Annotated in this window: 77 protein-coding genes and 9 pseudogenes (2 of these 86 cut by a window edge); 36 read left to right on the plus strand and 50 right to left on the minus strand. The window is 70.7% G+C overall.

What is annotated here, in order from left to right:
• A protein-coding gene (locus ACFY9E_RS28630; protein ID WP_390988747.1) for an alpha/beta hydrolase fold domain-containing protein crosses the window boundary here: on the plus strand, positions 1–880 show its 3' portion. It extends 92 nt beyond the left edge of the window; the window shows 880 of its 972 coding nt (coding positions 93–972); its start codon lies beyond the left edge, outside the window; its stop codon occupies positions 878–880.
• A gap of 217 nt (positions 881–1,097) precedes the next feature.
• A complete protein-coding gene (locus tag ACFY9E_RS28635; protein ID WP_390988749.1) occupies positions 1,098–1,826 on the plus strand; it encodes an alpha/beta fold hydrolase in 729 nt (242 codons plus the stop codon).
• Between the two features lie 181 nt (positions 1,827–2,007).
• Here ACFY9E_RS28635 and ACFY9E_RS28640 read toward each other — a convergent pair whose 3' ends face one another.
• Entirely contained in the window at positions 2,008–4,806 is a 2,799-nt protein-coding gene (locus ACFY9E_RS28640; protein WP_390988751.1) for an AAA family ATPase, read from the minus strand.
• Positions 4,807–5,121: 315 nt separating this feature from the next.
• Here ACFY9E_RS28640 and ACFY9E_RS28645 point away from each other — a divergent pair, with 315 nt between their 5' ends.
• From ACFY9E_RS28645 to ACFY9E_RS28665, 5 genes are all read left to right on the plus strand, one after another.
• Positions 5,122–7,896 carry an AAA family ATPase gene (locus tag ACFY9E_RS28645; protein WP_390988753.1) on the plus strand — a complete coding sequence of 925 codons (2,775 nt, stop codon included), beginning with the start codon at positions 5,122–5,124 and terminating at the stop codon, positions 7,894–7,896.
• Between the two features lie 46 nt (positions 7,897–7,942).
• Positions 7,943–8,929, plus strand: coding sequence for an alpha/beta hydrolase fold domain-containing protein (locus ACFY9E_RS28650; RefSeq protein ID WP_390988755.1), 987 nt, complete (start codon positions 7,943–7,945; stop codon positions 8,927–8,929).
• A gap of 193 nt (positions 8,930–9,122) precedes the next feature.
• Positions 9,123–10,061: a helix-turn-helix domain-containing protein gene (locus ACFY9E_RS28655; RefSeq protein ID WP_390988757.1), complete on the plus strand. Its 939-nt coding sequence runs from the start codon at positions 9,123–9,125 to the stop codon at positions 10,059–10,061.
• A 1-nt stretch (position 10,062) separates the two neighbouring features.
• A complete protein-coding gene (locus ACFY9E_RS28660; protein WP_390988759.1) occupies positions 10,063–11,136 on the plus strand; it encodes a helix-turn-helix domain-containing protein in 1,074 nt (357 codons plus the stop codon).
• A gap of 309 nt (positions 11,137–11,445) precedes the next feature.
• Positions 11,446–12,792, plus strand: coding sequence for a phytase (locus ACFY9E_RS28665; RefSeq protein ID WP_390988761.1), 1,347 nt, complete (start codon positions 11,446–11,448; stop codon positions 12,790–12,792).
• Positions 12,793–12,875: 83 nt separating this feature from the next.
• On the opposite strand, the gene ACFY9E_RS28670 is transcribed toward ACFY9E_RS28665, so the two are convergent.
• Positions 12,876–13,925 (minus strand): fatty acid desaturase, encoded by a 1,050-nt coding sequence (locus tag ACFY9E_RS28670; RefSeq protein ID WP_390989173.1) that lies wholly within the window; start codon positions 13,923–13,925, stop codon positions 12,876–12,878.
• A gap of 156 nt (positions 13,926–14,081) precedes the next feature.
• Entirely contained in the window at positions 14,082–15,605 is a 1,524-nt protein-coding gene (locus ACFY9E_RS28675; protein WP_390988763.1) for an alpha/beta hydrolase, read from the minus strand.
• A gap of 122 nt (positions 15,606–15,727) precedes the next feature.
• On the opposite strand from ACFY9E_RS28675, the gene ACFY9E_RS28680 reads away from it, so the two are divergent.
• On the plus strand, positions 15,728–16,672 hold the full coding sequence (locus tag ACFY9E_RS28680) for a MerR family transcriptional regulator (RefSeq protein ID WP_390989175.1): 945 nt from the start codon (positions 15,728–15,730) through the stop codon (positions 16,670–16,672).
• 83 nt (positions 16,673–16,755) lie between these two features.
• On the opposite strand, the gene ACFY9E_RS28685 is transcribed toward ACFY9E_RS28680, so the two are convergent.
• The 5 genes from ACFY9E_RS28685 to ACFY9E_RS28705 all read right to left on the minus strand — a co-directional run bounded on the left by ACFY9E_RS28685 (position 16,756) and on the right by ACFY9E_RS28705 (position 21,174).
• On the minus strand, positions 16,756–17,529 hold the full coding sequence (locus ACFY9E_RS28685) for a polysaccharide deacetylase family protein (RefSeq protein WP_390988765.1): 774 nt from the start codon (positions 17,527–17,529) through the stop codon (positions 16,756–16,758).
• Positions 17,530–17,809: 280 nt separating this feature from the next.
• Positions 17,810–18,739 (minus strand): hypothetical protein, encoded by a 930-nt coding sequence (locus tag ACFY9E_RS28690; RefSeq protein ID WP_390988767.1) that lies wholly within the window; start codon positions 18,737–18,739, stop codon positions 17,810–17,812.
• A gap of 145 nt (positions 18,740–18,884) precedes the next feature.
• Positions 18,885–19,166: a hypothetical protein gene (locus ACFY9E_RS28695; protein ID WP_390988769.1), complete on the minus strand. Its 282-nt coding sequence runs from the start codon at positions 19,164–19,166 to the stop codon at positions 18,885–18,887.
• A 102-nt stretch (positions 19,167–19,268) separates the two neighbouring features.
• Complete coding sequence (locus tag ACFY9E_RS28700; protein ID WP_390988771.1) at positions 19,269–19,955, minus strand: response regulator; 687 nt, start codon at positions 19,953–19,955, stop codon at positions 19,269–19,271.
• Entirely contained in the window at positions 19,927–21,174 is a 1,248-nt protein-coding gene (locus ACFY9E_RS28705) for a histidine kinase (protein ID WP_390988773.1), read from the minus strand. Before ACFY9E_RS28705 ends, ACFY9E_RS28700 begins: the two co-directional genes overlap by 29 nt.
• A gap of 318 nt (positions 21,175–21,492) precedes the next feature.
• Between ACFY9E_RS28705 and ACFY9E_RS28710 the strand changes: the two genes are divergently transcribed.
• The 4 genes from ACFY9E_RS28710 (at position 21,493) to ACFY9E_RS28725 (ending at position 26,764) form a co-directional block, all read left to right on the plus strand.
• Positions 21,493–22,281 carry an ATP-binding cassette domain-containing protein gene (locus ACFY9E_RS28710; RefSeq protein WP_390988775.1) on the plus strand — a complete coding sequence of 263 codons (789 nt, stop codon included), beginning with the start codon at positions 21,493–21,495 and terminating at the stop codon, positions 22,279–22,281.
• On the plus strand, positions 22,281–24,857 hold the full coding sequence (locus tag ACFY9E_RS28715; RefSeq protein WP_390988777.1) for an FtsX-like permease family protein: 2,577 nt from the start codon (positions 22,281–22,283) through the stop codon (positions 24,855–24,857). The genes ACFY9E_RS28710 and ACFY9E_RS28715 overlap by 1 nt, the downstream gene beginning before the upstream one ends.
• A gap of 433 nt (positions 24,858–25,290) precedes the next feature.
• Positions 25,291–25,722, plus strand: coding sequence for an NfeD family protein (locus tag ACFY9E_RS28720; RefSeq protein WP_390988779.1), 432 nt, complete (start codon positions 25,291–25,293; stop codon positions 25,720–25,722).
• Positions 25,723–25,726: 4 nt separating this feature from the next.
• Positions 25,727–26,764 (plus strand): SPFH domain-containing protein, encoded by a 1,038-nt coding sequence (locus ACFY9E_RS28725; protein ID WP_390988781.1) that lies wholly within the window; start codon positions 25,727–25,729, stop codon positions 26,762–26,764.
• Between the two features lie 149 nt (positions 26,765–26,913).
• Here ACFY9E_RS28725 and ACFY9E_RS28730 read toward each other — a convergent pair.
• Together ACFY9E_RS28730 and ACFY9E_RS28735 are read right to left on the minus strand one after the other, a co-directional pair.
• Positions 26,914–27,279 (minus strand): annotated as a pseudogene (locus ACFY9E_RS28730) (thiol-disulfide oxidoreductase DCC family protein); the annotation flags it as partial.
• Between the two features lie 153 nt (positions 27,280–27,432).
• Entirely contained in the window at positions 27,433–30,456 is a 3,024-nt protein-coding gene (locus tag ACFY9E_RS28735; RefSeq protein WP_390988783.1) for a family 16 glycoside hydrolase, read from the minus strand.
• Between the two features lie 293 nt (positions 30,457–30,749).
• Between ACFY9E_RS28735 and ACFY9E_RS28740 the strand changes: the two genes are divergently transcribed.
• From ACFY9E_RS28740 to ACFY9E_RS28755, 4 genes are all read left to right on the plus strand, one after another.
• A complete protein-coding gene (locus ACFY9E_RS28740) occupies positions 30,750–30,962 on the plus strand; it encodes a hypothetical protein (protein WP_390988785.1) in 213 nt (70 codons plus the stop codon).
• Between the two features lie 75 nt (positions 30,963–31,037).
• Positions 31,038–31,880, plus strand: a complete 843-nt coding sequence (locus ACFY9E_RS28745) for a DUF3626 domain-containing protein (RefSeq protein ID WP_390988787.1) — start codon at positions 31,038–31,040, stop codon at positions 31,878–31,880.
• 168 nt (positions 31,881–32,048) lie between these two features.
• Positions 32,049–32,291 carry a DUF5302 family protein gene (locus ACFY9E_RS28750; protein ID WP_390988789.1) on the plus strand — a complete coding sequence of 81 codons (243 nt, stop codon included), beginning with the start codon at positions 32,049–32,051 and terminating at the stop codon, positions 32,289–32,291.
• 261 nt (positions 32,292–32,552) lie between these two features.
• Entirely contained in the window at positions 32,553–33,287 is a 735-nt protein-coding gene (locus tag ACFY9E_RS28755) for a translation initiation factor IF-2 (RefSeq protein WP_390988791.1), read from the plus strand.
• A 106-nt stretch (positions 33,288–33,393) separates the two neighbouring features.
• On the opposite strand, the gene ACFY9E_RS28760 is transcribed toward ACFY9E_RS28755, so the two are convergent.
• The 12 genes from ACFY9E_RS28760 to ACFY9E_RS28815 all read right to left on the minus strand — a co-directional run bounded on the left by ACFY9E_RS28760 (position 33,394) and on the right by ACFY9E_RS28815 (position 46,268).
• Entirely contained in the window at positions 33,394–34,776 is a 1,383-nt protein-coding gene (locus tag ACFY9E_RS28760) for a diacylglycerol kinase family protein (RefSeq protein ID WP_390988793.1), read from the minus strand.
• 81 nt (positions 34,777–34,857) lie between these two features.
• Positions 34,858–35,304 carry a hypothetical protein gene (locus tag ACFY9E_RS28765; protein ID WP_390988795.1) on the minus strand — a complete coding sequence of 149 codons (447 nt, stop codon included), beginning with the start codon at positions 35,302–35,304 and terminating at the stop codon, positions 34,858–34,860.
• Positions 35,305–35,329: 25 nt separating this feature from the next.
• Entirely contained in the window at positions 35,330–35,797 is a 468-nt protein-coding gene (locus tag ACFY9E_RS28770) for a PLDc N-terminal domain-containing protein (protein ID WP_390988797.1), read from the minus strand.
• A gap of 135 nt (positions 35,798–35,932) precedes the next feature.
• Positions 35,933–36,805: a ribonuclease BN gene (locus ACFY9E_RS28775; RefSeq protein ID WP_390988798.1), complete on the minus strand. Its 873-nt coding sequence runs from the start codon at positions 36,803–36,805 to the stop codon at positions 35,933–35,935.
• A 47-nt stretch (positions 36,806–36,852) separates the two neighbouring features.
• Positions 36,853–38,199, minus strand: coding sequence for a hypothetical protein (locus ACFY9E_RS28780; protein ID WP_390988800.1), 1,347 nt, complete (start codon positions 38,197–38,199; stop codon positions 36,853–36,855).
• 128 nt (positions 38,200–38,327) lie between these two features.
• On the minus strand, positions 38,328–38,990 hold the full coding sequence (locus ACFY9E_RS28785) for a DUF308 domain-containing protein (protein WP_390988802.1): 663 nt from the start codon (positions 38,988–38,990) through the stop codon (positions 38,328–38,330).
• Between the two features lie 255 nt (positions 38,991–39,245).
• Entirely contained in the window at positions 39,246–39,443 is a 198-nt protein-coding gene (locus tag ACFY9E_RS28790; protein ID WP_390989177.1) for a hypothetical protein, read from the minus strand.
• Positions 39,444–39,565: 122 nt separating this feature from the next.
• Positions 39,566–40,090 (minus strand): hypothetical protein, encoded by a 525-nt coding sequence (locus ACFY9E_RS28795; RefSeq protein WP_390988804.1) that lies wholly within the window; start codon positions 40,088–40,090, stop codon positions 39,566–39,568.
• Between the two features lie 20 nt (positions 40,091–40,110).
• Complete coding sequence (locus tag ACFY9E_RS28800) at positions 40,111–41,739, minus strand: MFS transporter (protein ID WP_390988806.1); 1,629 nt, start codon at positions 41,737–41,739, stop codon at positions 40,111–40,113.
• A 218-nt stretch (positions 41,740–41,957) separates the two neighbouring features.
• Positions 41,958–44,654 carry a LuxR C-terminal-related transcriptional regulator gene (locus ACFY9E_RS28805; protein WP_390988808.1) on the minus strand — a complete coding sequence of 899 codons (2,697 nt, stop codon included), beginning with the start codon at positions 44,652–44,654 and terminating at the stop codon, positions 41,958–41,960.
• A gap of 120 nt (positions 44,655–44,774) precedes the next feature.
• A complete protein-coding gene (locus ACFY9E_RS28810) occupies positions 44,775–45,626 on the minus strand; it encodes a class II glutamine amidotransferase (RefSeq protein WP_390988810.1) in 852 nt (283 codons plus the stop codon).
• Between the two features lie 150 nt (positions 45,627–45,776).
• A complete protein-coding gene (locus ACFY9E_RS28815) occupies positions 45,777–46,268 on the minus strand; it encodes a hypothetical protein (RefSeq protein WP_390988812.1) in 492 nt (163 codons plus the stop codon).
• Positions 46,269–46,688: 420 nt separating this feature from the next.
• On the opposite strand from ACFY9E_RS28815, the gene ACFY9E_RS28820 reads away from it, so the two are divergent.
• The 4 genes and pseudogenes from ACFY9E_RS28820 to ACFY9E_RS28835 all read left to right on the plus strand — a co-directional run bounded on the left by ACFY9E_RS28820 (position 46,689) and on the right by ACFY9E_RS28835 (position 50,041).
• Positions 46,689–48,602 carry a glycoside hydrolase family 15 protein gene (locus tag ACFY9E_RS28820; RefSeq protein ID WP_390988814.1) on the plus strand — a complete coding sequence of 638 codons (1,914 nt, stop codon included), beginning with the start codon at positions 46,689–46,691 and terminating at the stop codon, positions 48,600–48,602.
• Between the two features lie 20 nt (positions 48,603–48,622).
• On the plus strand, positions 48,623–48,808 hold the full coding sequence (locus ACFY9E_RS28825) for a hypothetical protein (RefSeq protein ID WP_390988816.1): 186 nt from the start codon (positions 48,623–48,625) through the stop codon (positions 48,806–48,808).
• Between the two features lie 49 nt (positions 48,809–48,857).
• Positions 48,858–49,496, plus strand: a pseudogene (locus tag ACFY9E_RS28830) (FG-GAP repeat domain-containing protein); the annotation flags it as partial.
• Positions 49,497–49,642: 146 nt separating this feature from the next.
• Positions 49,643–50,041, plus strand: a complete 399-nt coding sequence (locus ACFY9E_RS28835) for a serine/threonine protein kinase (RefSeq protein WP_390988818.1) — start codon at positions 49,643–49,645, stop codon at positions 50,039–50,041.
• A gap of 80 nt (positions 50,042–50,121) precedes the next feature.
• Here the strand turns inward: ACFY9E_RS28835 and ACFY9E_RS28840 are convergent, their stop codons facing one another.
• The 3 genes and pseudogenes from ACFY9E_RS28840 to ACFY9E_RS28850 all read right to left on the minus strand — a co-directional run.
• Positions 50,122–50,640 carry an NUDIX domain-containing protein gene (locus ACFY9E_RS28840; protein WP_390988820.1) on the minus strand — a complete coding sequence of 173 codons (519 nt, stop codon included), beginning with the start codon at positions 50,638–50,640 and terminating at the stop codon, positions 50,122–50,124.
• 190 nt (positions 50,641–50,830) lie between these two features.
• Positions 50,831–51,036: pseudogene (locus ACFY9E_RS28845) on the minus strand (hypothetical protein); the annotation flags it as partial.
• Positions 51,035–51,245, minus strand: a pseudogene (locus tag ACFY9E_RS28850) (response regulator); the annotation flags it as partial. The pseudogenes ACFY9E_RS28850 and ACFY9E_RS28845, both read right to left, overlap by 2 nt.
• Positions 51,246–51,857: 612 nt before the next feature.
• Between ACFY9E_RS28850 and ACFY9E_RS28855 the strand changes: the two are divergent.
• Together ACFY9E_RS28855 and ACFY9E_RS28860 are read left to right on the plus strand one after the other, a co-directional pair.
• Positions 51,858–53,975 (plus strand): beta-galactosidase, encoded by a 2,118-nt coding sequence (locus tag ACFY9E_RS28855; protein ID WP_390988822.1) that lies wholly within the window; start codon positions 51,858–51,860, stop codon positions 53,973–53,975.
• 168 nt (positions 53,976–54,143) lie between these two features.
• A pseudogene (locus tag ACFY9E_RS28860) lies at positions 54,144–54,329 on the plus strand (carbohydrate ABC transporter permease); the annotation flags it as partial.
• A gap of 142 nt (positions 54,330–54,471) precedes the next feature.
• On the opposite strand, the gene ACFY9E_RS28865 reads toward ACFY9E_RS28860, so the two are convergent.
• The gene (locus ACFY9E_RS28865) at positions 54,472–56,490 is read right to left on the minus strand and encodes a non-reducing end alpha-L-arabinofuranosidase family hydrolase (RefSeq protein WP_390988824.1); all 2,019 of its coding nucleotides are present in this window, start codon (positions 56,488–56,490) and stop codon (positions 54,472–54,474) included.
• Between the two features lie 547 nt (positions 56,491–57,037).
• Between ACFY9E_RS28865 and ACFY9E_RS28870 the strand changes: the two genes are divergently transcribed.
• A complete protein-coding gene (locus tag ACFY9E_RS28870; protein ID WP_390988826.1) occupies positions 57,038–58,684 on the plus strand; it encodes an RICIN domain-containing protein in 1,647 nt (548 codons plus the stop codon).
• A gap of 216 nt (positions 58,685–58,900) precedes the next feature.
• Here ACFY9E_RS28870 and ACFY9E_RS28875 read toward each other — a convergent pair whose 3' ends face one another.
• The 4 genes and pseudogenes from ACFY9E_RS28875 to ACFY9E_RS28890 form a co-directional block, all read right to left on the minus strand.
• Positions 58,901–60,670 carry a cellulase family glycosylhydrolase gene (locus ACFY9E_RS28875; RefSeq protein WP_390988828.1) on the minus strand — a complete coding sequence of 590 codons (1,770 nt, stop codon included), beginning with the start codon at positions 60,668–60,670 and terminating at the stop codon, positions 58,901–58,903.
• Positions 60,671–60,912: 242 nt separating this feature from the next.
• Positions 60,913–62,427 (minus strand): family 43 glycosylhydrolase, encoded by a 1,515-nt coding sequence (locus ACFY9E_RS28880; protein WP_390988830.1) that lies wholly within the window; start codon positions 62,425–62,427, stop codon positions 60,913–60,915.
• 344 nt (positions 62,428–62,771) lie between these two features.
• Positions 62,772–63,293: pseudogene (locus tag ACFY9E_RS28885) on the minus strand (glycoside hydrolase family 36 N-terminal domain-containing protein); the annotation flags it as partial.
• Between the two features lie 407 nt (positions 63,294–63,700).
• A pseudogene (locus tag ACFY9E_RS28890) lies at positions 63,701–64,258 on the minus strand (ricin-type beta-trefoil lectin domain protein); the annotation flags it as partial.
• 367 nt (positions 64,259–64,625) lie between these two features.
• Here ACFY9E_RS28890 and ACFY9E_RS28895 point away from each other — a divergent pair.
• The 4 genes and pseudogenes from ACFY9E_RS28895 to ACFY9E_RS28910 form a co-directional block, all read left to right on the plus strand.
• Entirely contained in the window at positions 64,626–65,348 is a 723-nt protein-coding gene (locus tag ACFY9E_RS28895) for an FCD domain-containing protein (RefSeq protein WP_390988832.1), read from the plus strand.
• A gap of 329 nt (positions 65,349–65,677) precedes the next feature.
• Positions 65,678–68,146, plus strand: coding sequence for a SpoIIE family protein phosphatase (locus tag ACFY9E_RS28900; protein WP_390988834.1), 2,469 nt, complete (start codon positions 65,678–65,680; stop codon positions 68,144–68,146).
• Between the two features lie 223 nt (positions 68,147–68,369).
• Positions 68,370–68,525, plus strand: a complete 156-nt coding sequence (locus ACFY9E_RS28905; protein ID WP_390988836.1) for a hypothetical protein — start codon at positions 68,370–68,372, stop codon at positions 68,523–68,525.
• Positions 68,526–68,552: 27 nt separating this feature from the next.
• A pseudogene (locus tag ACFY9E_RS28910) lies at positions 68,553–69,155 on the plus strand (non-reducing end alpha-L-arabinofuranosidase family hydrolase); the annotation flags it as partial.
• Between the two features lie 119 nt (positions 69,156–69,274).
• Here ACFY9E_RS28910 and ACFY9E_RS28915 read toward each other — a convergent pair.
• Positions 69,275–69,610, minus strand: a complete 336-nt coding sequence (locus ACFY9E_RS28915) for a winged helix-turn-helix transcriptional regulator (protein WP_390988838.1) — start codon at positions 69,608–69,610, stop codon at positions 69,275–69,277.
• 64 nt (positions 69,611–69,674) lie between these two features.
• Between ACFY9E_RS28915 and ACFY9E_RS28920 the strand changes: the two genes are divergently transcribed.
• A complete protein-coding gene (locus tag ACFY9E_RS28920; protein WP_390988840.1) occupies positions 69,675–70,526 on the plus strand; it encodes an NmrA family NAD(P)-binding protein in 852 nt (283 codons plus the stop codon).
• A gap of 33 nt (positions 70,527–70,559) precedes the next feature.
• Here ACFY9E_RS28920 and ACFY9E_RS28925 read toward each other — a convergent pair whose 3' ends face one another.
• From ACFY9E_RS28925 to ACFY9E_RS28935, 3 genes are all read right to left on the minus strand, one after another.
• On the minus strand, positions 70,560–72,428 hold the full coding sequence (locus tag ACFY9E_RS28925; RefSeq protein WP_390988842.1) for a GMC family oxidoreductase N-terminal domain-containing protein: 1,869 nt from the start codon (positions 72,426–72,428) through the stop codon (positions 70,560–70,562).
• Positions 72,425–73,900, minus strand: coding sequence for a hypothetical protein (locus tag ACFY9E_RS28930; protein WP_390988844.1), 1,476 nt, complete (start codon positions 73,898–73,900; stop codon positions 72,425–72,427). Before ACFY9E_RS28930 ends, ACFY9E_RS28925 begins: the two co-directional genes overlap by 4 nt.
• Before the next feature lie 267 nt (positions 73,901–74,167).
• The gene (locus ACFY9E_RS28935; protein WP_390988846.1) at positions 74,168–74,878 is read right to left on the minus strand and encodes a GntR family transcriptional regulator; all 711 of its coding nucleotides are present in this window, start codon (positions 74,876–74,878) and stop codon (positions 74,168–74,170) included.
• Positions 74,879–75,123: 245 nt separating this feature from the next.
• Between ACFY9E_RS28935 and ACFY9E_RS28940 the strand changes: the two genes are divergently transcribed.
• Entirely contained in the window at positions 75,124–76,659 is a 1,536-nt protein-coding gene (locus ACFY9E_RS28940; RefSeq protein ID WP_390988848.1) for a fused MFS/spermidine synthase, read from the plus strand.
• Positions 76,660–77,070: 411 nt separating this feature from the next.
• Here the strand turns inward: ACFY9E_RS28940 and ACFY9E_RS28945 are convergent, their stop codons facing one another.
• Positions 77,071–78,546, minus strand: coding sequence for an MFS transporter (locus ACFY9E_RS28945; RefSeq protein WP_390988850.1), 1,476 nt, complete (start codon positions 78,544–78,546; stop codon positions 77,071–77,073).
• Positions 78,547–78,667: 121 nt separating this feature from the next.
• On the opposite strand from ACFY9E_RS28945, the gene ACFY9E_RS28950 reads away from it, so the two are divergent.
• Positions 78,668–79,663 (plus strand): AsnC family transcriptional regulator, encoded by a 996-nt coding sequence (locus ACFY9E_RS28950; RefSeq protein ID WP_390988852.1) that lies wholly within the window; start codon positions 78,668–78,670, stop codon positions 79,661–79,663.
• A gap of 316 nt (positions 79,664–79,979) precedes the next feature.
• Here ACFY9E_RS28950 and ACFY9E_RS28955 read toward each other — a convergent pair whose 3' ends face one another.
• From ACFY9E_RS28955 to rox, 4 genes are all read right to left on the minus strand, one after another.
• Positions 79,980–82,328 (minus strand): FtsX-like permease family protein, encoded by a 2,349-nt coding sequence (locus ACFY9E_RS28955; RefSeq protein WP_390988854.1) that lies wholly within the window; start codon positions 82,326–82,328, stop codon positions 79,980–79,982.
• Positions 82,325–83,017: an ATP-binding cassette domain-containing protein gene (locus ACFY9E_RS28960; protein ID WP_390988855.1), complete on the minus strand. Its 693-nt coding sequence runs from the start codon at positions 83,015–83,017 to the stop codon at positions 82,325–82,327. Before ACFY9E_RS28960 ends, ACFY9E_RS28955 begins: the two co-directional genes overlap by 4 nt.
• Positions 83,014–83,538, minus strand: a complete 525-nt coding sequence (locus ACFY9E_RS28965) for a helix-turn-helix transcriptional regulator (protein WP_390988857.1) — start codon at positions 83,536–83,538, stop codon at positions 83,014–83,016. Before ACFY9E_RS28965 ends, ACFY9E_RS28960 begins: the two co-directional genes overlap by 4 nt.
• A 261-nt stretch (positions 83,539–83,799) precedes the next feature.
• On the minus strand, positions 83,800–85,344 hold the full coding sequence (rox, locus tag ACFY9E_RS28970; protein ID WP_390988859.1) for a rifampin monooxygenase: 1,545 nt from the start codon (positions 85,342–85,344) through the stop codon (positions 83,800–83,802).
• A gap of 533 nt (positions 85,345–85,877) precedes the next feature.
• On the opposite strand from rox, the gene ACFY9E_RS28975 reads away from it, so the two are divergent.
• Positions 85,878–87,110 carry a GNAT family N-acetyltransferase gene (locus ACFY9E_RS28975; RefSeq protein ID WP_390988861.1) on the plus strand — a complete coding sequence of 411 codons (1,233 nt, stop codon included), beginning with the start codon at positions 85,878–85,880 and terminating at the stop codon, positions 87,108–87,110.
• Positions 87,111–87,471: 361 nt separating this feature from the next.
• Here ACFY9E_RS28975 and ACFY9E_RS28980 read toward each other — a convergent pair whose 3' ends face one another.
• From ACFY9E_RS28980 to ACFY9E_RS28990, 3 genes and pseudogenes are all read right to left on the minus strand, one after another.
• Positions 87,472–88,383 (minus strand): hypothetical protein, encoded by a 912-nt coding sequence (locus ACFY9E_RS28980; RefSeq protein ID WP_390988863.1) that lies wholly within the window; start codon positions 88,381–88,383, stop codon positions 87,472–87,474.
• 392 nt (positions 88,384–88,775) lie between these two features.
• Positions 88,776–88,883: pseudogene (locus ACFY9E_RS28985) on the minus strand (alpha/beta hydrolase); the annotation flags it as partial.
• A gap of 71 nt (positions 88,884–88,954) precedes the next feature.
• Positions 88,955–90,007: an oxidoreductase gene (locus ACFY9E_RS28990; protein ID WP_390988865.1), complete on the minus strand. Its 1,053-nt coding sequence runs from the start codon at positions 90,005–90,007 to the stop codon at positions 88,955–88,957.
• A gap of 179 nt (positions 90,008–90,186) precedes the next feature.
• Between ACFY9E_RS28990 and ACFY9E_RS28995 the strand changes: the two genes are divergently transcribed.
• Positions 90,187–90,744 (plus strand): TetR/AcrR family transcriptional regulator C-terminal ligand-binding domain-containing protein, encoded by a 558-nt coding sequence (locus tag ACFY9E_RS28995; protein WP_390988867.1) that lies wholly within the window; start codon positions 90,187–90,189, stop codon positions 90,742–90,744.
• A 420-nt stretch (positions 90,745–91,164) separates the two neighbouring features.
• Here ACFY9E_RS28995 and ACFY9E_RS29000 read toward each other — a convergent pair whose 3' ends face one another.
• Positions 91,165–92,541, minus strand: a complete 1,377-nt coding sequence (locus ACFY9E_RS29000; RefSeq protein ID WP_390988869.1) for a pyridoxal-dependent decarboxylase — start codon at positions 92,539–92,541, stop codon at positions 91,165–91,167.
• Between the two features lie 274 nt (positions 92,542–92,815).
• Positions 92,816–94,291 carry a PHB depolymerase family esterase gene (locus ACFY9E_RS29005; RefSeq protein WP_390988871.1) on the minus strand — a complete coding sequence of 492 codons (1,476 nt, stop codon included), beginning with the start codon at positions 94,289–94,291 and terminating at the stop codon, positions 92,816–92,818.
• Positions 94,292–94,679: 388 nt separating this feature from the next.
• On the opposite strand from ACFY9E_RS29005, the gene ACFY9E_RS29010 reads away from it, so the two are divergent.
• Positions 94,680–96,140, plus strand: a complete 1,461-nt coding sequence (locus ACFY9E_RS29010; protein ID WP_390988873.1) for a tannase/feruloyl esterase family alpha/beta hydrolase — start codon at positions 94,680–94,682, stop codon at positions 96,138–96,140.
• A gap of 96 nt (positions 96,141–96,236) precedes the next feature.
• On the opposite strand, the gene ACFY9E_RS29015 is transcribed toward ACFY9E_RS29010, so the two are convergent.
• From ACFY9E_RS29015 to ACFY9E_RS29025, 3 genes are all read right to left on the minus strand, one after another.
• The gene (locus ACFY9E_RS29015) at positions 96,237–96,590 is read right to left on the minus strand and encodes a DUF6191 domain-containing protein (RefSeq protein WP_390988874.1); all 354 of its coding nucleotides are present in this window, start codon (positions 96,588–96,590) and stop codon (positions 96,237–96,239) included.
• Positions 96,591–96,676: 86 nt separating this feature from the next.
• Positions 96,677–97,546, minus strand: a complete 870-nt coding sequence (locus ACFY9E_RS29020) for a Scr1 family TA system antitoxin-like transcriptional regulator (RefSeq protein WP_390988876.1) — start codon at positions 97,544–97,546, stop codon at positions 96,677–96,679.
• A gap of 177 nt (positions 97,547–97,723) precedes the next feature.
• Positions 97,724–98,200, minus strand: a complete 477-nt coding sequence (locus ACFY9E_RS29025; RefSeq protein WP_390988878.1) for a hypothetical protein — start codon at positions 98,198–98,200, stop codon at positions 97,724–97,726.
• 440 nt (positions 98,201–98,640) lie between these two features.
• Here ACFY9E_RS29025 and ACFY9E_RS29030 point away from each other — a divergent pair, with 440 nt between their 5' ends.
• From ACFY9E_RS29030 to ACFY9E_RS29040, 3 genes are all read left to right on the plus strand, one after another.
• Positions 98,641–99,063: a hypothetical protein gene (locus ACFY9E_RS29030; protein WP_390988880.1), complete on the plus strand. Its 423-nt coding sequence runs from the start codon at positions 98,641–98,643 to the stop codon at positions 99,061–99,063.
• A 223-nt stretch (positions 99,064–99,286) separates the two neighbouring features.
• Positions 99,287–99,577 (plus strand): hypothetical protein, encoded by a 291-nt coding sequence (locus tag ACFY9E_RS29035; RefSeq protein WP_390988882.1) that lies wholly within the window; start codon positions 99,287–99,289, stop codon positions 99,575–99,577.
• A 782-nt stretch (positions 99,578–100,359) separates the two neighbouring features.
• Positions 100,360–101,673, plus strand: a complete 1,314-nt coding sequence (locus ACFY9E_RS29040) for an NlpC/P60 family protein (RefSeq protein WP_390988884.1) — start codon at positions 100,360–100,362, stop codon at positions 101,671–101,673.
• Between the two features lie 178 nt (positions 101,674–101,851).
• On the opposite strand, the gene ACFY9E_RS29045 is transcribed toward ACFY9E_RS29040, so the two are convergent.
• The 3 genes from ACFY9E_RS29045 to ACFY9E_RS29055 form a co-directional block, all read right to left on the minus strand.
• The gene (locus tag ACFY9E_RS29045; protein WP_390988886.1) at positions 101,852–103,501 is read right to left on the minus strand and encodes an FAD-dependent oxidoreductase; all 1,650 of its coding nucleotides are present in this window, start codon (positions 103,499–103,501) and stop codon (positions 101,852–101,854) included.
• 38 nt (positions 103,502–103,539) lie between these two features.
• Positions 103,540–104,454, minus strand: a complete 915-nt coding sequence (locus ACFY9E_RS29050; protein WP_390988888.1) for a diiron oxygenase — start codon at positions 104,452–104,454, stop codon at positions 103,540–103,542.
• 633 nt (positions 104,455–105,087) lie between these two features.
• A protein-coding gene (locus tag ACFY9E_RS29055) for a hypothetical protein (RefSeq protein WP_390988890.1) crosses the window boundary here: on the minus strand, positions 105,088–115,343 show its 3' portion. 7,486 nt of this gene lie beyond the right edge of the window; 10,256 of the gene's 17,742 nt are visible here — the last part of the coding sequence; its start codon lies off the right edge, out of view; its stop codon occupies positions 105,088–105,090.

Below are 115,343 nucleotides of genomic sequence, written 5' to 3' on the forward strand. Positions count from 1 at the left end.
CCTGGCGCCGGCCGAGGGCCGTAAGGCGGTCGACGAGGTGCAGTCCGGTGACATAGCCGAGCCGGACGTCGACGAGGAGTGGATCACCGTCTCCGGCGGCCCCACGGGCAGCGTCCGTGCCCGCATCGTCAGGCCCGCCGGGGCCGAGGGCGCCCTGCCCGTCGTCCTCTACATCCACGGTGCCGGCTGGGTCTTCGGCAACGCCCACACCCACGATCGTCTGGTCCGTGAACTCGCCGTCGGCGCCGACGCGGCCGTGGTCTTCCCCGAGTACGACCTCTCGCCCGAGGCCCGTTACCCCGTCGCCATCGAGCAGAACTACGCCGTCGCCCGCTGGATCGTCACCCAGGGCGCGACCAAGGGCCTGGACGGTGCCCGGCTCGCGGTGGCCGGTGACTCCGTCGGCGGCAACATGAGCGCCGCCCTGACCCTCATGGCCAAGGAACGCGGCGACGTCGCCCTGGTCCAGCAGGTGCTGTTCTACCCCGTGACCGACGCGAGTTTCGACACCGTCTCCTACCACCAGTTCGCCACCGGCTACTTCCTGCGCCGCGACGGCATGCAGTGGTTCTGGGACCAGTACACGACGGACGAGACCGAGCGGGCGCAGATCACCGCCTCCCCGCTGCGCGCCACCACCGAGCAGCTCACCGGTCTGCCCCCGGCCCTGGTCATCACCGGCGAGGCCGACGTCCTGCGCGACGAGGGCGAGGCCTACGCCAACAAGCTCCGCGCGGCAGGCGTCCCCGTCACCGCCGTCCGATTCCAGGGCATCATCCACGACTTCGTGATGCTGAACGCCCTGCGCGAGACCCACGCCGCCGAAGCCGCGATCACCCTTGCCGTCACCACCTTGCGCGGCGCCCTCGGCACGGCATGAGCTGACAAGGAGTCGTCGACGCACTCCAGCCTGACGCCCTCGCCGCTCTCGCACGCCGCCACCGTCGCGGACCTCATCCATGGCGCCGTACACGCGACAGGCTGATCGGCTCTGCCCGGCGGTGTCACCGCGGCGACCGCGGTGACACCGCCCTGCACACCTCACGAACCGCGCCACACCGCCGGGCCAACCGGCCACGTTCCGAAGGAAGTCCGTCATGTCCAGCACCGAAAAGCCGACCGTCGTCCTCGTCCACGGCGCCTTCGCGGACGCCTCCAGCTACGCGCGTGTCATCCCTCTGCTGTTGGACCGGGGCCTGGACGTCGTCGCCCCGGCCGTTCCGAACCGCAGCCTGACCGGCGACGCCGCCTATGTCGCCTCGGTCGTCCGGCAGATCCCGGGCCCGGTGGTCCTGGTGGGTCACTCCTACGGCGGTGCCGTCATCACCGTGGCGGGTGTGGAGGAGAACGTGACGGCGCTGGTCTACCTGGCCGGATACGCCCTGGAGAAGGGCGAGAGCCTGGGCGAGCTGCAGGGCCGTTTCCCGGACTCGGACCTGGCCACGGCACTCGTCTACACGCCGTTCCCGATCGAGGGCTCCACCGAGACGGGCACCGATGTGTCGGTGCGGGTCGACCAGTTCCCCGCGATCTTCGCCGCCGATGTCGAGCCCGGCCTGGCCGCCGTGCTGGCCGTCTCGCAGCGCCCGCTGGCCGCGCAGGCGTTCGCCGACGCGGCCCCGGCGGCGGCCTGGAAGACCAAGCCGTCCTGGGGGCTGGTCTCCTCCTCCGACCGCACCATCAACCCCGACGTGGAACGCTTCGGCTACCAGCGCGCCGGCATGACCACCGTCGAGGTCGACTCCTCGCACCTGGTGATGCTTGCCCACCCCGAGCGCGTCGTCGCCCTGATCGAGGAGGCCGTCAAGGCCACCCTCACCAAGTGAGCTTGGCCGCACGGCCCGCCCCGACGAGCAGCACCCCAGGGATCAGGACGCCAGCAGCGCCGGCCGGCTGGGGTGCGGCGGTCGCGGCTGGTTCCGCCGTGGCCGCCCGAGGCCGGTTGCTCCGGCCGCTCCGGCAGTGCTCCGCCGGGGGTGGCGCGGCCGGCCCGTCCCGCGGTCCGTTCTAGGTGCCGTCCGGTCGGTCCGGCCGCGGCACATTGCCCAGGGCGTCACGCAGTTGGGCACGGCCGGTGATGTTCAGCTTGGGAAAGACCTTGTGCAGATGGAAGCCGATGGTGCGCGGAGACAGGTAGAGCCGGGCACCGATGTCCCGGTTGGTCAGGCCCTCCGCGGCGAGTTGGGCGATCTGGAGCTCTTGCGGGGTCAGGTCGGCCAGGGCTTCGGGCGTCGTCGGATCCGTCACGGCGACGCCCGCGGCGCGGAGTTCGGCGGTGGTGCGCTCGATCCAGGGGCGTGCGTCGAGCCGTTCGAAGATGTGCAGGGCGGTGCCGAGCAGGGGGCGGGCCTCCGCGGCCCGCCGGTGCCGCCGCAGCCACTCACCGAAGTCCAGGTGCGCGAGCGCGTACTCGAAAGGCCACCGGACGTTGCCCGAGTCGGCGGTCGCCGCACGGAAATGGGCTTCCGCGTCCTCGGGACCGCTCAGCAGGGCCGCAGCACGATGGAGAATCGCGTTCAGCCGGGCGGAGCGGGACGGGCCCAGGGCCTTCTCGGCCGCGCGGCGCACGGTGCGGGCGTCGTCCGTCTGGCCGGCGCGCACGGCCGCGGAGGCCAGGTCGGCGAGGTAGTAGTAGGAGGCGTGGTAGTGCACGGGGGAGGGGCGGAAGTCCTGGGTGAAGACGCGCCGCAACTGCTCGTACGCCGCCTTGTGGTCGCCCTCGGCGAGGGCCGCCATGCCGAGCGCGTGGCAGTGCCGAACGTACAGACTGCGGGACTTGCGCAGGTCGGCACCGCGAACGGCCTCGCCGGCCTGCGCACGCGCCGCTGCGGGCTCCCCCCGCACGGCGCGCAGTGTGGCCTGAAGGATCGGTGATCCCACGGTGACGTTGTCCGCGCCCGCTTCGGCGGCCATCCAGAAGGCCTCCTCGGCGGCGGAGCGTGCCGCCGTCCACGCACCGCTCTCGAACAGCGCGAGGGCGTGGGCCTGCGCCGCGGTGGCGTTCGCCCCGGCGGTCGCGGCCCGCCGCAGATGTTCCAGCGCCTTGCCGAGCAGACGCACGGCCAGGTCGGTTTCGTCCAGGATCCAGGCCACGGCGCCGAGCACGACGAGGTCGGACAGTGAGGCACCCCGCGAGGTGCCCACCGCGTGGGTCAGGCGCTTCAGGAGCTCCTCCCGGTCCGTGAACGGATCGCCGACGGCCAGTGTCCAGAGGCAGTCGCTCCTGTCCGGTCGCGGCGTCATGAAAGCGCTGATACGCGCCAGTTCGGCCCGGTAGAAGGGGTCGCCGGAGTTGTAGGCCGGGGTCGAGGCCGTTCCCAGCGCGTCCAGTGCCAGATCCGGTGCCTGCGTGGCCATGGACTCGGCCACCGGAAGCAGGAAGGCCAGGGCGTCGTCGTGCCGGAGGGTCACCGCCAGGGACCAGCCGCCGCGCAGGGACGCTTCGGCGAGGAGCCGGGGGTCGTCCGTCAGGGTGTCGACGCGGGCCGCGATCTCCCCGACCCATTGCGGATGCCCCGCGTACATCGCCGACGCGGCGGCGGTGAGCAGGCGCCTGGCACGCAGGTCCGGCTCCGGGGTGAGTTCCGCGGCCCGCTCCAGCGCGGTGGCCGCAGCCGCGTAACCACCGCGACGGCGGAAGCGTTCCGCGCTCTCGGCCAACGCGCCGGCGACGTGTTCGTCCGGGCCGAGCGCGGCGGCGGCGAGATGCCAGGCGCGACGATCGGGCTCATCGGCGAGCACGGCGGCGAGCGCCAGGTGGGCCTCACGGCGTTCGCCGAAGGGTGCGGCCTGGTACACCGCTGAGCGGACCAGCGGATGGCACAGATGCGCCTGGCCGCTCTCGACGCGCACCAGCCCTGCCTCCTCGGCGGGCCGCCACACCTCCGGTCCGTCCAGGTCGGGGGCGGCGCGGACGACGTCCGCAAGCCGGGCGGTGCCGGCTGCCGCTGCCAGGAGCAGTACCCGCCGTGTGGCGTGCGGCAGGGTGGGCAGGCCGGCGGCGAACAGTCGCTCCAGCCGATCGGTGAGGGGAAGCGAGAGCGAGTCGATCCAGCCGGTTCTGCGGCTCCCGCGGCCCTTGGCGAAGGCCCGCGTGAGCTCGATGAGGGCCAGCGGATTCCCGGCCGCCTGCTCCAGGATCTGGGACCGGGCCCGGCCCCGTGGCGGATGCGGCTGCCGGTCCAGCAGGATCCCCGCCGCGGCTCGCTCCAAGGGCCCGGCGGTCAGCTGCGGGAAGTCACGATCGAAGCGTGCAGGCACCGCGTCGTCACGAGCGGCGAGCACCATGGCCACGCGTTCACCCTCAAGGCGCCGCGCGATGAACGCGAGCACGTCCAGTGAGCCGACGTCCAGCCACTGGGCGTCGTCGACGACGATCACCACCGGGCGTTCCGTCGCCGCGTCGGAGATCAGGGTCAGCACGCCGACCCTGATCATCAGCGGGTCCGGTCCTTGTGACCCGTCTTCGTCCCGGGTACCGAAAGCGCGGTGCAAGGCGTCACGCTGCCGCGAGGGGAGGCGATCGGCACCGGAGAGGACCGGACGCAGGAGCTGATGCAGGCCCGCGAAACCGAGGTCCTGCTCGCCTTCGCAGCCTCGCACCCGCAGGACGCGCAGGCCGCGGGCCGCGGCCTGCGAGGCGGCCCATTCGACGAGGGTGCTCTTCCCCGCTCCCGGCTCACCGGTCACCACGAGCACCTTCGGCTCGCTGCCGCCCGCATCGTCGATCAGCTGAGCGATCCGCGCCAACGCGCCGTCCCTGCCGAGGATTTCCGGCGCGCGTGCCCGGTCCCTACCGAAGTCCATGCTTTCCCTTGCCTGTTCGGCCGCCCGGCGAGCCAGTGGCGACCGAATTGCCTGCTCATCACTGTGCGGCCATCCTGCCAGGCCCCGTCGGGGGATGACCGGTCACATGACAGAAGCGGTGCCGTGCGGGTCCCTGGCATCATCCACGTACGGGGCACAGTGCATACGTCGTCGACCTGTTCCCCGGCGAATCGGCGCGGCCCGGCGATCTCGGGCACGGCCACGGGGGAGCGGAGCGGAATGACGGACACCGAGGCGAGGACTGCGGCAGCCTGCGCTGAAGGAGACGGTCCCAGCGGTTGCGGGTCCGCCACCGTGCCCATCGGCCGGGAGGCGGAGGCCGACCGCCTTCTGCGGTGCCTCGACGTGGACAGTGGCCTTCCGCGGGCTCTGCTCCTGCTCGGAGAGACCGGAACCGGTAAGTCCCGGCTGTTGCGGTTCGCCGAGGAACGGGCCGGGGGACGCGGCATCCGCGTTCTGTCGGCGCAGGGTTGGGGCTCCGGGGAACCCCAGCCGTTCTCCTTCCTGTATCAGCTTCTCCTTCCGGTACTCGGCGAGCTCGATACGCTGGCGGACCGTCAACGACGGGCGCTTCGCACGGTCTTCGGACCGGCCCCGGAGGCCGGACCGCCGGAGGGGAAGGCCGTACGCGCCGCGGTCCTGGCACTCCTGGGTCACATCGCGCAGGCAGGGCCGCTCCTGCTGTCCGCGGACGACCTCCAGGACGCGGACCAGGACTCCGCGGACGTCCTCTTCTTCCTGACACGGAGCCTGACGGGCCAGGCCGTCACCATGCTGTTCACCGCACGCGGAGAGGCCCCACCGCCCGGAACCCCCGCGGATCTTCCCGTGCTGAGGCTCGGCCCGCTGTCCCCCGCGGCGTCGGCCCGGCTCCTCGACGCGCAGCCCGGCGCACCCACCGGGAGGGCCAGGCTCGACCTGCTGCGGCAGGCGGAGGGGAACCCGCTGGCGGTGATCGAACTGAGCCGGGCGGCACACCGGCCGACCGGAGCGGCACAGGCCGGCGCCGAAGCACGGCAGATCTCACGGATCCAGCAGTTGTTCACCGCACGTCTGGGCGCCCTGCCGGACCGGACGCAGCGCGCACTGCTGTACGCCGCGGCCGCGTCACGGGAGGAGGAGCTCACGACCGTCATGGCCGCCTTGGGCACCCATGACCTCGCCGTCTGGGAACCGGCGGAGAAAGCCGAAGTGGTCATCATCACCGGTGGCCGGATCGCCTTCCGCAATCCGCTGATCCGCACGGCGGCCTACCACTGGCACCCCGCGCGGCTGCGGCAGCGAGCCCACCGGGATCTGGCCACCGCGAGCGGCCAAACCCCCACGCATCGCGCCCGGCACCTGGCCGCGGCAGCCATCGGCCCGGACGAGGCGGTGGCCACGGCCCTGGAGGAGGCCGCCACCCTGGCCCAGCGGGCCGAGGACCGCTTCACCTCGGCGAAGATGCTGGAACAGGCCGCGCGCCTCAGCTCCAGCGACCGCGACCGAGCGCGGCGTCTGTCCAAAGCGCTGGACGCCGCGAGCGACTTAGGGGACCCGGGATGGACACGGGACCTGTACGCGCAGCTCACCCGGGTGACCGGCGATCCGGAACTCCTGTGCGGCGCGGCCTGCGCCATGAGCGCGGCGCTGTCGCTTCTCTCGTTCCAGCGGGAGGCCTTCGACCTGCTGCTCGACGTGTGGCGGCGAACGCCCCCGACCAGCGCCACCACGTCGTTCGCGGTGGCCGCGACCGCCGCCGGGATCTTCCGCCACTCCGGGCTGCCCGAGCACCGGCTTCGACTGCCGGACGTGCTCGACCACGCGGTACGGGCCGCGCAGGCCGAGCACGACCGGTGCGCACGGCAGGACGGACCCGGTCACGAGCCCGCCGGCCCCGGAGTCCTTGCCTCCCTGGAGGCCGCCGTGGCCCTGGCGATCGATCCGGCCGCGCATGCCGACGGCGCGTCGCGAAGGCCGGCCACCCCGCACGCCGGACCACCCGGGGCCCGCCTGCCCCGCCTGCTGACGACCGCCTGGGTCGCCCACTACACGGACGAATCGGACCTGTGCGCGGAGCAGTACCGGCAGGCGGGCGCGCGACGAGGCACCCACGGGACGCCGGGCCCGCGCGCATGGACGATCGCGACCCAGGTGGACACCCTCATCGGCGTCGGACGGTGGACCGAAGCCGAGGCGGTGATCGAGGAGGGCCGCTCCGACGCCGCCGTCCACCGGATGCCCCGCGTCGAGTCCGACCTCGAAGCGCTGGAGGCGACCCTGCGCGCACTGCGCGGCGAGACGATGCCGGAGATCCAGTTCACCGGGCCCCACTGGCGCTCCGTGAGCCTGGAGGAGAACCGGGCCACACACGCCAGAATGCTGCGCGCCGACGGGCTGACGGCGATGGTTCTCGGGGACGGGGACCGCGCCTTCCGGCACCTGCGGGCCTTGTTCGGGCAGGACGGCTCGCCCCTCGATCCCTTCCTCTCGCCGCGCTGTATCAGCGAACTCGCCGCAGCCGCGCAGCGCATCGGCCGACAGCGGGAGGCGGCACGGATCCTCCGGCGGGTACGGGAGCGCCAGGGCGATCGGCCGACGACGCGTATGACGCTCCTCATGCATCATGCGGCGGCCCTCGTCGACGACGATGCCGACCCCGAACACCACTTCCGGCTGGCGCTGGTCAACACGCAAGGAGAACAGTGGCCCTTCGAGCGGGCCCAGGCGCGACTGCACTACGCGATCTGGCTGCGCAGACGCCGAAGACCCCTGGACGCTCGCACCCAGCTGTCCGCCGTGCTGGAGACCGCGACCCGGCTCGGCGCCAAGCACCTCGCCGCGTCGGCCCGCAACGAACTGCGCGCCAGCGGGGCTGCCGACGTCTCCGCCTCAGCCGACCGTCTGGAGGCACTGACCGCCCAGCAACAGCAGATCGCCCGGCTGGCCGCGAAGGGACTGTCGAACCGGGAGATCGGCGAACGGCTCTTCCTTTCGCCCCGTACGGTTGGCTCACACCTGTACAACGCCTATCCCAAGCTCGGGATCAGCAGTCGCCACCAACTACGGGACCTGCTGCACGGCAGGTGACGCACACCGAACCAGATCACCGAAGGCCGAGCGAGAGGCGAACCGGATGCAGCCGGGTCCCCACAGGGCAGCGGGCGGACAGCCCCGATCGGCCGTGATCCTCGATCCGCTGGTGCAGCGGCTCGTCGACGCGGCCATGACGCCGCCCTTTCTGCACGAGCTGGGACCCGAGGACGGCCGGCAGGCCCTGCGAGAGTCCCAGACGGTCCGCGTCGACGACTTCGGCGTGGACGTCGCCTTCCACGTGGCGCCCACCGGGCCCACGGGACTGGTGGGTTTCCGGATCTTCAGGCCGGCCGGCGCGACGGGCCCCCTGCCCGCCGTGCTCTACGTTCACGGGGGCCGGTGGATGCTGGGAGACGGCCAGACCCATGCACGGCTCGTCAGCGAGCTGGTGTGCAGTGCGGGCGTCGCCGCCGTCGTCCCCGAATACAGCCGCACCCCGGAGGCCCGCTACCCCGTCGCCGTCGAGGAGTGCTACGCCCTGATGAACCGGATCGTCCGCCAGGCCGGCGAACTCGGTCTCGACGCCGACCGTCTGGCGGTCGCCGGAGACTGCGCGGGCGCCACCATGGGCACGGCCCTCACCTTGATGGCGAAGCTGCGCAGCGGCCCGAAAGTCCGCGCCCAACTGCTGTACTACCCCCTCACCGACGCCCACTGCGACAGCCCCTCACAGCGGGAGTTCGCCACGGGCTATCTCCTCACCCGGGAAGCCCTGCGCTCGTACTGGCGGCAGTACGCCGATCGTTCCGGGCAGCAGGACGAGCCGACCGCGTCCCCGTTGCGTGCGGGTCTGGCGGAACTCGCCGGGCTGCCGCCGACGATGGTGATCACGGCGGAGGCGGATGTGGCGCGGGACGAGGGCGAGCGGTACGCGGATCGGCTGCGCCACGCCGGCGTCGCGGTGACCGCGGCCCGGTTCCTGGGCACCATTCACGACTTCGTGTCCCTGAACCCGCTGCGCGACAGCCCGCCCACGCGGGCGGCCGTGCTGCTGGGTGCGTCCTTCCTCCGCAGCCACCTCCGGTGAGGACGGCTGACGGATCAGCCCGTCCGGAGGGCGTGGGAGGACAGGACCAGTCGGCCGACTGATGCGTCCGCCGCCGGTCGAAGGCACCCTGGCCGGTATGTCAGCGATTCTCAGTTCCGTCCCGGCGGACACCGGCCGCGACGGCCACGAAGCCACAGGGCGATGTCGAGGGCGGGTGCTGTCCACCAGAGCCGTGCCTCTCGACGAAAGTCTGGAGTTCTGGCAGGACGCCGTTCTCACCCAGCTCGTCGGGATGGAGATCCGCGCGGAGGGCAGGACGTACGACGCCACCATGCGCGCCGATCACCTGGGCGACCTCGGGATCACCACGGTCGAGGGCGACCCGGGGATGGTCCACCGCACCCCTCGCTTCATCGCCCGTGGCGACGGTCACGAGGTGTGGGCCGTCGTCCTCACCCGGGGCCTGGCCCAGATCGAGCATGACGGCCGTGCCACCGAGCTACGGCCGGGCGACGTCACGTTCTTCGAGACCATTCGCCCCTCCCGCACACGGTTCCCGCAACGATTCCAGCTGAAGATCTACGCCGTGCCGCGCAGTCGTCTGGGCCTGCCGGAGGCGGACATCAGGCAGATCACGGCACGGCCGATCCGTCCGGAGGCCGGGCTCGCCGCTTTGCTCTCGCCGTTCATGTCGCGCCTGGCCGACGCGTCCGATGTCTGCTCCCCCTCCGCTGCCCGGCAATTGGCCGGCAGTGCCGTCGATCTGCTGGCCGCCACGGCCGCGCAGCAAGTCGGTGCGGAACCGACCAGCCTGCCCGGCGCCGACCGTGTCCTGCTGCTGCGTATCCAGAGGTTCATCCGCTGGCACCTGGCGGACCCGCAGCTCGGCCCCGAGTACATCGCACGGGCCCACCACATCTCGGTGCGCTACCTGCACCGCCTGTTCACGGGGCAGGGCACGACGGTCAGCCGCTGGATCCGAGAACTCCGCCTGGAGGAGTGCCGTAGGGAGCTGACGACCCGGCGCGCCGGTGTGGGCAGCGTCGCCCGACGCTGGGGCTTCACCAGCACAGCCCATTTCGGGCGGGTGTTCCGCAGACAGTACGGCACCTCCCCGACCGAGTGGATGCACCACCAGCACGACCGGCGCTCCCACGAGAAGGACGGGTGACATGCCGGGCGACACACCGCTGACGGCTGATGCGCCGCACGTCGTCCTGTCCATGGACACGGTCCGCCCCGCGGACAGACTGCCGGCCTGGAAGCAGGCCCTCGCGAAGGCCTACGTCGATCTGGACCTGGCCCTGCGGGAAGAACCGGAGTCCTGGACGGGCTTCCTCAGGGCGCACCGGCTGGGATCACTTCAGGTGGCGACCGAGGAGTCCGGCCCCGTGAAGGTCGTCCGGACCGCGCAGGGCGCGGCGACGGACGGCCACGCGTACCTCTTCGCCCGCATCCAGCTGGAGGGTACGGCCGTCCTGGAACAGGACGGCCGTACCGCGCATCTGCGCTCCGGAACCCTCGCCTTCCATGACGCGAGCCGGCCGTTCACCCTCGTTCTGCCGGAGCCTCATCGGGCCCATGTCCTGATGCTGCCCCGCCCGATGCTGAGACTGGGCGAACCCGAGATCCGCCGTCTCACCGCGAGAGCCGTCGGCGACCCCCAGGACGGCCCGCCCGCGCGGATACTGCCGCTCCTGTCCGGACTGGCACAGGAGATCGACTCCGTCTCCCCGCCCGTGCGCGAGAGACTCGCGCGCACCGTCGCGGACCTCCTGTCCACCCTGGCCGAGGAACTCCTCGCCACAGACACCCGGGCGGCGGGCGGGTCGGGTCCCGAAACAATCCTCGACCGGATCAAGGAGACCATCGAGACCCGGCTCGGTGAACCAGAGCTCACCCCGCGGCTGCTCGCCGACGAGCATCACATCTCCCTGCGCTACCTGCACAAGCTCTTCCACGCACAGGGCATTTCGGTGAACGGCTGGATACGCCGACGGCGCCTCGACGCGTGCAGAACCGAGTTGGCCCGCCCTGGCTCGGCCCACCTCACCATCTCCGCGGTGGCCGCCCGTTGGGGATTCATCAGTCCCTCCCACTTCAACCATGCCTTTCGCACGGCCTACGGGATGTCGCCGACGCAGTGGCGCGCGACCGCCGAGGCGAAGCGGCGCCAGAACGCCGACGGCCGACCGGTTCCGACCGGCCTGGCACGGGGCCGCCCGGGAGAACGCCGAGCAGGCTGACCTGGCCTACCCCGCCCTCTTCCTGCCCCAGGGCAGCAAGGCCGTGATGGGCCGCCCCGGGGACCGATATTGCGCGCAGATCCCGTTGCACGGGCGGCCGGGGCACGGGGCTCCAGTCGTGGAGGGCGGGGCCCGTTCACCGGCTGCGCCCGTTCTCGGTGCGACCCGACGCCCGGCGTCGACTGCGTCGGCTTCCCGACGTGTCCTACCGTTGTGCGCTGAACGGCAGTTGGCGTGCAGTCGGCTCTCCCGTGATCACGTGTACAGAACGCGGCCTCCTGCGCGCAAAGTTCTCCCCGCACCATCGGCATGTCCACGACGTCGATCAAGGAAGCGCTTGTGAGAACACACCGCATCGGATGCAGAACCGCCGCCCTCGTCCTGTCCACCGCCGCGCTCTTCCTGTCGGCCCCCGCCCAGGCCGGGGCCGACGGCGGGAGCCTGCCGACGGTGACACCCGCCAGCGAGACCCCCGCCCTCTACGACGACGAGGCGGGCGGCAACTCCGACGCCGACGATCCGGCGATCTGGCGCAACGCTGCCGACCCCGGCCGCAGCCTCGTCATCGCGACCGCCAAGGAGGGCGGACTGCGGGTGTACGACCTGGGTGCCCGCCTGGTGCAGTCGCTGCCCGCGCCCCGTCCGGCCGCGGAGGACGACGCACCGGGCCGGTACAACAACGTCGACCTCGTCACCGGTCTGCGCACCACCACCGGCCGGGCCGACGTGGCCGTGGTCAGCGACCGCGGCAACGACCGCCTGCGGATCTACCGCATCGACCCGTCCAGGCCCGGCGGCCCGCTGACCGACATCACCGACCCGGCCGCCGCCCCGGTCTTCTCCACCGACCAGGCGGACATCAACGACCAGCGCACCGCATACGGCCTCGCCACCTGGCAGGACAAGTCCACCGGGCGTACCTACGCGCTGGTCAGCCGGCGGGAGCGGACCCGCCTCGCGCTGGTCGAGCTGAAGCCGACCGCGAGCGGGACCGTCACGTACCGGAAGGTCCGCACTCTCGACCTGCCCGCGTCCTTCCGCCTGCCGAACGGCACGATGTGGTCCCCCTGCGCGGAACCCGGTGAACTCCCGCAGGTGGAGGGCATGGTGGTGGACCCCGCCACCGGCACGCTCTACGCCGGCCAGGAGGACATCGGCATCTGGCGGATGCGCGCCGACCTCACCACCGAGCCGGTCCTGGTGGACAAGGTCCGCGAGTACGGCGTCCCCGGCGTCTACGACGAGGCGACCGAGGAGTGCACGGCCGGTGCCGACCCCGGCTTCGGAGGCGAGCGGCTCTCCGCGGACGTCGAGGGCCTGACGCTGTTTCAGGAGCCGGACGGCGACGGCTACCTCTTCGCCTCCAGTCAGGGTGACGACACCTTCGCCCTGTACGACCGTGAGGTCAGCGAGAACAACGAGTACGAGGGCGGCTTCCGTGTCGGCGCGGCCTCGGCGACCCTCGACGGGTCCGAGGAGTGCGATGGCGCCGCCGTCCTGAACGCACCGCTCGGCAGCCGCTACCCGAACGGCCTGCTGATCGTCCAGGACGGTCACGAGACCCCTGAGGTCCCCGACGGAGAGGGCGGCACGCGCACCGCGACCGGCTTCAAGTTCGTCGACCTGCGCGCCGTGGTGGACGCAGCCGACCTGTAGATCCGTTCCCGGCATGGACCTCACCGCTGCCGGGTGGCGAACGGCACCCGGCGGCGGGCCCCCGATGCCGGGCGCCCGCCGGGTCAGTCCCCGGCCGTGCGCAGCGGCTCGCCGACCCTCCTGAGGTGGCGCATCGCCTCCCGGTGCGAGGCGATCAGCCCGGTCCGGTGGTACGGGATGCCCAGTTCCGCGCAGTACCGCTCGGTGATGACCTGCGCCCTGGCGAGCGCGGGGGTCGGCATGCTGGGGAAGAGGTGATGCTCGATCTGGTAGTTGAGCCCGCCCATGAAGGCGTCGACCAGTGCGCCGCCCCGGACATTGCGCGAGGTGAGGACCTGGCGGCGCAGGAAGTCCAGCCGGGTCCCCTCTTCGATCATCGGCATCCCCTTGTGGTTGGGTGCGAACACCGAGCCGAGGTAGATGCCGAACAGGCCCTGGTGGACGGCGAGGAAAAGGAGCGCCTTGGCGGGGGAGAGGACGGTGAACAGGCCGCCGAAGTAGATCACGAAATGCGCCACGAGCAGCGTGCCCTCGAGTGCGGGCCTTTTCACCGACCGGCTTTTCAGAGCCCGGAAACTGCTGAAGCTCAGATTCAGGCCTTCCAGGGTCAGCAGCGGGAAGAAGAGTACGGCCTGATGCTTTCCGACGAAACGCGGCAGACCCCGGGCCTTGCGTGCCTGCCGGCGCGACCAGACGAGAATGTCCGGTGAGACGTCCGGGTCCTTCCCCTCGTGATTGGGATTCGCGTGGTGCCGGGTGTGCTTGTTCATCCACCACCCGTAGCTCATGCCCAGCAACAGGTCGGCGACCAGCAGCCCCCCTGCCTCGCTGGGCCGTCGGCGGGAGAAGACCTGTTGGTGGGCGAGATCGTGGGCGGCCAGTCCGAGCTGGCCGAAGACCACGGCCAGGGCGACGGCGACGAACAGCTGGCCCCAGCTGTCCCCCAGTGCGAGAAACGCGCCGACACACCCCGCGAGAGCGAGGGCGACCAGTCCGAAACGGACGGTGTAATACAGCGGACGGCGCCGGAGAAGCCCGGCCTCGGTTATACGCCGAGACAATTCGGAGAAGTCGCTTCCCCTGTTCTGATTCTGTCGTCCCCCTTGCGTCGGCGGGTCCACCGGAAGCACCATCGATTTGGTCATGGGGCTCAGTATCCGGATCTTTCTCCCGCGGCAGAATGGCGGCCACCCCCTTCCAGGGGGTGGAGTTGGCACCACCATCCTTCCGGGGGAAGACCGCAGCCGGGGCCGATGAGCCGAGCCGTTCCCCTGGGCCCCTGGGGGAAGTCACCCGGTCAGGTGGGTGACCACCGACTGCATCGCATGGTGCAGGGCCGGGCGGGTCTCCTCTGGAGGGTTGAGCGTTTCGAACCCGTGGTGGCCGTTGGGGACGTCGACCAGTTCGAGTCGCACCGCGCAGTCCTTGGCCGCGGTCACGAACGCATCGACGGTCGCGGCGATCTCGGGTGTCTCCCGCCCGGCGCGGAGGAGGACCATGGGCAGGGGCCCCGCCTGATCGACCGCCCTGGCCGGGTGGAAGCGGCTGCCGACCATCCCCCAGGCGGGAAGAGGGGCCAGGACGGGGTAGGAAGCGGCCAGGCAGCGCAGCCAGGCGGGGGGCTGGGTCAGCCAGTCCGTCATGAGGAGGCCCCCGCCGGAGAAGAACCACAGAGCGATCCGGTCGGCGTCCACCCGGGCGTCGGACCGCACCAGTTCCACCCCGGCGGCGATGTCCGCGGCGGCGCGTTCGTAGTCCGCGACATCGTGGAGGCGGTGGTCGAGGGTCACGCCGACCATGCCCTCGGCGGCGGCCAGGCGGGCGTAGCCCACCAGGGTCGGCCACTCGCGCGGGCGTGGCCGCGCTCCGGCGGGCACCGGTCCGCCGTGCACGAAGACCACGGCCGGCCGCGGGCCCTCGCCGTCGGGGACGTACAGATCGACATGACCTTTGCGGTCGCGAGGCAGCTCGGGCACGTCCAGCGGGAACGGGCGGAGGTGGGCAGGCGCCGGCGCGTCGCCATCGGCCGGCCGCAGGCGGTGCCCCTCACCGGCCGCGGCCCGCAGCAGGACGTCTGCCAGTGCGGCGGGGCAGGACAGCATCGGCCAGTGCCCGGTGGGCAGTTCGAAGAAGGTGACCTGAGGTTCCGTCAGGACGGCCAGAGCGGGGTCACCGAAGTCGACGAGCCTCTGCACCATGCCGATACTGGCGCCGTTTCGGGTGCACAGCACGCCCGTGACGGGGACCGCGGCCACCGCTCCGGTCAGCCGCAGCGGCTGGAGCAGGGTACCCAGCGGCTGCGGCGCTGCCAGGGCGGTCAGCCGGTCCATTGCCGCCTCGCTCACGTCGGCGGTGCTGCCCCAGCGCTCCCACTCGTCACGGGCCGGTGCGGGAAGCACCCCCTCGCGCTCGCCTGCCTCGGCGCGTTCGGCCAGCCGCGCGCGCAGTGCCTGGTCCGGCACGGCGGCCAGCGCCGGCACGCCGTTCTGCGGCATTCCGCAGTCCAGGTACACGACGCGTGCGATGCGTTCCGCCCGCCGATCGGCGGCGCCGAGCACCGGATGGATCCCGTAGTCGTGACCGACGAGCACGATCTCCCGCCCGGATGTCACGTCCACCGCGTCGATCGCCGCGATCACGTCCTCGATGTGCGTCTCGAGTCCGACGTGCGCCGGCGCGGCGGGCCGGGCCGGGTCGATGCCGGTCAGCGGGACCGCGTGCGCCGAGCTGCCCGCCGCGGTCAGCCGCGCGGCCGTCTCCTGCCAGACATGGGCCCCGGTGAACGCACCCGCCACCAAGATGAACACCTGCACAAAGCCCTCCCCGGGTCCGTCACATGGCGCCGCGCCGGTCGCGTACGCCATCGTCCGCGGGCCGCGGCGTGTGCCCGGCCCGGGCACCGGTACCGTAGGAACTCCCCTTAAGGGAGGTTCAACTGTCCACGTCACCCGAGCCGTTGTGGAGCATCGGAGAGCTCGCCGAACGCGCCGGTGCCACCGTGAAGACCGTCCGCTTCTACTCCGACCAGGGCCTGCTCCCCGAAGCCGCCCGCAGCAGTGGCGGACACCGCCGCTACGGCGCCCAGGCACTGGAACGCCTGCAGCTGATCCGCTCCCTGCGCGGCCTTGACCTGCCCCTGCCCGAGGTACGCCGCATCCTCGAGGACGAAGACGCGACCGGCCGTGCACTGGAGAACGCCGTAGACAGCCGCCTGCGTGAGCTCGGCAGTGAGGTGAAGACCCTGCGCTGGCGGGAGGCGGCACTCCAGCTGGTGCGGGACTGCCCGCCGGCTCAGCGTGCCGGTCGGCTCAGGCTGCTCAGCATGCTGAGCACGCCGCCGAGCACCGCACCCCTGGCCAGGTTCTGGCGCACCTGGCTGCCACCGCGGATGCCGCGCCCGGCAACCGCGGCATTCCTGGAGGTGGCCGTCCCCCAGCCGCCCGACGACCCGCACCCGTCCCAGGTACTCGCCTTCGCCCGGCTGAACGCCATGACGACGGCTCCCTGCCCGGGCGGTCGGCAGCCCCAACCGGAGGTGCACCGAGTGGCGGGGGCCGGCGGCGCCGCCCTGCTGTACGGGGGCCTCGTCGAAGCATTCGAACTTGCGGCCCCGCACCTGCGCCGGGCACGAGACCCGCATCCCGGCGAGGCGCTGGACGCCTACGTCGCGGCATACGCGAGCGCCTACCGCAGCCGCGACACCCACGACTTCCGCCGCTTGCTGGCGGCCCGGCTATCGGCCGAGCCGCGCCTGGACCGGTACTGGGAACTCGCCGCCATCGTCCTGACTCCGCCGGGCGGCCGCCCGCGGCCGACTCCGGGCTCCGCGGACGACTGGCTGCGCGCGGCACTGCAGCGGGACAACGCCGAAACGGCGTGAGTCACGTCCCATGAGGCACCCGGCGGATGCCGGCCGCCTGCGGAGGGCCGGACAACCGGCCCCCGGCCCGTCGGAAGAGCCGCTCAACGCACCGGGAAGCCACAGGAGTAGCCCTGTTCCTCGAGCCAGGGGAGGATCCGCCGCAGCGCCTCGACGGTCTGGGACCGGTCCCCGCCCGCGTCGTGGAAGAGGAGCGTCGGCCCGTTGGGCAGTTCCCGCTCCACGGTGGCGACGATGGCGTCCGTGCCAGGCCGCTCGAAGTCCTTGGTGTCCACGTTCCAGCCCAGGGGGCGCATCCCGCGGGAGGCGGCGAGCTTGCGGCTGTACGGAGTGAAGGCTCCTCCGGGAGCCCGGTAATACATCGGCCGGACGCCCCCGGACGCCTTGGTGATCATGCGTTCGGCGTCGAGGATCTGCCGGGACTGGTAGGCCTGGGAGTTCTTGTCCATGGCGGTGTCGTGCGACACGGAGTGGTCGCACAGGCGATGCCCGGCCGCGACCACCTTCTTCACCAGGTCCGGGTGGGCCTGTGCCTGCGTCCCCACCATGCAGAAGGTGGCTTTCACCCCGTACACCCGTAGTACGTCCAGCACTTGAGGTGTCCAGAGGGGGTCGGGGCCGTCGTCGATGGTGATGTTGACGCCGCGTGCCCCCTTCTCCGAGGCATGCGCGATGGTGGCGGCGACCGGCTTGGCGCCCCCGCCGGGCGAGACGGAGGCCGTCGCCTTCGGCGTTGAAGTGCCGGGGGCACCGGCCTGCGCGGTCCACACCGAGGCGCCGGTGGCCAGCACCGTCACACCGAGCGCCGCCCCGAGCACCTTGCCGTACCAGCCCCGCCCACCACTGTGCCGCGCCATGCCCGCCCCGCTCCGTCGAAGTTCCTCGCCCATCCCCGGCCACCTGCGGCCACCTGACAGGACGAAGGACGGCGGCTGGGGGATCCGTCCGTTACGGATCTCGGACAGTTCCGCAGGGAGTCACGGACAAGCCGGCGAGCAGCGGCCGCCGGCTCCGCATCCCACCGGGAAGCGACAGCCCGCAGTCGATCCCACATCCTCGACCCTTCGCCGATCGCGTCGACGACGCCTGCCGCGCGAGGTCAGCGGCGTCCGCGGCGGCGGATGCGTGGCCGTGGGCTCACTTCCCCGCGTCGGTGCGCAGACGGAGGTAGGCGGCCGTGAGGTAGGTGTGCGCCGGTGCCAGGGCGACTGCGGTCCACAGGAGCGCTGCCGTCGCCGGCGGGGTGAGCGCTCCGGCGGCGTGGGCGACGTAGGTGTTGCGGGTGAGGTCGGCCAGGACCGCCTCCCGCGCGGCGGTGTGCAGCGGCGCGGCGACCTGCTGAACCAGCAGCCAGACGGCGCCCGCGCAAGCGGCACTGAGCACGCAGGCACCCAACAGCCAGGGCAAGGCGGCCCGTTGCCGCATCAGCGACCACGACCGCCGCAGCGCGGCGCGGGGTGCGAGGCCGTCCACGGCGCAGGCGGCCGGCGCGAGCAGGAAGCCCGCGCGGAGCAGGACCGCGCTCGGGGCGAGCATCAGGGTGATCCCGGCCGGTGTGAACGGCCCTTCGCTGCTGAACGGGTCGATTCCGGTGAACGTGTCCACCGCGATGCCCAGTCCGACACAGAGGGCGCCGTTCGCCAGCACCGCCGACAGCACCAGGACGCCGCGCAGTACGCAGACCGCCGCGACCCCCGGTATCCGGGGCCGGGTCCGCCGCCACAGGCGGCGAGCTCCCATGGACGGGCGTTCCTGCGCGGTGGTGACGCACACCGTGCACGCCGCCTGCAGCACCGCGCCGACGAGGCCGGCGCTCAGCAACAGGGCGGGCAGTGCACCGAGGGCCGGCAGCAGCACCGCTTCGGGATGGGCGAAGTTGGGGTCTTCGGCCTGTTCGGCCGCGAGCTTGTCGTGCCACGCCTGCGCGAACTGGGGCCGGGCCAGGGCGAAGGCCAGCACCGTCGCCAGCAGTCCCGTCACAGCGGCAAGTGCGACGGTGCCGAGGATGATCAGTGGCAGGGATCCACTCTGCCGCCGCACGGCGGCGAAGACGGATTTCCCGGGCACTCCCGCGACGCTTTCCCGCCGACTCGGTGTCGGTCGGTTCATCAGCGCTCGATCTCCGTTCGGATGACTGCTTCGGCCACCACCGGTCACCTCGGCGGATCCTCTGCACGAGGTGTCCGCGCCGGCTCGCCGCTCTTCCTTGCCGCTATGCCTTCAGGCGGTCCACCGCTTGCTTGGCCTCCAGCAGCCCGGCGCCGGTGGCCTCGCGGTACTTCTTGATCGCTGGGATGTGCTGTCCGGCATGTACGAGGGCCGCCACTTCCGCCAGGGCGGGGTCGTCGTCCGGCACGCCATGGTGGTTCATGAGGAGGCCGAGCCTGTGCTCCAGACGGGCCATCCGCCGGTCCAGCCGACGGGCCCGGCTCTCCACGGTCGCGATGGTGGTCAGTCCGACGAGGACGACGAGCAGGCCTATCAGGGTGTACATGACACTCTCCCTTGTGTGTGACGGGCACGCGCCGCATGGCGCGGCGGCGTACGGGATGAGGAGGAGAAGACTCCGGGCCGGGCGGAGCCCGGGCCCCGCCGGTCAGGACGGTTCGGGTCCGCGGGCCGGACGCGGGGAGACCAGTCCCGAATCGTAGGCGAGGATCACCGCCTGCACGCGGTCGCGCAGGCGGAACTTCTCGAGGATGTGGGCGACATGCGTCTTCACCGTCGTCTCGCCGATGTTCAGCTCGACGGCGATCTCGGCGTTGGACAGACCACGCGCCAGAGTCCGCAGCACGTCCAGTTCGCGGCCGGTGAGCACATCCAGGCGCGGCGGGACCGGCGGCGGGGACTCCGAGGGCAGGCCGGCGAAACGCTCCAGCAGACGCCGGGTGACCCGGGGGGCGAGCACGGCCTCGCCGGCGGCGACCGTGCGGATGGCCGAGACCAGGGAATCGGCGGGACCGTCCTTCACGAGGAAGCTGCTCGCCCCGGCCCGCAGGGCGTCGACCACGTGCTCGTCGAGGTCGAACGTGGTCAGGATGACGACCCGGCTGGGCAGGCCGCTCTCGGCGATCAGACGGGTCGCCTCGACCCCGTCCATCCGCGGCATGCGGATGTCCATGAGGACGACGTCCGGTGACAGCCGCCGGGTCTCCTCGACGGCCTCCCGGCCGTCGGCGGCCTCTCCGACGACCTCGATGTCCGGCTCGGCCTCCAGGATGAACCGGAAGCCGGTCCGGATCATCGGCTGATCGTCAGCCAGCAGGACGCTGATGGACCGCATGGTGCCCCGTTCCTCCGTTGTTCGCCGGACCGTCGGTCTCGGGCAGGTTCAGGACGGCGTGGACGCAGAAGCCGCCGCCCGGCCGGGGACCGGTGTGCAGGGTGCCGCCCGTCGCGGCGATCCGCTCCCGCATCCCCAGCAGACCATGACCGGAACCGTACCCGGGCTCGGGGGTCCCCGCCGCGTCCCGCGGTCCGTCGTCACAGACGCGGACGTGCAGCCGTTCCGGTTCCTCCTCCCACAGCAGACGCACCCGGGTACGCGTCGCGCCCGCGTGCTTGACGGTGTTGGTGAGCGCCTCCTGCACGATGCGGTACACCGTCAGCTGGTACCCGGCGGGCAGCGCCACCACGGAGCCGGAGACCTCGTAGTCGACGTCCAGACCGGTGGCCCGCACGGCGTCGACGAGGGAGGGCAGGGCGTCGATCGTCGGCTGGGGCGGCTCCTTGGACGGTGTGCCTTCCCCCTCCTCGTCCGTGCGCAGCACGTCCAGCAGCCGACGCAGCTCGGTGACGGTGTCCCGGCCCGTCTGCTCGACGGTGGCGTGCAACTCGTGGGCCTTGTCGGGTGACCGGTCCTGGACCCGGTCGGCCGCGATGGTCTGCACCACCATGAGGCTCACGTTGTGGGCCACGATGTCGTGCAGTTCACGGGCGATCCGCGCGCGCTCCTGCATCACCGCGGCGCGCGCGGTGGCGGCCTGCTCGCGTTCCAGGGCCGCGGCGCGCTGCATGGCCTCGTCCCGGACGGCCGTCCGGGCCCGCGAGAGCCGGCCCAGGGCCCACGCCGCCAGCAGGAGCACGGCATCGGTCAGCAACGCCGCGAGCCGATGCCCCCTCGGCGCGAGGAACGCCTCCGTCAGCGCGCTGAGCGGAATGAACACGGCCGCGACGAAGGCCGTGACGCGTGGCGCGCCCCGTACGGCCGTGAGATACACGGCGATGGCCACGGACAGGTAGGTGGGGCCGATCGACGTGCCGTCCGGCCCGGCGAGTTGGGGGATGTAATCCAGGTACTGCAGTGTCCCGGACGCGGCCGCCATGACCAGCAGGCCGGCCAGCGGCACACGACGGTGCACGGCGAGGGGCAGCGTGGTCAGCAGCACCAGGACGAGCCACCACTGGTCCGGCTGTCGCAGCGGGACGCCGTCCGGGGGGATCGCCTTCGGCAGTGCCAGGCACGCGGCCGCCGCCAGGACGGCCAGGGTCACGTCCGTCACCGCGGCAGGCACCTGGCGGCCTGCGAGTGACCCCGGTTCTCTCATGCCCCCCACGGTAAAGGGCCTGCTCACCCTGCCTGCCCACCCTGAGGTCTGAGTCCCGCCGCCCGCCTTCCTCCTCCCGGTCTCCTCCGTGAGGAGGAGACGCGTCGCGCACGGCGTGGTGGCACGCCACGCGGCCTCGTCCGGACGGTGGAAGCGGCCGCCTCCCTCACTCGCCGGGCGGAGGGCCGGATTCGACGTGAGGACGGAGGCTCCGGACCTCGGACGCCGGTGGACTGGAAGGACCCATCACCCCGAACGACCCAGAGGTCCCACATGCTCGGAGCACGCACTCGGCAAGCGCCCCCCGGCGCCCCCGTCGGCATCGATCCGTCAGGAACCGCCGTACGGCTGACCAAGGTGACCAAGACGTACGGCCGCGGGTCGTCCGCGGTCGTCGCACTCGACGACGTCAGCACCGGCATCGCCGCCGGCGGTTTCACCGCCGTCATGGGCCCGTCCGGCTCCGGCAAGAGCACCTTCCTGCACTGCGCCGCCGGGCTCGACCGGCCGACCTCCGGAACGGTGCAGCTCGGCGGGCAGGACCTCGGCGACCTGGACGAGAGGCGGCTCACCCGGTTCCGCCGGACCCGTATCGGGTTCGTCTTCCAGGCCTTCAACCTGCTGCCGTCGCTCACCGTGGAGCAGAACATCACCCTGCCGCTGCGGCTGGCCGGAACGGGGACCGACCACGACTCGGTCCGCGGTGTCACGGCCGCGGTCGGACTCGCGGGTCTGCTCGGCCGCCGCCCCTCGGAGCTGTCCGGCGGGCAGCAGCAGCGGGTCGCCATCGCCCGCGCCCTCATCACCCGCCCTGAAGTGATCTTCGCGGACGAGCCGACCGGCGCACTCGACCCGGACACGGCCGACGACATCCTCGGGCTGCTCCGGCAGGCGGTGACCGACCTGCACCAGACCGTGGTGATGGTCACGCACGACCCGGTCGCCGCCCAGCGCACCGACCAGGTCGTCTTCCTCGCCGACGGACGCGTGGTCCGCCGTGTGGACGCGCCGTCCGCCGCGCAGGTCAAGAGCGTCATGACCGAGCTGCGGAGGACCCACTGATGCTGCGTATCGCCCTGGCCACCTTGCGCGCCCGCGCAGGGGCCTTCGCCGCCACGTTCGCCGCGCTCCTGCTCGGGGCGGCCGTGGTCAGCGCCTGCGGCGTACTCCTGGAATCCGGGCTGCGCTCCGCCCAGCCACCCGAACGGTACGACACAGCCCCGCTGATCGTCGCGGGCCGTCAGGCCGTCGATCTCGACGTGAAGTCCGCCGACGGAACCGAGTACCGCAGTTCCCAGCCACTGCTCGAACGACCACGACTCGACGCCTCCCTGGCCCGCGACCTCGCCGCGGTCGACGGTGTCGCCTCTGTGGTGCCCGACCGCCGCGTCACGGTCCGTCTGCTGGCCGCGGACCGTGTCGTCACCGGCGCCAACGGCGCCGTGCCACAGGCGCACACCTGGTCGAGCCGAGTCCTGGGAGGATTCCGCCTCACCGAAGGGCACGCGCCCCAGGGCGCCCAGCAGATCGTCCTGGACACCCGTCTCGCGGCCCGGGCCGGGCTGCGGACCGGCGACAGCGTGCGGCTCATGACCTCGTCCACCCCGCTCACCTTCAAGGTGGCCGGACTGGTGGCCCTCGACGAGGACCGCACTCCCCGGCAGTCGGTCCTCTATGTCTCCGGGGCCGCGATGCAGCGGCTGGCGCCCCTGTCCGGTGCGTCCGCCGACGCCTTCGGCGTGTTCACCACGCCGGGTACACCGTCCTCGGAGGTGGTGCCCGCCGTCGAACGGGTGCTGGCCGGGCACCGCGCGGCGGTGTACACGGGTGACGGACGCGGCGAGGCGGAATTCACCGACATCGCGGTCGGAGCGGCCAACCTCGTGGAACTGGCCACCGCCATCGGCGGCAACGTGCTGCTCGTGGCCGTGTTCGTACTGTGCGCCACGACGTCCCTCGCCGTCCGCCACCGCCATCGCGAGATGGCCCTGCTGCGTGCGATCGGCACCACCCCTGGGCAGCTGTACCGCATGATCACGGCGGAGTCCGCGGTGGCGGGTCTCGTCGCGGGCGTGCTCGGCTGCCCGCTCGGCGTCGGTGTGGTCCACTGGCTGAGCGGACAGTTCGCCGGACGCGGCCTGGTACCGCCGGACTTCCGGCCGGTCGTCGGCCCGCTCCCGTTTCTCGCCGCCGTCGGTGCGACGGTCCTGACCGCAGTGGCGGCGGCCCTCGTCGCCGCCCGGAGGGCTGCACGCGTCCGCCCCACGGAGGCGCTGCGCGAGGCTTCCGCCGAGCCCGCGCGCCTCGGCAGGGGCCGTCTGATCACCGGCGGTGTCCTGCTCGCATCGGCCGTCTGCGTGGTGGGTCTCGGCCTCGGCTACCGCACCGACTTCCTCACCCTGGTCGGTCTGGCCAACTCCCTCGTCCTGCTGCTCGTGATCGCCGCTGCGGTCCTCGGTCCGCTGATCAGCCGCACCGCCACGGCCCTCCTCGCCCCGCTCCTCGACCGGACCGGTGTCACCGGCTGGCTCGCGGCGGCCAACTCACGCGCCCGTGCCGCCCGGACGGCGGCCGCGGTCACCCCGCTCGTCCTGGCCGTCTCCTTCGCGGCGACGGTCGTCTTCACCCAGACCACTCAGCTGAGCCGGTCCACCGAGGAGATCCGCTCCGGCACGGTCGCCGCTCACGTGCTCACCGCTCCCACCGGCATGTCCCCGGAGCTCGCGCGCCGGGCCGCCGAGCTTCCGGGGGTGACGGCCGCCACCGGTGTGGTGCGGTCCAAGGCGGTCGGTGTGGGTTCACTGCTCGGCACGGAGGAAACCGTCTCCCTGACCGCGCAGGGACTCCAGCCGTCGGCCCTGTCCGCCACCGTCGACCTGGACGAACGCAGGGGGAACCTGGCGGCTCTGGCTCCGGACACGGTGGCTCTCAGCACCACGGCGGCCTCGTGGCTGGGGCTCGACGTCGGTGACCGGGCGCGGCTGTACCTCGGGGACGGGACGCCCTTCACCGGCGAGGTGATCGCCGTGTACGGCAGGGGACTCGGCTTCGCCGACCTCACCTTCGACCACGACCTGCTCCTGTCCCACACCACCGCGGGCGTCGACCAGTCGGTGCTGATCCGGTCGGCCTCCGGTGCCGCCGGCGACATCGCACACCGGCTGTCCGCTCTGGCACGGACCTATCCGGGAGCCGAGCTGAGCGGAGCACTGGCGGCCGATGCCCAGGTCGAAGAGCAGAGGGCGATGGCGTGGGTGAACTACGTGGTGGTGGGTGTCATCATCGCCTACACCGCTCTCACCGTCGTCAATACACAGGCGATGAACACCGCCTCCCGGCGCCGGGAGTTCGCGCTGCTGAGGCTGACCGGCAGCAGCCGGTCGCAGGTGCTGGGCATGCTGCGGCGGGAGAGCTTCACGGTGGTCGCCGTCGGAGGGCTCCTGGGAACGCTGCTGTCGGTGCCGCCGCTGGCTCTGGTCGCGCTGGCGCTGACCGGCGGACCGCTACCGACGGTGCCGGTGCTGGGCTGGCTCGCGATCGTCGGATCGACGGCACTGCTGGCCATGGCCGGGGCGATGCTGCCCGCTCGCCTGATGCTCCGTGTCCGTCCGGTGGACGCCATCGGGATGAAGGAGTGACGAGCGAGTGACCGGGGGGGGAGTGACCAGGGAGCGCGCGGGACGCGCGTCAGTGGCGGGCCGGGACGGCCCTGCGATCCGGATGCGTGGCAAGGGCTCGGCGAGCCGGGCAAGGGCGGACAAGCATGTCATGTGCACGCGATTTCACCACGCGTCTTTGTCCGGCAACCGACCCCTGAGTCCACAGCCGCGCACCCAAGGCATGGACGGCTTCCGTACTCGGCCCGACCACCCCGAGCTGGTTCACTGATCTCTCACGGTGGGTAAAATCGCCCCAAAGATCGAAGTATTGCTCGGAATCCACATGCACCGGTAGGTCTCCGGTCGTTCGGCAGGATTCCCGTTCACCGGGGGTATCCCGGCTGTGCCGTATCAGGGTGCAATGGTGGAGGTCAGGCCCTTCCGCACCCACACCGGTCAGAAGAGGCACGCAATGGATCCATGGCTGATCTGGTTGATCATCGCAGCGGTATTGGCCGCGGCGGAAATCTTCACCCTCACTGCCGCGCTCGGAATGCTGAGTGCGGCCGCATTGGTCACGGCGGGGTCCGCCGCGGTCGGGCTGCCGTTGCCTTTGCAGTTCTTGGTGTTCACCCTCGTGGCCACAGTCACCGTGCTGTTTGTACGCCCCCTCGCGCTGCGCCATGTACTCCAGCCTCAGACGGAGAGATTCGGCGTGGACGCACTGGTCGGCAGGGGTGCCTACGTCGTCTCAGAGGTAACGGGCCTGGGAGGCAGGGTCCGCATCGACGGTGAGGAGTGGACGGCCCGCGCCTACGACGAGACGCTGGTGATTCCCCCCGGAAAGACCGTCGACGTCATGGAGATCAGCGGCGCCACCGCGATCGTCTACCCCCGGGACTGAAACCATGGAAACCTCGGCTCTCTTGATCGCCGGCCTGATCGTCGCACTGATCGCGGTTTTCACCGTGGTGCGAGCGGTCCGTATCGTGCCCCAGGCGCGCGCTCGCAATGTCGAGCGCCTCGGCCGCTACCACCGGACCCTGAATCCCGGTCTCAGCCTCGTGATCCCTTACATCGACCGCGTTCATCCGGTGATCGATCTCCGGGAACAGGTGGTTTCCTTCAAGCCGCAGCCGGTCATCACCGAGGACAATCTCGTCGTCGAGATCGACACCGTTCTGTACTTCCAGGTCACCGATCCACGAGCGGCCTTCTACGAGATCGCGAATTTCCTTCAGGCGGTCGAGCAGCTCACCGTCACCACCTTGCGCAACGTCGTGGGATCCATGGACCTGGAGAAGACCCTCACCTCACGGGACACCATCAACAGCCAGCTGCGCGGAGTCCTGGACGAGGCCACCGGAAAGTGGGGGCTGAGGGTCAACCGGGTGGAGATCAAAGCCATCGACCCTCCGCAGTCCATCAAGGACGCGATGCAGAAGCAGATGCGAGCCGAGCGGGACAAGCGGGCCGCGATTCTCGGCGCCGAGGGGCAGCGCCAGTCGCAGATCCTCACCGCCGAAGGCGACAAACAGGCCGCCGTCCTGCGCGCGGAGGGGAACCGTACCGCTGCGATCCTCCAGGCCGAGGGCCAGTCCCGGGCCATCGACGAGGTGTTCCAGGCCGTACATCGCAACGACCCCGACCCCAAGCTGCTCGCCTACCAGTACCTCCAGACGCTGCCCCAGCTCGCGCAAGGCTCGGGCAACAACTTCTGGGTGATCCCCAGCGAGATCACCGCCGCGCTCCAGGGCGTGTCCCGCGCCTTCACCGAGGTGCTGCCCCAGTCGCCGGCCACCCGAGAGAAACCCCCGGACGACATGGTCGCCCAGGCCGCCAACGACAAGGCCCAGGCCGAGGAAGCCGCCGCCGCGGCCCTCGCCGACGCAGCCGAGGCCGAGGGCGCCAGCCCCGACGCCCTCCCGTCTCACCCGCCGCGCTGACGGCGGGCGGCCTCTCCGCCGGCGCCACTGGCTCGTCCCGTCAGCCGTTCCAGCAGGACGGACCGCCCGGCTCTGTCGCGCTCCCCGACATCCCGGGGCGCGGGACGCGCCGAGGACTTCGCGGGCCGCGCCCGGTGCGTCATCGCTCCGGGTACCGCGCATGCCGCCGTCCCTCCCGGCAGTCGCCCGCGGTGGGCGGCCACCAGCCGGTACACGCCGTGCGCGGCCCAGCGCACGGGCGGCAGAGTCAGGACCGCTCCCACGACGGACCACACGCCGCCCCCGCTCAGCAGGATCCTCGCCACGGCCTGCACACCGCCGTACGCCCGCCCGGTGGGTGTCACCCACAGGGCCTCGTACCGGGCACGCTCCGCAGTGACGCCGAGCGACGCGAGATCCGCGTGCTGCCACGCCACGGCATCGCACCGTGGCCGCACCAGACGCTGGACGACGCCCACCGACCTGGTGCAGAAGCCGCAGTCCCCGTCGAAGATCAGCACCGGTCGCATCCGCACGCTTCCATCGTGCCGCACCCGCATCCCGTCCGGCGGACGGTCGGACGACCGGAAGGGGGCGTGCCCAGCAGGGGGCCGGTGCTCGAGCAGGGGCCGGTGGCCGACGCCACCAGCCCCCTCCCGTCCACTGGGCCGAACCCTGTCAGTGACGGCTCACTGCACAGGTCGCACCTGGATGTTGCGGAAACGGACCTTGTTGCCGTGGTCCTGCAGCCGTATCGCTCCCGCCGCTGGTGTCTCGGACCGGCCCGAGGCGGTGGGTCCGTCGAGGACGAGGTCGTCGTGGACCTTCTTGCCGTTCCACACGACCGTCACCCGGGCGTCGGCGGTCTTGTTTCCGCTGTCGTCGAAGCGGGCCGCGCGGAAGACGATGTCGTAGGTCTGCCAGGTCTCCGGCCTGGTAGCCATGTTCGTGTCGGGTGCCTTCTTCAGATAGATCGCCCCGGCCTCGTTGGTGTCCGGTGAGGTGTCACCGTAGGAGTCGAGGATCTGCAGCTCGTAGCGGTCCTGGAGGAAGATGCCGCTGTTCCCCCGGTCCTGGCCGGTGACGTCCGGTGGCAGCAGAGGGACGCGGAACTCCACATGGAGTGAGAAGTCCTGGTAGGCGTCCTTGCTGCGGATGTCGCCGCAGCACACCTCCATCGACTTCTCCTCCGTCAACGGCCACCCCACCTTCCGCCCGTCCGTGTGCTGCCACTGGGACTGCGAATCGGCGGTGCCGTCGAAGAGAGACACCCCGGCGCCGCGCGGATGCACGGTGATCAGGTCGAGGTTGACATGACCGGTGTCGCCGGGATCGAACCGGTAGGAGAGGGAGTTCAGGCCGGCGCGCAGGGCCAGCGGCTCGGTCCGGGTGGACCACGAGTCCCAGTCCCCGGTGGAGGGCAGCCGGGTCTGCCGAACCTTCTTCCCATCGGCGTACAGGGACAGCGACTTGGTGCCGGCGAACGGGTTCGGGCCGTTGGAGTAGCGCAGATTCACGTCGTACGTGCCGCTCTTCGGGACGGTCACGTCGAACGTCGTGGCGGCCTTGCCCTCGGTGGCGTAACGGTCGACGAAACCGCTGCCGGAGTAGCCCGCGTGGTCGGTGTTGATCCCGGCCGTACCGGTCAGCCGGGCCTCCTCCGCCTCGTACAGGGTGGCGGCCGGCGGCTGCTTCCCGGGCATCGCGTTGAGCGTGTACCAGGCCTCGGTGCTCCACAGCGCCTCACCGGAGGCCGAGGTGAAGGGGCGCGGGGAGCGCACGTGCACCACGTAACCGGGTTTGAGTCCGTCCGTCCGCAGCCGGACGGTACGGCCGTCGTCGGCGAGCGTCGCCGCACGCACGGCGAGCCTCTCCTCGGCGATCTTCGGGCCGCCGTAGTCGGTGGTCGGGGTGTAGCGCCACTGCTCGACCTGGTAGCGCGCGGCCAGTTGTGCGGCGGTCTGCTCGGACACCGGCTGGGTGTACGTCAGGTCGAAGCCGCCCGGGACGGCACGCATGGTCTTGATGTCGAAGGTGTTGCCGCCGTTGGGCGTCAGTTTCTGCAGCCCGAACCGGAGTTTGCCCTCCTGGCCCCAGTTGCCGTCGGCGCCGAGCCCGCCGGCGTAGACGGCGCCGTCGGGGCCGAGGGTGAGGCGGTTGACGCCGGCTTCCAGTCCCTGGGTGTAGCGGAAGACCGCGCCCTGGTACTGGCCCTTCACCTTCTCCAGGTAGGCGCGCTGGAGGCCGCCGTAGGTGACGTCTCCGATCAGCATCTGGCCCGCGAACTGCCCCTTCTTCAAGTACAACGGTGTCGAGGGGGAGTTGGCGATCTCGTTCTGCGGCAGCCAGAGCACCGGCGCGGTGACGGGGGAGGACTCGAAGGGGCCGGCGGGCTCGGTGTAGTGGTTGAAGAAGCGGTCCTGCTTGATCTGGACCAGCTTCGACGAAGGGAGCCAGCCGCCCTGGTTGTCGGTGGTGAACAGGCCGCCGTCCGGGCCCCATCCGATCCCGTTGGGGGTGCGCAGCCCGCCCGCGACCGGGCTGATCCGGCCCGTCTTCTTGCTGATCCTGTACGTGGTTCCGCGGCCGGGAGCGGGTTGCGGAGTGGTGGTCGCGCCGCCGTAGTCGATGGCGACGGAGAGGTTCACGTAGAAGTACCCGTCGCGGTAGAGCAGACCGAACGCGAACTCGTGGAAGTTGCCCCCGTAGGGCCATGTGGCGACCGTGCGGTACGTGTCGGTGACATCGTCGCCGTCCTCGTCGACCAGCCGGGTCAGTTCGTGCTTCTGCGAGACGTACAGGGAACCGTCGACGTACGTGATCCCCATGGGCTCGCGCAGCCCTTCGGCCACCTTCTTGACGGTGACCTTGTCGCGGCTGGTGCGGCCGGTGACGTTGTCGAGCAGGTACACCTCACCGGCAACGTTGTCACTGCCGCCCCAGGTGCTGATGGCCAGTCGCCCGTCGGGCAGCCAGTCCATGCCGCTGACCTGTGGCTCGAAACCGTCGGGGCGCAGATCCGTGAGGTCGAGGTCGGGACGTACGGAGGTGAGGGGCAGTCCATCACCGGGGGAGTCCCCGCTCGCCTCGCACTCCTTGCGGCCCGGCGCGGTCACCCGGACCACACCGGCGTCGGTGCTCAGTGCCTCGCGTGGCACGACGGTGAACTCGCTCTCGCCCGGCGGTTTCCAGGACAGCTGCACCTGCTGCCCGCCGTCGCGTTCGAAGTGGTCGACGCGCAAGGGGTGGGGACCGGCGGTGAGATGGACGGTGCCGTCCTTCGGTTCGGCGCCGTGCAGACCGTCGTGGTCGATCAGCGGGGAGCCGTCGAGCGACAGCCGGGAGCCGTCGTCGCTGGTGAGGCGGAACACGTACGACCCGTCGCGCGGGGCGATCAGATAGCCGGTCGCCTCCGAGACGAACCGGTCCTCGAACCCGCCGAAGTCGGCGGCCGTGGACCAGTCGACGGTGGGCATGACCTTGTCGTGGTTGGGCGTCTGCCCCGGCTTGAGGGTGCACAGCTTGCTGAGTGGAGCCTGGACGTCGTAGACGCGCAGCGTGACTCCGGGCTCCTGCGGCGGTATGTCGGCGGCAGCCGTGGGGGAGGGGGCGGCTTCGGCCGCAGGAGCGGCGAGGACCACGCCGGACACGAGGGCCGACGTGAGCAGTGCGGAGAAGCGTCTTCGGGTTCGGGAGAAGGGTCGTTGGCGCATTGGTCCTCCTGTGCTGGGGACCGGACCGTGCCGGATCGTTCCGGTCTCTCACGGGGTGGAGCGCTGGTTGCGCCGCAAAGGTAGGAGACTTTCGCTTGTCATGTCCATACTTTGTCATCGGTGTGTTCAAAGTCGGGCCGCGCGCCAGGGCGGACCGTGACGGCTGTAGCTCGTGTGCCACCCGGGTCCGGGTGTTCAGAAATGCCCCGATGGTGGAACTGATCATGGGTGGGCAGCACTTGATCCCGGGAAGCGTTCCGGGGGTGGGCCCGGGGGAGGGGCGGTGACGACGAGTGAGTGAGCAGGGTGGCCGCGACTGGGTGTGCATGACTCCGGACGAGTTCGACCGTGACGCGCCGCCGCGCCCGGAGGTGGACGGACGGATCCCGGCCGAGCTGGACGAGTGCGGTACGGCTCCCCTCTTCGGCGACGAACCGGCCCCGGCGGGGACAGGCCGGCCCGCTCCGCGTCCCGCTCAACGGGGCTGCCAGGGGCGGCTGTTCTGACCGTGATCCTTTGAGGGCGGGGGGGGCGGCCATTTACAGGTGCGCCGATACCCGCGACGTGTGCAGACTCCACGCATGGCTGCCGATACCGCCGTCTCGGTTCACGAGAGGGCTCTGCGACATGTCGCGGCGTCGTCCAGGGGGAAGCCCCTCCCTCCGGACCTGCGGGTGACGATGCACTTTCATCCTGACCGAGCCGCGGGGAACCGTCCGATCCTGGCCCAGATGGCTCGCGACGGCGTCTACCGGTCTCAGTTCGTCACAGGAACGAGCAACGGCGGACTGACCGCCTATCCGGGCGGAGACCGATGGCGCTGGGAGAGCCGCATCTTCGCCGGCGCGTATGACGACGCCGCACCCGACCAGCGTCCTGTCTACGGTGCGCTGAACTACCGTCGTGATCCGATGGGCGGTGCTCCGCGATTCGGCTCCTCCTACTTCCGGCTCACGCCTGAAGCTCTCACCCGCGCTACCTTCTGTTACCCGGACAGCTCCGCCGAGCCATCCGCGTTCGGCATCGCCGGTCGGTGCTCACTTCTCGAACTTGCCGAGGTGGCGGACACGGATCTCCTGGACAACCACATCGAGGCACAGATCCATGGGCCTGTCGGATTCGACCGGGACGTGGAAGCGCTGGTGCTGGACCCCAGTTATCGCGGTACACCGGTCGAATCCGCGGCAGAACGCCTGCCGTGCCCCGTCGAGTGGCATCCCGGTTTTCGGCTCGGCGTGGACGAACTGCGGCGGCATCGGCACTACCGCGGTCAGGCGTATGTGGATCTGGGAGCCGAGATCGCTGTCGGTGGCCGGCTCACTCCGCGGGTCGTCGGAGATGCCGCCCGCACAGGTCGATACGCCCTCCAGGACCTCAAGAAGGTCTGGCACTGTCTGGCCCGGTTCGGGAGGCCGAGCGGCTGACTTCACCACGCGCCGGCGCACCGTCGAACACCCCGACGCCCGACAACGTGACACAGCACGCGCCTGGACAGCCATGGGCGACGGCGGTCGGCGTCGCGGGCGGCGGCGCTCATGCGGTGCCCGGCATGACAAGCTGTGCTTTCCAGCGTCCTAGCCCAGGAGGTCACCATGGCCGCAGAGTCCGCATCACAAGAAGGTTCGGAGTCGGCTGACGCCGAGAACACCGACCTCTCGCCCGACGATGACGGTCAGTCCGACCTGAAGCGCAAGTTTCGGGAGGCTCTGGCACGCAAGCGCGGTATGCAGGCGGACGCCGCCGACCTCGCCGCCAACACCCACGCGTCGAAGATCCGCGGCGCGCACGGCCCGGCCGCGAATCAGCGGTCGTTCCGGCGCAAGAGCGGAGGCTGAGTAAGCACGGCCGCTAGATGAGACTCGGCAGGACACGGCCTGGCAGCTTTCCCGATGAGGTGGGCCGGGTCCTGCCCGGTTGACGAGGAAGGGGCCGTTCCGGCCCGCAGCCGGCGCAGCCGTGCTCCTTGCCGAGGTGTACCAGCGCCGCCGTGACCTCACGCCCTCGTCTGACCACCGCACCGGCTGAGTACGATCACCCACACCGGTCTGAGTACGCGAGCGGTATCCCGCCGTGAGCCGCACCGGAAGGGTGGAGGCATGCGCCGACTGCTGCTGCTCGCACCGCTGTTGCTGCTCACCGCCGGCTGCGGGGCGGTGCAGTCCTCCGAGAGTGAGGCGACGGACGCCGCACGGGAGGTGGCCGGGAAGGCGGCTGAGCGGCTCTACGGCCAGCGTCCGCGCACGGCGGAGGAAGTCGGGCGCTCCGCTTCCGGAATCGACGGGGTGGAGGTGCTGCGGGTCACGGGCACCTCGACACACGACGGGGACGGCATCGGCGTGGTCCTCCGCACATCCGGCTCGGCGTACAACGGATGGCTCGACCCTGAGGAGATCGTCGTGCGGCGCTGTTTCGCGGTGCGCGTATCGCCCGGGTCGGAGTGGGGCGAGGAGCCCCGTGACGTGGGCTGCCCGGCCGGCCCTGCGCTGACCTTCGCTCCGCCACCCGAGCCGCCCCGGCTGCCGTACGAGGAGCTCCGCGCGACACTTCCCCGGGTTCCGGACGGCGGCCGGGCGAACGAGGCCGAGGTGCGCCGTGGGCTTGCCGCCCTGGACCTGCATCCCGCTATCCGTTCCGAGGTGAAGGCGGACGGCGGCCGCGTCGGCGTTCTCCTGTCGGTGAAGGGCAACGGCTTCGACGCACAGGACTGCCTTCTCGCCCGCGTGGCCCCCGGCGCCACCGAGGTGTGGGTGCCGCCCCGGATCCAGCGGATGCCCGGAGAGGGCGGCTGTACCGTCGCCAACGCCCTGGACCCGGCACCCCCACCGCACTGAACGGGTGCTCGCGCTTCCGGCCGGCCGGTGCCGGCAAGCGGCCGTCGACTTCGAGACGGGGGGCACACGGCAAGCCCTGTCCCGGATCCGTTCCTTCCGGCCCCGCTCAACCCTCGCTGCCCTCGAGCGACCGCGCTTGAGGACTCTTCGCGTGCCCGGGGCCCAGTGCCATGCGCACCACGCCCGGCCAGTCTGCCGCCCCGCCGGCCACCCGCGATGTGCGGGCGCGACGGCGGGGTACGCGCACTCGGAGAGCGCCGGGCGCGCTGCGACACACCACGGGGGAGGGCAGAACCACGTGTTCGCCGTCGATGCCGACCGGAAGGGTGTCTGTGTCGGCCTCGACGCCGACTGCCGCCGCGCTCAACCGGATCAGCCCCCCGGAGCGCGGTCCGCGTACGATGCGTGCCGCCTGAGCGGTGTTGCCCACTCGCACGCACACCACACCGAGGAGTCCTGAGTCGAGCCGTTCCCTGCGCCCGGGGTGAGCAGCGTCGACGGCCCGTCCGTAGGGGTTGTTGCTGACGAGCAGTGCCTGAAGTCCGTCGATGCACGTCCGGTCGGCCCGCGCCCGCAACCTGGGGGCGTCCAGGCCGGTGAGGAGACCGGGGAGTGTCCGCAGGGTCGTGCGGGCTTTGGCGTCACGGTAGGCGGGATCGGTGACGACGAACGCGTACGCCCCGAAGGAGGCGTTGTTGACGAAGACCCGGTCCGCGGCGTACCCGAGGTCGATGCGCAGTTCCACGCCTTGGGTCAGGGCGTCCAGGGCCGCGGCCGGATCGTCGCGGTCGAGCCCGAGATCGAGGGCGAAATGGTTGCGGGTACCGGCCGGAATCACCAGAAAAGGCAGATCGTGCTCCGCCGCTACCTCGGCCACCAACGCCTGGGTGCCGTCGCCACCCGCCACGGCCAGCAGGTCGGCTCCCTCCGACACGGCCCGTCGGGCCAGCTCGGTGACGTCCTGATCCCCGTCGAGCAGCGTCACGCGGCAGCCGGCGGCCCGGGCCTTGTCCACGAGATCGAAACGGCCCACCTTGCCGCCGCCGGAGCGCGGGTTCATGAGGACCCAGGGATGCCTCGGTGCCATCGCCGCCTGTTCGGAGGCGCTGTGCCCGGCGGGCCGGGCAGCACGGGCCATCGCGAGGGCCAGCACCCACAGGGCCAGGGAGAGGCAGACGGCCCAGAGCATGCCGGCCGCCGCGTACAGCGCGAGGACGGTCAGCGGCGCGGCCAAGGCCAGCACCAGCCCGAAGGCACGCAGCACGCCCGTGTGCGCCAGGATCCACCACACCCCTATGGCTGCGAGCGCCAGTGCGGCGACACCGGCCGGCACCCACAACACGCTGCGCAGACCGGCGGTGACGAGTGGCACCAGGATGCTCCCCAGCAGGGCGAGCACGGCGAGACGTGCCCGCCACGGACTCCCCTCGCGTACGGTGGCGACCCCTGCCTCCGCAGGTGCCGTTCCGTGCCGGCCGTTTCGTCGCACCTGGGTCTGCCCTTCTCCTCGGGATCCCGGACCACGGGCCGGGCTCGGCCGACGGGCCGTCGGCCCGGTGCCGGGACCGTCTCACTCGCGGGGCGTGGCTTCCTCGGAGAGGTCGTACAGGTTGGCGGCCCGCACTACGCACAGCGCCCAGATGATGCAGCCCGACAGTGCGATCATCACGACCGACCAGACCGGGTACTGCGGCAGGGAGAGGAAGTTGGCGATGATGACGAGGCCGGCGATGGCCACGCCGGCGACTCGCCCCCACATCGTCATCCGGAACAACCCGATGGTGACGATCACGGCGATCACGCCCAGAGCGAGGTGGATCCAGCCCCAGCCGGTCAGGTCGTACTCGAACACGTAGTTGCGGGTCGTGACGAAGATGTCGTCCTCGGCGATGGCCATGATGCCCCGGAAGATGTCGAGCAGGCCGACCAGGAACAGCATCACGGCTGCGAACGCGGTGAGGCCGGTGGCCCATTCCTGCTTCGCCGAGTGGGGAGCCCGGGTGTCCGTCGCGGTCATCTCGCCTCCCTTCCTGATGAGAACGTCAACGGCCGGGGGTGTGGGTGGTGAAGCCCTTGTGCTCCGCTGGTGCGTGGCCGGCCAGGACGAGTTCCTTCGCCCTGCGGAACTCATCGTCCGTGATGCCGCCGTGGTCGCGGATCTCCGACAGCTTGGCGAGTTCGTCGACGCTGCTGGGCCGGTCCCCACCGCCCGCTGCCTGCCTGACGCGGGCGTCGAAGGCATCCTGCTGTGCCCGGGCCTGCGCTATCTCCCGGCGGCCCATGTTCTTGCCGCGGGCGATGACGTAGACGAAGACGCCGAGGAACGGCAGCAGGACGGTGAACGCCAGCCAGCCGGCCTTCGCCCAGCCGTTCAGGTCGTCGTCGCGGAAGATGTCGACCACCACACGGAAGAGCAGAACGAACCACATGATCCACAGGAAGAACAGCAGCATGCTCCAGAAGACACTCAGCAGGGGGTAGTCGTACGCCAGGTACGTCTGCTCGCTCATGTCTCTCCTCCGTCTCCGGCGCTCGCCGGGCCGCCACGGGTGCTGGCTTCAGAGTGGGCGCGGCAAGGCGCGGCCCGCCTCACCCGGCGCGGGTGAGAGTGCGCCGGCCCGGTGGTCTCGTTTGACGCGCCGCGGCTATCGGTTCACGGCCCGGCCCCCCCGGGTGACGCGGGGTGGGGCGGCCGCCCGGTACCAGGTGGTGGAGGCGATGTACTCGCCGAGGGCCAGGCCTGAGACGGCCACGAGGAAGACGGCGATGAGCCAGGAGAGGAAGGTGAAGACGGGGCCGAGCGGGCCGAACTCCTCCAGGCTGCGCTCCATGGCCGTGGGTACCAGCAGGCGCGCGGCCAGACTCAGCATGACCGTACCGGCGCCTGCCAGGACTGCTCCGGGAAGCAGGTTCCGCCAGCCGATCCGGCCGCCCAGCAGCAGATGCTGGGACCACCACCACAGCAGCGTCGCCGAGAGCACGGACAGCACCGTTCCCGTCACCCCGCCCAAGCCGAAACCGTTGCGCAGCGGTGCCTGGAGCAGGAGGTAGGCGAGCCAGACCAGCAACCAGAGGAGCCAGCGCCAGGCCGCGGCCCGAAGCGGTATGCGCGGAAGACGCCAGCAGCGCAGGCACACCGCCTGAAGCGCGCGGCTGAACGCGGTGGCCGACACGAGTGTCACCACCGCGCTCACCGCTCCGGCCGTGTTCCGTGTCGTGCCCGTGGCGGAGAAGACCCGGCGCAACTCCTCGAGCGTGTCGCCGCGAATTCCCAGAACCGCCCGCAGCGAGTCGGCCAGCAGATCCTGCATCCAGCCGGGGGCGAACGCAGCGACGGTCATGAGCAGCGGAAGCGCGGTGAGGAACGCCTGCGCGGCCAGTCGTACGGAGCCCTCCACGATGTTGAGCGTCGCCATGCGGGCCAGCAGCCGGGCCATGGCTCCCGACCGCAGGCTCGCGGCGACCCGCGCCGCCGTCTGGCCGTGGACCTTGCCACCGTGGCCGGATTTCCCGGTCATGACTCACGTACAGGAGGTGGAGGACCGGCGGGTGTACGCACTCGTGCTCATGTGCTCGGCCGGTCCGCTGCCCGGTCGGCCGGTCCTGCGGCGGAGGCGAGGATCGCCAGGATGATCAGCACGGCCAGGGCGATGCCCAGGACGAGCGCCACCCCTGCGACGGTGGGGTGGTTCCAGAGCAGCAGAGCCAGGACTCCGGCCGCCATCACCACTCCGGTGATCCACTTTCGGTGGCCGGCGAGCCAGCGCCCCGTGGCACCGCTGCGCACGCCCGAACGCTCGAGCGCCCTGCCGGTGGCCGTCGTACTCCGGTCCGCCGCCGTTCGGACACCGCGGGCCAGGCGTCCCGGACCGTAGAGGTACGCGACCAGCCCGGTGATCACCGCCACGACCAGCAGGGTGAGCGTGCTGTCGCGCAGGAAGCGGACGAAGGTGTCGTAGATGGCCGCGGCCGCGTCGGTGGGCAGTGTCGCCGGCGGGACCGAGTTCAGGTAGGCGCGCCGGACCACCGCCAGTGCGACGAGCAGCACCACCATCATCACACCGACGCCGGTCGCGGTGATCATCAGCATGACCCGGTGTGCCGGAGCGGTCCACACGGCGAGCGCGGCCAGGACGACGGTGAGGACGGGCAGCCAGGTGCCGAGGATGTCCAGCAGCCGCATCGCGTCCTGCGCCTTGCCCAGTTGCTCCGTCTCGAACAGAGTGATCGTTCGGTCGGTGTCGGGGATGGCGGCGGCCTTCTCGAAGCCCGCGTCGACGAGCCGCTCCCGCGCTTGGTCGACGACCTCTCCCACGTCCAGCTGGACGGTGCCGTCCCCGGCGCTCAAGGCACCCTCGCGGTCACCGGTGAGCATGTTCACCACCGCGGCGTGTGAGCGCCGGTTGGCACCCTCCCACACCTGCTGGAAGACATCACCGGTGATCACGCGGGTGAGGGTGCGGTCCACGACGGTCGTGACCGCGTTGCGCAGCGGACCTTCGAGGGAAGCGGCTCCGTCGAGGACCCGGGGCGGTGCCCCCGCGTCCTGAAGGGTCTGCACGAGTGCGTCCGTCACCGCTTGGACGTCGACGTCGGCCACCACGCGGTCCGTGAGCCGGTTGATCACGACCTCCTGCACGGCCGGCTCGGAGGCCAGCGGCGCGACGGTCTCCACGTACCTGTCGGTGTCGGAGACCGTGTCCTGGACCCAGGCGGCCACGACAGCCAGGGGGGCGAGCACCAGGGCTAGGAGGAGGAGCACCGAGGAGCCGGCCCGCCGTGCCCGCCGATGACGTACCGCCGCGTGCCGGCGCAGCCGCTCGTACTCCGCCTTCTCGTCGGCCGTCATGACGTGGTCCGGATTCGAGGCTTCGCCGCCGTGCGGTGGGCCCGGTGTTGCGGCCGGGTTCATGGGTGCGCCTTTCCGTGTGTACGTCGCTCGGGTGGTGAGGAGCGCCGCTGGGCCGGCTGACGCGTGGGCCTCGCGGGTGGGGGCCCGGGGTGCGTTCGTGGCGTCCACCGGAGCGCTGGTGCGATGTGTCAGGCCGTCCGGGCGGGAGCGCGCGGTTCCACCGGGTGCGTCGTTCGGAGCGCGGCCCGCCACGCGAGGGCGACCGCCGTCTCCGCCAAACCGAACAGGACGAGCCACAGGCCGAGCAGCCGGGCCAGCGCACGAGCCGACTCCGACGGCAGGACGAGCACCACGATGCCCGCGACGATGCCGAGCACCGCGGCGCCCAGGACGACACCGCGGTGCGGCAGGTCCTCGGTGACGATGACCGTGTAGAGGGTGAGGATCCCGGACACCAGCCAGACGACCCCGGTGACCAGCGAGAGCGCGGCGATCGTCTGCAACGGGTTCCGCAGGCACAGCACCCCGGCCAGGACGGACACCACGGCCAACAGCAACCCGGGAAGCCGTTCGCCGTGTTCCTCCCGGCCGAAGACGGTCACGAACCGGAACGCCCCGTGCACCAGCAGGTACAGCCCGATGAGGACCGCCAGGACGTGCAGGGTCACCTCGGGCCAGACCAGTATCAGGATGCCCGGCACGAAGGTCGCAACGGCCGAGCCCATGAGCCAGGTCCAGGAGCGACCGAGGCGCGCGAGGCCGTAGGCGGTGCCGCCCGTGGGAGGAAGAACCGCCCCGTCGGAGCGGTGTTCCTGCCCGGGGAGCGATGTCGGACCACGCGACGTGGTCATGGCTCCTCCTCGCGTGATCGAGTTCTCGTTTCCGGGCCGTCGAGGGGCCGGGCCGACGATGTGCGGCGAGCCCCGGAGGGGTGCGACGGGGGCTGAGCGAGGGAAATGACCACTTCAGCGTGCCGTCCGTCACCGAGTGCCGGGCTCACCCACCGTGGGTGAACCGTCGGCCGGGGTGTCCGAAGGCCCGGGACAGCCGTTCAGGGCAATGAGCCGCAGCCGGCGGAGACCTGGAGGCACGGCGCGCCGTTCGCGTCATTCCGGCACCGGCCGCATCTCCACGACACGCAGCCCCAGTGACTGGCAGCGCGCCAGCAGCCCGTACAGGTGTGCTTCGTCCACGACGGGGCCGTACAGGACCGTCTGACCGGCCATCACCACATGGCCCAGCTCCGGAAACGCTTTGGCCAGCGTCTCCGAGAGATGCCCCTCGACGCGGATCTCGTAGCGCACGAGCTTGTCCTCCCACGGCTGCCCGGGACAGGCGGACGGCGCCCTTTCCGCCATCTTCCGCCTCCGTACCCGGTTCGAACCTCACCCGAAGCAGGTGACCCGGCCGGTGACGGACGCCGGGATCAGTGCTTCAGCACGATCTTGAAGGCGATGATGAGCAGGCCGAGCAGCAGGTTGACCGACGCGGTGACGGCCATGAGCCGTGGTGATGCGCCGGCGCGGCGGGCCGCAGCCACCGACCAGCCGATCTGGCCGACCACGGCGACGCACAGAGCCAGCCAGAGGCCCCCACGGACGTCCAGCCCCAGCAGCGGGCTGACGGCGACCGCGGTGGCCGGTGGGACGGCGGCTTTGACGATGGGCCACTCGTCGCGGCACACGTGCAGCACGAGATGCCGGTTGGGAGTCTGCTGTGCCAGGCGTGCCCCGAACAGCTGGGCGTGCACGTGCGCGATCCAGAACACCACTCCGGTGAGGAGCAGCAGCAGAACCAGCTCGGCCCGGGGGAACGAACCCAGGGAGCCGGCACCGATCACCACGGAGGCCGCCAGCATGGAACCGTAGACACCGCCCGTGTAGTCCGCGCGGGCCCGGCGCTCGGCCCGGCGCTTGCCGCGGGTGGCCGGGACGGGTGTGGTCCTGGGCATGAGCGTGGCTCCCTGTGGACTCAGCGGGTCGATTCGGTAGGTGCGGCGGGAGCATCCGCCCCCCGCTCCTGCGGCCGCTTCTGCCGGCCGACCGGCAGATGCCGTGTGACCAGGAAACTGGCCAGAGCGACGCCGCCGGTGGCAAGGATCGCCGCCTTGAGTCCCTGCAACTGGGCGGAGGCGTAGGAGTCCGCGACGGCGTCGACCTCGGACGGCGGCAGTCCGGCGTTCCGGGCAGCCGAGCGCACCTGGTCGGTCGGGACGAAGGTGACACCGGCCTGGAGGGCCACACCGACCTGCTCGCGAGTCTCTTCGGACAGCCGTGGGTTGTCTTCCACGCGTGTGGTGAAGGCGTGGGCCAACGCGCCGATGAGGAGAGATCCGATGAGCGCGGTACCCAGGGCGGAGCCCAGGTTCTGGGCCGTGAACTGAAGCCCTCCCGCCTCACTGCGTTCCGTCTCGCCGACGCTGGACTGCACGACGTTGCCCAGCTGTGAGGCGAGCAGGCCGACCCCCACGCCCAGCAGGGCCATGGCTCCGGCGAACTGCGCGTCGTCGATGGCCGGATCGATGGTGGCCAGCAGCCATACGGTGGCCGCCACCAGCGTCGCCAGGGCCAGCCGGATCACCCGGCGCGGCCCCACCACCCGCCCCAGCGAGGACGCGCACAGAGAGGTCACCAGCATGGTCGCGGACACCGGCAGCAGGCGCAGGCCTGTCTCGAAGGCGTCGAACCCCTGGACCACCTGCAAGTACAGCGGAATGGTGAAGAACAGCCCCAGCAGGATGAGGTTCTGGCCCAGCAGCGTCAACAGACCCGAGCGCAGCACCGGTCTGCCGAGGAGGGACAGGTGCACGAGTGGATCGGCGCCCGCGTGGTCGCGCCGCCGCTCCCACCACCGGAAGGCCGACAGGACGGCCGCCCCGGCGCCGACGACGAACAGAGTCGGAGCGAAGCCGAAGACGGTGAAGGGCGGGTTGCGGGGCTGTACCCAACCCCAGGTGCTGCTTTGCAGCACGCCGAGCACGCCCAGGCCGAGTCCGGTCGCGGAGAGGACCGCACCGACCCCGTCCAGCCGGGGACGCGGCCCGCTCCTGGCGGGCGTCGCGATCACCCGGCGGCACAGCAGCACCGCCACGACGACCACGACTTCGCCGGCGAAGACCAGCCGCCAGGTCAGGTAGGTCGTCACCCAGCCGCCCAGCAGCGGGCCGACCGCGATCCCGGCACCGGCGAGCCCGCCGATGACCGCGTAGGCGACGGCCCGGTCGCGTTCACGGTAGGACTCCGAGACGAGAGCGGCCATGGCCGGGAGCACCATGGCCGCGCCGAGCCCTTCGATGACGGACCAGCCCAGGGTGAGAACCCACAGAGTGGGTGCCAGAGCGGTGAGGGCCGACCCGGCGCCGTAGACGACCATCCCGAGAAGGAACATGCGGCGGCGCCCCACGATGTCACCGAGTCTGCCGCCAATGAGCATGAAAGCGGCCATGACCAGCGCATACAGCGTGATGACGGCCTGGATGGCAGTGACCTCGGTGTCGAAGTCCTCGACCAGCTGACTGATGGACACGTTCATGACCGAGGTGTCCAGGACCATGAGGAACTGGGCCGTACCGAGGACCATCAAAGCGCGCCAGCGTTTCACAGTGTCCACCTCGCCCCATCGGCCCGGCATGTCGGCGCGGTGCCGGGCATGCGCCGGCTCGCCGGTTGTACCCATCGCACCCGAGAGGCGCGCTGTGTGCCTCACCCAGGACGGGGGAGGCACCCGGCCCCCGGGCGGGAGAGCGGGCCGTGCCGGCCGGCGGGGTCTGCCGACGGCGGAGAGGGCGTACGTCGCCGGCCTCTCGCACCGCCGCGACCTCACAGCATCCGAAGGCCGCGTGCGCGGCGCACCGCTTCGCCCCGCCGGTTCACCGCCAGCTTTCGGTAGATGCTCTTGAGGTGGGTCTTCACCGTGTTCACCGACAGGCAGAGCTCGGCGGCGATCTCCTCCGTCGACATCATCCGGGCCAGACGCTCCAGGACGTCCTGCTCGCGTGCGCTCAACTCCACCGCGACGAGCGGCGCGGGCGGCGGCTGTGGTCCGGTCGGCTCGCCGCGGAGCGACTGAGCGGGTGTCAGCCAGCCTGCCGCCAGATCGTGCAGCGGACCTGTGGCCATGAGAGGCCGGATCCATGCCCCGGCATCCAGGAACGGACGCCGCAGCCGCTCCCGCCGGGCGTCGAGGAGCGCCCGTGCCAGGAGCTTGCGGGCGGTGGCTGTGTCTCCGGCCGCGTCGGCGGCGCGGGCCCTCACCAGCGCTGCCCCGACTGTCACCGCCGGGCCGGTCCGTTCCTCGGTGCGGAGGCTGTCCAGCAGGTCCAGGGCTGCCGCGGGACGTCGTGCGGCGAGCTGGATCGACGCGGCCTCCACAGCGCACACGGGCTGGTCGACGGAGACCGCCCGGAGCACCTCGGCGGCTCTGTCCGGCCGCCCCTCGGCCAGGTGGGCGGCCGAGGAGACGAGCGCCTTCTGGCTCGTCGCCCACGGGGAGGCCACGGCGGCGGGGACGGCCGGGTCGGCCGCCTCGACAGCGGCGCGCATCTTCCCCCTGGCCATGAGGAGGCGCGCTCCGACGAGGGCTCGCCCCGCCGCCATCACCGGATCACGTGTGCTCAGGGGGAGAGCGGCCGTTTCGTCGATGAGGGCTTGAGCCCGGCCCAGTTCGTTGCGGTCGACGGCCACGGCGGCCAGCACGAGCCGTCCGATCCCGGATCCGGGAGACGGGTGCGAACCGGGCCGATCGGCCTCGGGCAGTGCGGCCAGCGCCTTGCGCTCAGCCCTGCCGGGCCAGCCGTTGAGATAGTCGAGCAGGGCCAGGTGCCCCATCGCCTCCTCCCGGGGCGCCTCGGTTGATGCTCCGCCGGGACCCCCGGCCACGGTGGTCAGGACGGCACGAGCGTCCTCGAAACGCCCCGCCCACAGGAGCGTCGAGCCGACATGGGTCAGTAGCAGGGCCGTGAGTTCGGGATGCTTGTCCAAGAGGTGGGCCGGAACCTCCTGCCGTAGTTCAGCGGCCGACTCGGCGGCCTTCTCCACCCGCGGGGGGCATCCGGTCAGCCGGGCGGCCAACGCCTCCAGCAGTGCACAGCTCAGCCGGGCGGCCGCCAGGTCGCGGGAGTCACCGGCAAGCTGCTCTTGGGCGTGGTGCAGACGGACCAGGCCATGCTCGAGGTCGTGGTGGGACAGGTCGTGGGCGGCGCGCACGAGGTCCGTGGCCGGGCTCTTGACCTCGGGTCCCATGTGGGAGAACAACCGCGCCAGGTCGTGCGAGCTCGGACCGGTGAAGAACCGTCCGATCGCCAGGTCGTCCACGAGGGCACCGGCCGCGAGATCCCAGTCGTCCGCGGCGGCACTGTGGGCGAGTGTCTCCTGCAGGTGGCCGTGACGACGCAGCCACTGCGCGGCCCGTCTGTGGAGCTCCGGCTCCAGGCCGGGCAGGCGAACGCGCAGGTGCGCCCGCAGTATCTCCGCGAACAACGGGTGGAGCTGGTACCACGCGTGCTCGAGACGTTCGACGAACGCGTTCTGGCGGTGCAGTCCGGTGAGAATGGGTTCGGCATCGATACGGCGGGTCAGCGCATTGGCCAGATCGGGACAGAAGCGCTCCAGGACGCTGACGCGCAGCAAGAGGTCCTGTGCCTGCGGCGTCTGCCCCTTGAGGACCTCGGCCAGCAGGAAGTCCGCGACCGTGCTGCGGTCCGCTTCGAACTCCTTCAGATAGCGCTCGGGGTCGGGGCTCTCCCTGGCGGCCAGGGCGGACAGGCTCAGACCGGCCGCCCAGCCCCGGGTGCGGTCCACCAGGTTCCGCGCTGCCTGGATCGGAACGTCCACGCCGTGCAGTTCGAGCAGCGTGGCGGCCTCTTCGGGAGTGAAGGCCAGTTCCGCGGAACGGATCTCCGTCAGGTCGCCGACCGCGCGGTGGCGGTGCAACGGGAGCAGCGGTTCGGTGCGGGTGACCAGGACGAGACGCAGGCCCGCTCCGGCGTGGTGCAGGACGAACTCCAACTGCTCCGCGACCTTCGTATCGGTCACACGGTCGTACTCGTCGAGCACGAGGAGCAGGGGCCGGTCGCGGACGTTCAGCTCCGCGGCAAGTGTGGACAGGAGTTTGTGGCTCACCCTGGAGGCGCCGGCAGGGGTCCCGGCCGCGTCGGACGCCGGTGCGCCGCAGGCGCGCAGAGCCTGCAGGACGTAGGCCCAGAACACCCCGGGGCGATGGTCGCCGCCGTCGAAGGTGACCCAGGCGACCGGCCGGCCCAACCCGGAGGCCCAGTCGGCGGCCAGCAGGGTTTTACCGGCTCCGGCCGGGCCGTTGAGCAGAGTCAGCGGAGTCCTGAGCGCCTGGTCGAGGTGGTCGACGAGGCGCTGTCGCCGCAGGTACGTCCGGGGCCTCGCGGGGAGGGCGAACCGGGTGCGCAGGAACGGATCGCCCAGGGGATCGGTGGGCGACAGTGCCGGAACAATGGGAACCGCGGATCCTTGAGCACTCGCATGGATGTCCGCCACGGTGCTCATCACCCCTGTCGGGTCAGGGCCACGTCATGGGCAGCGCTTCCTTCCTCAGCATCCCAGCCTTCCTGCCCGAGCGCACAGCAGACCGGGCCATCGACCCGCTGACCTGCACTTACGTCCGGGTCAGCTCCGGGAACCCCCTTGAGTGTCGGGCCGAAACTCGTGGAGCGCATCATGACCGGCCTCGATGACGCCATAGCTGCTCTCCGGTACTTCGTTCCAGGCACCGGGGAGGTCACCCAGCGGCTCGGACACGACGAGGCGGGTCTCGTCGGAGACATCCCGCAGGAACTCGGCGTCCGGGTGCAGCGCGCGCAGGGTTTCCACCTTGGTGCTGTAGTACAGGGACCGCGACCGGCCTTCGCTGGAGTGGCGGAAGGCCCACACGCGCTTGCCGTCGGCCACCGCCACGGTCATCTGGAGGGGGTGCTGGACACCGTGCGCGTGGCCGGTGCTCTCGATCATGCCCACCATGCGTGCCACAGCACCTGGCGGGTCCTCCTCCAGGCCCAATGTCAGTGCCAGGTAGAACATGAGCTCGGAGTCGGTGGAACCCTCGATGTCGGGGTACAGCAGGGGATCGACAGCCATCGCCAGATCACGTCGTACGAGTCGGAAGTCGTTGATCATCCCGTTGTGCATCCACAACCAGCGCCCGTGCCGGAAGGGGTGGCAGTTGGACTGCTGCACGGCTGTTCCGGTCGCCGCCCTGATGTGGGCGAAGAAGAGCCCCGAGCGAACGTGGTGAGCGACTTCCTGGAGGTTGCGGTTGTTCCACGCCGGGTCCACGTCCCGGACGACACCCGGGTCGGCGACCGCGTCCTGGGCGTACCAGCCGATTCCGAAGCCGTCACCGTTGGTCGTCTCCACCCCCATGCGTGAGTGCAGACTCTGGTCGATCAGAGAGTGTGCCGGATCGAACAGAACCCGGCTCAGGAGGATGGGTGTACCCGAGTAGGCGATCCAGCGGCACATCTGTATCCCTCCGCTGTGGTGTTCTCGACTGCATCTGCACGCGCACGGCAAGGGCCTCCCGGACGGGCGACGGGCAGTCGCTCATCGCCGGGGCGGTTCGCGCCCGACGCCTTCCGCCGACTCGCTCCCGCGGAAGTGCCGGGCGCCTCCTCAGCGAGGAGGGCGGGGAGAGATCGTAGGACGGTACGCATCGTCGCGTTCCCGCCATGAACCGTCTTCGGACGGCTCGAGGAGGTTGTCGCGCGGCACGACGCACAACGCCCAGATGATGAAGCCCGAGAGCGCGATCATCACGACCGACCAGACCGGGTACTGCGGCAGGGAGAGGAAGTTCGCGATGATGACGAGTCCGGCGATGGCCACCCCGACGACGCGGGCCCACATCGCCGTCTTGAGCAGTCCCAGGCTGACGATCACGGCGATCGCGCCCAGAGCGAGGTGGATCCAGCCCCAGCCGGTCAGGTCGTACTCGAAAACGTAGTTGCGGGTCGTGACGAAGATGTCGTCCTCGGCGATGGCCATGATGCCCCGGAAGATGTCGAGCAGGCCGACCAGGAAGAGCATCACAGCCGCGAAGGCGGTCAGGCCGGTCGCCCATTCGTCCTTCGCCCGGTGTGCCGGTTGGGTGTGTGTCGCGGTCATCTCGCGCCTCGTTTCCGGAGTGGGGCTCGGGCGAACCGCAGGGACGTCAGCCCGTCAGCGGTGGAGTGCCTCGGACGAGTGCGTGGTCGTGTTCGACCGTGGCTCCAGTCCTCGCTCCGCCCTCGCTCCGAACGGTTCGGTGTCCACGTCAGCGTGCCCACGGCAAGGAACGGCCGGCTTCACCCGACGCGGGTGAGCGTGCGGCGGCCGCCATGCCCGTCCGGGGACGTCCACAACAGGGCCGAGCCGGACGAGGTGATGGGGTCCGGAGCCCGAACCCGCGCCCCGGGAGGGCTTGTCCGGTTTCACCCGCCGTGGGTGAGGTGGCCGCCACCAGCGCCGACGAATGCTGGACCGGCCCGTCGCCACACGCGGCTGCCCGAGCCGCGTCCCGCGCGCCGGTGGAAAAAGGGAGAGGCCGTGAACCGGTACCCGCCCATCGCGGAACACGGCATGGTCGGCGATCTTCAGACCGCCGCCCTCGTGTCGTCCGACGGCACCATCGACTGGTGGTGCACGCCCCGCTTCGACTCGCCCAGCGTCTTCGCCTCGCTGCTCGACAGCGAACGAGGAGGGCACTGCCGTCTGGCGGCGGAGTTGCCGGACGGCGACGGCCTCACCGTCCGCCAGCTCTATCTCTCCGACACGGCCATCCTGGTCACCCGCTTCATGACACCCGGAGGAGTCGGTGAGGTGGCCGACTTCATGGTCCCCGTCGAAACGTCGACCCCGACGGACACACACTGTCTGATCAGGATCGTCCGGGTCGTCCGGGGCAATCTGCCTTTCGCCTTCTCCTGCCAGCCGCGCTTCGACTACGGCCGCGCCACGCACACCCTCACGCCCGTCGACGGCCACGCCGTCACGTTCCACGGCCCGGGAACGGACCTGCATGTGCAGGCCACACCCGGCGTCACCTTCCACCCGGACGGCAATGACATCTCCGCCCGCTTCACCCTGTCCGCCGGGCAGGCCGCCGCGGTCGTGCTGACCACGACAGCGGGCGGCGCTTCTGCCCCGCCTCGCCCGTTCCTCCGAGGAGTGGCCGACGCGCTGGAGTCGTGCCGCACCTACTGGCTGTCATGGCTTCGCTCGAGCACGTACCGAGGCCGCTGGCAGGACATCGTGAACCGCTCGGCGATCACGCTCAAGCTGCTCACCTACGCGCCCAGCGGGGCGCCCATCGCCGCCGCCACCATGGGGCTGCCCGAGCAGGTCGGCGGCGAACGGAACTGGGACTACCGCTACACCTGGGTTCGTGACGCGTCGCTGTCGGTCCGGGCGCTGATCGACCTGGGGTTCCAGGAAGAGGCACACGCCTTCCGTCGCTGGCTGCGTGATCGGATCAATGCCGCGGACACGGCTTCGGCGGATCCCTTGCAGATCATGTACCGCGTCGACGGCGATCCCCACCTCACCGAAGAGACCCTCGACCACCTGGAGGGCTATCGGGGATCTCGCCCGGTGCGGGCGGGCAACGCCGCGGCCGACCAACTCCAGCTGGACATCTACGGTGAGGCCTCGGACGCCCTCATCGTGGGGGGCGACATCGGCGCGATCCGAGGGTGGAGCGCCCTCAGCGGAGTCCTCGACTGGCTCGCGGACCACTGGAACCAGCCCGACGAGGGGATTTGGGAGACCCGTGGCGGTCGGCAGAACTTCACCTACAGCCGACTGATGACCTGGGTCGCGTTCGACCGCGGCGTCCGTGCCGCCACCGACTTCTCTCGCCCCGCCGACATCCACCGCTGGACCGGCGCCCGCGACAGTGTCTTCCGCCAGATCGTCGAACGCGGCTGGCACGACAAGCGTCAGGCATTCGTGCAGCACTTCGGCAGTGACGTACTGGACGCATCGCTCCTGCTCATGCCGAAGGTCGGTTTCGTCTCGCCGCACGATCCGGACTGGCTCAGCACCCTGGACGCCATGGACGAGGAGCTGGTGAGTGACAGCCTCGTCTACCGCTACGACCCGAAGGCCTCCCCGGACGGCCTCCGCGGCGCGGAAGGCACGTTCAACCTGTGCAGCTTCTTCTACGTCGAGGCACTCGCCCGCAGCGGCCGCCTCCACCAGGCCCGTCACGCCTTCGACAAGATGCTCACCTACGCCAACCATGTCGGCCTCTTCGCCGAGGAGATCGGCCCGTCGGGCGAGCAACTCGGCAACTTCCCACAGGCGTTCACGCACCTCGCCCTGGTCACCGCGGCCATGGCGCTGGACGACGAATTGCAGAAGGCGCAGACGGCACCGACACGTGCCGAGCAAGGACACCCCGCAACGCATGGCCTGGCCGAACCCGGCGAGGACGCCGGCGGGGGCGAAAACCATGGTTGAGGCACCTGGGGCGGGACGGATTGCGGGCCGAGACGGTGCGGGGCGCTCTCGCACTCGCGCGGTTCATCTCCCGCTTCGCCGGATCCGACGCGAACGTGATGATCAACGACACCAGCGATGATCTGAACACCACCGACCGGCCACCGCGCAAGAGCTCCGCGTATCGCTTCCGCCTCGTCAATGCGGCGCCCGGCGTTCCCTCTTGAGGGTGGCCGGCCTTTCGGTCGCGTCCTGGTGAGAGCCTGCCCCCGTCGCGGTTGGCTTGCCGACAAGCACCCGCGCTTCCTTGCCGACACCCCCGGTGACGGCAGGCTCGACATCGTGGGCTTCCACGACGACGGCGTCTGGGTCTCACTCCAGGACGACGACGGCACCTTGGCCGACCCGCTGTACGTCCTCGACGACTTCGGCGCCGACCAGGGGTGGAGTACGACCCACGAACACATCCGGCTTCTGGCTCGCACCACCGTCGGCGCAGCAGTGGACATTGTCGGTTTTGGTCCGGAAGGAGTCGTCGTCGCACGCGGGTGCGGCGACGGCCGGTTCGAGCCCCCCGAGCTCGTCCTGAACGACTTCGGGCTCGCCCAGGGGTGGACGAGCGACAAACACATCCGGCTCCTCGCCGACGTCACCGGCGACGGCGCTCCGGACGTCGTCGGCTTCGGCGACGAGGGCGTCCGGGTCTCGCACAACCGCGGTGACGGCCGGTTCGAGCAGGCCCAACTGGTGTGCCGCGGTTTCGGGTACGACGACGACGCCGGTGCCTGGCGGGTCGACCACCATCCCCGTTTCCTCGCCGATGTCACCGGCGACGGACGCGTCGACATCGTCGGCTTCGGTGGCCCCGGTGTGTACGTGGCCCGAAACCTCTTCCGCCGCTTCAGGATCCGATGACCCTCGAAGAACCCCCCGGCCGCATCCCACATCAGGGCACCGTCGTGCCGGAGCCGGCCACCCCGAACCGACTGCCGATTTCCGTTGGCCCGAACAGCGGCCCCTGCTATGGTCAGGTTCATGATCAACATGAGGGAGGCTCAACCATGCTGAAGAGCAGAGCCGCTGCCGTCGGCGTAGGAAGCGTGGCCCTGGCACTGGGCGCCACGATCGGTTTCGCCGGCACAGCGAGCGCGGCCACTCCTCAGGGGGTCTGCGGCAGCGGATACACGGTGCGGGCTTCGAAGGATCTGGGTGCGGGCCCCAACGCGAGGGTGTACCTGCTCCGTAACGGTACGACTGCCTGTGTCGTCACCTTCAAGACCGGATCGTCCGTCGGCAACACGGTCGAGATCGGTGCCTGGATCGGCGACGCGAGCGGCTACAGCAACGCCGATGTCGGCAAGTACGGCACGTACGCGGGCCCGATCAAGCTGAACTCCAGCTGTGTGTACTGGGGCGGCCACTACGGTTCGTCCAGCTGGTACGACAAGACGGGCTGCTAGTCACGCGGCACCAGGGTCCGTCCTCGGACGGATCCTGCTCCTGTCCCGGCAGGATCTGAGGAACAAGCTCAGCTTGTTCCTCAACCCGCGTTCGTGCCGTGGCGAGTGACCGATGGCGTGCCGCGGGTGAGCTCCGCGAGGTAGGCATCCATGGGCTGGAGCCGCCCTGGCAAGGGCTCGCGCAGGTCCCACCATCGGACGGCTGCGATCTCGCCGTTGGGCTGGAACAACCGTGAGGCCTCAGCGGCCTGGCCGGTGAACAGGGCACCGTATTCGGCACGCTGGTCGGGCGCCAGAGCGAAGCACGCGAAGCCGACGAAACGCAGCGCGCCTTCGGGGACGTGGTCGGATTCCTCCAGCAACTCGCGCGCGGCCGCCTGGCGAGGGCTCTCACCAGGGTCGATTCGCCCGCCTGGCAGTTCCCAGGCCTGCCGGTACCGGTCGAACACCATCAGGACGCGGTCGCCCTGCCACAGGGCCACCAGCGCCAAGGGTAGGGGTGCGTCACGGGGTGGCGTGTCTTCCGCTGCCAGGACGAAGGAGATCAAGGCGTTGCCGCGATCGTCGACGGCAAGCGGCGGGGAGTGAGAGGCGGTCATCTCGACATGATGCCCGCCGAAGGTGTTCTCCTCGGGCCGGGCTGACGCATACGCGCCGAGCAACGACGCCGACCTGTTCGCTGCCGTCCTGGAGGGGCAGACACATTCGCACGCCGCCGTTGGCTGGTTCCGGCAGGCCGGGGCGGGGTGTGCAGGTCGAGCCACCCCGTCCCGGTCTCACCGGATGCGCGATGTCGAACGTGGTGCCGCTGTGCGGCCCGGCCGTCGAGAGCATCGATGCCTGGGGCTCGAACGACCCGCCGTCCGGGGGCATCGATCCGGAGCTACCGGACGCCCTCCGCCTTCCGGCGAACCGTCCAACGCGTCCTTGCCGGCGAGCAGCAGGGACATGCCGTACGCGGCCACGGTGAGGCCGGCGCCGAGCGCGGTCAGCCGGGGCGTCCGGCATCGTCTGCAGTTCACGCAGCACGGTGAGCCCGTCGACATGCGGCACCCGGATCTCCGGCAGCACCACGTCGGGCCGCTCCGGCGGACGGTGGCCACGGCCTCGACCCGCTCGCGGTCGCGACGACCCCGATGTCCTGCGATGCGCCCAGAACCAGCCCGAAACCGGACCGGACCAGCGCCTCGTCGTCGACCATCACTACCCGGATCACGTGCGCTCCGCCTCACCTTCGTCCATGCCGTCCCACCCATGCCGCCCCGCCCCTAAGGCCCCACAGAGCCTTGGCCCGGCCTGTCGCGGTTCCAGCCACACGGCGGGATATCACCCGCCAGTCGGAAGGGAGACCGCAGCTTTGTGCCGGATGCTGCGTGACGGCCCCTCTCCAGCCTGAGCGGCATGGCGCCTGTCGGTGAAGCGCTTCGACGCCGCGATCGGGCGCGGATCTGCTGGCAGCATCCCAGCATGTAGGACGCATCCATGGGCCAAAGACCCTTGATTCGCTCGATACTCCTTACTACCTTGCGTCTTTGGGTGAAGCGCTTCGACGACCGGAGACCTCTCTCGGAACGGAGGGACACCCTGGACCGGCGACCGATTCACCTTCACCGCCCTAGCACTGAGAGCGGGCTGACCGGCGAACAAGACCACGCCATCAACGCGGCCCCACGGCCCGGTCGTCGGGCGAGCTGCCCAGGAAGACCGGTACGTCCGTGACCGGCCCGGCCTCCGACACTCACCAGCTCCCCGTCCCGGCCGCCGGGATCCACGACCGGACCCGGTGGCGGGGGCCTTACATTCCTGAGGACTTCGCATGATCGATCTGCCCGCACGCGTACTGTTCGGCGCCGCCTACTACCACGAGTACCAGCCCTACGAACGGCTCAAGACCGACCTCGATCTCATGGCGGAGGCGAAGTTCACCGTCATCCGTGTCGGCGAGTCGGTCTGGTCCACCTGGGAACCGGAGAACGGCCGGTTCGAACTCAACTGGTTGCAACCCGTTTTGGACGGTGCTCACGAGCGCGGCATCTCCGTCGTCCTCGGTACTCCCACCTACGCGGTGCCGCCGTGGCTGGCCCGGCAGTACCCGGAGATCGCCGCCGAGGACGCCACCGGGCGTGGCGCCGCGTGGGGAGCCCGGCAGGAGGTCGACTTCACACACCCGGCCTTCCGGTTCCACGCGGAGCGGATCATCCGCGCGATCACGGCCCGTTACGCCGCCCACCCGGCGGTCATCGGCTTCCAGGTCGACAACGAGCCCGGTCCGCGACTGCCGCACAACCGCGGCGTCTTCCAGCGCTTCGTGGACGACCTGCGGCAGCGGTACGAAGATGTGGAGACCCTCAACCGCGAGTGGGGACTGGTGTACTGGTCGCACCGGCTGTCCACCTGGGCAGATCTGTGGACCCCGGAGGGCAACGCGCAGCCGCAGTACGACCTGGCCTGGCAGGCGTTCCAGGCACGCCAGACCACCGAGTTCATCGCCTGGCAGGCCGGCATCGTGCGCGAGTACGCGAGGCCCGGCCAGTTCGTCACCACGTGCCTCGCCTACGGCTCGCCCGGCCTGGAGGACGACGAGCTCACCGACAGCCTGGACATCACCGCGGGCAACCCGTACTACGACATGCAGGACAGCCTGACCATGCCCGAGCCGCCGCGCGAGAAGCTGCCGCAGCAGTGGATGGCGTACGGGGCGTGGGCGCTGCATCAGAGCGCCGACCGGATCTACTCCTCGCGGCAGGAGCCGTTCCTGATCACGGAGACCAACGCCCAAGCCATCGGCGGCACGTCGGACAACCGGCCCGCTTTCGACGGGCAGTGGCGGCAGGCCGCGTGGGCGCTGGTCGCGCGCGGGGCCCGCATGATCGAGTACTGGCACTGGCACACGCTGCACTTCGGCGCCGAGACGTACTGGGGCGGAATCCTCCCGCACAGCGGACGACCGGGGCGCGCCTACCACGAACTCGCCCGCTTGGGAGCCGAGTTCGAACGGACCGGTGACCTGGTCGCGGGGATCGCACCGGACGCGGACATCGCGATGGTGTACTCGGCGCCGAGCAAGTGGCTGATGCGCAAGCATCCCCCGCTCGCCGGCCCCGACGGCGGTCCGGACGCGGGTGCGTACGAGGGCATCTTCGAGCCGTTCTACCGGGGCGCGTTCGAGGCGGGCCGTCAGGTGCGGATCCTGCACGCCCGTCAGCTGCACGACCCGGGCGGCGAACGCCCGGGACTGGAAGCGGAGTCGGCGGCCCGGCTGCACCCCGTGCTCATCGCTCCCGGGCTGTACGTCGCGGACGACGGGATGCTCGACTGGCTCGGCGCCTACGCGGAGGCGGGCGGTCACCTCGTCCTCGGTCCCCGCACCGGCTACGGCGACCACGAGGCGCGGGCCCGGCATGAGGTGACACCGGCGCGACTGGTCCGCGCCGCGGGCGTCCGGTACGACGAGTTCAGCAACCTGCACGCCGACCTGCCGCTGCGCACCGCACCGGACAGCCCGCTCCGACTGCCCGCCGGCGCGGTGGCCACCCGTTGGGTGGAGGGCCTGGCCGTCGAGGAGGCCGATGTCCTGGCCGAGTACGACCACCCGCACTTCGGGCGCTGGCCCGCCGTCACCACGCGCCGTCACGGCGCGGGCCGCGTGACGTGCGTGGGCACCGTGCCCGGCCGCGCCGTGGCCCGTGCGCTCGCCGAGTGGCTCGCACCCACGCCGTGCGCCGGCTGGCAGGGACTGCCGGACTCGGTCACCGTCGCCACCGGCACGGCCCCCGACGGCCGACGCGTCCATGTCGTCCACAACTGGAGCTGGCAACCGGCCACCGCCCAGGCACCGGTGGACCTGACCGACGCCCTGGACGAAAGCGTGGTCGCGGCCGGTGCGCCCGTGCGGCTCGGTGCCTGGGACGTCCGCGTCTTCGCCGCCGCGTGATGCTCCACCCGCCCTTGCTGGTCACGGACGCGCTCGTCGAGTAGCGCGACCGTCCGTTCGGGCGCCTCCCCGGCGAGACTCCGGCGGGCCCTGCCCAAGAGCGTCGAGCTCGTGCAGGGCCCGCCGGTGGCCCCAGGAGGCCGGCCGCCCGCCGCGGGTGTCCAGGTGTGCCACGTCCAGAAGAACAACGAGGCGTCGACCGGCCTCCAGCAGGCGGTCCGCACCGGTCAGCTCTCCTCCCTGGGACTTCAGATGGCCGTCAAGGCCCTCGCGCTGATCCCCGTCGCGGTCGCCTCCCCGTTCGTCCAGCGGCACTTCAAGAACGGCATGCTCACCGGGGCCGTCAAGGGTTGAAGCCCGAACGGATCGGGCGACGGGGACCAGCTGTGGTTGCCGGCCGGTGGGGCCCACCGCGGTTGGTCCCGGACCGGAACTCCTGAGCGGAAGCTCAACCGACGCCTGGCGTGGGCCCCGCACGGCGGCGGGGCCCACAGGGTCAGCAGGTGGAATTCGTCTGGGTCAGCAGGCCCAGTCGCCAGGGGAGGAGGTTGTAGTCACCGCCCGCGTTGGGGTTCATGCCTTGGTACAGGTACTGGAGCCGGCAGGCGGGGATGGTGAGTGTCTGGTCGTAACCGGCACGGATCATCTCGCCGTGGCTGATGTCCCTGGTCCAGGCCCCTGACGGGAAGGTGACGTTGTTGGACCGGGCGAACGGGTTGCTCTCGGACGCGGCCAGGGGTGTCCAGGAACCGGCCAGGCTGGTTGTCGTCCAGGAGCGGAAGTAGCGTCGGCCGTCCGATCCGATGGCCTCGACGAGCAGCAGGTATTGGTTGGAGCCCTGCACCTTGTACACGTTGCTCGCCTCGAACAGGGCGTACTTGGAGTCCCGCGCCGCGATGACGGTGTTGGTGAAGCCGTTGGGGAACTGTCCGACGCTGGTCTGGGAGCGGTACAGGTGCCCGTTGTCGTCGGAGGAGAACAGGTAGCAGTTGGCGCTGTCGCAGATCACCCACATGTCGACCCAGTGGCCGTTGCCGATGTTCTGCTTGATGATGTCCGGCATCGACGAGTAGAAGTTGCGCGGTGCGCTCCACCCGTTCGGGTTGCTGATGTCGGGGTTGGTGGAGTACGAGGCGTTGCCGGTCTGGTACACGAGGTACCACAGGCGTTGCGGCGCGTAGTAGAAGACCTGCGGCGCGGCTCGGTAGCCCTTGCCGATGGCGCTGCGGTCGAGATAATGGTGCGTGGCCGACCCGGCCTGGGACCAGTCGCTGAAGTTCAGGTACACCAGGTTGTATCCGGAGGAGCTCGCGGTACTGGCGAACACGTGGTACTTGCCGTTGTAGTGGACGACCGTCGGGTCCTTGATGCCGGCGATGTTGTGGGTGGCGTCCGACTTCGGTGAGATCAGCGTTCCGCTGGAGCTCCAGGAGAAGCGGGAGGGCAGCGCTGCGGCGGACCGTGCCGCAGGGGTGCTGTCCTGCCGTGCTGCGGCCGAGCCGCCCATCGCGGTGAGCGCCGACCGGTAGGCTTGCTTCTTGTTGCCGCCGCGGTCGAACAGCAGCGGGTTCTCCGAGGACCGCCAGGAGTCGCTGTCGCGGATGCCCCACACGGTGATGCCGGTGCAGCGCGGGACGTTCATGCAGGCCCGCACCGTGTTCGCGTAGGCGGTCGGCGGCGCCTGCGCGATGTCGAGTTCGGTGATCTGGACGTCCACGCCGAGGGCGGCGAAGCTCGACAGGGTGGTCTGGAAGTTGGCGGGCGGGCCGCCGGCGCCGAAGTGGGCCTGGAGGCCGACGCAGTCGATGGGCACGCCGCGAGCCTTGAAGTCGCGGACCATGCGGTAGACGCCCTGGGTCTTGGCGTCGGTCCAGTTCTCGATGTTGTAGTCGTTGTAGCAGAGCTTGGCCGCCGGGTCGGCGGAGCGCGCGGTGCGGAAGGCCTGCTCGATGAAGCCGGTGCCCAGGACGTCCCGGAAGACCGAGCTGCGCATCTGGCCGCTGCCTCCGTCCGCGAAGGCCTCGTTGACCACGTCCCAGGAGTGGATCCGGCCCTTGTAGCGGTTCATCACCGTGGTGATGTGGTTGTTCATCACGCCGCGCAGGGTGTTCGCGTCCCTGATGGAGCTGACCCAGCCGGGCAGTTGCTGGTGCCACACCAGGGTGTGCCCCCGCACGCGCTGGTTCCGGGCCGCCGCCCGGTTGACGATCTGATCGGCGGCGCCGAAGGTGAACTGCCCGCGGGACCGCTCGGTCGCGTCCCACTTCATCTCGTTCTCGGGTGTGACCGAGTTGAACTCGCGGTCCAGGATGCCGGTGTACGTGCCGTCGCCGAGCCTTCCGGCGGCCACGGCGGTCCCGAAGTACCGTCCGGTCTGTGCCGCTTGGGCCCCGAGGGTGGACGCCTGGGCGTTGTCGGGTGCGGCGGTCGCGGCACCGGGCGTCACCAGGGCGCCGATGGCCAGCAGGCCTAACACCGACGCTCGGCGACGGCCGAGCCGTGTCAGCGGGTTCATGGTTCTCCTCTGCGTTTGGCGGGGGGTTGGTGGTGCGGTCGGTGGGTCGGAACAGGGTGTCGACAGCCCGCATTGTGGACACTTGATGCGGGCATGACATTCGTTCGAATGAGGTCCTCTCTGGAGCCCCCTCGTTCGTGCGGTGCGGAGTGACGGGAGTGATCCCATCACTGTTCGTCATTCCGAACGTGTATCGATGTGCCGAGCATCCTGGATGATAGGAGGCTGATCGGCGCCGTCAATACGTCCCGCATGATTCGTTTGGGGGAGCGAAACATTCGAACACTCATTAGCCGCCTGGGCGGGGCGGCTTGCCTGTTGTTGTCGCCGATCGGACGGGCCGAGCTGCCTTGCCGGGGAGCGATATGGCGCCAGGACGGCTCGTGGTGTTGACATGCTCGGACGCCTCCCTAGTATCCGTGAGGCCCTGACTTTCCGAATGGTGCTCGACATTTCGAACACCTCGTCCCCTCCCAGTGATGTCATGAATGTGACAACGGCGCCACGTGTCACCCACCCGCGGCGCCCGTCCGGGAAAGGAGCCCCGGTGCCCACACGATCAGGAAGACGACTGCTCCCCCTCCTCGCGGCGGCCGTACTGGCGGTCACGGCGTCCATGACGGCCTCCGCTCACTCCACCGCCTCGGCCGCGCCCGGCAGTCCGGCGCTCACCCCACCCTTGGGCTGGAACAGCTGGAACAGCTTCGGATGCGGGATCACCGAGGCCCAGGTTCGTCAGGCCGCCGACGCGATGGTGTCCTCGGGCATGCGCGACGCCGGCTACCGCTACGTGGTCGTCGACGACTGCTGGTTCGACCCGCAGCGCGACGCGGCGGGCAACCTTCGGGCCAACCCGACCAAGTTCCCCAGCGGGATGAAGGCGCTCGGTGACTACATCCACGGCAAGGGCCTGAAGTTCGGCATCTACCAGGTGCCGGGCGAACGCACCTGCGCGCAGACCACCGGCGCCTATCCCGGGTCGACGGGCAGCAGGGGTCACGAGGCCCAGGACGCCGCCACCTTCGCCTCGTGGGGCGTCGACTACCTCAAGTACGACTGGTGTTCCTCCAGCGGTACCCGTGACGAGCAGGTCGCGCGGTTCACCCTGATGCGCGACGCCCTGCGCGCCACCGGGCGGCCGATCGTCTACAGCATCAACCCCAACAGCTTCCACGCCATCACCGGCGCCACGTACAACTGGGGCGAGGTCGCCGACCTCTGGCGGACGACCGAGGACCTGCTCGACATCTGGCAGAACAACAACACCAACAGCTATCCGATGGGCGTCGGCAACGTCCTGGACGTCACCGCGCCGCTGGCGGCGCAGTCGGGCCCGGGGCACTGGAACGACCCCGACATGCTGGTCGTCGGCCGCCCCGGCCTGTCACTGACCGAGTCCCGCTCGCATTTCGCGCTGTGGGCGCTGCTGAGCGCACCGCTCATGGCCGGCAACGACATCCGCACCATGTCCGCCGACGTGAGCGCGATCCTGCGCAATCCGCGTCTGCTGGCGGTGAACCAGGACCCGCTGGGCGCGGGTGGTCGCAGGGTGCGCGACGACGGCGGCACCGAGGTGTTCGCCAAGCCCCTGTCCGACGGCTCGGTCGCGGTGGGCCTGTTCAACCGGGGAGGCGGCACGGCGACGATCACGACCACCGCCGCCCAAGTCGGCCTGACCGGCGGGTCGTTCACCCTCACCGACCTGTGGTCCGGCGGCACGTCGAGCACGTCCGGGCAGATCTCGGCGAGCGTCCCCGCGTACGGCGTGGCCGTGTTCCGGGTGAGCGGCGGCAGCCCGCTGGCGGCCACCACCTCACGGTTGCGCGGCAACGCGTCCGGCCGCTGCGTGGACGTGGACAAAGCCTCCACCGCGGCCGGGGCCACGGCTTTGATCTGGGACTGCCACACGGCCGCCAACCAACTGTGGACCACCTGGGCCGGCGGTGAGATCCGCGTCTTCGGCGACAAGTGCCTCGACGCATACGAGCGGGGCACCGCCAACGGAACCCGGGTCATCACCTGGCCCTGCAACGGCCAGGACAACCAGAAGTGGACCGTCGGCTCCGACGGGTCGATCCGCAACGCCCGTGCCGGGCTGTGCCTCGACGTCAACGGGGCCGGCACCGCCAACGGAACCCCGCTGGTCCTGTGGACCTGCAACGGTCAGGCCGGCCAGAAGTGGAACCGCACGTGAGGGACGTCGCCCACCGGCCAGTGGGGGCCACCGTGAGCGCACCGCGAGAGCACGGTGCCGAGGCACGATCCCGCCACCTTCGCAAGGAAGTTGCACGATGACCACCTGACCGGCAAGACGCTCGGAGCCTCAACGGCCGCGAGAGTGATGCGGTGGGCGGAGACGTCGGTGCCCTGGTTGCCCGGGACGCGGGCAACCAGGGCGAGCGCCGGTGGGTCAGGATTCCCTGACAGCCGTACCGGTGACCGAGTCTCCGGACTTCGTGACCTTGTACTTCAGTTTGGCGCCACTGTGGAAGTGGAAGGTCAGCGTCGCCGGTTCGCCGTCACGCAGTGACTTGAGTGTTTCGGTGGTCAGGACGATCGTGCCGTTCGGGTAGTCCGGCGAGAAGGCCTTGTTGAACTCCTGGTACGGAGTCCAGCTGGTCGGGCCGGCATTGGTGCCGTCGGCGTACGTGGCCTCCATGGTCGCCAGCAGGTCACCCTGGTACTTCGTGGGAATGGTGAACTTCTCGGCGGTGCCCGTGGCGTTCGACAGCACCGGAGTGTCGTAAGTGACGACATCGATCTGCCAGGGCAGCCCCTTGGAGAACCGGGCCTCGAGCGTGGCGTTGACGCCGTAGTCGCGATCGCCGGCCAGCCGGGTCAGGGCCGGTGCCGTGAGGGTGAGCCGGTCCTCGAAGACGGTGTAGTCCCGGCCCTCGGCCAGCTTGATGCCGCCGTGCCACAGCCCCCGGAACGTCGTGCCGTTCCGGTTCAGTGTGAGCGACTTGGCCGTGATCCGGCTCGACTTCGCCACGAAGACCTTGTCGAATGAGGTGGTTCCCGAGCGGGTGGTCCAGCTCGACTTGATCCAGGCGAACAGGGCCGGGTCCGTCCACTTCAGAGTCGCGCGGTCCAGGTAGGCCCAAGCTCCGGGGTCCCACAGGGCGGTGGTGACACCGGCGACGCGTGCCAGGTGTCCGACGTGCTCGTAGTACTTCAGTGCCTCGCCCCGCTCGATGCGGGAGGGGTGGTTGTGGTCGGGCCAGCCGAGCAGGCCGTACTCGCCGACGTAGACGGGAACGCCCTTGGCGACGAAGGTGTCGTGCATGCGGGAGAAGGCGTCGTCAGCGTCGTTGCGGGCGGCCTCGTCGTACCGGGTGCCGCCGGCGATGTTCACGCTGAACGGGTACCAGCTGTAGTAGTGCACGGTGGCGACCAGATTGCTGTCACGCAGCGCCCTGATCGTGGTGTACAGGTCGTCCATGAGGTCCTGGGAGGGGGTGCCGCCTTGCGTGGTCAGCACGAGCAGGCGGCTCTTGTTCCCGCCGCCCGAAGCGCGGACGATCTTGTGGAACGAGGTGTTCAGCTCGTTCATGAGCTCGGTCTTCTGCGCGGCCGTGGCGTCGGCGAACCTCGGTTCGTTGACGCTTTCGAAGAGCAGGGTGCGCGGCTCGCTCCGGAACACCGTGGCGATCTGGGTCCACAGGGCGTTGTAGCGGGCCAATACCTCGTCGTGGTCGGTGGAGATCTTCTCGATCCACTGCCACGAGTCGTGGTGGACGTTGAGCACGACGTAGAGGTTCTCGGCGAGAGCCCAGTCGACCACCTCCTTGACACGCTTCACGTAGGCGGCGTCGACGGTGTAGGGCGCGGTGGCGGACTGGTGCGCGCTCCAGGTCACCGGAATGCGGACACTGCGGAAGCCCTGCGCCCTGATGGTCTTGAACAGCTCCCTGGTGGCCTTGGGGTTGCCCCAGGACGTCTCGTCCGGAATCGCGTCCAGGGTGTTGCCCAGGTTCCAGCTCGGCTGCATCGCGGAGACGGCGTCCATGGCACGAGCCGGGACTCCGGCCACGGAGGCTGCCGGCTGTGCCGGGCCGTCGGGTGCGGCGACCGCGCTGCTGCCGGCCAGCCCCAGGACGACGAGCACCGCCAGCAGCAGGCCGGCCACGCGTCCGGGGCCGCGGCCGCGGTGGTGTGCGGGCCTCCGTATGTCCGTCATGCGTCATGCCCTTCGGTCGGTGATACGGGTGATCCGGTCCGTGGCCGGGCAGCGGCCGGGCGCCACCGCCGGCCACGCCTGCCGCCGCAGGGCCCTCGTGCAGACAGGGGGCGCTGCGTGTCATGCCGTGCTCGGGATCCAGGCCGGACCACCATGCCGGTCGGTGGGGACGGACCGGCCGGTCCTCGTCGCCACCTGCGGGCGTCCGGGGTCCCTGTCAGCACAGGGAGAGAGAGCCTGGTTCAGCGGTCGAGGGGCTCGTAGTCGAACCAGTCGAAGTGGACGGTGCCTTCCACGGCGTACATGCCGATGACCCGGCCCGTGAAGCCGCCGGCGACCTCGGTCGACAGGTAACGGCCGTCGAGGTTCGCGAGCTCGGTGAACGTGCCGTCGGGCTGCTCGACGCCGAGGGAGACGACGTCGGGTCCCGTGCACGGCCCGAGCGGAGACGGCGGTTCCGTGATCGTGACGGCGAGGACGACCGGCCCGGCGGGCACGGAGCGTGCCGCCACGACCGTGCGCAGGGAGCCGACGCGCGCGACCACCCGGACCCGCGTGCCGGACACCTCGATCGCGTAGTGGTGCCGCTCGTCGAGCCGCACCGCCAGACCACCGCTTCCCTCCGCGGTGTCCACCAGAGTGCGCGCCCGGCACGACAGATGCTGCTGGCGCCGGCCGGTGAACACCACGTCGGGCTCGTCCAGGGAGCCGCCCCGCGCGCGGAGCGTCAGCCATCCGGGGCGCTCCTTGGTGGTGCAGTGCTCGGCCGGCCGGTCGCGCAGGGAGATCCAGAGCGGTCGCAGTTCGGCGAGCTCGAAGTCGTCCCGGTGGTCCTCGACGGGGCCGGGGGAGAGCGGCCACGGGAGTTCGGGCAGGTCCAGGGCTACCTCGCCGACGACCGGCCAGTCGTCCACCCAGGTCACGGGTGCCAGGAAGGTCTCCCGGCCGAGTACGTGCCAGCCCGGCGTGCCGCCACCCGGCCGGACGCCGAGCAGCACCATCCACCAGGAACCGTCGGGGCCCTGGACCAGGTCGGCGTGCCCGGTGTTCTGGACGGGGTGGTCGGTGCCGCGATGGGTGAGGATCGGGTTGGCCGGGCACGGCTCGAACGGGCCCGCGGGTGTACGGCCGCGGGCGATCGAGACACCGTGGCCGCGCTCGGTGCCGCCCTCGGCGATGAGCAGATACCAGTAGTCGCCGATCCGGTACAGGTGCGGCGCCTCCGGAGCCTTGGCGCCCGGCCCGCCGGACCAGAGCCTGTGCGGTGTTCCGCGCGTCTGCCCGGTGGACGGGTCGATACGGACCTGTGAGACCCCGGCGACCGTGCACCAGCAGGTGCCGTCCTCGTCCCAGACCAGGTCCGGATCGATGCCGGGGACGCCCGGCGCCCAGATGGGGTCCGACCACGGTCCGGCGGGGTCGGTCGCCGTGACGATCAGGTTGCCGCCGCCCTCGCTGCAGTTGGTGACGATCAGCCAGAAGCGGCCGTCGTGGTGGCGCAGGGTGGGGGCGTAGATGCCCCCGGAGGACGGCATGGAGGCGGGCAGACGCAGTTGTTCCGGCCGGTCCAGGACGTTGCCGATCTGCGTCCAGTGCACCAGGTCACGACTGTGGAAGAGGGGCACCCCGGGGAAGTACTCGAAACTGGAGCAGGCCAGGTAGTAGTCGTCGCCGACGCGGCAGACGCTGGGGTCGGGGTGGAAGCCGGGGAGCACGGGGTTGGTGGAGCGTCCGTCCGGCTGGCGCAGAGGGGGCACCCGATAGGTCCTCTCGTGGGTTCGTGATGTGGGCGTGGAGTGGTCAGGGGGCGCCGGGGGCCGTGGGGGTGATGCGGAGCAGGACGGCGGACGGCGCGGTGGGCAGGGTCAGGCTCAGTGCGGCCGTGCCGGGCATCCAGTCCGTGGTGGGTGTCGGTGGGGCCGAACAGTGCCGTGTAGGCCTGCTCGATCTGCCACACCCAGCTGCGGCCGGTGTGCCGGTCCGTCAGGCCGCCCATGGGGAGGTGCCCGCAGCTGGACCAGGTGCCCTGACCGTTCAGGGCGAAGCCGGCCTTGCCGTGCCCGTATTTCGCGCGTCCGCTGACGCCGGGTGTGGTCCGGCGCATCGGCTGCCGCTGCCAGCGGCACTCGGCGAGCCAGTCGTTGTCCGCCCACAACAGGTCGGCGGCGTCGATCGCCGCAGGGCTCTGCGGGGTGAGGCAGCCCACCGTGAGCGAGCTGACCGACTCCAGGTGCAGCGTGGTCTGCCCCTCGTTGCGCAGGATCACCTCGCTGCGCAGCACGGGGATGCCGTCCGGTGATCGGTAGGTCACCTCCGCGACCAAGCCGGTTTCCGGATCGTGGAGGTGCACGGTCAGTGCGTGCCAGTCGCCGTCGCGGGTCGCGTGGTGAGTCCGGTGGCGCAGACGGCTGCCGAGTTCGGTGCCCACGAGGTGGTTGCCCGACCAGCTGCGCCCGTGACCCGCGGCCGTCACCTCCACCAGGGGCAGGGAGGCAGCCGGAATCCGCTGCGCCTCACCGGGTGTTCCGAGATGCGCGAGGCGCCTGCTGCCGTCGTCGTGGAGGAGGGTCTTGAGGCGAAGTGCCTCGTGCCCCCAGTGGAAGGTCGCTGGTTCCTTGGTCATGTCGGCCCTTTCGAGGCGGCCCTCCTGTGGGGCAGCTGTCGAAGCGCTTCCCTGCCAGGCGCAAAGTAGCGGACTTTTTCCGTGCAAAACAAGGGTACGGACCGCAACACATCATGGTGCGCTGGTGTATTGACAGCTCAGAGGCATGAACGCGGTGTCGAAGCGCTTCGACTTGTTCGCAAGACGAGGCTGTGGGCGCCTGGTGCACAGGCCGACAGGCCCGCAGGTCGCCGTCGCGGGCGTGGGCAGTCGGCACGGCCTTCGGCGGGCGTGTTCCGACGCCGTGGGCCGCCGTACGGCCACATGCCGATCGTTCGCACACAGCGGCGCTGTCAGGCGTCCGGACCACCACTCCGGCAAGGGCGGGCGTCACAGCCGGCGACGTCCGCCCCCTCATGCTCCCGGGGTCATCCGGCGGCCAGAGCGGTCCACTTCTGGTTGGCGCCGCCGTTGCAGTCCCACAACTGGAGCTGCGTTCCGTCGGCCGTGGAGGAGCCCGGAACGTCGAGGCAGCGGCCGGAGGCGGGGTTGCGGTAGCCACCGTTGTAGGGCTGCCAGACCTGGTTGGATCCGCCGTTGCAGGTCCAGGTCTGCACCTTGGTGCCGTTCGCGGTGCCCCAGCCGGCGGCGTCGAGGCACTTGCCCATGGACCGCAGGGTGCCGTCGGTCTAGGCGGACCAGAGCTGGTTGGCGGTGTCGCTGCAGCCCCAGGTCTGGACGGCGGTCCCGTCGGCGGTGCCGGCGCCGTTGACATCCAGGCACTTGCCTGCGATGCCGGAGGACACGCGTGCGGGGGCGGGGTTCCTCAGCCACCCGGCGTCGTCCGCGGCCTGGATGCCGCGGTGGAAGGCGTCGGCCATCTTCTGGTACCCCGCGTCGTTGGGATGCAGGGCGTCGGCCAGGTCGGCCGTGGTCAGGCTGCTCATGTCCACGTAGGCGAGGTGCTTGCCCGCGGCTTGTGCGTCCTTCTGATGCGGAAGGGGACTGGGGGACAGGTGCGGGGCCAAGCTTGAAATGGGCTCGGGACTGCTGTGTGCCGACCGGCCCCTCCAGGGCGTAGTGCGGTTACCAGGACGTCCCGCCTGGTCGCCGGGGCCCGGACGATCGCCGAGGTCCGCGCGGCGCACGGGACCGCTCGGCCCGCCACCGCGATCGCCTTCCCGCAGACGCGTCCCAGTATCATCAACGTCACCCTCGGCATGCGGACCCCGGAACAGGCCGGACCAAACGTGGAACTCCATGATCAGCACGTCCGAGGAGACCTCTGGGCGATCTTGGCACCCACGGGCTGAGCAGGTCGGATGTGCTCGTGGGGCAGGGGAGGGATGAGCGGTGTCTCTGACGGACAAGGCCATCGACGAGATCCGTGAGCTGATCCGGACCGGCGCCCTGCCTCCGGGCTCGAAGCTCCCGCCTGAGCCGGATCTGGCCGCGCAGCTGGGCCTGTCCCGCAACCTCGCCAGGGAAGCGGTCAAAGCGCTGGCCGTCGCGCGGGTCCTGGAGGTCCGGCGGGGCGACGGCACGTATGTGACCAGCCTCCAGCCGAGCCTGCTGCTGGAAGGGCTCGGCGGTGCGGTGGAGCTGCTCCAGGGGGACTCGGTCGCCCTGCAGGACCTGATGGAGGTGCGGCGGCTCCTCGAACCGCTCGCCACGGCTCTCGCCGCCACCCGGATCTCGGACTCCCAACTGGCCGAAGTGAAACGGCACTTGGAGGCCATGCGCGAGGCCCGGGACGATGTCGAACAGCTCAACGCCCACGACGCCGCCTTCCACCGTGCGGTCGTCGCCGCCACGGGTAACGAGACTCTCCTCACCCTCCTGGAGGGCATCTCCGGCCGCACCCTGCGTGCCCGCATCTGGCGCGGTCTGGTGGACGACAAGGCCGCGGGCCGCACTCTCGCCGAGCACGAAGCGATCTTCAACGCACTGTCCACCCGTGACGCCGCCCTCAGCCAGGCCGCCGCGCTGCTCCATGTGAGCAACACCGAGCAGTGGCTGAGAGAACACCTGCGCACCAGCGAGCCCCTCACGTTCGGCACGACAGCGGGGCAGTAGCGGGCGGGCGCTGCCCCGCCCGGTGCCCGGCAGCCAGGCGCCGGGCTGCTGGGACGTAGCACGCGGGTGCCGCCCGGCGGCCGAGGGCCGTGCGTAGCGGGAGCGAGGGCGACCGCCTCGCATCGAACCCCGGGTGCGGCGGACGTCCTCGTCGAGCGGGACCACCCGGACGACGCCCCACCGGCCGGCTGTCCCCGAGGCCCGTCGGCCGTGCGGCCTGCTGTGGCCGGTTGAGCGCCGTGTCCCGCGGCGGGATGCTGGAGGCAGCGCCCGTCACGGGTGACGCGGCGCCGTGCCGGGGCGCGGCAGGAACGAGGTCGGGATATCCCATGGAATACGAGCCCGACACGACCATAGGAGCAAGGGGAGTAGCCGCACCCGACGACTTCGCGGTCGTGATCGACGCCCGCGGACTCGTCGTGATGTGGAGCGCCGGAGCCGGGCGACTGCTCGGCTATCAGCGCGAGGAAGTGGTGGGTCTGCAGGCCGCCGGCCTGCTCGCCGCGAGGCTGCCCGTCTCGATGCGGCGCCACCTGGCCGCTTGGGAACCGTGGACGAGTGACGTGGTGCTGCGCAACCGCCACGGCGACCGTGTCACCGTGCAGCTCCGGGGCGCGCCGCTGGTGGACACCTACGGAGGACCCCACTGGATCGTCACCCGAGCGGCGACGACGTACGCCTCCGCACCGACCGATGCGGATGCGGAGGAGCTCTGGGACCTCACGCTCGCGCAGCTCCCGTTGCCTGTGGCCGTCTATGACGGTGAGGCACGGTTCGTCACGTGCAACCAGGTGATGAGCCAGGCCATGGGGCTGACGCCGGAGGAAATGAGGGGCCGGACGTTGTGGGAGATCTATCCCACCCCACCCATGGACGAGATCGACCGCCTTCAGCATCACGTCGTGCGCACGGGCGAGATGATCTTCCGCGAGAATCAGCCGTTCCGGGCTTCGGGCGAGGTCCGCGATCACGCCTGGTCGCTCTTCCTCTCCCCGCTCAAGGACCCGGCGGGCGCGGTGGCGGGGATGTCGGCGCTGGTGATCGACATCACCGAGCAGTACTGGGCCCGGCGTCGCCTCGCCGTGCTGAACGACGCCAGCGTGCGCATCGGCAGCACGCTCGATGTGACCCGGACAGCAGAGGAACTGGCCGAGGTGGCGGTGACCGGGTTCGCCGACTTCGCCTCCGTCGACCTGCTGGAGTCGGTCGTCCAGGGACGCGAGCCGCAACCGGTACCCCCCGGAACGCCGGTCGTCTGCCGCCGTACCGCGAAACGGTCGGTGCTCCAGGGATGTCCGGAATCGGTCGTTCCGACAGGTGAGACCGACGTCTACCCTCCCGGCTCCCCACCGGCGCAGGCCTTGATCACCGGTCGGGGCAGCCACTACAGCGTGGGCGATCCGCCGCTGCGCGCATGGTCGACGGCTTCCCCTGTCCGCGCCGAGAGCATGAGGCGTTTCAAGATCCATTCGGTGATGATGGTGCCACTGAGCGCGCGGGGGATCACCCTCGGCGTGATGCAGCTCCTGAGGCACCGCACTGCGGATCCCTTCGTCCAGGACGATCTGACGCTCGCCGAGGAGATCGCCGCCCGGGCGGCCGTGAGCATCGACAACGCCCGTCGCTACACCCGCGAGCACCGGACCGCGCTCACCCTCCAGCGAAGCCTGCTGCCCGAGCGGCTGCCGGGCGCGGAGGCGGTGGACCTCGCCTACCGGTACCTCCCCGCCGGTTCGGGCGACGAGATCGGTGGCGACTGGTTCGATGTGATCGCCCTGTCCGGGGGACGGGTCGCGCTGGTGGTCGGCGACGTGGTGGGCCACGGCGTGCACGCCTCGGCCACCATGGGCCGCCTGCGCACCGCGGTACGCACCCTCGCCGACGCCGATTTCACCCCCGACGAGCTGCTCACCCGGCTGGACGACCTGGTCGTCCGCCTCGACCGGGAGGAAGGCCCGGAGACGCGAGGGCGGGCGGAGGAGGCCTCGGGAGAAGTCGGGGCCACCTGCCTCTACGCCGTGTACGACCCCGTCACCGGCTGCTGCGACCTGGCACGGGCAGGGCACCCGCCGCCCGTCCTGGTGTCCTCGGACGGCACCGCGCGTGTGCTGGACCTGCCCGCCGGGCCACCGCTCGGTCTGGGGGGACTGCCCTTCGAGGCCGCCCGGATCGACGTGGGCGAGGGCAGCCTGCTCGCGCTCTACACCGACGGCCTGATCCAGGCCCCCGACCGCGACATCGACGTCGGACTCGACCTGCTGAGTCAAGCGCTCCGCCGTCCGGACGCCGATCTGGAGGACACCTGCGACGAAGTGCTGCGCGAGCTGCTGCCCGACCCCCCTGCCGACGACATCGTCCTGCTCTTGGCCCGCACCTCCACGCTCGGTGCCGACCAGGTCCGCACCTGGCAGCTGCCCATGGATCCCGCTGCCGTCGCCGGGGCCCGCAAGATGGCGGCCGAGCAGCTGGACACCTGGGGGCTGGCCGAGCTCGAGTTCGCCACCGAGTTGATCGTCAGCGAGTTGGTCACCAACGCCATCCGGTACGGCAACGGCCCCGTCGAGCTGCGCCTCATCCGCGCCGACGCACTCGTCTGCGAGGTGTCCGACGGCAGCAGCACCGCCCCGCACCTGCGGAGGGCCCGGGTCTTCGACGAGGGCGGGCGCGGACTGCTGCTCGTGGCCCAGGTCGCCGAGCGCTGGGGCAGTCGTCAGACCTCCGTCGGAAAGACGATCTGGGCAGAACAGCCCCTGCCGGATGAGCCCGAGCGCGACGGCCGGCCCCACGCGAGCGGCTGACGCACACGGCGGTGATGCGCCGCATGTGGTCACACTCTGGGGATCCTCCCTCTGAACATGGGATGTGTTAGAGGGGGTTGAGGAAGATCTTGTCCAGCCCGAGGAGGAAATCGCTGCGCCACTTGGCGTTGCGCTGCTGAAGGGCGAACTCGCCACATAGGATGTATTTACCATCGGGAGACGAGGGAGACGCACGGCGGTTCTCTCCGCGGTGATCGCCCTGATGGCGACGCTCCTGACCGGCTTGGGCGCCACCGGGACGGCGCACGCGGCCACCGTGGATCCGAACGCGTCGTACGTCCTGGTCAACCGTGGCAGCGGCAAGGCCCTCGACGTGTCCGGCGCGAGCACCGCCGACAGGGCGGGCCTGTCGCAGTAGACCCGTCATGACGGCGCCAACCAGCGGTTCCGGTTCGTGGATTCGGGCGGCGGCTGTTACCGGCTGGAGGCGCAGCACTCCGGCAAGGTGCTGGACGTCTTGAACCATTCCTCCGTCGACCACGCGGGCATCGTGCAGTGGAGCGACGCCAACAGCACCAACCAGCAGTTCCGGCTGGTCGACTCGCCGGACGGCCACGTCCGGCTGATCAGCCGCAGCAGTGCCAAGGCCGTCGAGATCGAGAACGCCTCAACCGCGGACGGTGCCAAGGTCGTGCAGTTCACCGACTGGGGCGGGGGCAAGCAGCAGTGGGAGCTGGTCCGCGTCGACAGCGGAAGCGGCGGCGCGCTGCCGTCGACGTTCCAGTGGTCCTCCAGCGGCGTCCTGGCGGGTCCGAAGCCGGACGCCCAGCCCCCCGATGTGGCGGCGATCAAGGACTTCTCCATCGTGCGGCACGACAACCAGTGGCTGACCTTCGCCACGACCGCCAATCCCTCCGGCTGGGGCCTGGTGCAGTTCACCTTCGGCGAATGGTCCCAGGCGGCCTCCGCGCCGCACGCCTACCTCGACACCTCGCCCATGGGCTCCGGCTACCGGGCGGCGCCCCAGGTGTTCCACTTCGCGCCGCAGAACCTGTGGTATCGGTCTGCGACTGCGCTTCGAGAAGGTCCTCCACCCCGACGACAACGACGCCCTGCGGCAGAGGCTCGCGTCCTCGGCGTGACCGTGGACGGCCGCGGAGTCGTACGTCAGGCGGTGACGCCGGCGTCGGGATCCGGCACCGCCATGGCCCAGGTCCCCATGGCGTCCAGGACGTCGCGCAGCCCCTCGCCGAGAGGAGTCAGCGCGTACTCGACGCGCGGCGGGATCTCCGCGTAGGTCGTGCGAGTGACGATGCCGTGCCGCTCGAACTGGCGGAGCCGACTGGTCAGGGTGTGCGGGCTGATGCCGGGCAGGGCCTCACGCAACTGGTTGAAGCGGTGAGGGCCGTGCAGCAGTTCGCGCACGATCAGGGTGGCCCACGGGCCGTTGAGCAGAGTGAGGAACCGGGCGACGCCGCACTCGGGGAGGCAGGAATCAGTCACAGTTCTGACCGTACTCCATTAGTGCAGTTGATGTAACTGGTGCACCCCATGCACTAATGACGGCATGACCTACGTGATTCACGGCGCCACCGGCGCCCAGGGTGCCCCCGTCGTCGCCGCTCTCGCCGCCGCGGGCCATTCCGTGACCGCTCTGACCCGCAACCCTGATGCCGTCGTGCACGGCGCACAGCGCGTCGTGGCCGCCGGCTACGGCTCCACCGCCGAACTGACCGAGGCGTACCGCGGCGCCGACGGGGTGTTCATCCACCTGCCGGTGTTCTCCGAAGAGGACCGCCAGACCTATGCGCGCAACATCCTCGCCGCTGTCCGCGCGGCCCGCCCGGCGCGAGTGGTGTTCTCCACCAGCGGTGCCCCGATCGACCCCGAAACCGGCGGCGCGGCCGCGGCCCTGGCCGGCGGCCTTGCGGACACCGGGGTGTCCCACGCGGTGATCGCCCCGACGTTCTACCTGGAGAACCTGCTCATGCCGTACGTCCTCGACAGCGTCCGCGAGCGAGGCGTACTGCCCTACCCGATCCGTGCCGACTTCCCGGTCTCCTGGGCGTCGCACCTGGACATCGCCGATGCCGTCGCCGCTCTGTTCGACCGCCCGGACATCACCGGCGTGGTCTCCGTCGGCCAGTACCCCGCGATCACGGGACCGGACCTGGCCGAGGCGTTCGGCACCCACTTCGGCAAGGACGTGGCCTTCGAACAGATCACCCCCGAGCAGTTCCGCATCTCCGTCGCGCCTTTGATCGGCGAGGGCCCCGCCGCCGATGTCGCCGGAGCCTACGCGGCCATGAGCACCCTTCCGGACCGCTCGATCACAGCCGAGAACTCCGCCCAGAAGCTGCTCGGCATCACCCCCCGCTCCACCGGACAGTGGCTGACCGACATCGGCCTCCGACCGTAGCCACCACCGGCTTGCCGGCGTCCCGGTGACGTGTCACCCCCCGTCGCGGCATACGGCCTGCTCGGTGACGGCGTGCGCCAGGGCCATGATGGTGACCTGCGGGTTCACGCCGGGGGACGACGGCAGCAGACACGCGTCAGCGACGAGTACTCCTTCCGCTCCGCGCAGTCTTCCGTCGGGGCGTACGGGGGACAGCCGGCCGTCCGCTCCCAGTGCGGCGGTTCCCGTGGGATGGAACGCCGACAGGTGGAGACGGCGATGACCGACGCGTCGGACGACGTCGTCCAGGGCGCCGGGAGAGCTGACCGACGGGTGTGCCGGTATCCCGGTGAGGACTTCGCGGGCGCCTGCGGCGAAGAGGATACGGCCCATGTGCGTGAGGGACCGGAGAAGGCGGCGACCGTCCTCGGCGTGAAGGGTGTAGGTCGCGACGGGGCGGTGCGTTCCGCGTACGCGTCCGGAGGAGCGGTCCGAGACCATCGCACCGAGGAGGCCGAGCTGTCCGGCGGCGGTCAACTCGCGCTTCAATTCCCTGCCGAGGTACGGGAGGACGAAGGAGGTCATGCCGGGCGGCGCCGCGGTCGCCTCGATGAGGATTCCCTCGTCGTGCCATTCGTCGATCCCGACGCTCTGCAGGATGTTGGGGCCGGCACCGGGACCGGTGACGGGTTCCGCGAAGCGCCCGGCGACGCTGACGGCCGGGTGGATCGCCAGATTGCGGCCCAGCCGGGGGTGGCCCGCCAGCCCGGAGCGCCGGAGCAGCGCCGGAGTGTGGAGGGCTCCCGCCGCTGCCACGACGAGGCCGGTCCTGAGCGTGAAGGTCGTGCCGTCCGGACGTACCGCCTCTACCGCGACGGCGCGGCGGGCGCCCGCACGGTGTTCGGTGACGATGCGGGTGGCGCGAGCACGGGTGACGATACGGGCCCCCGCGGCGCACGCCGCGGGCAGCACGGACAGGTGCACCGCCTGTTTGGCACCGCTCGGGCAGCCGGCGACGCATTCGCAGCATCCCCCACAGTCCGTGGCGTTGCGGCGCAGGGCGGCGGCGGACCAGCCCAGACGTTCGGAGCCGAGAAGAGCCAACTCGCCGTTTCGGCCGAGGACGGACCGATCGGGTTCGCCCACGCCGAGGAGGTTCTCCACGTGGTCCATGTGGCGGGCGAAGGAGGCAGGGTCCGCCAGTTCGACACCATGAGTGCCATGCCATCGCTTCAGCACGTGATGGGGCGTGCGGAAGCAGGTGCCCGAGTTGACCAGTGTGGTGCCGCCGACGGCTCGGCCGAGCGGCAGCAGCACGGGCGGCAGGCCCCAGGCGAGCGTGGCGCCACCGTCACGGTAGGCGTCGGCGAATCGGTCCAAGGGCGGGCGCGAGGCGAGTTCCCGAGTCGAGAAGTGCCGTCCTTCCTCCAGAACCACGACCGAACGTCCGGAGGAGGCGAGGGTCAGCGCCGACACCGCTCCTCCCGCGCCGGAACCGATCACCACGGCGTCGACGCGCTGTCCGTCGGGCCAGTCGGACGACGGGCAGATGTCCAGCGGGGGATCGGTCCGGACGAAGGGCCGCACGGGTCGGGAACTGTCGCGGCCTGCCCCCGCGGCCAGCAACAACGGGATCTTCACGTTGTCCATCAGGACCTCGAAACCGGGCAGCCGGATCATTCGCCGCAGGAGCCGGGCTCTGGTCTCCGGCGGCAGCCGGTGAGCCCGTCGCCCCGTGGTGAGCAGGGAGAATCCGTCGAGTGCCATGTCCGCCGCATGCAGGCCCGTGCGGACGTACGGGGGCAGGGACGACATGAAGCGGACCAGGCGTTCCGGCACCTGCCCCTCCCACTCCGGACGGTGTGCGTCCGGGCCGACGTCGAGCAACACCGCTGACAGCGCCCGGCCGCGAGCCGTCGTCATCGGAGCCCGACCTCCGCGTGCGCGGTGCCTCGCACATCCCAGACCTGTTCAGGCTGCCAGCGGCCGCCGAGCCGCCGCTCCAGAGAGACATGAACGTCGGCCCGCTCGCTGTTGTGACAGGTGGCCCGGCTGCCGTCCGGGTCGGTGTAAGTGACAGCGGTCCGGCTCTCCTCGGGGAGGTGGACGCGGACCGCGATACGTCGTCCCGCGGCACGGCCCTGCACAGTCCAGGTCGGCAGCTGGGGCCTTGCCCGGAACCGTCCGGCGCCCAGGACGCCCACTGAGCTGCGCCAGTCGCCTCGCGGCCAGTCACGTCCCGCCCGGCGCAGCCGCAGAAACACGATGGGCGGAAGGTGCCGCAGTACGGGCAGGCCGGAAACGGCCGTCACCACCTCCAGAACCGTGTCGTCGTCCAAGTCGGCGTGCAGCCAGGCCCAGTGGTGGGCGTTGCCTCGGCCCGCGATACGGGCGCTCGCCCCCAGCGCGTCGGACAGCTGCAGTGTCTGCCCGTGGAGACGCACCGAGCCGCGGTACCGTGCCTGCGCCTGGGGGACGATGTGCACAGCGGGCAGCACCCGGCGCTTCCAGGCCAGTCGGGGGAACGTGTGCAGGGGCGCGGAGTCCGCGGTCACCGTGAGGTCCCAGGCCAACCGATCGGTGCGGCCGCGCAGTTCGTGCGCGGTCGCCACGGCCGACGGGGAGCGAAAACCTGCGGGCTCCGCAGGAAGGCCGTCGTCCTCCGACGAAACCGAACCCTCCGGCAGCGAATGCGGGCCGAAGCGTTCGATGACAGGGGGAGCTTCCGGCGGGTACGCGGCAGCCCAACCGTGCGTGTAGGGGCTGCCGTTCAGCGGGCGTACCAGTTCGTGGTGGAGCCAGAAGCCGGTGCCGGTGTTCGGGTCGGTGAAGGTGGAGTACCAGACGTTCAGGCGGTCCCGCGTTCCGCCCCGGCGGGCCGCGGTGAGGGTCTCCGCAGTATCGGTGGGTGCGGGGAAGCGCCAACTCGCCGCGAACGGCGGCAAGGTGCGCAGACGGAACCGCAGGAGCCCTTCACCGCCGGTACAGGGCAAGGCTCGCGCCCCGCCGCGATCCGTCACGTTCTCCGGCTCGGCAGGCCGCAGACGGATCGGCAGGATCGTCATGGAACGCAGTGGGCTGCGCCAGGTGGGGGACTTGTGGCCCTCCAGGACGTATGCGTGGCCGTCCATGGCCGTGAAGCGCACGTGGTAGCCGATCCGCCCCTGTGACAGCGGCGCGATGAGCATGCTGCCGGAGGCGTGGGGATCATCGGCCCAGCCGTCGATACGAACACGGCCGCTGACAACGGCCGTTGTCGACCCGTGAGGACGGATCGCGCCGGGAGCGCTGACCCGCAGATCGAGTATCACGGGCCGGCCTCCGCCGGCTGCTGTGTCGAGCCGCAGTGTGCCCTTGAGGGTCTCTGCGAAGCGCGCTCCCCGGCGTCCTGCCATGTACGGCTCCCTCTGTCTCCGAATCATCCGGTTCACCCGCCGCGTGAAGCTGACGAGGGAATGCCCGGAGGTCACGATGAGCCGCCTTGCACCTTACCGGCGATGGCTCAGTGGCTCAGTGGCTCATCCACTCATGGAAGAGAACCAGGCACGCCTCATCAGGTCAACCCCTGGCCGCGTCCCGGTCAGGACGATGAGCGCTTCTCCTACGCACACCGCCTCATGAACGCTCACGGCGGTGACGGGAGGTAGCCGGTGGCGCCAACCTCACTTGCGGCGCTTGTGCTTGACGAGATCCGCGGTCATCTCCTCCGCGGTCAACCGGAGGTAGTCCTCCGCGGCGCGCCCGGCTTCCTCCGCCTGGCCGCCCGCCACGGGTTCCACCACCCGCCGCAGGCGCTCAGCGGCGAGCGTCGGGTCGGCGAACGGTGTGCTCATGACGTGACGGACCGGCAGATACGCGTTGAGCAAGGTGTTGGTGAGCAGCAGGTACACGCGGTTGCCGGTGGCACGGGCCAGTTCCCGGTGCACCTCGGCCTCCGCGAGCTGTGCGTCGGCCGGGTCCGGTGCCTCGCCCACCGCGTCCACCGCGGTACGAAGCCGAGCGCCCTGCGCGGTGCCGCATCGTGAGGCGGCCTTACGCGCGATCAGCCCGCCGATCGCCTGACGGGCCTCGAACACGTCCGACAGCCAGCGGCCGTCCTGCCCCACCAGCAACGGGAGGAGGTCGACGCCGCCGGACCTGAGGAAGTCCAGCACGCGCGTGCCCACGCCGTGTCGGGTGCGCAGCAGGCCTGCCTGCTCCAGTCGGGACAGAGCGTGCTTCAGGGTGGTGCGGGTGACGCCGTAGGACGCGGCGAGTTCACGCTCCGGCGGGAGCAGCGAACCGGGCTGGTGCGTGCCGTCCAGGATGTCCGTGCGCAGGCGCTCCTCCAGTACGTCGACGACGGACTGGCGGACGATCGCTTCGGCTGGCATGGCCGCACTCCTTCGGTTCGGTCCGTGCCCCCGGCGGCAGCATAGGGGACCGCACGTCGAATCTTCGCAGGCAGTGGACCAGCGCCGACTTCCCACCGTCAAGCGGCGACCAGCTCACCGGTCCCGCCCGGTACTCTCCACTCCCGCGCAGCCGGGCGGCGGACCGCGCGCTGCGGTTGCGGGCCGAGGAGAGAGGATTGACGTGGTGCCACTCGGGCTGTGGGCTGCGTGCAAGAATGGCGCCTGTGACCGGATCGTCATCGTCGCCTGTCGCCGAGAGCACGCCCGGCCGTGTCGGTCTGGGCCCTCGTGCCGCCGCAATGCTGGTGTTCGGATCCTCGGCAGCGGTTCTGGTCGTCGAGATCGTCGCCTTGCGGCTGCTCGCTCCCTACCTCGGCCTGACCCTCGAGACCAGCACCATGGTGATCGGCATAGCACTCACCGCCATCGCCTTCGGCTCCTGGCTGGGCGGGCACATCGCGGACCAGGTCGATCCACGCCGGCTCATCGGTCCGTCGCTCGGAGTGTCCGGAGCGGTGGTGGCGCTCACCCCGTCCGTGTTGCGCAGCACTGCGGAGTGGGCACCCGCGGTGCTCTTGGTCATCGCGTCGCTGACCATCCTGGTGCCGGGCGCGCTGCTCTCCGCGGTGACCCCGTTCGTGACGAAGCTTCGTCTCACCAATCTGGCGGAGACCGGTTCGGTAGTCGGCCGGCTTTCCGGGATCGGCACCGTCGGTGCCATCGTCGGCACCGTGCTCACCGGCTTCGTCCTCGTGTCGCGGTTGCCGGTCAGCGGCATACTGCTCGGCCTCGGGGCACTGCTGGTGGCAGGCTCGGCGTGGGTCGAGTGGCGGACCCGCGGGTGGAGCGGAACCCCCGCCCTGGCACTCGTGGTCGTAGCAGGTGGTCTCGCCGTCACGGTGGCGCCCGGGGGCTGCGACGTGGAGACCAAGTACCACTGCGCACGGGTCGTCGCGGACCCCGACGGGGCCAACGGCCGCACGCTCGTACTGGACGGTCTGCGGCACTCGTACGTCGACGTCGACGACCCGACTCATCTGAAGTTCGAGTACGTGCGCGCCATCGCGTCGGTGGTCGACGCCGCCTTCCCGCAAGGTGAACCACTCGTCGCCCACCACTTGGGCGGCGGCGGGCTCACCCTTCCCCGCTACCTCGCGGCCACGCGGCCCAGAACACACAGCCTCGTCTCCGAGATCGACGGCGGGGTCGTGGGCATCAACCGCGAGCAACTGGGGCTGCGTTCGCAAGCCGGTATCGACGTACGCGTCGAGGACGGCAGGCTGGGCCTGCGGCGGCTGGAGACCGGCAGTCGTGACCTGGTCATCGGGGACGCCTTCGGAGGCGTCAGCGTCCCGTGGCACCTCACCACAGCGGAAGCGATGGCTGATGTACGGCGTGTGCTCAACGAGCAAGGCCTGTACGTTGCCAACCTCATCGATCACGGTGGTATGGACTTCGCACGCGCCGAAGTGGCCACCCTCGGCGAGACCTTCGAGCACGTCGCCCTCCTCGGCGAACCCGCCGACATAGGCCAGGGCCCGGCTGCCGACGCCGTCGGCGGCAACCTGGTGGCGCTCGCCTCCGACCAGCCGGTCGACCTGCGCGCGATCCAAAGAGCGCTCGACGCCCGGCGAACCGGCTGGAGGATCACCACCGGCGAGGACCTCACCTCCTGGACCGGCGATGCCCAACTCCTCACCGACGATCACGCACCCGTGGACCAGCTCCTGCAGCCCTACAGTCCGCAGAGCAGCCGGTGACACGGATGCTTCCGGTGATGGGACGGTCCGGTGCGAACCCTGCGCCCGGGGGGCAGACCGCCGGACCCGGATGTCTGTCCCACCAACGGTCCGGTGATGCCGCCGGCGCCGAGATGATCGACAACGCGCCCAGGTTCCGCACCGCAGCCGTACCGCTCGTGATGGTGGAGCGGTCCACATCCAACCAGCGGGCAAGCACGGCCACCTGCACCAGTCACTCGTATCTGCGCCTCAAGTCGCCCCAGGTATCACAGACCAAAGGCTCTGACGCAGCTCCCAACCGCTGTCACCGCGGGCGGGCGGGCCCGCGATGCGATCACGAACCCTTCATCACGAGCCCGCTCCGCGCTGTGACCGTGTGACGGGCGCGGCCCGTCGATGTGACGGCCGGTGTGTGACGGTCAGCCCGTCTCACCCCCCGGCCCCGTCGACGGAAACCGCCGCCCGGGTACGGCGCGCCGTCATCACACCGGCGGCCGCCGCGGTGGCGGCCAGGAGTACGGCGGCTGCGCCGAGCGCGTGTTCGGCCGCGGTGCGAGCACCGGCGGTCGTGTTGAGGTAGACGCCGCCGATGAGGGCGACTCCGAGTGTTCCGCCGAGTTGCTGGACGGCGTTGAGCAGTCCCGCCGCGGAGCCGGTCTCCTGCGGACCCACGGATGCCAGCGCGGTGGTGAAGAACGGTGGTGTGAAGAGTCCGGAGCCCAGCCCTGCCAATGCGAGGGCGAACGGAAGGGCTGTCGGATAGGCGTCGGGGGCGGTGGTGCGGTAGGCGAGCGCGGCGACGGCCAGTCCGCCGGCGAGGGTCGCGATGCCGGCGTGCATGACGCGGGCGCCGTACCGGGGGACGAGCAGGCTTCCGGCGGCCCAGGACGCGACGGCCAATCCCGCGGACCAGGGCAGGAGGCTGAGTCCGGCGGTCAACGGTCCGTCGCCGAGGCCGAGTTCGAGGTGGAGGACCACGGCGATCATAAGGCCGTTCACCACGGCGAAGAACAGCGTGGACGTGGCCAGTGCTGCGGGAAAGGAACGGCCGCGCAGCAGCGCGGGTTCGACCAACGGGGTCTTGCCGCGGCGGGCGGTGCGACGTTGCTGGGCGACGAACACCATGAGGACGACGGTGCCGATCGCGGCGGTCGCCCACGCTGCGGGCCCGGGGCGACCGGTGGCGAGCGGGCACACCAGCAGGGCGGTGCCGAGCATGGCCAGCACGGTGCCGGCCGGGTCGAGACGGGGACGGACAGGGGCGCGGTCCTCGCGCAGCCGGGGTGAGGCGGCGAGGACGGCGGCGGCGAGGGGAAGGTTGACGAGGAAAACGGCGCGCCAGGACACGCCGAGCAGATCGGCGTGGGTGAGGACGCCGCCGAGCGCGGGACCGGCAACGGCGGACAGCCCCATGACGGGACCGATCATGCCGAGGGCCTTGGACAGTTCGGCGCCGGTGAACATGGCGCGAATCAGCCCGAACGTCTGCGGGATGATCGCGGCCGCGGCGGCCCCTTGCAGTGCGCGCAGGATGAGGAGAGCGGTGGCGGTGGGAGCGAGTGCGCATGCCAGGGAGGTGGCGGCGAACGCGATGACCCCGGCACGAAAGACGCGCTTGCGGCCGTGGATGTCACCGAGGCGGGCACCGGTGAGCAGGCCGAGGGCGAAGGCCAGGGTGTAGGAGGCGCTGAACCATGGGATGGTGGCGCCCGCTCCGCCGAGGTCGGTGTGGATGACAGGGGCGGCGACCTGGACGATCGTGGCGTCGAGCAGGTTCATGGCCTCGGCGGCAAGGAGCGCGGCGAGCGCGAGCCGGCGCCACCGGTACGGCGCGGACGCTTCGGCGGGGACGGGGATGCCCGGTGAGGCAGGCGTGCCGGCGGGTGTGCCGGTGGTGCGGGACATGCGGTCTCCTCAGGCTTGGGAGTCGGGCCGGTAGCCACCGTGCCCGGCCACCCCTGCGCGCTTCCATGTCCTCGCGATCGATAGGTGATATCTGCCGTTCGAAGCGGCTAGTTTGCTGAATGTGCTCACACTGGATGATCTGGACCGAGGGCTGATCCACGCCCTGCAAGTGGAGGCGAGGGCGCCCTTCACGCTCATCGCCGAGGTCCTCGGCTCCTCCACACAAACCGTCGTCCGCCGCTACCGCCGCCTGTACGCACAGGCAGGGCTGCGAGTGGTGACGCTGCCGGATCTGCGCAGCGCGGGCACGCACCAGTGGTTCGTGCGACTGACGGCCGCGACGCGCAGCGCTCACGACATCGCGGTGGCGCTCGCGCGCCGGCCGGACACCTCGTGGGTGCGGCTGACGTCCGGTGGCACCGAGATCGTGGCGATCATCCACACGGCACCGTCCGGTCCCGACGCGCACGCGTTGCTGCTGCGCGACATCCCGCGTACCGCCGGGATCACCTCGGTCTCCGCGCACTACCTGCTGCACACCTATCTCGGCGGGCCGACCGCATGGCGAGGCCGGGTGAACGTCCTGAACGAGGACCAGCAAGCGCGGCTGCGCGCCGAACGGGACACGACCGGCGTCGGCGAACGCGCCGCGCAACCCGGGGAAGAGCCGTACCTGCTGACCGACGCGGACCGGGTGCTGCTGGACGCGTTGCGCGAGGACGCACGGGTCAGCTACGCGGAACTGGCGTCGGTGACCGGCACGACGGCGTCGACGGTGGCCCGCAGGCTCGCCGAACTGCGGTCGCGCGGCGCGTTGTTCTTCGACGTGGACGTGGACCCGGCGTTGGTGGGCATCACGGTCTCGGCGCTGTTGTGGATGCAGGTGGCTCCCGCACACCTGGATACGGTGGCGACCGCCCTGGCGGGGCACGAGGAACTGGCGGTCGTCGCGGCGACGACCGGGCCGACGAACCTGGTCGCCCAAGCGCTCTGCCGGGACGCGGAGGCGCTCCACTCGTACCTCACGCGACGTGTGGCGTGGGAGGCGGTGACACGCCTCGAAACGGCCCCGGTGCTGCGGACATACAAGGCGGCGGTGACGTTGCGGACACCCTGATCCCGCCCGGCTCCGGTGGTCGCCCGACCGGTCGGCTACGGCGACGGCAGCACCGTCCGCCGGGCCGAAAGGGCTGAGGGAGAGCGGCGCGGGGTCCGGTTCCAGAAGCCGCCGGCTTCCCCGGAGGGATCCGTGCCCAGCTCCGCAAGCGCATCACACTCGATGCCCGCTCCGGGTGACGCAGTGAACCGTTCGGCCGCGGAGCCCTGCGTGGTCGCTGTCCGCAAGCTCCCGGCCCTTGCCGGCTGGGTTTGCCCGGGTGCGGGGGTGGGCTCCTCCTGGCAGGAGGAGCCCACTTCGGGGGATGTGCGAGGGGCTATTCCGTGCGCAGGCCTTCCGGGCGCATCATCCGCAGCAGCGGCGGCAGGCTGAGCAGCGTGACCACGCCGACCACGGCCGCGCCCACGCCGGTCATGGTCAGGACGCTCGCCCAGTCCATGACCACAGGCGTACGGGTCATCTTCAGCAGCACCGAGCCGAGGGTGATACCCACCGTGGTGGCCAGTACCAGGCCGAGTCCCACCGGGAGGGCCGTCTGCCACAGCACCGACAGGCTCAGCGTGCGGCGCCGGGTGCCGAAGGCGACCAGCGCGGAGAGCAGCTTCCTGCGCTCGCGCAGCTGCTCCAGCTGGGAGACCAGCAGACTCGCGCCGATCAGTGCCAGCACGAAGGCGGAGCCGACGAACAGGCCGGTGCGGATGGAGGCGTACTGCGTGTCCTCCTGGGTCGCCGACCAGCTGTAGGTCTGCGCCAGGGGGTCGATGCGGGCGACGGCGTTGCGTATGTACTCCCGTGCGTCCGGCACCGACGGGTCCAGACGCAGGTAGACCCCGTCCGAGAACAACGCGGGCGCGGCCTCGGCGGGCAGGGCGGCGGGGGTCACCAGCAGACTGTTGTTGTCCTGCAGTGCGTCCTTGCGCGCGTCCACCACCCGCACGTTCGCCGGAACGGTCCAGGGCACCTCGATGCCGCGTTCGGTGGCGTCGTCGTACGACGGGTCGATGTAGAGCTGCCGGCCGGGCTTCACCACGGCGATCTCGGCGGCGTTGCTGGGGGAGGCGTAGTGGCTCCTCGTTCGCGTGATGAAGACGTCGCCTTCCTTGCAGGAGGGAAGCGTGGCGAGTTCGCGCAGCGCGGTGCAGTTGCCCACGGACAGGCCGTTGCTGTTCTCCGGGTTGCGGCGCGTGTCCCCGTATGCCGCCGTGGCCAGGGCCACGGCGGCCCGTACCCCCTTGGTGCCGGTGAATTCGCGCTCGACACCGGAGAGCGGCTTGTGGTCGCTGAACTCGACCTGCATCTCGACCCGGTCGGGGTCCTGGCCGGTGGCCTTCGTGTACTGGCTCTGCGTTCCCGTGAACAGCATCTGCAGGGCGATGGCTCCGGCCACGGCGACGGCGATGCCGTTGACCATGCGTGCGGCGGTTCCGCTGCTCAGCTGCAGCCGCCGTACCGCGAGCTGCCAGGACAGCGCACCCTTGCCGAGGCGGACGACGACCGCCTCCACGACCCAGGGCAGCAGCGCGGTGACGCCGATCAACAGCAGCAACACGCCGCCGATGACGAGGTACTGGTTGAAGTCGCCGTTCTCGCGGCCCTTGCCGATCATCGGGTAGAGCATCGCGAGGCCGGCCAGCGGCGGCAGCAGCCGCCACCACAGCCGGCGGCCGCGCTGCTTGGCCGCGCGCACGACGCCGAGCGGTTCCACCACCACGCCGCGCATCGCGAGCAGCGTGACGAGGACGGCGGCGACCGGGACCGCCACCGCGACCAGCGCGGCGAGCGCGGGGGAGGGATCGAGGTAGCTGGGCCAGACGCTCACGCCCACCACCTCGGTGGAGCCCAGCGTCTGACGGCCGAGGAGGAAGAAGCCGGTGCCGATGACCAGGCCGAGCAGGGCTCCGGCGAGTGCTTCGCCCGCCGCGATCCGCCGGGTCATGCGGCTGTCCGAGCCGACCAGGCGCAGCGCGGCCAGCCGGCGGTCGCGGCGCTCGCCGCCGAAGCGGACGGCGGCGGCGATGAACACGGCGACCGGGGTCAGCAGCACCACGAACACGACCAGGACCATGAGCAGCAGCACCGGGTCGGTTTTCTCGTCTGTCGCGTTCGGTTGGCCGTACTCGCTCAGCCGGTGCACAGGGGAGAAGTCCGTGAGTTTCAGCCCCGAGGCGCCCGCGTAGTAGGCCAGTTCGTGGGAGCCGATGAGTCCGCTCTCGCCGATCGTGCCGGTGATCTTGTAGGGCAACCGTTCCCGCAACAGCTCGGCGCCGTCCGACGCGAGCAGGTCCTTGAGCGCCGGGGAGACCACCATCTCGCCCTTGCCCGGGAAGCTGTCGACTCCCGGGGGCAGCGGCGCCCGCTTGCCCTCGGGCTCGATGAGCCGGCCGCGGACGTCGTCGTCGTGCCAGACGGTGTCGGTGACGGCGATCAGAAAGGTGTTGTCGGCCTTCGGCTGGGCCTTTTCGGAGTACGTGTAGTCGAAGCGGGCGTCCTCCACCTTGTCACGTGCGGCGAACACATTGGGCAGTGCGGTGCACAGCAGGAGCAGTGCCACGCCGAGGCCGACGCCGACGGCGGTGAGCGTCATCCGGACCCAGCTCTCGCGTCCGCCGGTGACGGCGAAACGGGCCCCCATGGCCAGGTCTGTGGCCCACTGGCGAGCACTCATACGGCGCGCTCCATGTCGCGGGACTTGCCGTCGCGGACGACGATCTCACGGTCGGAGTAGGCGGCCACGCGTGTCTCGTGGGTGACGAGGACGACGGCGGCGTTGGTCGAGCGGGCCGCTTCGGTCAGCAGCTCCATCACGCGTTCGCCGTTGAACGAGTCGAGTGCGCCGGTGGGTTCGTCGGCGAACAGCAGGCGCGGTCCGGTGACCAGCGAGCGGGCCACGGCGACGCGCTGGCCCTGGCCGCCGGAGACCTCGCCGGGACGCTTGGCCTTGAGGTCGTCGACCTCCAGGCGTTCCATCCAGCCGAGCGCGGTCCGCTCGGCGTCCTTGCGGGAGGAGCCGTTCAGGCGCAGCGGCAGGGCGACGTTCTCCACACAGGTCAGCTCGGGCACCAACTGGCCGAACTGGAACACGAACCCGAACTCGGAGCGGCGCAGCGCGCTGCGCTGGGCGTCGCTCATCTTCGTCAGTTCACGTCCGTTGTAGGTGATCGACCCGGAGTCGGGCGGCACGATCCCCGCGAGGCAGTGCAGCAGGGTGGACTTGCCGGACCCGGAGGGGCCCATGATGGCGACGATCTCGCCGGGGTGTATGGAGAACTCGGCGCCGTCCAGCGCGCGGGTCGGGCCGTACGCCTTGCGCAGGTCGCGCGCGGTGAGCAGGCAGCCGGGGGGAGAAGTCGTCATCGGGTCACAGCCTCACGGAGTGTGTCGAGTCGGGCGGCGGCCAGTTCCAGCCAGCGCAGGTCGGCTTCGAGGTGGAACAGGGCGTGGTCGCAGATCAGTTGATCGGCGAGGTCGCCCTTGCGCTTGCGGTCGGTGAGGATCCGCATGCTGCGCAGATGCTCGGAGCGCTGGGTGTCGAGGATCCCGGTGGCGTCGCGCCGGGTGAGCAGGGCGAGGACGACCTTGGTGTAGAGGGTCGACTGGAGGTGTTCCTCCGGCTTCTCCGGGGTCGCCAGCCACCGCTGTACGTCGGTGATGCCGGCGTCGGTGATCGCGTAGCGCTTGCGCTCGGGCCCGCTGCCCGCCTCGATGCCGTCAACCTCGACGAGCCCGTTCTTCAGCAGGCGGGACATCGTCGAGTAGACCTGGCCGTAGTGGAGTGGCCGGTCGTGACCGAACTTCTCGTCGAAAGCCCGCTTGAGGTCGTAACCGTGGCGCGGGCCGGACTCCAGGAGTCCTAAAAGGGTGTGACCGATGGACATGACCCGCACTCTACACACTGTGTATACGCGGCGTGTATAGATGATGTGTATACGCCGAGTGTGCAGGTCGTGGCGGGGTGTACGGCAGTGCAGGTGAGGGAGCCGGGAATTCCGATCGTCACGGTTCGGCGACAGGCGGACTCCGGCGGCGGGGCGACGGTCGTGGCCCGGCGAGGAGTTCCTGCTCGCCTGCTGCCGTGTCCGGTGCGAAGGCCGCCGTCGGCAGCGGCATGGTGCGTGCCGACGGCGGCGGAGGCGAGATCAGCCGACGGGCTTGCCGAACCAGCGGGAGAGGTGGTCGTCCAGGTCCCGCTGATCGTCGCCGATCCAGGCGACGTGGCCGTCGGGGCGTAGCAGGACGCACGGGACATCGAGTACCGCAGTGGGATCCGCGAGGTGGTCGACCCGGTCCGACCAGTCGCCGACGGCCAGACGTTCGGTGCGGTCCAGCAGCAGGCCACGGCCGCGATGCAGCTGATCGTAGAGGTGGCCGTGCTTGAGGCCGATGTCGGGCAGCCGGCGGCCGAGCAGGTCGGGGCCGTCGCCGAAGTCGTAGCGAATACCGATCGCGGTGATCTTCACGATCAGATGACGGTTCACCTCCTCGAAGTCCATCAGTTCGGTGAGCAGCCTGCGCACGGCCTGCGGGCCCGGTTCGGAGGAGTGCAGTTCCATCTGGGCACGGGTGTTGTCCAGCACGTCCTCGGCGACCGGACGGCGTTCGGCCTCGTACGTGTCCAGCAGGGTTTCCGGTGCCCAGCCGCGGATCTGTGCGGCCAGTTTCCAACCGAGGTTGAACGCGTCCTGGATACCCAGGTTGAGACCCTGTCCGCCGGTGGGTGGATGGATGTGCGCCGCGTCGCCGGCCAGCAGCACCCGCCCGACCCGATAACGTTCGGCCAGCCGGGTGGCATCCCCGAAGCGGGACAACCAGCGTGGGGAGTGCACGCCGAAATCGGTTCCGGCGATGGCGCGCAGCTGCTGTTTGAAATCCTCGAGACTGGGCGGTTCCGCGCGATCGCTGACTCCCGCGGCGGGGACGACGACGCTGTACGCCCCTTGGCCGAAGGGCCTGAGCCACAATCGCCTGTTGGTCTCGCCGAGTTCGGTCATCTTGGCGGCGATCTCCTCCTGCGGCACACCCACTTCCATCTCGCCCATCAGCGTGTCGGTCCGCGAGGGCTCACCGGGGAAGGCGACACCGAGCAGTTTGCGCACCGTACTGCGCGCGCCGTCACAGCCGACGAGGTAGCGCGAACGCAGCTCTTCGCCGTCGGCCAGTCGTACGGTCACGCCCTCGTCGCCCTGCTCGACGCCGGCCACCGCACAGCCGCGCCGCACCTCGGCACCCAGCTGGCTCGCATGTCGTTCGAGCAGCTGAACGATGACGGGCTGGGGGATGCCCAGCAGGTAGGCGTGTGCGGAATCCAGGCCCCTGGGGGCGGGTTTGCTGATGCCGGCGAAGAATCCGGCGGCCGGTCGCCGCCTTCCATGGGCGAGCATGCGATCCAGCAGTCCGCGCATGGCCATCAGCTCGATACTGCGCATGTGCAGACCGACGATCCGGACGAACGACACGGGCTCGGTTTCCTTCTCCAGAAGGAGTACCCGCACGTCGTGCAGCCGCAGCTCGGCGGCCAGCATCGCGCCGGTCGGCCCGCACCCGGCGATGATCACGTCGAAATCGAGGGGCGTGCGATCGGCGCCGGAGGCAGACGACCGGAGTCCGGGGACGTCGCCCATGGTGAAGCCGCGCTCGACGGTGTCGTGCGACGGCGGCTTGGTGGTGAACTGCCGAGAGTCCATAGGTGCTGCCTTTCGGGAGTGCCTTGTTGTGGCGGCGCTCCCGGCGACACCTACGTCAATCGCCGGCCGTGACGAAAAGGGGGAGCACCCACGTCGATACCTCGTTCATGGGTCTCACCTCCTCAGGCGGTGTCACGGTCCACCGCACGCTACTGGCCCGCGCACACCCCGTCCAACGCTTTCCGCCGGTCTCACCGCCCAGGCGCCTCGCCGCTGCCCCACGCACGCACCAGTGCGAGGTCCACATCCGCGAGGTCCACATCCGTCCCGTCGCGCTGATGTGCCGGGGCCTCCTGTGGTGTCGACTCGTCAGCCCAGGTCGGGCAGAGGGCGGCGTGCCGGTGTGCTCATGACGACCCCTGGGGCCGAAGGACGGTGGCGATCGGGCGGGTCCTCACGGGACGTCGGTCCCGGGCTGTGCTGTGATCGGGCGGGCCCGGCCGTAATTCGTTTGCCTTGGCCACCGGGGCAACGCTGCACTGTGCTCGCACACCACGAGTCGTGGCCGGTATCCCGAGGAGGCAAACGCGGCAATGGAGATTCGTTCCACGACCGATGAGGATCTTGATGTCTTCGTCGATACGGTCCATGCCGCGTTCGGGCGCTTCCCCGAAACCCCGATCGAGGGCGGCGGGCTCTGGTGGTCGGCGCTCGAAAAGGACCGCTGCCTGCTCGCCCTGACAGAGGACGGGCGGCCCGTCGGCACCGCCGCCACGCACTCCTTCGAGTTGACCCTGCCCGGCGAGACCCTCGTCCCGGCGGCCGGGGTGACCGCCGTCGGCGTCCTGCCCTCGCACCGGCGCCAGGGCGTGCTCAGCACGATGATGCGGCACCAGCTCACGGAGCTGCGGGCCCGCGGGGACCTCCTCTCCGTACTTCTCGCCTCCGAGGCCACGATCTACGGCAGGTTCGGCTACGGACCGGCGACCTACACGGCACACCTGTCGGTGCCGCGCCACCGGGCCGCCCTCGCCGCTCCCCGGGCGCGCGCAGCGGCCGACGCATCGGCGACCGGCTCGGGCGACGGCTCGGTCGAGGTGCTGCGGCGCGCCGGGTGCGGCGAGATCCTGGAAGAGGTCTACGACCGGTATCGCCGCGCTCAGCCCGGCGCGCTGTCCCGGCCGCACCGCTGGTGGGCCTTGCGCGCGGGGCAGCCCCCGATCTCGCCGGCGCCACGCCACGTCGCCGTCCACCGGGACACCGACGGTGTCCCGGACGGGTACGCCAGCTACTCGATCGACGATCACCAGACATTGACGGTCGACGAGACCATAGCCACCGACGACGCCGCCTTCACGGCCCTGGTCCGGTTCGTACTCGGACACGACCTGGTCACCAAGGTGGTGTTCAAGCACGTCCCGCCCGAGCACCCGCTGCGCTGGCAGTTCGCGGACTTCCGGGCGGGCGAGGTGAGCGGTGACATGGACTGGCTCTGGGTGCGTCTCCTTGACGTCCCGCGTGCGCTGACCGCGCGCGGCTGGTTCATGGACGGTGAGCTCGTCCTCGACGTCGAGGACCCGTTCCTCGGCGAGCACGGCCGCTATCTGCTGACGGTCCGGGAGGGCAAGGCCGACTGCGTCCCGACGGACCGGGAGCCCGACCTGTCCCTGGACGTGCGCGACCTGGGCTCGGTCTACCTCGGCGGCACCGCCCCGAGCACGCTCGTGCGTGCCGGTCACGTTCGGGCCCACCACCCGAGCGCGGCCACCCTCGCCGACGGCCTCTTCCGCGCCGACCGCTCCCCGCACTGCCTGCACTGGTTCTGACAGCCTTCCGGCTACCTCACCCACCACTCCGTCAGGCCATCCTCACGGACGACTGTGACGCCCGCCTCGGAAAGGGAGACCGAGCCGGTGACCGGTATTCCGACGCGCAGTTCGACGCCGCCCGGGCCCTCACACTCCGGGGGGCGTACAGCAGCGCGCCCGCCACACTGACGCGCTCGATGCGGTAGCCCCGCAGGGAGCCAGCGAAGCCATGGTCGCCCTCTCCGCCCTCCCGGAGCGCACATCCCTGGAGATCCGTGGTCCGGGTGCCGCGCGACGCGATCCGGCCCGGGCCCGCTCCTCGAGAGGAACGGGCCCGGGCCGGGCGATGTGGCTGTGGCAGTGCGTCAGGGCCTGGGGATCAGACCCGCGTGAGGCGGACCGCCACGGTCTCGCTGACCGTCACCGGCAGGTCGTAGTCCGGGTCCGTCGCCGTCGCGCGGCCCTCGACCTCGACGTCCCCCTTCTGGAAGGGGACCGAGCCGGTGGGTACGGCCGTTCCGGTCCAGGCGACAGGGGCGCCCGGGGTGCAGGACACCGACGTGGAGAAGGAACCGCGGATGAGGTCCCGCCTCTTCACCTGCGTGACATCGCCCGCCACGGTCACCTGGACCGGCTTGTTGCAGCTCACCGTTCCGTGGAGGGTGGCCTTGCCGTTGAGGGAGCTCGCGGTGCCGGCCAGGGCGATGTCGAGGCCCAGGCCGAGTTCGGCCGGCGGGGCCGGGTTCTCGATGTGGACCTCACCGCGCGCGGCCGGGGTGCCTCCCTCGCAGTGCTGAACGAAGGTGGCGTCGAGCTTCTTCACGTAGCCCTGGGGGCCGAATTCCACTTCGGAGACGGTGAAGGTGCCGGTGAGCTGGTTGCAGCCACGGCCGTTGCCGCTGAGCGACAGGCCCGGTTCGGCCCCGTCGTTGAACGGGTAGCGGGTGGCTCCCGTGTAGGTCCCGGGCGTCAGGGTCTTCCCGGACGGTGCCGCGAGGTTCAGGGTCCACCAGTCACCGTTCGCTCCGTCGAGGGAGACGGTGACCACCCTGTTGTCGGTGTTGCCGGAGACGTTCATGCGGTCCTGCGACGCCGTCGCGTAGGAGTAGGACCGGCCGCCGCTGATGTAGTCGTCCTCGTCACCGCTGAAGCTGAAGGAGCCCTCGGTGACCGGCAGGGCGTGCGCTTCGGTCCCGGTGAGCAGGCCCGTGGTGCCGGTGGCCATGGCCAGCGCCAGCGCGAGAGTGGCGGTGGCACGGGCCAGGGCGCGTCTGGGCAGGCTGAGATTCATGGATGTTTCCCCCTGGTGAGATGACGTGAGTCCCGTCCGCCGACGTGATGCATCCGCGTGCGTGTTCGCACGCTTGCCCGCGTGATCCCGTCGGCGAGGCGAGTCTGCCAATCAAAAGGATGTGCGACAACTGTGTTTCAGGTGTGCTGAGTTGATGTTTCAGCCAACACCTGATGTCACGGTTGTACGCCGGACAGGAGTGCCGCCCGTGCCTCAGCTCGCCGTGTGACCGGGAGAGGGTGCGCCCCGTTGCGGCGGACCCGCGAAGGGCAGGCCGCCGACGGGAGCCGACGACCGGCACGGCGCGTTGGGGCACGAGGTGGTGGCCTCCCACTCCCAGGGATTGGCGTGGATCAGTGCGACACCCGGCCTTCACGGCCGTTTACCGGTGGTCGCTCGTTTTCGATCATGCAGGTGATCAGCTCGCGTTCGTGTCCGGTGATGAGCATCTCCGGCACGTCCGACTGGAAGTGGAAGCCCAGGTGCCATAGGTGCATGCTCGGTTTTCCGGCGATATCGACCATCGGTGTCCCGGTGTGTCCCCGGTGGGTGGCTCCCACGTGAGGCCACTTCATCTCCGAGCATGCGGTCCCGCGGGCAAGGGGTAGTGCACGTCGGTGAGCTGTTCGGAGAGCGCCCACAGTTCGTGGGCCGTAGCGGAGTCCTGGATGGCGCGTTCCCGGCAGCGGAGGGCGGGCTCGCCGCGGAGCTGGAAGGGCCCATCGGGCACGACGTAACTTCCACCGGGCAGGTCGGGGACGGTTGAGGCGTACAGGGAGGTCTTGGCGCCGTCTGGTGTAGGGCGGAAAGCGACGCGCAGGAGCAGGCGCGTGAGGAGCCTGTACACCCGGCCCCGGCCGCTGTTGGCGCCGCCTGTGAGCACGTTGGAGCGCGTGAGTCCGGGGGCGACCGCCATGCTGCGCAACCCCAGCCCGGCGGCGTCGGCCCTCCGCTGCAACTCCATGGCGAAATAGAGATTGGCCCGCTTGGACTGCACGTAGGCGAACGCTGCTCGGTAGCGGCGCTCGGCATTGAGGTTGGTCATGTCGAATCGCGCGAAACGCTGGCCCTCACTGCTGACCGTGACCACGCGCGGGGCGTCGGCGGCCAGCAGGTGTGGCATGAGGAGGCCGGTGAGCGCGAACGTGCCGAGATGGTTGATGCCGAACTGGGACTCGAAGCCGTCGGCGGTTCGAGCGAGCGGCACCATGGCGACGCCCGCGTTGTTGACCAGGAGATCAAGCCGGTCGTGGCTCCAGCCCTCGGCGAAACCGCGGATGGAGTTCAAGTCGGCGAGGTCGAGGATGCGCAGTTCGGTGTGGGCGCCGGGGACTTCGGTTCGCAGCCGCTCCATCGCGTTGCGCCCACGCTCGCGACTGCGGCACGCCAGAACGACATGGGCGCCGCGCCGGGCGAGCTCGCGAGCGGTGACGTACCCGATTCCGCTGTTGGCGCCGGTGACGACAGCCCGTCGCCCCGACTGGTCCGGAATGGATTCCGGCGCCCAAGGCGTGTGCGAAACCGTTTGTGGTGCTGAGTTCGCGGAGCGACGGTCGCTGCACGCGACGGCGTCGCCGTGGGCGCTCGGCGCAACGCGGGCGGCAGCCCGAGAGTCACGGGTCATGCGACCTCATTTCGTGGATCAGGGGTGCCTGTCGTTCCCAGGGAGCACAGATGTATTGCAACTCATAGTTGCGATATTCTGATCCTGTCGCAGTTCCGCCGTCAATGCAACTGGGAGTTGCAATGGAGTCTCCTGGAAGGCCCTCAAGGCGTGCCCCCGCTGTCGGGCGAGGCAGCAAGATGCGCGCCGCCGTACTGGAGGCGACCATCACCGAGCTCACTGAGACCGGCTACGCAGCCCTGACCGTCGAAGGCGTCGCCCAGCGGGCCGGCGTGCACAAGACGACGATCTACCGGAACTGGAAGGACTCTGACGGCCTCGTGGCTGACGCGCTGGCCGGCCACTTCGCGACAGACATCCCCATCCCCGACACCGGGGCGGTGGAGAGTGACCTGCGCGCACTGGCCCGCTCGCTTGTGGCCACCATGACCACGCCTGCAGGCCGGGCCCTGCTCACCACCGTCCTCTCGGACGCCGTACGCCTCCCTCGGCTCGCCGAGGTCAAGCACGCGCTCTTCGACGACCGGTTCCGGCGGGCGGAACCCGTCGTCACCCGGGCCATCGAGCGTGGCGAACTGCCTGCGGAAACCGATCCCGCAGAACTTTTCAAAGCGTTGGTCGCGCCGATCTATTTCCGGCTCGTGTTCACTGGCGAGCCGGTGGACGAGGCGACCGCGGACCGCGCGGTGAACGTTGCGCTGGCCGCCGCGCACGCCCGCGTGCTGCCGGCCCATTGACCCTGGCCCTGGGCGCACGATGCCGAGTTGCCCTCAGCAGCAGCGAGACGGGGAAGACCGCGGGGTCTTGTCCGCGGTCGACGTGACCGGGGCCCTCCGAGAGGTCCTCCCCGGGAACGACTACGAGTACGGCATGATTACGGAGTTCGGCGCCTCTTCCGTGCCGTTTTCGCGAGGGCACCCGGAGCGTGGGCCGGGTCTGCGTGGGGAGCCGCGTCGCAACGTACCGCTGCCGGCCCCGCATCGGCCGTCCCCCCCACCCGCGAACTCAGCCCGGACACACGCCGACGCGGTCGGCTCGGGCTCCTGCGACTTCCGCGTCGGCACCAACCTCTGACGTCACCGGCCTCTCACGTCCCGATTCTTACGCGGGCGGAGCCCCTTGGTGCCCATGCCGGTGCGCCGAGGCAGCCCAGCGCGTCACGACGCCCGCGCCAGCCGCACGATCGCAGTGATCGACCGGTCGACATCGTTCTCTGTGGTGGCGTGACCGGCCACCGAGATGCGCATCAGCCGTCGGCCGCGCCAGGTGGTGGCGCCCATCCAGCAGGTGCCGTCGTTCTGCAGCGCCCGCACGAGATGGTCGGTGCGGACGTCATCGCCGAAGCTGACGAGGACTTGGTTGAGCAGCACGTCGTTGACCACCTCGAAGCCCGCCGCGGTCAGGCCGGCGGCGAAACGCCGGGCGAGAGAGCAGCAACGGTCCACGAGTGCGGCGACGCCGTCACGGCCGAGTTCGCGCAGCGCCGCCCACGTGGCGAAGCCGCGTGCGCGGCGGGAGGACTCGGCGGTGTAGTCGGCGCCTCCTGGCGGAGTGCCGTCGGCGCTGGTGAGATAGGAGGCGGTGTACGACAGAGCCTCTGCGTGCACGGCGGGGCGGGAGCAGAAGGCGTACCCGCAGTCATAGGGGACGTTCAGCCACTTGTGGCCGTCGCACGCCCAGGAGTCGGCCAGCTCGACGCCGTCGACGAGAGGGCGGGTCGCTGGGTTCGCGGCTGCCCACAGGCCGAAGGCGCCGTCGACGTGCACCCACCCGCCGTGTGCGTGGGCGAGGGCGCAGGCGGTACGGAGGTCGTCGCAGGCGCCGGTGTTCACGTTGCCCGCCTGAACGCACACGATCGTCGGCGTGTCCGGGTCGGACGCCAGCACGCGGCGCAGGTCCTCGGTGTCGAGGGCGCCGCGCCGATCGGTGCGGACGCTGTGAAGGCAGTCGGTGCCCATGCCGAGCAGCCGCAGCGAGCGGTCGATGGTGGCGTGACGCTCGTCGCCGACGACCACGCGCAGGCGTGGGGCGCCGCCCAGCCCTTTGCGCCCGACGTCCCAGCCGGCCTCGGAGAGGAGGTGCTGCCGGGCCGCCGCGAGTCCTGCGGTGTTGGCCGCCTGTCCGCCGGTCACGAACCCGGTGGACGCCGTGTCGGGAATGCCGAGCAGGTCTTTCAGCCAGCCGCCCGCCGCCTCCTCCGCGGCGAGGGCGGCGGGTGAGAGCGCGGCGTTGAAGGCGTTCTGGTCCCACCCGGCGGCGAGGATCTCCGCGGCGGTGGCCGCGGGCAGTGCCCCGCCGACGACGAAGCCGAAGAACCGCGGACCCGCGGTCGCGACGAGTCCCGTCTCGGCGGCGGCCACCAACTCGTCGACCACCTTGAGCGGGGCGGTCGGGGCGCGGTTCAACGGGCGGGAGAACGCGGCGCGCAGGGCCGCGCGGTCGACGGGCCGCGCCACCGGCCGCTCGGCCAGCGAGCGACGGTAGGCGGCGGCGTGCTCGGCGGCATGGTGGAGGATTTTGGTCATCTCGTCCATGCCTGGACGGTAATCGTCCGTTCCGGCGGCTGGGAACGGCCAATGGGGCGACATGGGTCCGCCGTCCGATTCCGCAGCCCACGCGGGGGCGGCAGGGCGTTGGATCCGGCGGGCCCGAGCTGTGCGAGAGTCGATCGCACTGGTCACCGCTTTCGAGCGACCGGTGCGCTAGGTCAGGCCGCGTGGTCGGGAAGCGCACGGACTCGGAGGAGGAATCGGCAGCGCCCTGCGGAGACGCGCCATGCGCCAGGACTCTGCCGGTTCACTGTCCGGCTCAGCCCGAGCAGCCCGTGTCGTCGACGACGTAGTAACCGGGCGCCGTCTGCTTGAGGGTGTGGCTGGTGAAGGTGTTCCACAGCCCCATCGCCTGACCGGAACCCGTGGCGTAGGCGTAACCACCGCTCTGATGGGCGCGTCCGGCGGCCGTGTGGTCGTAGTTGCTGGCCGTGTGGCACGTGGGCGTGAACCCGGTGGTCGTGGCCACCACAGCAGGGGAGGCGCTGCCCGCCGCTCCCGAGGTGTCCACGGCCGCCGCCGTGTAGCTGTATGTCGTGCCGGTGGCCAGGCCGCTGTCGGTGTAGGAGGCCGACGCCGTGCTGCCCACCTGCGTGCCCCCGCGATAGACGGCGTAGGAGACCGCGCCCGCGACCGCCTTCCAGCTCAGGGAGACAGTGGTGTCGGTGGTCCCGGTGACCGTCAGTCCGGTGGGCGCGGGCAGAGTGCCGGTGTCATCGCCTCCGCCGAGTCCCCAGAAGCGGGCGGTGTGGTAGCTGGAGCAGATGGTGTCGAGGTAGTAGGTGCCGGCGCTGCCGCACTGTTCGGCGCCGCTGCCGGGGTCGACGGCCAGCCCGTGCCCCATGCCGGAGACGGTGTAGACCTCGACGGCGGAGCGGCCGGAGGCGTCGTCGTACGCGCTCAGCGTCGTGCCCCCGCCGAGGCTTCGCGTACGGGAGGGCGTCTGGCCGATGCCCCACACGTTCGTCCACTGGTCGCGCAGTTCCGTGGCGTTGGCGGGCCTCACGGTGGTGTCGGCGGTGCCCTGCCAGATCGCCACGCGGGGCCAGGAGGTCGTGCCGGCCGGAGCGGCGGAACGCACCAGTTCCCCCCACTGGGCGGGGCTCTTGTCCGGCGGGCTGTACATGCAGGTGTAGGCCGTGGCCACGCCGCTCGCGCAGCGGGCGGGAAGTCCGGAGTCGATGGCCCCGCCCGCGAAGACGTCGGGGTAGGCGGCCAGCATGTTCGCCGTCATGGCGCCGCCCGCGGACAGGCCGGTGATGTAGACGCGCCGTGTGTCGCCGCCGTACAGCGCGACGGCCTTGTCCACCATCTGCTTGATCGACAGTGCCTCGCCCTGACCGCGTCCGCTGTCACCCGGCTCGAACCAGTTGAAACAGGAGTTGGCGTTGTTGGCGCTGCTCGTCTGGGGGAGGACCAGCGCGAAACCGTAGGCGTCGGCGAACTTGGGCCAGCCGGAGTGCGCGTAGTAGTCGCTCGCGCTCTGCGTGCAGCCATGCAGGGCGACGACCAGCGGGGCTCCGGCGGGTAGGGCGTCGGGCGCGTAGGTGTACATCGACAGGTTGCCGGGGTTGGTGCCGAATCCGGTGACCTGGGCCAGACCTGCGGCGGATGCCTGGGGGCTGATGGCGAGCAGGCCGCCGGTCAAGGCCAGAGCCGCGACGGCGGTGACCCATCGGCGAACGCCCTTGATGAGGGTCCGGGAGAAACGGAGTGCGGGATGTGACTGTCCCACGACGACTGCCTCCTGATGTGGGGGGCCTCGCCGGTACCGGGGGAGAGGTGACCAGCGTGGCGTGCATCATCGGGGTTCGGGGGCCGGCATCGGCATGGGTGGGACGGCCACGAGAGGCGAGAACCTGTGTGACGGCGGGACATTCCCAAGCTCGTGCAGGGGCGTGTATGGCACGAGCCCACGGGCCCGCCCCCCGGCGGTGGTATGCCGACGCCCCGCCGCCGTGCGACGGCCGGGCCCGCGGCGGACCCTGTCCGCGTGATGCCGCGTCCGGTGGTGTCGACAACTATGCCGCGACCCCGGATGGTGGTCGCCGGCCCCATTGGTGGCAGTGGAGCCGCGCAATAGCCTCCCGCGCATCCCTTGACGCGACCGCGGAGGCTCACGCATGCGACTCACATTCCGCCCGCCGACACGTTCCTGGCGACACCTCGGACCGGCGGGCCTGGTCCTGGCCGCCCTCACCTGTACCCTCACACCCACGCCCGCCGCGGGCGCACCGGCCGGCCCCGGCGGCATCCACTGCCCGCGCCTCACACTGGTGCGCGTACCAGGGGCAGAGCATCAGCGAGCCGCCTGCCTCAGCGAGTTGACCACGGCGGGCACGGTCACATCGGGCCACACCGACCCGGCCGACTGGGCGGGCCTGACACCCAAGGACCTGGCCGTTCCCAGCGGCGTCCCCGGCATTCAGATCGACGGCTACTTCCCGGACACGTCCACCACCAACACCAACAACGGATGGAATCACGACGCCCAGTTCGTCATCCGCCTGCCCGACCGGTGGAACGGCGGTCTGGTGGTCGCCGGCACCCCCGGCAACCGGGAGCAGTACGCCAATGACCGGGCCATCGCCGACTGGGTGCTGTCCCGCGGCTATGCCTACGCCGCCACCGACAAGGGCAACACCGGCCTGGCCTTCTACCGGGACGGCAAGAAGCCGGGCGACGCCATCGCCGAATGGAACGACCGGCTCACCCAGCTGACCCGAGCCGCCCGCGCCACGGTCGCCCGGCACTACCACCGTCCGCCGTCACGCACCCTGGTGACCGGTATGTCCAACGGCGGATACCTCGTGCGCTGGCAGTTGGAGAACCATCCCGGCCTCTACGACGGGGGAGTCGACTGGGAGGGCACCCTGTGGCGCTCCGACGGCCCCACCCTGCTGAACTTCCTGCCCGAGGCGCTGCGCAACCACCCCGTGTACGCCACCGGGGGCGAGGACGCCGACGCGGCGCGCAAAGCACTGCACTCCGCCGGCTTCCCGGCCGGTTCAGAGTTCCTCTGGCCCTACCACCACAAGGTCTACTGGGACCTGACCCAGCGCATCTACCGCGAGGAACTGGACCCCGGTTTCGACGGCCCGACCGAGGCGGGCACGCCCTTCTGCGCGCCGGGCACGCCGGCCTGTGACGCCGACTACGACTACGCCTCCCGGCCCGGCGAGGTCCGCAGAGCCGTGGAGAAGATCGCTCTGACCGGCCGGATCGGCAAACCGCTGATCACCCTGCACGGCACCCTGGACGTCCTGCTGCCGATCGCCCAGGACTCCGACGTCTACGCCCGCATGGTGCGCCGGGCCGGCCGAGACCAACTCCACCGCTACTACCGCATCGAGGGCGGCACCCATACGGACGCTCTCGTCGACACCTACCCGGAGCACCTGCGCCCGCTGACGCCGTGCCACCGTACGGCCTTCACGGCCCTGGAGAACTGGCTCATGGCCGGACACCGCCCGCCCGCCTCCCACACCGTCCCGATGCCAGGCCGAGCAGACCCCGAGACACTCCTGAACGCCTGTCCCCTGGAAACAGGCGGGGACGCCGCTCATCCATCCACCACGCCCTGAACGGCCCTTCACACAGCCTGCTGGGCACAACCGGAAGGCCAAGGCAGGCCCAGGGAGGGCACGCGGTCTGCCCGTGGTGGCCGTACGAGCCTTGACCTACAAGGTCTGACTGTGGTGATGAGTGCCCTTCCACTGGTCGGCCCACGGCACACGGACGACCGCGGTCCCTCCCTCCAGGTCCACCGTTGTCCGGTTCGGTGGTGCCCCGTCTTCCTCGTCGTCCCGCATCACCAGTGCCGACTGCCGCTCTTTGAGTTCGTTCTGCTTCCCGGCCGAAAAGCTCGCGTGGAGCTGCTCGAACCCGGTCGCCGATATCTGGCCCTGACGGGCGTTGTTCCGCCATGGCAGCAGTCCGGCCCGCCCTGCACGGAGAAACAGCTGATCTGCGAAGGCCACGACGGTCAGCAGGATGACCAGGCCGGGCAAGGTCATGAAGACGGCGAATTCCATGCCCTCAGTATCCGAACCTGAAGAGTGAAGGCCGGGCCGCATCCCGCGAAGCCCAGCGAAACTGATCGCTCTCAAGGTCAGGGCCATCACCTTGGCCTTGCTGCGTCGATGTACGCCTTGGTGACCTCGGCGATGAAGTCGAGGGTGTCGGCGGGGTCGAGAGCCTGGGCTTGGAGGTGGTCGTACATCACGCCGTAGTGCCGCACGTCGGAGTGTTTCTCCAGGTAGAGGTCGCTGGTGAACCGTTCCAGATACACCACTGCGTCCGGGGTGTCGGTGAACTTCAGGATGGAGAACTGTCCTGACAGCCCCGGGTGGGCACCCGCGGTGTACGGGACGATCTGCAGTGTGATGTGCGGTTCGGCGCTGAGTGCGATCAGGTGTTCCAGCTGTTCGCGCATGATGTCGGGACTGCCGACGCCGCGGCGCACTACCGATTCGTCCAGGACGACCCACAGGCGCAGCGGGGTGGCCGGGTTGTAGATCCGGTGCTGGCGGCGCAGCCTCACCTTGAGGCGCGTGGCGACCTGTTCGACCGTGAGCTGGGGGATCGTTTCCTCGATGACCGCGTGGGCGTAGGCGGGAGTCTGTAGCAGCCCGGGAATCACCATGGGCTCGTACGTGTGAAGGGAGGCGGCGTCCGTCTCCAGGGCGAGATATGCGCTCTGCGGGAGGTCGCCGTAGGCGTGCCACCAACCCTGCTGTCCGGATTCCCTGGCCATCTGCATCAGGGCGCCGATGACCTGCTGGTCCGTCACTTCGTAGAGGGTGCAGAGGTCGCGAACATCGCGGGGACTGATAGCGCGGTTGCCGTTTTCCAGGTGACTGATCTTCGGCTGGGAGACCATGAGTCGCTCGGCCACTTCTGTGCTCTTCAGCCCACTGGCCAGGCGGAGCCGACGGAGCTCGGCTCCCAGGCGGCGCCTCCTGATGGTGGGGTTGCTGTTCGCCGCCACGAGCGGTGTACCTCCAGCTCCAAGTCTTCGTGCTGGGCCGCAGATTGCCATGGGGAGGACCAGTTGATCGTCTGCCGTGCCGCCATGTCGTGAGGCAGTCGAAACGGAATCTGCCCTTGTAATGTGCCTCACGGCGTCACGTCTCCCGACGTGGGACGCGTAGTCCCCGCTTGGGTGTCAGTCCCAGGCGTTGAAGAGCACGCCTCCCAGGGTGGTGAGTCCGTAGAGGCGGATCTGGCGCCATTCGTCCTGGGTGAGCGCCGAGGTGTCGATGCCGGCCAGTGGCGCGGTGAGCTGCGCGCGATCGAGCAGGATGAACCCGAGATCAGTGAAGACGTGGGCCCAGGGTGGCGGGTCGTGGAACTCCTCGGCGTACCACTCCCGGCGTTCCGAAGCGAAGGCGATCCAGGGGTGGTGGGCGTGACAGAGCAGGACGTGCCCGCCTGTGCCCGCGGTGATCGTCGCGGTATGGAACGTACGAGGGTAGACCTGCTCCTCTATCTCGCCCACACGGCCTTCGGCGACCCTCGCGGCTGCGTACAAGGCTGTCCGGAACGTCCGCTGGTCGACTTCCGGCAACGGCCCGTCCTTCGGCACGAAGAAGCCCGTGGCGCCTCGCGGAAGCGTGAACGCTGTGTTCTGGTCTGTGGCCATGCGGCTCATTGTGCCCATGAACGGTGGGGGCATCTGACTTGGCCGTGTCGACAAAGGCTTGCTCATGGGCCGGAGTGCAGGGTGTCCAGCGGCTCTACGAGCGGCATGTGCGGCGGAGCCGGAAAGTGGTGGCGTCGGCAGACCGGTCGCAGGCGTGAGGCTGGTTGGTGAGCTGTGTGATGCCCGTGGCGGCAACATGTGGTCGATGCTTGCTGTCGTCGCTGCGACGCCGGGCGACGGCCAGGTCGGTGAGGTCGCGAAATGCTGAGGGCGGGAGCGTTCTGGCGAGGGCGTTTCGAATTCCAAACGAGCGCCGCCCCCCACCGGGCGAGGTGTATTTTCACTGGACGGCGCATCGTGGGGGCCAGCCGGGGTCGGGTGCTGTGAGCGGCCAAGACGTGGTCGGATGGGTCACGATCGGCAGTGCGGGGTGAGGGTGCGTGGACACGGGTGAGGACGAAATCCTGGCGGAAGAGCTTGCTGCTCTTGGCGCGATGGGCGGGGGCAGCCGTCGGTTGACTCGGCTCGTGGCCACGTTGCTGAGGAAGAACGTTCATGAGATCGACCTTGTGATTCCCTTGCCGTTCGAGGATGCCGTCACGCGTGTCATCCACGTGTGTGGTCGAGCCGGACGGCCAGTGGGGCCCATGCATGTCGAGCCCGACGGGGACCGGCAGACGATCCGTGTCGTCGCCGGTGGTGGTATGGGCGGCATGAACCCTGTCGTGGTCACAGCGCTGGTGACAAGAGAAGGCGTGGGCCTCTCGAAGATCAGGCTTCGTGCCGCGGCGAAGGAAGGCTTGATCAAGCAGCGGGCAGGCGAGAAGACCGCCGCCCGTCTCGCGACGTCGCTGAGCATGTAGTGCGGGCGGCTGACTTGGAGGTGTTGGGACGCCGTGCGGCCGGCGACGGCCCGTTCGCATGAGGCGCGGGCGAGGTGCCTGGCGCTTCATGCGGCCCGCAGTGGAGTTGACCGGGCGCCCGTAATTCCTTTGTCTAACAGGGTTGGTACGGCGATGCCCAGCCGATGGAGATCACGCACTGCACACAGCCGTAACTGGGAGATGGGAGAAGTAGGATGCCAAGATGCCCAAGTCGATACGGACGAGCCGCCGTACGTGGGTCGCTGCGTGGGCGGTGCTGTGCGTCCTTGGCGTCGCCGCCACCGCCGGGATGAACGCCTCCTCGGCACCGGATCCGCAGCCTGAGAAGCCCGTCAGCGCCGAGTGCGCCGAGTACATCGCGGACATCGAGACGCAGCTGGCCAAGGCCAAGCAGGAAGGCAAGGACGACGGCGTGCTGGCCTTCTCACGAAGCACGGTCGGCGCGGACGACTGCAGCGACGAGATCCGCGAACACTTCGGCGGCGACCGGTGATCCGCGCCGTCGTGGACGAGCTGCGGCAGCTCTAGCGTTCGCCGCCACTTTGGTGGCAAGGCGGTATCCCCGATGCCGCGTCGCGCGGATACGGCCTGTCTCCTGGAAGGCCCAAGGGCACCCTTCCGGCGGCAGTCGGGCTGGTCGGCGTAGGACGGCGTGAGGACGCGGAGCGCGCAGGGGTGAGGCCGACGGAGCGAGCGTCGGAGGGTTTCATGGTCTTGACGTCCCGCACCAGCGTGTCGACCAGCTCGGGCATGTGCAGGTGACCGTTCTTCAGTAGGTCACCCCTACGCTCACCGTCGCGTCCCCACCTTCTCGTCTGTGCGGCGCGTGACCGGGAACCGGCAAAGTCCATGGCGAATACGTCCGTTCGCCTTGCCAGGCCGCACCACTGCCTGAGTCGGTTGATGCAGCGTTCGGCGGCGCTGCGCCGCGTGTAAGCCTCAGGGCTGAAGCCGGGCGGGCGGCCACCGGCGCCGCCACGCCCGGGTTACCGGCCTGGTCGTCAGGGTGTGGTGGGAGCGGCGAAGGTCACAAAAGCATATCGGGCATTCGGGGCTTCGATCTTCACGGAAGGCTCACAAGTTGGCTACGTTGGTCACCGACTGCACGAGTTCCGCCGATCGGTGGATGGTCTCGTGCATGCTCGGACGAAAGGAGCGCCCTTTCCATGGCGCTGGAACGAACCTCGTGCCCCACGGTGGTCGGCTTCGCGGACATGGCCAACTCCCTTGTCCCGCAGGACATCACTGCTGAGGCCCGGCTCTCGCAGTCTGCTGGTGACCACGTTGGCGGCTGAGAGCGAGGCGCTGAGCCCTGACGAGGTGCGTCGGTATGTCGACAGCCTCTACGACCGGGCCGAGAACGACACGGGTACCTTCAACGCGACCCGCGCCGCTAACGCGATCCGCGCCGCCGCGTTCCCACGTCAGCGGAGCGCGGGCACCCGCGACCGCTCCCAGGAAGACGCGGAGCCCGCGTTCGGAGCCCTGACCCGGCAGTGGTTCGACGCCGCCCGTGCCAAGCTGGGCCCGACGGTGCCGGCGTCGCTGCCGGACAAGAGGCTGCCGGTCCGTCCCGACGCCCCGCCCCGGGCGGCGCGATCCGTGCGCCCGGCAGAGCGTCCCGCCGAGCCCCTCGCCCTCGAAGCGCCCAAGGGGCCCAAGGCGCCCACCAGTGCTGCGTGGGAGCTGACCGGCGGATCGGCTCAGACGTCGACACCTGCTCTCCCGCAGCTCTCCGGCCGGCCCGTCGCACCGGCTGTGGCAGGCGACTCCACGCAGGACGAGAGCGCTTGGCCTGCCGATGCGCGCTTGGCCCCCGGCGGAGACGTGGCGGCATGGCCGCTGTACGAGCCCGAACGAGCGCCCGCCCTGGAGCCCGGCCCAGTGCCCGCTCCGCAGCCCGCTGCGGCGCTGCCCGCCGGTCCAGCCCCGACTGCGACCTATGACGCCGCAACCTATGACGCCGCAACCTATGACGCCGCAACCTATGACGCCGCGTCCTATGACACCGCGACCTATGGCACCGGTCTGCCGGACATACCTGTGCCTGCCGCTGCGGCCCTTGCTCCGGCACTACCCGTCGAACCGGCCGCCGCACCCGTCCCCACCGCGCCGACGACGGCTGCCGTCCTCACGGCGCCGGTCATCTCGGCGGCACGGGAAACCACCTCCACCAGCGTCACATCAGCCGCCTACGGCGGGTCCTGGCTGTCTCCGGACGCCGGCCACACGACCCAGGCCGAGCGGGTGATCGCCTTCGCCCGAGAGCAGATCGGTCGGCCCTGCGTTTGGGGCGCGGCCGGGCCTGGGTCGTTTGACGCCCCCGGTCTCACCCAGGCGGCGTGGAAGGCCGCCGGCGTGACGCTTCCCCGGACCACGGAGGCGCAGTGGAGCGCGGGGTTGCAGGTCGCGCTCGCCGAGGTCCAGGTGGGAGACCTGGTCTTCTTCCACGACGACCTCAGCCACGTCGGCATCTGGAGCGGCGGCGGCGTGATGATTCACGCCCCAGGTCCGGGAGCGCGCATCCGAGAGGAGTCGGTGTTCTTCGCCGGCCAGTCGGCGATCAAGGGTGTGATGCGCCCGGCCTGACGTCGGCCTGGCCGTCTACGGGGTGCCGTCTGTGGTCGGCCGAGTTCGTCCGGACGGTCCGATCCTTGCGTGCACGATTCATGGCCTGGTGCGGCCATGTCGCGGCGGCGCGCCTCCCCCCGCCTGGCGCCTGTGGGGGCCTTCGGGCGGGGTGCGCCGAGCGTGGGTGGTCGCGGTATCAGAGCCTCGATCGGCGCCGGGACGCCGTGACCAGTTCCGTCACAGTGGCGAACTTGTTGCGCGGTCTGCCGTCGCGTCCGCCGCGCAGGCGCTCGGTCCGGTCGATGGCCGCCATACCGCGGGCGTCCACGAGATGGGGCGCGCGGCGCCGTGCCAGGCGCGGGAAGGAGTTGGCCGAGTGAGCGGGCGCCGCCAGAACGCCGTCGACGGCGTCGGCGAGCAGGCTGGTGACGGTCTCGGCGGCGCATGCCCGGTTGGCGCCGATGCCTCCCGACGAACCGCGCTTGATCCACCCCACGACGTAGGCGCCCGTCAGCCCGGTCACCCGCCCCTCGTCGTGCGGAACGGTTCCGGTCGTCTCGTCGAACGGCAGCCCCGGCACCTGCGTTCCCCGGTAGCCGATGGCCCGCAACACGGTCGTGGAGGGCAACAGCGTGTCGCCGCTCGCACCGGTGACGCGCACGGCCCGCACGCTCTCGTCGTCGCCCCCCACGAACTCCGTCGGCGCGGAGTGGAAGCGCAGCACGATACGGCGGCCCGCAGTGGGCGGGTGTGACCAGTCGACCCTTTCGCGACGCACATTCCGCAGCACCGCGGCGAGTTCGTGCGGCCCGGCGGCGTCGACAGCGCTGCCGATGCGTGGGTCGTGGTCGTCGACGACCAGTTCCACACCGGGCAGGTGGGTCAGGGCGAGCAGTTCGGGCCGGGTGCAGGCCGCGTCCTCCGGGCCGCGGCGGCCCAGGAGTACGACTTCGCGGACAGCGGCGCTGCGCAGGGCGCGCAGCGCGTGGTCGGCGATGTCGGTGCCGGCGAGTTGCTCCGGGTCGGTGACCAGGATGCGGGCCACGTCGAGGGCGACGTTGCCGTTGCCGACGATGACGACGCGCTCGGCGGAGAGGTCGACGGCGTCCGGGGCGACATCGGGATGGGCGTTGTACCAGGCGACGAACGTCGTGGCGGACACGCAGCCGGCCCGGTCCTCTCCCGGGACGCCGAGACGGCGGTCGCCGGATGCTCCCACCGCGTACACCACGGCGTCATGATGGGCGGCGATCTCCTGTGCCGAGACGTGCTCACCGACTTCCAGCCCCAGCAGCATCCGCACCCGGGGATGGGTGTGGAACCGGGCGAAGGTGTCACCGATCTTCTTGGTCGAGGGGTGGTCGGGGGCGACGCCGTACCGCACGAGGCCGCCCGTCACCGGCAGCCGGTCGATGAGGGTGATCTCGGCGTTGGTGTGCAGGAGCAGGTCCTGCGCGGTGTACATGCCTGCCGGTCCCGTGCCGACGACGGCGACGCGCAAGGGGCGGAAGTCGGCAGGAAGGGCACGGTCGAACGTGGGCCGGTCCCAGACGTGGAAGTTCGGGCTGTCCGTGTCCGGCTCGGACACCGGACTGTCGGCGAAGTAGGCGGCGTTGATCTCGGCGTACGCCTTCTGCGGGCCGGTCAGCCGATCCACGGGGAAGACGGCGTCCACCGGGCACGCGTCGGCGCACGCGCCGCAGTCGATGCAGGCCCTGGGGTCGATGTGGAGCATCTCGGTGCTGCCGAAGGCCCGTTCCTGCGGGGTGGGGTGGATGCAATTGACCGGGCAGACGGCGACGCAGGTGGCGTCCGCACAGCAGGTCTGGGTGATGGCGTAGGTCATGGGGTCCGCTCTGCTCGGCAGCGTTGCCGGTGGGTCGGTCAGATCAGGTGGGCACGCTGGTAGAACGCCAGGGCCGGTTTGGTCAGCAGCCCGGCCGAGGCCAGGAACTCCATCAGGCCGGCGCAGCTGGAGCGCATCATCGCCTTGTGGTGTTCGTTGGCGCGTGCCTCGGTGATCGCCCGTTCGGCGTCCAGCCCGGCGTTGGCGTACACGGACTTGTTCACCATGCTCGTCACGATGACGTAGGCCGCCACGGCGATGACGAACGCGTGGATGTGCCGGCGGACCGGCCCCGCCTTCGCCAGGTGCCGTCGCGTCTCCTCACGGGCGAACTTCATGTGGCGAGACTCCTCGACCACATGGATGTTGTTGATGGTCCTGACGAACGGCACGACCCGCTCGTCCCGCATCCAGTCGCGCTGCATGACGTCGAGGACCTCCTCGGCGACGAGGATCGCCGCGTAAGCGGCCTCGCCGAACGCCAAGGTCTTGAAGGCCCTGCCCAGTTCGATCGCCATGCGGCCCGGCCGGTAGGCGGGCGCCTGGAGCTTCTTGGCGCCGCGGGCGAACATGATCGAGTGCCGGCACTCGTCCGCGATCTCGGTGAGGGCCCACTGGACCGACTCGTCGGTCGGGTCCTTGGCGTACACGTCCCGGAGGATCAGCTGCTGGAGGATCATCTCGAACCAGATGCCGGTGCTGGCCACGGAGGCGGCTTCCTGCCGAGTCAGCTCCTTGCGCTGCTCTTCGGAGAGCTCGTTCCAGTACACGGTCCCGTACAGGGTGCTCCATTCCGGGCTGGCGCCGTGGAAGTCCTTGTCCAGCGGCGTCTCCCAGTCCACCTCCGTCATGGGGTCGTAGGAGAGTGTCGCGGCCGATTCGAGCAGTCGGCCGGCGACTTCACCGGCGTGAGAGTCGCGCTCGACTCGCGGCCGGGCGGTGCTGCTTGCCATGCTCCCCACTCCTCAGTCTCGAGTGACGGACCGTCTCCGTCTGCGGCGCATGCGGTCGAGGAAGCTCCGGCAGCGTCCCTGAGCCGGAGGGCTCCTCCCTTGTTAACGGAATGTATAACAAGGGAGCGGGCTGGGCCTACCCCTCAGTAAGTAGGAGTTCGCGGGATCGCCGGCGATGCGGCGTCGTCGGTGGCGGGTGCCATAAGGGCCTGCAGGGGCTGGGCGGAGATCATCGGGGCTCGTGTGTACGGCGCCGACCGCGACGACGCCGGGCCCGGGCCGGGCGGTCACACAGAACTGGCCGGAGGGCCATGGACTGGCTGTTGCCGGACAGCGCCGGCCGCGCCGAGCGAGAACCGCGGGAGGGAGTTGGACTTCCCGTGGGGGCAGGGGCCCACGGCCCGGCGGCCCTGCACGCTACGCGCTCCGGACGGGAGATGGCCGCCATCTGGTCCAACGAGGTGGCAGCCCTTGCCTGGGTCCGGCCTGCGGACGGCGGCCGGGGCGAGGGCCACGGGGGAACGGCTCGCCGCTTTCCCGGCGCCGACCGTTCCGGTTGTGCGACCGCATGCAGGCCACTGGCAGGCACTGGCGACGCCGGGCGCCGGCGCACCGGCCATCGGGTGACCACCTTCAGGTGGCGTCGGCCGCCTGGATGCTGTCGCCGCGGTTGCTGATCGCGATGTGCGTGCCGATGCGGCGGAAGTCGTTGATCACGCCGAAGAGGCTCTTGTTCGTCGGCAGGAGGTCTCGAAGCGCGGTGTTGTCCCCCAGCCGGGCGCGCAGCAGGTCCTTGTAGGCGTTGTACACCTTCGCCGTGTAGCTGGGTTCCTTGGCCGCGTTCATCCGGTAGTCGTTGGTGATCGCGATGGAGGCGAGGTCCATGAGGTAGCAGTCGAACAGGTCGGTGACGTCCGTGGCCTTCGCGCCCTCTTCCCTGGCCTGCGCCTGCCGGGCGAGTATCTCGGCCGTCTCCACCACGATCTCGCGGTAGATACGGTGCCTCGTGCTGCTGGGGAAGGCCGCCATGATGTGGTCGGCCTGCCCGGCGCCCTGCGTGCTCATGGTGCGCGGGACGGCCAGATCCGCCAGGCCCGGCACCGGCAGCGGAATGTCCTGGAACATGGACTCCTCGTCGGGGATCCCCGCGTTGCGGGAGGCGAGGGGGTGCAGGCCTATCTCGTGGGCGAGCATGCCCATGATGTAGCCGATGTCGTACTTCTCGAAGTAGTAGCTGGCGAGGTTGATGTCGATGCCGTCGTCGCCGCGGTCGATGACGTCCGCAGGGGTCTCGGTCGTGCGCAGGTGCAGGGTGATCCGGACGGTGCGGTCGCCGACGTAGTCCCGGATCGTCGGGTGATCCGCGAGTAGTTCGATGATCCGGACCGCCTTGTCGCGGTACCTCTCGTTCGTGTGCCTGAGGTTGGTGAACTCGAAGTTCCCCGACCGGAAGGGGGTCGGGGTCGGCTCCGGAGCGGTGGACGCCGGGTCCGAGCTTCGCGGCATGTGGGCGGGGACTTCGGTGATCGTCGTGCCGTCGGTGCCGTCGCCGGCTCCGGGCAGGGAGACGGGGTCCACCCAGACGGAGCTGCGCGGGACCGGAGTGGCGCCGGTGCGAATCTCCTCCCAGGTCCGATCGGTGTCCTCGTCACCAGGCCGAGGCTGCGGTGGCACTTCCCCGATCAGTGCCTCCAGCAGAGCCAGGTGCCGGTCGCGGAGGCCGGCGGGAGCGAGGGAGGGGTCCTCGGGGGCTTCGTCGAGGGCGCCGAGGAGGCTGCCGGGGATGTGAGGGCGGTGTGGGGCGTCGGCGTCGCGGTATTCGTCGCGCAGGCCGAGCTGGTGGGTGAGTTCGTGCACCAGTTGGACGGGGGTGGCGTCGGTCCACCAGGTGTTCTGGTCCATGGTCCGGTCGCGTCCGGTCAGGTCCACGGTCAGGTGCGGGGGTTCGGCGTCCGGGCCGGTGGGGTCGACGTGTTCGACGGTGACGTGCAGCCGGTCGCCGCCGGGGAGCAGGTGACCGGGAGCGTTGAGGAACTCGTTCACGCCCGCCTGGAGCCGGTGGAAGACACGGGACGTCTCATCGTGCGGGCCGCGCAGGGCGACGCGGACGGTGAGGTCGGTGACGGGCTCGCCGTCGTAGGTGAAGCGCCGTGCGTCGAAGCCCGAGCGGACGACGAAGCGGGGGCGGTGGTCGCGGTTCCCTCGCGGCCGTGGAGCGCCGGGGGAGGGGTGCGACGGCGCCGGGGCGCCGTCGATGCCGGAGAGCCGGGGCCGGGACTCGTCCGTGGGGCGGCCGCTCGGCCCCGGCGCGGGGGCCTGGATGCTGTCGCCCTGGTTGTTGAAGGCGAAGCTGGCGCCGAGGCCGAGGAAGTTGTTGGTGACGTTGAACCAGCTCTTGTCCGGCGGCAGCAGTCGACGCACCGGGCTGTCGTCAGCCAGTCGCGCGGCGAACTGCTCCTTGTACGCGTTGTAGACCTTCGCCGTGTAACGGGGTTCCCAGGCCGCGCCCTTGCGCCGGTCGTTGGTGACCGCGATCGTGGCCAGGTCCATCAGGTAGGTGTCGATCAGGTCCGTGACGTCCTTGGCCTCGGCGCCTTCCTCACCCGTGCGCGCGTCCTCCTCCAGCACACCGGCCATCTCCAGGACGATGTCGCGGTAGATGCGGTGGCGGATGGTGTGGGGGAAGGCGGCCATGATGTGGTCTTCCTGGCCGGCGCCTTCGGTGTTCATGAAGCGCGGGGTCTTGAGGGTTTCCAGGCCGGGGACCAGCAGGGGCATGCCCCGGTACAGCTCTTCTTCCTCGGGGATCCTGGTGTTGCGGGAGGCGAGGGGGTGCAGGCCGATTTCGTGGGCGAGCATGCCCATGATGTAGCCGGTGTCGTACTTCTCGAAGTAGTAGCTGGCGAGGTTGATGTCGATACCGTTGTCGCCCCGGTCGATGACGTCCGCGGGGGTTTCGGTCGTGCGCAGGTGGAGGGTGATCCGCACGGTGCGGTCGCCGACGTACGCGCGGATCGTGTCGTGCTTGCGGAGCAACTCGATGATGCGGATCGCCTTGTCGCGGTACTTCTCGTGCGTGTGCTTGAGGTTGGTGAACTCGAAGTTCCCCGACGTGAAGGGGGCGAGGACCGGATCCGGCCCCGCGGGCGCAGAGTTCGGGTCCTGCGGCATGCGGGGCGGGACGCCGGTGCCTGCCCGGGGCAGTCGAGGACGGGCCTCGGCGGTGGTCGTGGCCGTCGGTGCCGTGGCGGCGGGCTGCTGGATGCTGTCGCCCCGGTTGTTGGTGCCGACACTGGTGGCGAGTTGGGCGAAGTCTCCCAGCACCCCGAACCTGCCCTTGTCGGCGGGCAGCAGCGGGCGGACGGGGCTGTCCCCGGCGAGGCGTTCGGCGAACTGTGCCTTGTAGGCGTTGTAGACCCTCGCCGTGTAGCCGGGGTCCAGGATCGCCTTCGCCCGGTGATCGTTCGTCACCGCGATGGAGGCCAGGTCCATCAGGTAGGTGTCGATCAGGTCGGTGACGTCCTTGGCCTTGGCGCCGGGCACGCCCACTCGGGCGCGCTGTTCCAGCACCTGCGCCATCTCCAGGACGATGTCGCGGTAGATGCCGTGGCGGATGGTGTGGGGGAAGGCGGCCATGATGTGGTCTTCCTGGCCGGCGCCTTCGGTGTTCATGAAGCGCGGGGTCTTGAGGGTTTCCAGGCCGGGGACCAGCAGGGGCATGCCCCGGTACAGCTCTTCCTCTTCGGGGATCCTGGTGTTGCGGGAGGCGAGGGGGTGCAGGCCGATTTCGTGGGCGAGCATGCCCATGATGTAGCCGGTGTCGTACTTCTCGAAGTAGTAGCTGGCGAGGTTGATGTCGACGCCGTCGTCGCCCCGGTCGATGACGTCCGCAGGGGTTTCGGTCGTGCGCAGGTGCAGGGTGATCCGCACGGTGCGGTCGCCGATGTAGTTCTTGATCGTGGCGTGCTCGTCGAGCAGTTCGATGATGCGGACGGCCTTGTCGAGGTACCGGTCCGTCTGATTGAGGTTGGTGAACTCGAAGCTGCCCAGCTTGAAGGGACGCGGGGCCGGCTCCGAGGAGGTGGACGGCGTGTCCGTGTCCTGCGGCATGTGGGCGGGGACATCGGCGCTCGTGGTGTCGCCGGCAGCCCGGGGCAGCGACACCGGGTCGACCCACAAGGACTCGCGGGGTTCACGTGCGGCGGCGCTCCGTGCCGCCGCCCAGCTCCGGTCCGACACCTCGCCATCCGGCCGGGGCGCCGCGGGCACCTCGCCGATGAGCGCTCCGAGCAGGGCCAGGTGCCGGTCGCGCAGACCGGCGGGAGCGAGGGAGGCGTCCTCGGGAGCCTCGTCGAGACTGCCCAGCAGGCTGCCGAGGACATGGGGGCGGTGCGGGGTGTCGGTGTCGCGGTACTCGTCGCGCAGACCGAGCTGGTGGGTGAGCTCGTGCACCAGCTGGACCGGCGCGGCGTCGGTCCACCAGGTGACCTGATCCATCGCCCGGTCCCGGTCGGCCAGGTCCACGGTCAGGTGCGGGGTGTCGGCGTCCGGGCCGGTGGAGTCGACGTGCTCGACCGTCACGTGCAGCCGGTCGCCGTTGGGCAGCCGGTAGGCGGGGTCGTTCAAGAACTCCTCGACTCCGCTGTGGAGTTGCTCGAAGACGCGGGTGGCCTGCTCGTCCGTACCGCGCAGCGCGACGCGCACAGTGAGGTCGGTGACCGGCTCACCGTCGTGCGTGAAGCGCCGTGCGTCGAAGCCCGAGCGGACGACGAACCGGGGACGGTGGTCGCGAGACCCCCGCGACGGCGGTGCGGAGGGCGCTGGGTGCCGCGGCGCCGTACCGCCGCCGCTCCCGGGGAGCCGGGGGCGTGCCTCGCCCGTCCCGAGGGGCCGCTGGATGCTGTCCCCGCGGTTGTTGGTCGCGATGCTCGTCGCGAGCTGGGTGAAGTTCCGCGCGACACCGAACAGGGTCTTGTTCGACGGCAGGAGATCCCGAAGCGCGGTGTTGTCCCCCAGCTGGGCGCGCAGCTCCTCCTTGTAGGCGTTGTAGACCCGCGCCGTGTAGTTCGGCTCCTTCACCGCGTTCAGCCGGTAGTCGCCGGTGACCGCGATCGAGGCGAGGTCCATCAGATAGGTGTCGAACAGGTCGGTGACGTCCTGGGACTTGGCCCCGGGCACGCCCACCCGTGCGCGCTGCGCGAGCACCTGGGCCATCTCGATGACGATGTCGCGGTAGAGGCGGTGCCGGATGGTGGGGGGATAGGCGGCCATGACGTGGTCGGCCTGGCCCGCCCGGTCGGTGCTCATGGTGCGTGGGGGATCGAGGTCGGTCAGGCCCGGCACGGTCAAGGGCATGCCCTGGTAGGCCTCTTCCTGTTCCGCGATCTCCGGGTTGCGGGAGGCGAGGGGGTGCAGGCCGATTTCGTGGGCGAGCATGCCCATGATGTAGCCGGTGTCGTATTTCTCGAAGTAGTAGCTGGCGAGGTTGATGTCGACGCCGTCGTCGCCCCGGTCGATGACGTCCGCGGGGGTTTCGGTCGTGCGCAGGTGCAGGGTGATCCGCACGGTGCGGTCGCCGATGTAGTTCTTGATCGTGGCGTGTTCGTCGAGCAGTTCGATGATGCGGACGGCCTTGTCGAGGTACCGGTCCGTCTGATTGAGGTTGGTGAACTCGAAGCTGCCCAGCTTGAAGGGACGCAGGGCCGGCTCCGAGGAGGTGGACGGCGTGTCCGTGCCGGTGCCGGACAGCGTGCTCAGCTCGTACGCCTCCTCCTCGTCCCGTGCGTGCGCGACGTCGCTCCCCGTCGTGGGTACGGGCGAGGGGGGCAGCGGGATCGCCGCCGGGTCCTGTTCCGGCAGGGGAGAGAGGCCGGTCGCCTCCGGGGGAGGTGCCCCCTGTTCCCAAGTCGGCTCGGGTGCCGGGGTGAGGGACAGGAGCGGGACGAAGTCACCGCCGCGGCGTCGCAGGCGCAGGTGAGGGCTGTCCGTGGCGGGACCGGCGTAGGTGTGGGCGGTGCCGTTCTCCTCGATCAGGGTGACGGCCGTGCCGGTCGCGGCGGCGGCCCACTCGGCCACCGCACGGTCGGCCTCCGGACCCCACGGGGCCACGGAGAGGTGACGGCGCAAGTGCCCTTCGAGGGCCTCCGGGCTCGGCGCGGGCGCGCCCGGGCGGAGCCGCAGGGGCGGGGGCGTGAACAGCGCGTCGCGCTCGGCCGCTTCGCCGGGGAGGCCGTTCAAGCGCATCAGCTGGGAGGGCGTCGCCCCGGCGCGGGTGCGCAGGCGTGCCGCCTCGCGGGAGGGCAGCCCGGGCCGCGCGGCCGCCTGACGCAGGGCCGTGGACAGAGCCCCGAAGAAACCGTTGCCGCGGCCGGTGGGCGTGCCCTGGGTGTAGGTGGCGCCGTCGGGTGCGGTGAGGACGCCGTCCCGGTCGAGGCGGTAGCGCGGGCCGGAGCTCTCGGCAGGCGGCATCCAGGGCGGGGTGGAGTGGCTGCGGTGGGGGAGTCGCTGTTCGGGCGTGCTGCGGGTGGGGTTTGTGGCCGTCGTAGGCGTGCCCGAAGCGTCCGTGGACACGGTGGAGTCGGCGGGAGCCGGCAGCGCGGTGGCGACCGGGGGCGGGGTGCCGGGCGGGAGCGCGGCGTGGAAGAAGCCCTCGGCGGCGAAGAGGACCGGGTCGGTGGCCGGCCGCACACCGGCCGGGTCGGCACCGTGCGGAAGGAAGAGCTGGCTGCGGCCCTCGCCGGTGACCACGGTGAGCGGCGTGCCCAGGACCCGGGCGGCGAGGGCGGGCAGCAGATCGGCGCCGCCGTGGTCACCGGCGCGACGTTCCGGCGGGGTCTGTCCGCCGTCCGGGTACCCGTCCGCGTCCGGGCGCGGCTCGCTCGCGAACGGACGCGACAGGGCGGTGACGGCCAGGGCCACCCGCTGGTCGGGCGTGGGCCAGAAGGTCTGCGGGAGGCGCCCGAAGGCGTCGAACTCGGCCTGCTGAGCCGGAGTGAACTCGACCCCGGCTGCGTCGAGTTCGTCCTGGGTGAAGGTGTCGGCCGGGTCCAGGGCGAGCGAGTCGAGCAGGTCCTCGTTGCCGTCCTCGCCCAGTTCCCAGGCGAGGCGGTCGCGTGCGGCGCCGATGGCCTCGGCGGTGACCTCGGGGTCGCCGGGGGCGGCGGTGAACCGGTCGGCGAGGTCGGTGCCGAGCAGGTGGGGCAGCCGGCCCCGGTCCTGGGCGACGGCGAGCAGCGCGTGGAAGAACGAGGCGCCGTCGTGCGGCATGTCGTGCACCTCGCGCACCGTGGCGCCGTCCGGCGAGGTGAGGGTGCGCGGGCCGGAACCGGCGGCGTCGGTGATGGCGTACGGCTCGGGAGCCTCGGAACGCCACGCCGGTTCGATGTATCCCTGTGGCTCCTGCGGCGCCGTGACGGCGGACGGGTTCCGGTGGTGGGCGGTCAGGCGGGTGGCGGCCAGGTGCAGACGGTGGTGGTCCGCGGCGGCGGCATCGGTGCGCTGCTCCCAGAGGCGGACCTCCGCTCGGGCCGCCTGCCAGGCGTCGACGGCCGGCGAGCGGGTCACGGAGCCCGCCCCGGCGGTCTCGGCGGTGGCGTCGTCCAACGCGGTCCGCTCCTGCGGAGTCAGGTCGAGCCAGGTGTCGCGGGCCCGTGCGCGGGCGTCGTAGTAGCGCTGCTCGGCCGTGGCCAGGTCGGTGGTCGCCTTCGCCAGGTCGTCCCAGGCGGAACCGACCTCGTCCGGGAAGGAGGTGTCGTCGAGGAGGCCGTAGTCGCGGGCGATGTCCTCGCGCAGCCAGACCAGGGCCGTCGTCCGGGCCTCCGCGGCGCGCGGTCCGCGCCTGGCCTTGCCGAGGGCGTGCAGCGGGCGGCTGTCGGTGATCTGGTGGTGTGCCTCGGCGACCGACAACCAGCTCACCGGCAGCGCGAAGAGCATGCTGCGGTCGGTGACGACCTTGACGTGGGTGCCGAGCGTGGTGTCCACGGAGCCCTTGAGGGCCGTCGTCTCGTTCGCGCCGCCGATCGGGACCGTGACGCCGGGGTTGATCACGCCCGCGTTGCTGGTGCCCGCCAGCGGGGAGGTCCCCACCGCGCCCTCGACGTTGTCGGTGATGCCGGACTCCAGCGCGTCGGAGGTCTTGCGGCGCTGCATCGCCTCCATACGGGGCTTGTGCTCCACGGCGAGCAGCCGGGCGCCGCCGCGGTGCATCTTCGCGTAGAGACGGGAGTCGGCGGTGTGGGACTGGCCGAAGAGGCGGGTGGAGGACTGGGTCGGCAGCGGCGAGCCGTTCGGGCCCAGCGCCTCGCGGAAGCCGGCGGTCAGACCGCCCTGGGACGTGGCCTCCGCCTGGGCCTGGGCGGGGGCCGTGCCGAGAGCGGTGAGCGGGGTCAGACGGGCCATGCGCACCCGTTCGGCGAGGCTCGCGCCGGTGTACCGGCGGCCGAGGTCGCTGTCGCCGAAACCGTCCGCGCGGGCGGTGGCGAGAGTGAGGGCGTCCCGCACGTTGGCCGCGCCGAGGATGTCCACGGCGAGGATCCCGGAGCCGATGCGGTCGTCGAAGGGAAGGACGTCGGAGTCGGTCGCGCTCGCGGCGGTGGTGCCCGCGACGGTGGTCTTCGGGCTGGTGGTGCCCGGGCCGTCGGTGCTGTCGGTGCCGTCTGTGGAGGTGCGCCAGGCGGCGATGCTCTCGGATCGGGCCTGCTCGGCGGTGAGCAGCTTCACCGCGCGCTCCGGTTCGGGCACGTCCTGCTCGGTGAGCGCGCTGGCCGAGCCGTCTCCCTCCGGGGTGAGCAGAGCGGCCGGCAGCATCTCGTTCAGGGTGCCGACCGAGGTGCCGGCCCGGGGGGCGAGGGGCGCGCCGGTAGCGTCGGTCATGGAGACGGTCAGCACATAGCTGGTGACGATCTCGGCGTGCGCCTGGGTGGTGGCGATGTTCGGCATCGCGGTGCTGCCGGTCGTCTCGGTCCGGGCGCTCGACCGCTGCTTGGCGGCTGTGCCTTGGAGCGACGGGTTGGCGGCGAGGACGCCGCCGCTGTCCGCGGCGCGCTGGGCGACACCGAGCGTCACGTCGGCGCCGCGGTCCTGGGAGGTGGTGACGGCGTCGTCGCGGGCGATGGTGCGGTAGTCCTCCAGCTCGAAGCCGGTGCGCAGCTTCTCCACGGTGGTGGTGACCGGGGTCAGTCTGAAGTGGAGCTGCCCCGGGCTGCCGCCGATCGGCAGGTGGTGCGGGCTCGTCCAGGTGCGGTGGCGGACCGGCAGGGTCATCCCGTCGGTGGTCAGCTCGTGCAGGTGGGCGCGGAGGAAATCCGGTGAGAGCCGTTGCAGGACCTGCTCGCGGTCGTGCGAGGGCACGCCGATCTTCTCCAGCTGTCCCATGAGTTGGCTCGCGGCACGGCTCGCGTCGAGCTGGCCGCTGGGGTGGGTGGGGAAGCGCCGGCCGCGCAGGAAGCCGGGCACCCGGTAGCCGCCGCCGAGGTTGTGCGGAGTGGTGGTGCCCAGGCCGTCCGGGGCGAGCCCGGCCTCGATGGCGTCCTGCATCGGCAGGTGGAACATCACCGCGTCGCGGATGCGCTGGAGCGCGGCGGCGGCCCGGCGGGGGGCCAGGCGGCGGCCGAGGTGCTCCGAGAGGCGCCCGGCCGCGGAGCTGATCCGGGACCCGGCACGGGTGCCCGCCATGCCCATCGCGGCCGTCCAGCGGTCCCGCACCGCGATGGTCTCGGCGGCGTCGGCGACCACCAGGTACATGCGCCCGGCGAAGGTGAGGGTGGTGTTGCGGCCCCGCGTGAGGGTCTGGGCGATGCTGCGGCCCCGGCCCCAGGCGTACTGCAGGGCGGTCGAGTAGGTGCCGACCACCGCAGGCCCGCCAGGGGCCTGCTGCAGCGGCATGTCGGCTCCCTGGAGACCGAGGGTGGCGTGCGAGACGGTGCTCGCGCTGCCGAGGACGCGGTGCTCGTTGCCGATGGTGGCTTCCAGGCTGGCCGGCTTCGGGTCGCTCTTGACGCGCAGGTTGTACAGCTCGCCGCGGATCGCGGCCTTGAGGTAGTGCGTCTGGAGCGGTCCGACGCCGGACAGTCCCGCGATACGCGAGCCGAACGGGCCCAGGTACTGCCCCAGTTGGCCGGCCACACTGAGGTTCGCCATCGCCCGGCGCAGGGCGGTACGGGCCGGTGCGCCGGGTGCGCCGACGTGCCAGGACGAGCCGGTCGCCCGGTCGGCGGTGTCCTGCGCGAGCTGCTGGCGCTGCAGGCCGCCCTCGGCGCTGAGCACCGCGTGCGGTGCCCTCAGCAGCCGCTGGGTGAGCCGCCGGTCGGCCGAGTCCGCCTGGTGCACCGGGCGGATGCCGTCGAGGAGTTGCTCGGCCTCGGTGGAGGAGAGCCGCTGCGAGGTGGTCGCGGGAGTCGCGGCCGGCCGGCCGGTCGGCGGGTCCGCGGGGGCGTGGCGTTCGGAGCCGTGCGCGGCGGGCACGGCCAGCTCCACCCGGCCCACGGTTTCGGCGCCCTGGGTGAACAGGGGCCGCTCCTCGACCTTGCTGACGAAGACACCCGCACCGAGCAGGCCGACCGAGGCGAGCCGGGCCCAGCCCCGCGGGCGGCGGTGCCCCTCGAACGTGGCACCCAGCTCCACCCGGTAGCTGTACAGGTCGGCGCCGTTCTGGAACGTGAGGTGGTCGTGCGTGACCGCGACCGTGTTCCTCGTCGCCTTCTGGTCGGTCTTGGCGTAGCGGGCCCCGACGGTGACGTTGCCGGTCTGGCGCGGCAGCCCGGCCTCGGGCACCTTGTCGTGGTCCCGCGGCGAGACGCCCAGCTCGACGCCGCCGGAGAGCGTGGTCGACGCCTGCTGCCCCTGGCCGGAGATCTCGGTGCCGATCACGGCGTTGCGCAGGGAGCGCTCGC

Origin of the sequence: Streptomyces sp. NPDC012466 (assembly GCF_042955215.1) — a bacterium.
Taxonomy (GTDB): Bacteria; Actinomycetota; Actinomycetes; order Streptomycetales; family Streptomycetaceae; genus Streptomyces.

Bases quoted from the DNA above. Each gene is read 5' to 3' on its own strand.
- ACFY9E_RS28635 (WP_390988749.1), top strand. From the start codon at position 1,098: ATGTCCAGCACCGAAAAGCCGACCGTCGTCCTCGTCCACGGCGCCTTC.
- ACFY9E_RS28640 (WP_390988751.1), bottom strand. From the start codon at position 4,806: ATGGACTTCGGTAGGGACCGGGCACGCGCGCCGGAAATCCTCGGCAGG.
- ACFY9E_RS28650 (WP_390988755.1), top strand. From the start codon at position 7,943: ATGCAGCCGGGTCCCCACAGGGCAGCGGGCGGACAGCCCCGATCGGCC.
- ACFY9E_RS28660 (WP_390988759.1), top strand. From the start codon at position 10,063: ATGCCGGGCGACACACCGCTGACGGCTGATGCGCCGCACGTCGTCCTG.
- ACFY9E_RS28665 (WP_390988761.1), top strand. From the start codon at position 11,446: ATGTCCACGACGTCGATCAAGGAAGCGCTTGTGAGAACACACCGCATC.
- ACFY9E_RS28670 (WP_390989173.1), bottom strand. From the start codon at position 13,925: ATGGTGCTTCCGGTGGACCCGCCGACGCAAGGGGGACGACAGAATCAG.
- ACFY9E_RS28685 (WP_390988765.1), bottom strand. From the start codon at position 17,529: ATGGCGCGGCACAGTGGTGGGCGGGGCTGGTACGGCAAGGTGCTCGGG.
- ACFY9E_RS28695 (WP_390988769.1), bottom strand. From the start codon at position 19,166: ATGTACACCCTGATAGGCCTGCTCGTCGTCCTCGTCGGACTGACCACC.
- ACFY9E_RS28700 (WP_390988771.1), bottom strand. From the start codon at position 19,955: ATGCGGTCCATCAGCGTCCTGCTGGCTGACGATCAGCCGATGATCCGG.
- ACFY9E_RS28710 (WP_390988775.1), top strand. From the start codon at position 21,493: ATGCTCGGAGCACGCACTCGGCAAGCGCCCCCCGGCGCCCCCGTCGGC.
- ACFY9E_RS28715 (WP_390988777.1), top strand. From the start codon at position 22,281: ATGCTGCGTATCGCCCTGGCCACCTTGCGCGCCCGCGCAGGGGCCTTC.
- ACFY9E_RS28720 (WP_390988779.1), top strand. From the start codon at position 25,291: ATGGATCCATGGCTGATCTGGTTGATCATCGCAGCGGTATTGGCCGCG.
- ACFY9E_RS28725 (WP_390988781.1), top strand. From the start codon at position 25,727: ATGGAAACCTCGGCTCTCTTGATCGCCGGCCTGATCGTCGCACTGATC.
- ACFY9E_RS28735 (WP_390988783.1), bottom strand. From the start codon at position 30,456: ATGCGCCAACGACCCTTCTCCCGAACCCGAAGACGCTTCTCCGCACTG.
- ACFY9E_RS28745 (WP_390988787.1), top strand. From the start codon at position 31,038: ATGGCTGCCGATACCGCCGTCTCGGTTCACGAGAGGGCTCTGCGACAT.
- ACFY9E_RS28750 (WP_390988789.1), top strand. From the start codon at position 32,049: ATGGCCGCAGAGTCCGCATCACAAGAAGGTTCGGAGTCGGCTGACGCC.
- ACFY9E_RS28755 (WP_390988791.1), top strand. From the start codon at position 32,553: ATGCGCCGACTGCTGCTGCTCGCACCGCTGTTGCTGCTCACCGCCGGC.
- ACFY9E_RS28765 (WP_390988795.1), bottom strand. From the start codon at position 35,304: ATGACCGCGACGGACACCCGGGCTCCCCACTCGGCGAAGCAGGAATGG.
- ACFY9E_RS28770 (WP_390988797.1), bottom strand. From the start codon at position 35,797: ATGAGCGAGCAGACGTACCTGGCGTACGACTACCCCCTGCTGAGTGTC.
- ACFY9E_RS28775 (WP_390988798.1), bottom strand. From the start codon at position 36,805: ATGACCGGGAAATCCGGCCACGGTGGCAAGGTCCACGGCCAGACGGCG.
- ACFY9E_RS28780 (WP_390988800.1), bottom strand. From the start codon at position 38,199: ATGAACCCGGCCGCAACACCGGGCCCACCGCACGGCGGCGAAGCCTCG.
- ACFY9E_RS28785 (WP_390988802.1), bottom strand. From the start codon at position 38,990: ATGACCACGTCGCGTGGTCCGACATCGCTCCCCGGGCAGGAACACCGC.
- ACFY9E_RS28795 (WP_390988804.1), bottom strand. From the start codon at position 40,090: ATGCCCAGGACCACACCCGTCCCGGCCACCCGCGGCAAGCGCCGGGCC.
- ACFY9E_RS28805 (WP_390988808.1), bottom strand. From the start codon at position 44,654: ATGAGCACCGTGGCGGACATCCATGCGAGTGCTCAAGGATCCGCGGTT.
- ACFY9E_RS28810 (WP_390988810.1), bottom strand. From the start codon at position 45,626: ATGTGCCGCTGGATCGCCTACTCGGGTACACCCATCCTCCTGAGCCGG.
- ACFY9E_RS28815 (WP_390988812.1), bottom strand. From the start codon at position 46,268: ATGACCGCGACACACACCCAACCGGCACACCGGGCGAAGGACGAATGG.
- ACFY9E_RS28835 (WP_390988818.1), top strand. From the start codon at position 49,643: ATGCTGAAGAGCAGAGCCGCTGCCGTCGGCGTAGGAAGCGTGGCCCTG.
- ACFY9E_RS28840 (WP_390988820.1), bottom strand. From the start codon at position 50,640: ATGACCGCCTCTCACTCCCCGCCGCTTGCCGTCGACGATCGCGGCAAC.
- ACFY9E_RS28855 (WP_390988822.1), top strand. From the start codon at position 51,858: ATGATCGATCTGCCCGCACGCGTACTGTTCGGCGCCGCCTACTACCAC.
- ACFY9E_RS28865 (WP_390988824.1), bottom strand. From the start codon at position 56,490: ATGAACCCGCTGACACGGCTCGGCCGTCGCCGAGCGTCGGTGTTAGGC.
- ACFY9E_RS28875 (WP_390988828.1), bottom strand. From the start codon at position 60,670: ATGACGGACATACGGAGGCCCGCACACCACCGCGGCCGCGGCCCCGGA.
- ACFY9E_RS28900 (WP_390988834.1), top strand. From the start codon at position 65,678: ATGGAATACGAGCCCGACACGACCATAGGAGCAAGGGGAGTAGCCGCA.
- ACFY9E_RS28905 (WP_390988836.1), top strand. From the start codon at position 68,370: ATGGCGACGCTCCTGACCGGCTTGGGCGCCACCGGGACGGCGCACGCG.
- ACFY9E_RS28920 (WP_390988840.1), top strand. From the start codon at position 69,675: ATGACCTACGTGATTCACGGCGCCACCGGCGCCCAGGGTGCCCCCGTC.
- ACFY9E_RS28925 (WP_390988842.1), bottom strand. From the start codon at position 72,428: ATGACGACGGCTCGCGGCCGGGCGCTGTCAGCGGTGTTGCTCGACGTC.
- ACFY9E_RS28930 (WP_390988844.1), bottom strand. From the start codon at position 73,900: ATGGCAGGACGCCGGGGAGCGCGCTTCGCAGAGACCCTCAAGGGCACA.
- ACFY9E_RS28935 (WP_390988846.1), bottom strand. From the start codon at position 74,878: ATGCCAGCCGAAGCGATCGTCCGCCAGTCCGTCGTCGACGTACTGGAG.
- ACFY9E_RS28945 (WP_390988850.1), bottom strand. From the start codon at position 78,546: ATGTCCCGCACCACCGGCACACCCGCCGGCACGCCTGCCTCACCGGGC.
- ACFY9E_RS28955 (WP_390988854.1), bottom strand. From the start codon at position 82,328: ATGAGTGCTCGCCAGTGGGCCACAGACCTGGCCATGGGGGCCCGTTTC.
- ACFY9E_RS28960 (WP_390988855.1), bottom strand. From the start codon at position 83,017: ATGACGACTTCTCCCCCCGGCTGCCTGCTCACCGCGCGCGACCTGCGC.
- ACFY9E_RS28965 (WP_390988857.1), bottom strand. From the start codon at position 83,538: ATGTCCATCGGTCACACCCTTTTAGGACTCCTGGAGTCCGGCCCGCGC.
- rox (WP_390988859.1), bottom strand. From the start codon at position 85,344: ATGGACTCTCGGCAGTTCACCACCAAGCCGCCGTCGCACGACACCGTC.
- ACFY9E_RS28975 (WP_390988861.1), top strand. From the start codon at position 85,878: ATGGAGATTCGTTCCACGACCGATGAGGATCTTGATGTCTTCGTCGAT.
- ACFY9E_RS28980 (WP_390988863.1), bottom strand. From the start codon at position 88,383: ATGAATCTCAGCCTGCCCAGACGCGCCCTGGCCCGTGCCACCGCCACT.
- ACFY9E_RS28990 (WP_390988865.1), bottom strand. From the start codon at position 90,007: ATGACCCGTGACTCTCGGGCTGCCGCCCGCGTTGCGCCGAGCGCCCAC.
- ACFY9E_RS28995 (WP_390988867.1), top strand. From the start codon at position 90,187: ATGCGCGCCGCCGTACTGGAGGCGACCATCACCGAGCTCACTGAGACC.
- ACFY9E_RS29000 (WP_390988869.1), bottom strand. From the start codon at position 92,541: ATGGACGAGATGACCAAAATCCTCCACCATGCCGCCGAGCACGCCGCC.
- ACFY9E_RS29010 (WP_390988873.1), top strand. From the start codon at position 94,680: ATGCGACTCACATTCCGCCCGCCGACACGTTCCTGGCGACACCTCGGA.
- ACFY9E_RS29015 (WP_390988874.1), bottom strand. From the start codon at position 96,590: ATGGAATTCGCCGTCTTCATGACCTTGCCCGGCCTGGTCATCCTGCTG.
- ACFY9E_RS29025 (WP_390988878.1), bottom strand. From the start codon at position 98,200: ATGGCCACAGACCAGAACACAGCGTTCACGCTTCCGCGAGGCGCCACG.
- ACFY9E_RS29035 (WP_390988882.1), top strand. From the start codon at position 99,287: ATGCCCAAGTCGATACGGACGAGCCGCCGTACGTGGGTCGCTGCGTGG.
- ACFY9E_RS29045 (WP_390988886.1), bottom strand. From the start codon at position 103,501: ATGACCTACGCCATCACCCAGACCTGCTGTGCGGACGCCACCTGCGTC.
- ACFY9E_RS29050 (WP_390988888.1), bottom strand. From the start codon at position 104,454: ATGGCAAGCAGCACCGCCCGGCCGCGAGTCGAGCGCGACTCTCACGCC.